Genomic DNA, 115,343 nt, shown 5'->3' on the forward strand with positions numbered 1-115,343 from the left:
AAAATATAGAAAAATTCTATAAAATATCATGATAATATATTGAAGAGAGGTCTGGGCGTGAAAAGACAAGAAATTTTAGCTGCGCTGGCAACCACCGTTGTTGAGATGGATGAGGACGGCGCGAAAATAGCAGCCCAAGCGGCGATTGACTCCGGGATGCCGGCTTTCGAGGCCATTGCCGAGGGCTTGGTTAAAGGCATGAATATTGTTGGTGACAAGTACGAGGAACAGGAATACTTCATACCGGAAGTGCTGCTTTGTTCTGATGCCATGATTGCCGGTTTGGCAGTGCTCCAACCGTATTTACCCAAGGACTACAATTGTGGTGCTAAGAAGGTAGTCATTGGCGTTGTTCAGGGTGATACGCATGACATTGGTAAAAATCTTGTAAAAATTATGCTGGAGACAGCCGGTTTTGAGGTATATGATCTGGGCCGCAATGTACCGCTTCGCACTTTTGTTGACAAAGCTGAGGAGTTTGGGGCTACAATAGTTGCGATGGCTACCTTGATGACTACAACTATGGATGGTATGCGCACGGTTATTGAGGAATTAGAGCACCGTGGCCTTCGTGATAAAATCACGGTTATTATTGGCGGCGGACCTATCTCGCAGGTTTTTGCCGATGAGATAAAAGCAGACCTGTATGCGAAAGATGCCAATGTTGCGGTGCGAAAACTCAAAGCCCTGACAAGTAATCTCTGATACCAGCAGTATGGTTTACTAGACCGAGGTGGAAAACCTGCCAGTGTTGAGTAGAAAAAATAATAGAGAAAACCCAAGGCCTCTGTAGCTCCTGCCGGACTTGACGCAATCAACTCCGTTATAGTTGTCCAGGGAAATGTAGATCCTAAGCCGGCGATTGCCCTTGAGGATAATTGCGTACTCACATTTTTGATCGTCACAGGCAGGGGCTTGCGGAGCATTGAGAGTAAAATTCAGTGACCTTTAACGATTTGTTCACAGGATCTTCACAATTTACTGCTACAATTACCTCAAGGTACTCAGTAACAGTAACTTGAGGAGGAAAATCAATAATGAACATGACCCATTATATGGAGCTTCTGGCTGTAAATCAGCCCTGGAATCTCATTATCTATATGGTGATTCCGGTTGCTCTGGCTGAAGCCCTGGTGGCGACCGAGTTTTTTGTGGTATTCAACAAAGACCGGGCCGGCGGTGCCCTCCGCACAATCAACAAATACATCGGCATTGTGCTCGGTTTCTATTTCCTCGGCATATTTCTGAACCTGATGATTACAGCCGTGCCGTCCATGCCCTGGCGCGGGGCTGCCGACAAACTGGCAGTCGGTTCCTATTTAAGCGGTGTGATTCCGCTTATGGGGATAGCCCTTTTAGAACTGGGGGTTATTGGCGGCGGTAAAACCGGAGACGAAAAATTAAAGCTGCATTTTATTTTGCTCACCGTATTCCTGGTTGTTGCTCATATTGCCATGATATTCGGTATGGTTGACCCGGCGATCATGGGCTGGGATCCCCATACTGCCCCGGCCCCCCTGCAGCACAATATGCCTCATTAGTAAGCAGAATTGCCTGATCCCTTGCAAACAGGGCAGGCAATTTCTGTCTGTTGCGGCGGCAGTTTCAGAACCTTGCCTCTTGCCGTTAAAGGCTGTACAATTGACAACATAGAGCAGCAACCGACAGAAGGCGGGATATTGATGAAGGCAGTCCCAGTTGATGAAAAACTAATTCCTACGTCCTGTATTCATAATTGCAGCGGCCGCTGTTTTCTCCACGCCCACGTTAAAGATGGTGTCCTGGTCAGGCTGTCACCGGGCGAGCAAGGGCCGGAAGCCCCTGATTGTCCCCAGACCAAGGCCTGTCTGCGGGGGCTTGCCCAGCGGCACTGGCTGGAACATCCGGACCGCCTGCGGTATCCCCTCAAACGGATTGGCCCGCGGGGAGAAGGCCGGTTTGCCAGGATCAGCTGGGAAGAGGCTTTGACAGTTATTGCTGCTGAAATGCAGCGGATTAAAACAACTTATGGCAATAGTGCCATCTATTTGAACTATGGCACCGGGGTTTACGGACAAATCAGTGATGCCTATGTCACCGGCGATGGCCAGGGGGCCTTGCCGAGATTTTTAAATATGTTTGGCGGCTATCTCCGGTATTACAATTCTTATAGCGCCGCCTGTTACACGGTGGCTGCCCCCTACACGTACGGAACTGTGGAAGGCCAGTCCCCTGCTGATCTGCCGAATGCCAAACTGATTGTTCTGTTTGCCGACAACCCGGCTGAAACCAGGATGGGAGGGGCCAACACCCCCTATTATTTAAGCCTGGCCAGAGACAAAGGCGCTAAAATTATTGTCATTGATCCCCGCTATAGCGATACGGCTGCCAGCCTGGCTGACGAATGGATTCCGGTAAAGCCCACGACCGATAATGCGCTGATTGCCGCCCTGGCCTATGTGCTGATGGCCGAGCAGCTGGTGGATCAGTCATTTTTGGACAGGTACTGTCTGGGCTATGACGAAGAACATATGCCGGCCGGCATTCCGGCCGGTAACTCTTTTAAAAGCTATATCTTAGGGCTGGGTGAGGATAAGACGGCCAAGACACCGGCCTGGGCGGAGGCGGTTACCGGCGTGCCGCAGGCGGACATTGTCCGCCTGGCCCGGGAGATTGGGCTGACCAAACCCTGTGCCCTGCTGCAGGGGCTGGGCTGGCAGCGGCATGCTTATGGGGAGCAGCCGGTAAGAGCGCTGCCGGTTTTGGCGGCTATGACCGGCAACATCGGGATCAAAGGCGGCGGCCCGGGGCTGCGGCCGGGCGGCCACAAGCTGCTGATGGGCTGGATGCCGGCCGGTACAAATGCGGTAGCGGCCCAGATCCCGTGTTTCACCTGGACCGAGGCCATTGTCAACGGCAAGCAGATGACTGCCGACCAGGGGGTGCGGGGGGTGGACTGTTTAGGCACTAATATCAAGCTGATCTGGAATTACGCTTCCAACACCTTAATCAACCAGCATGCGGATATTAACGCCACGGCCAGGATACTGGCCGATGAAAAGCAATGCGAATTTATTGTGGTCCATGACCTGTTTATGACGCCCAGCGCCAAATTTGCCGATATTGTGATGCCTGATGTCAGCCATTTTGAACGGGAAGATATTGTGACTTTTTCCTCCGGCATTGCCTATGCCATTTATCATCAAAAGGTCAGCGAGCCGAAGTTTGAATGCCGCAGCATCTATGATATCTGCAGCTGCCTGGCCGACCGGCTGGGGTTTGGCCCCGAATATACGGAGGGTAAAAGCGAGCAGGACTGGCTGCGGGAGTTTGTAAAAGTCGCGCAGTCACATGACGGTGAGTTCCCGGCTTTTGAGGAATTCCGCCGCCAGGGTATTTATAAACAGCAACCGGATAAGCCGGTGATTGCCTATGAGCAACAAATCCGGGAGCCGGGGGCCGCCCCCTTCGCGACCCCTTCCGGGAAAATTGAGCTTTTTTCACCGCGGTTATGGGCGCTGAAAACCCCGGAGATACCGGCTGTTCCCCAATACATACCGGCCTGGGAGGGACCGGAGGACCCGTTGCGCAAGCGCTATCCCCTGCAATGCATCGGTTATCACTCTAAGCGCCGGGTCCATTCCACGTTCGAGAACATTGCTTTGTTAGAGGCGGTAGAGCCGCATGCCCTGTGGCTTAATCCGGCCGACGCAAGCCTGCGGCAACTGGCCGCAGGCGATAAAGCCAGGGTATTTAATGACCGGGGCGAACTCATCATCACCGTCAGGGTGACCCCGCGGATTATGCCGGGGGTTGTGGCCATCCCCCAGGGGGCGTGGTGGACTCCGGATGCCGGGGGGATCGATCAGCGTGGTTCAATCAATACCCTGACAAAATACCGGCCAACGCCCCTGGCCTTTGGCAATCCCCAGCATACTAACCTGGTGGAGGTTGCAAAACTCTGAGGAGGACAGCATGAGCGGTCAAATTAATTTTCAGTTTCGTCAGGACCGGTGTGTTGGCTGCGCCACCTGCCAGCTTGCCTGTACAGAAAAAAATACCCTGGCACCAGGGCAATCATTCCGGTGGGTGCAGGAATTTGCCGGCGGTGGCTACCGCCAGAGCGGCCGGGGGCTGAGCAATAACGTCTATGCCTATTGGCGGTCTACGGCCTGCCGGCATTGCTGCCAGCCGGCCTGTGTCCGGGCCTGCCCGGCGGGGGCGGTCATAAAGCGACAGGAGGATGGGGTGGTACTGATTGACCAGCAGACCTGCACCGGCTGCCGCCAATGTGTTGCCGCCTGTCCCTATAGGGCTGTGCAGTATGATCAACAGCGCCAGCAGGCCCGGAAATGTGATTTTTGTGCCGATCTCTTAGCCCGCAGCGGCCAGCCGGCCTGTGTTGCCGCCTGCCCGATGCGGGCCTTAACCGTTACTTTTGTCCCCGGCCGGCATGGTTAGATTATAAACTGCACATACTAGCTGTTAGTATAGCAGAGAAGTTGAATTTTCCTAATTTTGCAGGAATATGACGGAATTTCTAGAATTATAGCCTATAAGAAAAAAATAACATACTCTTGAAGGAGGTTAGCAAATGTCTAAACAAATCTGTGAACTGGCTTTCCAAGGCGCAACAACTGCTGTAGGTGTTGCCGAAAATCTCCTTAATGAAGCTATCGAAAAGCATGGTGCTGAAGCACCGGTAAAGTATCCGGACACGGCGTATAAACTGCCGGTGATTACCGCTTTAAGCGGCGAGGATATAACGACTTTAGGGGAACTTGTCCCTGTTTTACAGCGTATCAAGGCCAACAACCTGCGTCCTGAGCCTGAATTAGGCAATGCCCTGCTGTCAGGGGAAGCAACATTATACGCCGGCGAAATTATTGAGGCCTTACGTTATCTCGGCGGTGGTAAACCCGACGAACCGCCGTATACCGGTTTTTTATCCGACCCTGTCCTGCGGAAATTCGGGGTACCGCTGGTTGACGGCACGATTCCCGGCATTGCTGTTATTACCGGCAAAGCCAAAGATGCCCAAGCCGGTGCCCGGCTGATTAAGGACCTGCAGTCGAAAGGCATCATGATCATGCTGGTCAATGACATCATTGAGCAGTGTATTGAAGAAAATATTAAAGTCGGCGCTGATTATATGACGTTCCCGCTGGGAAAATTTACCCAGATTATTCATGCCGTCAATTTTGCCGCCCGGGCCGGTTTGGCCTTCGGCGGTGTTCCCAAGGGCGCCCGTGAGCAAATGCTGGACTATCAAAAACGGCGGGTACCGGCCTTCGTCATTGCTTTGGGCGAACTGGACGCAGTCACGATTGCCATTGGCGCCGGGGCTTTATTTATGGGGTTCCCGATCGTTACCGACCAGGATTTGCCGGCTGAACTGCAAATTCCCGAGCTGCTGGAAGCCCAGCCGGATTATGACAAAATTATTAAACTGGCCCTGGAACTGCGCGGCATTAAACTTAAAATTGTTGATATCCCGGTCCCCATCACTGTCGGCCCGGCTTTTGAAGGCGAAACCATCCGGAAAAAAGAAGCCTGGGTTGAATTTGGCGGTGGCCGGTCGCCGGGGTTTGAGCTTGTGCAAATGGGGGATGCCGATCAGGTCGAAGACGGCAAAATTGAGGTTGTTGGCCCGGAAATTGATGAAATGCCGGAAGGCAGTGTTTTCCCGCTGGGGATTATTGTTAGAATCTTTGGCCGCAAGATGCAGGAAGATTTTGAAAGCGTACTGGAACGCCGCATCCATTACTTTATCAACTACGGCGAAGGCCTGTGGCATGTTGCCCAGCGCGACCTGTGCTGGCTGCGGATCAGCAAAGGCGCCAAAGAGGCCGGCTTCAAAATCCGCCATTTCGGCGATCTGCTTATTGCCAAATTTAAGTCCGATTATCCGGCCATTGTCGACCGGGTAGAAGTGACCCTGCTTACCGATTTGCCGGCTGTTGAGGCAAAGATTAAAATAGCCCGCGAAAAATACCAGGCCCGCGACGCCCGTCTGAAGGGCCTGACCGACGAAACGGTTGACACTTTTTATTCGTGCACCCTGTGTCAGTCCTTTGCGCCCAATCATGTCTGCATTGTTTCCCCGGAACGGGTTGGCCTCTGCGGGGCAGTTAGCTGGCTTGATGCCAAGGCCTCCAATGAAATTACCCCCACCGGCCCTAATCAGCCGATCGCCAAAGGCGAATGCCTTGATGAGGAAAAGGGCATGTGGCACAATCTTAATGATTTTCTCCATACTGCCTCCAACCGGACACTGGAAGAGGTTAACCTGTACACCTTAATGGATAAGCCAATGACGTCCTGCGGTTGTTTTGAGGCTATCATGGCGATTTTACCGCTGACCAACGGCGTTATGATTACAACCCGCGAGCATGCCGGCGACACCCCCTGCGGCATGACCTTCTCGACCCTGGCCGGGACCTGCGGCGGCGGTGTACAGACTCCGGGGTTTATGGGGATCGGGCGCCGCTATATCGTCAGTGCCAAATTTATTCCCGCCGATGGCGGGCTGGGCCGCATTGTCTGGATGCCTAAAGAGCTTAAGGAGTATCTGAAGGATGAACTGACTGAGCGGGCTGTCGCTCTCGGCCTGGGTGCCGATTTCATTGACAAGATTGCCGATGAAACCGTGGGGACCACGGAGGAAGAAATTATGCCGTTCCTGGAAGAAAGAAAACATCCGGCGCTGACGATGCCGCCGTTAATGTAAGCTGACCATACCTGCATATTCTAGTAACCCCGCAGCAACGGGCTGCGGGGTTACTTTTATCCCAGCAATTCATAAAGGGCAAAGTCTATGTCGAGGGGATAAGAAAAATCTAGACCCAAAAGGGCACAGACGGCTTCTGCCGGCTTGGCATAAGCCAAGTTTTTCTAATCAGGTTATGTTTTAACAAGGACTTTTGGCAGAACCTATGGAATTGTAGATGAATCCTAATCGCGGTTTGAAGGGGGCTATTATTCTGACTACATCGAAGCAGGTTCAGTCGGCCTGGCTGTTAATGCTTAGCGCGGCGGCCATATTAATGATTACTATGGGAGCCAGGCAATCAGTAGGTCTTTTTGTTCACCCGCTGGATGCAGCTACCGGCCTGGGCATCGTTTCCATTAGTTTTGCCCTGGCGATCGGCCAGTTTATGTGGGGCCTGGCCCAGCCGATATTCGGGGCCATCGCCGATAAGAAAGGGTCCTATCATGTGCTTGTTTTTGGCACTCTGCTGCTGGCCGCCGGGCTGGCGCTAACCCCCCTGGTACAGTCTGAATGGTCGCTCATCCTGACCATGGGTATATTAAGCGCCGCCGGGGCGGGGGCGGGAAGCTTCTCGGTGCTGATTGGCGCCACTTCCGGGCAGCTGCCTGTGGAAAAACGCGCTTTTGCCGGCGGCTTTATTAACGCCGGCGGCTCGCTGGGCCAGTTTGTATTTGCCCCGTTGCTCCAGGTCATCATCAGTATGTTTGGCTGGGTAGCGGCTATCCTGACGATGGCGGCCACAACCCTGCTGACAATTCCCCTGGCCTCGGTGCTTTGCCGCGGCTCTTCGGCAGCAGTACAGGCCGCAGCCGCTCAGGCACCGGCAGTGGGGTTATACCAGCAAGTCTGCCAGGCTATGCGCAATCCTAGTTATTTATGTTTGCACGCCGGGTTTTTTACCTGTGGCTTTCATGTTGCTTTTTTGGTAACCCATCTGCCGGGGGAGGTCGCTTTATGCGGCCATGCCGCCAGCGTTTCTGCCGCCTCGCTGGCGCTTATCGGCCTGTTTAATATTGCCGGCAGCCTCCTGGCCGGGGCGCTGGGCACACGGTATCGCATGAAGTATATACTTGCGGTCATGTATGCCAGCCGGGCGGTAATGATTGTCATGTATCTGCTGGCCCCGAAGACACCGCTTACCTTCTACATATTTGCCGCCGGGCTGGGCTTCACCTGGCTGGCTACCGTACCGCCGACAGCCGGGCTGGTGGGCAAGCTTTTTGGTACCCGTTACCTGGCCACTCTATTTGGCCTAACGCTCCTGACTCATCAAATGGGCGGCTTCCTCGGGGCCTGGCTGGGAGGGCTGGCCATGGCCCAGGACGGCAACTACCAGTGGATGTGGTATGCCGATATGCTGCTCGCAGTTTTGGCAGCGGTCGTTAATCTGCCAATTAAGGAAGCCAAAATGGCTGCTAAGTTAGCAACGGCGTAACTCAATTGCTTATGATATTCCTATTGGTCCAACTAGAGTATTAAGACACTCTGTATTAAGCCCTGAAAAAAGGGCTGTCTCCTTCCCGCTAATAGGATTATGCAGCCACTTGCTTTCACAGGCAAATACTCCAGGCGATGAAAGAGAGAGCCCAAACACCGGAGCAATAAGGCCGCAAAAATTTGAATTTGTTTAATGATTATCAATGCGGCAATTACTGAATTACGATATAACTTATAAAAACAGAAGGATATCTTGCCTGCGCTTTGTGAAGCCTATACAGGGGAAGGCGTTGCAAAGGAGGAAGCTATTATGGAATGGCAGGAGTATATTCGCGATACCTGGCAGACCACGCTGGTATTTTTAAGCCTGCTGGTTTTTACCCGGTTTCTTGGCAAAACCCAGGTCGGCCAGCTAACCTTCTATGAATATGTAAGCGGTATAACAATCGGTTCCCTTGCTGCCAATATTGCCGCCGCCGATGTGGATAAAGTGTGGAACCATTATTATGACATGGTCCTGTTTGTCGCCTTAACCTATGTACTATCACTTATTACCATAAGAAGCCGTCCGCTCAGGAAACTAATTGACGGCTCGCCGACGATTGTGATCGAGAATGGGCGTATTATTGAAGCCAACATGCATAGCCTGCGCTATGATCTTGATGAGTTGAACGGGCACTTACGTCAGCAAGGGATTTTGGATCCCGCTGAAGTACAATACGCTATTTTGGAAACTACAGGTGATTTAAGTGTAATAAAAAAAGCTGATTATCAGCCCTTAACTAAAAGTGATTTTAATATTCACCTGCCTAATCCTTCGTTCCCGCTGGAGCTAATTATGGATGGGGTAATCATTGAACATAATTTACATAAACAGAACTACTCGCAGGCCTGGCTGGAAAAACAATTAGCGGCCAGGAACATCCACGATCTGTCTGAGGTGACCTATGCCGGCATTGACTCGAAAGGGCAGCTGTTTATTAACCGCAAAACCCACTCAGGTTATCCAAATAAAAGTAGTGAAGAATAAGGTAATCGGATATTGTCACAGCTTTTGCATTCGCCAATATAATATAACAACAGATAGGTTAAGGAGACAGGAGGTTTATGCCGATGGCAAATCAAGCTTTGCGGCGCTATGTTCCCCCGGGCAAGCATAAGCTGCCGCCATTGCCCTATCCATACAATGCCCTTGAACCGGTTATTGGCGCCGATACCATCAGGATCCACCACAACCATCATCACAAAGCGTATGTGGAGGGCTTAAATAAAGCCGAATTAGCGCTGGTGGAGGCGCGGCGGCGCAGTGACTTCACATATGTGAAATATTGGGAAAATGAACTGGCTTTTAATGGTTCCGGACATATTCTGCACAGCATTTACTGGACGATTATGGCCCCTGTGGGCTGTGGCGGTGAGCCCGGCCCGCGTACGTTGAAAGAAATCAATAAATATTTCGGGAGCTTTGACAGCTTTATTGAGCAGTTTGCCACTGCCGCCACCAGAGTGGAGGCCTCCGGCTGGGGGATACTCGTCTGGAATCCGGCGTGGAATCACCTAGAGGTTCTGATTGCCGAGAAACATCAAAACCTCACCCAGTGGGGCGCTATCCCGCTGCTTGTGCTGGACGTATGGGAGCATGCCTACTATCTTGATTATCAATATAATCGCGAGGCCTACGTACAGGACTGGTTAAAACTAATAAACTGGGTCGAGGTTGAGAACCGTCTAATCCTGGCAACGCAAGGCCGGCTGCCTTTATTACTAACAGAGTAAATAGCTTTTTCCGTAAAACAGCATCATATTCCTTATAAAGGAATATGATGCTGTTTAGTGTTACACATATTTATTCTCCATTATTTCCGCCAGCGCAGCAGGTAACCGGTAAAACGCCTGTAGAGGGTCATTAGTGTAAGGACAACAGCGCCGATGACAATTATACCGGCGACTACCCGCGGGTAGTCGGCAAAGTCTGAGAAGTACTTTACATACCAACCTAAACCGCTTGTTGCACCAATCATTTCAGCGGCTGTTAACAGGATAAAGGCCAATACCAGGCTGATGGCACCGCCGCTGACGATATGCGGCATGGCTCCCGGCAAGAGAATGTTAATAAGCATCGATTTGCGGCTTACGCCGATAGTTCTGGCCGAGTCCACTATGCCTTTTTCCAAAGCCTCCACACCAGAGAGGGTATTGATAAACAGCGGCCAAAACGCGCCGATAAATATAACAAATACCGAAGATAGGGTAAAGGTCGGCAGGATGGCAATGGCATAAGGAATATAGACGATAGGCGGGATCGGACCCAGAATATTGGTGATCGGTTCAATCGCCAGGCGCAGGCGGCGCTTCCAGCCAATAACAAGCCCCAGGGGGACAGCGAGCAGTACTGCCAGGGTGTAACCCCAAAACAGCAGATTAACAGAACTCACTAAGCTTTTTAGAAATACTTGCCGGTCTTCGGCAAGCAGGCTAAAGACCTGTGCTGGGGTTGGAAAGAGTTGCGGGTCAAGCAGCTTTAACCAAGCGGTACTTAGCTGCCACAGCAGCAGGGTGGCAATTCCCACTACAAGCCGGTCACGGCTTACCTGGCTCATATACCTGCGCCTCCTTCCACTTGCTGCAGCTCTTCCAGGATTTCTTTCTGCAGCAAGGAGAGAATTTCATTGCGCAGTGAGATGTAGTGCGGATCCTGAACCAGAAAAAAACGGCGCCGGGGGCGGGGGAAAGGCACATCAATAAGCTTCAGGATCCGACCCGGGCCAGGGGTAAATACGGCAATACGGTCGGCGAGATATAAAGCTTCATCAATATCGTGAGTTACCAGAAAGATAGTTTTCTTGTTGCCGTCTCCAGTCCACAGCTTGAGTAACAATTCTTGCAGGCTTACCCGGTTTCTGGCATCAACAGCGCCAAAGGGCTCATCCATGAGGTAGACTGGAGCGTCAAGCGCAAAGGCCCGGGCGATAGCCACCCGCTGACGCATGCCGCCAGACAGTTCCGCAGGGTATTTATGGCTGTAACTGCCAAGACCGACCATATCCAATAGTTTGCGTGCTTCGTGTTTGGCTGCTTTACCTGTGGCACGGCCTGATTCCTGCAAGGCAAAACTAATGTTGTCAAGGGCTGTCATCCAGGGAAACAGGGAGTAATCCTGAAAAACTACCGCCCTGTCGGGGCCGGGGGCGACAATGGGGTTGCCGTTAAGGGTAAGCAGGCCGCCGGTGACCGGCGTTAGTCCGGCCAGGAGCCCGATCGTGGAGCTTTTACCGCAGCCGCTGGGGCCGACTACTGCCAGAAGCTCACCTTGGTTAATGGTCAGAGACAGATTGGCTATGGCGGGAAGATCATCGCCCGGATAGGTAAGAGACACTGAGTCGAGATGCAATAAGGCCACAGCCATCCTCCTTTCAAGCTTATAGGTTGTTCACCACAAAGTCTTTGTCAAGCTGTTGATAAGTGGTATTTTGCGGTTCCCTTTGTTTTAGTTGGTCCAGTGCTGTTTTATAGATATCACTATTTACATGTTTGGTGATATCGATATCACTTTGGATATAACCGGCAGCTTTCATAGCTTCCCAAAAGGCAACAAAACGTTTTTTGTCAGGATCGGGAATGCTATGGATGTGACCGCTATAGGTGGAGTTTCTGAGCAGTTCTTTATCCAGTTTGACATATTTGCTGAGGATATCCAAGGTTTCCGCCTGGTTGTTGATGTAAAAATCATAGGCGCGAATGCTGGCGCGGCTAAACCGGATATAAGCCTCTTTGTTAGTTGTTAGTTTATCATCAAGGGCTACTACCCGGCAGCAGACATGACCGTCCATGTACTCGGACGACCAGGAAACAAGCGTCAGCCCTTGTTTTTCAGCCATCTCAGAAAAGGGAACCCATACCAGGCCGGCATCGGCTGCGCCTTTTTTTACTGCCTCAAGCACGGCAGCCGGCGAATCAAGCTCCTGGATGATTACCTGGGTTTTCCAGTCAATACCGGCTTTAGACAGGGCTGAGCGCCAGACCGCATCCCCGGTTGCCAGGCGAACGGTAGCCACCTTTTTGCCGACAAATCCCTGCAGGGTGGAAAATTGCTGGGCATTTTCAGGTTTGGTGACAACGGCATGGCCTTCACTTTGCATACCGCCGATGTCTACAAAGGGAGTCCCCTTGGCGATGAAGACCTGTGGGGCTGCTGTGCCAAAAGAACCGGCGTCCAGTTTGCCGGCTTTTATGGCATTTAGACCTTCACCGGAGTTGGTGAATTGAAAAAGCTCGACATCAAGCCCTTCCTGCTCATAGAAGCCTTTCTCTTTGGCGACAAAATAGAGTACGTGACCAACTGCCGGCAGGTAACCGATGTTGAATTTGATTTTATCGGCCGGGGCAGTTGACTGCGCTGGCGTGGATGCTGCCTGCGGCGCCTTTTGTTGGCCGCAGCCGGCCAGCAGGAGGCTAAGAATCAGGGAAACAGCGAGGCCTGTACTAATCAGTCGATGCTTAAACACTGGTGATCACTCCTTTTCTTCTTGTAGAAGCCGTTTGTAATAAAAACCGCTGGTATAAAGTGCTGCTGCCGGATTGTGGCCTAACACCCGGTCCTTGGTAATCAGGGTCGTGACCGGGGCCTCAGAGTGTTTGATGAATAAAGAATCATGGCCGACGCATAAACCCACAATAATATTCAGGTCAGTACCGGCCTGATTGAGCAGCCGGGCCTGGAGGATCGGATTGCACAGGGATTCATGGCAGCCCTGCTGCACCTTATATTCAGGGGGTACGCCGATTTCTGTTTTATCAATTGAGCCTACTTTGCAGAGGACACTGTAGCTGTCAAGACCTTTAGCGGCAAGTACCCGGACAAAGACACGCGTTTCATCAATGAGCCCAATGCAGGTAGCGATACCGATTTTTTTCGCGCCAATTCTTTTGGCAAAAGCAATGATTTCTTCGACCCGCGTAAGCTTACCATAATATAATCCCTCAATCTCGGCAGCTGCCAGAGCCATACTGCGGTCAGAACCTTCTTCGAGATAAAGCTCCTTGACCGTTTCTATTTCAGCATCAATGTCGGCCGGACCGCGCGGGGTCACACTCAGGCAAAAGTCAGGAAACCGTTTGTCACGGCGATAACAGTTTAGCTGGTGGCAGCTGGAACAGCTTAGATGGTCGGAAGCAGGTTGATCACTCATTAGCAATACCTCCTTGAAAATTTAAGCAACTGACAAAGGTTTTATCAAAGTCGCTGTATGTGGCCAGCTCTACAACCGCTACTTTTTTAATTAAGGCGGCAACGGCTTGCCGGGCTCCTTGATTTAAGAGCAGGGCCTGACCGCCTGTTTTGGCAGTATTGCCAAGAAAACTAATTCTGCCCTGGAACTGATTTGGCAGCATGCCAATATTGATTAAACTATCAGCATTAAGGTGAAAGCCAAATGAACCGGCGATAAACACCCGGTCAACATCGGCCGGGACAAGACCATTGGCATTAAGCAGGCATTCAATACCCGCGCGGATGGCGCCTTTGGCAAGCTGGACCTGACGAATATCTTTTTGCGATAGATAGACTGATTGGTGAATGGTAAAAGCTGTTTTACCGTTTTCTTTCTGCAGACGCTGCTGCAAGGGGTGGGCAGCATTAGTTTCCAGGCCGGCAAACCTGCCGGTCTTATTGATTATTTTGGTTCTGACAAGCTCACCTACTATGTCTAGCAGGCCGCTGCCGCAAATGCCGACAGCCGGACTGTCGGCGATCGTCTTCAGCACAACGGTACCATCCGGCTCAACTGTGAATTTCTCGATAGCTCCTGGTGCGGCTCTCATGCCGCAGGTGATATTCATGCCTTCAAAGGCCGGTCCGGCTGCTGTTGAGGTGACTGAGAGGCGGCCGTTGACAGCCAGCGCCATTTCCCCGTTTGTTCCGATATCGACAAACAAAGTAGTGCCTGTAAGATTGGCCAGGTCGGCGGCCAAAATCCCGGCAGTGATATCTGCGCCTACATAAGCAGACATTACCGGCGGCAGGTAAACCTGGGCGAACGGGGCGGCAGCAAGGCCAACTTCTGATGCAGCATGATAACTGTCGCCCCAGAGCAACGGGGTATACGGATATTTGCCCAGTGAGGCCGGGTCGGCAGCCATAGCCAGGTGCAGCATGCAGGTATTGCCGCTAAATACAACCTCGTAGATTGTGTTTGGACTGATAGCCGTATCGTGAGCCAGTTGTCCAATCAGGGAATTGATTGCACTAATTATATCTGTATGCAGAACTGACAAGCCCTCGGCTGTGGCCCCCAGTTTTATCCGGGACAGGACATCCTGGGCATGAAGGCTCTGGGGATTGAGGGCTGACACTGAGGCTAATTCGCGGCCGGTGGTCAGGTCAAATAATGCAGCGACCAGGGTCGTGGTGCCGATATCAACAACAAGTCCGCGCGCTACCCCGGTAGAGTCGCCCGGCTCTGTTCCCAGTAACAATGGCCCGGATAGTACCTCAGTCATAGCAGTATCGGGGATATACTGTTTTCTAATGAGGGGATCAAGCGCGATGTCAAGCTGTCTCCCCTGGCTCAGTATTTGCACATTGGCAGTGTCTTGGCGTTCGATGATAAAAATGTCGATAAATGGGTCGGCGGATGGAACTGACTGGGCTTGAATCTCGGTCATGCAGCCAAGAAAAATGCCCTGGCTTACCTCCTCGGTTGTCAGCGGGTGGCGGCAGCCAGCCAGGCTGCGGAGTGCAGACCGGGAAGCGGCAGGGATTCTCACCTTGCATTTACCACAGGTGCCGGCACCATTACACGGTGATTCCACCAGAACACCGGCTGCCCTGGCCGCCGCCAGAATCGTGATGTTGCCAGGCAACTCGTAACTAACCGGAACCGCGTCTGCCTGGCCGGTTTCCTGCCAGAAGCGTAGTAAGGCCACTGGTTCACGTCCTCTCGTTGGCTTGAATTCCCTTGACGGTGTGAGTCATGGCCTGGATATTGGCTAAAGCGCTTGAGGTGCTGAGACCGCAGGCCGGTGCTATGATATCAATACCCTGGGCCAGCAGATTTCTGGCTTGCAGAGCCACCTTTTCCGGCGGGCCGTACTCCAGGAGATAGGTGCTGATATTTCCCATGGTAGTCAGCTGAGGGAACTCAGCTTTTAACTGCTTTAAATTGACAATGGCATCAGTGCTGATTGCGTTGGCCTTGAGGCTGGCTATAAGGGGTTTTACGCTATTCAGATTGCCGCAGATATGGACAATCACCGGGACATTCCTGTGCTGGACAGCTGCAATTAATTTGTTAATATAGGTAACGGCGTATTCGTTGAATAGCTTGGGACCGAGGATTTCCCCCGTTGCAGTTGGATCACCAATAGCAATCACCGTTGCGCCGTGGTCAATCAGTTTATGGGCAAAGCCGATTAACAGGCCGGTTACATAGTCAAAGACCCGGTGCGCGGCAGGGGCATTTTTACGCAGATCTTTCAGAAAGGGGATTGGGTCAATGATTGAGGCTGCTGTGCTTACTGGTCCGGTCAGACTGCCAATAACCGGAATATCCGGATACTCTGTGGACAGAATTGAGGCGGCCTGGCAGACTACCGGGATTCTTCCCGCAGTCAGGATTGTGGAGATATCTTTATATTCAACCTGAGTGGCTGACGAAAATACCTCTCTGCTTATTTTGGGCTCGCAGGTAAAGGTGCCTAAATCAATCTCACTGCCTAATAACTCGGCTTCGACTGTCATGCAAAAAGGGAGGCCGAAGTTCTCAAAGCCGGTGTGATTGTGAACAGCATAGGCCAGGTTTGCCATTAATACCGCGTCAGAGTGGGCGGCCGGCAGGGTTTGATTGCTGCTGTTCATGACATCAACAATGGCGGCATTCATCATCCCGCCTGGGCAGATAACTGGCGGGCGGTCTGCCGGTTGTTTGCTTAATGCTGCCAGTAAGCGCTGTTTTTCGGTCAGCATGGTCATGTTGACCACCTCTGCTCCAGGTCATTGAGTTTCTCCTCAGTGATGGGATAGCCGATTTCACGGACGGCATCAAGCATGGCATCAATGTTGGCGAAAGGGGTTTCTGTCGGCAAACTGCAGCCTGAAGCGACAATATAGCCTTTGGGATTATCGTGGGCTTCACGGACGCCGCCCAGTACGGCCAGGCGGACATCGGCCTGGGAGCCTTGCAGCATAACCTCTGACGGTTTAACATTACCCATCAGGCGCAGCCGGTTACCAATCTGGCCTTTAGCCTCTGTGAGGCTGGCCGCATTATCGATGCTGATACAATCAGCACCGGCATTGGCCATGAGTTCCCATATCTTGGCCGTCTTGCCGCAAATATGCAGGGTCACCGATTTACCCCGGGAGTGAATATATTCAATCAATTGCTGCAGGTAAGGGAGGGAGAACTCTTCAAATTTTTTTGGGCTGATAATGGTGGCTGATGACATTGGATCGGTGAGGCTGGGGGTGCACCCCGCATCAATGATTGCTTTGGCATAGTTTAAAGAGGTTTCCAATGATAAGCGGCATAAGCGATGTACAGCTTCAGGATTTTTGGCAACAAGCCTGGTCAGATTTTCGGCACCAATAAGAAAGGAAGCATTAGTAAAAGGGGCGGTGAGTGCCCCGGTCACAACAACCTCTTTGCCTACCTCCTCCACTGCAATCCTCATGGCCTCCAATTGCTGGGGGAGATTGCCGTCCTGATAAGGGTTGGCCGGCGATAAACGGTCAATTTGGCTTATATCGGTGAGGGCTGGCTGATCCAGATAGGCTGTTTCATCCTTTGGATAGCGAATGACGGCCCCCATGGCTTCAGCCTGACCATACAGGTCCGTAAAGATACGGATAATGTCGTAGCCAAAGCGGCGGTAAGCGCCAATCTGCGCTTGCGCCAGCAGTTTACCGTTTGCCGGCAGCTCGCTGACTTTGACACCGATTACGCGGGCCGCTGTGTTGCCCACAATGGGAACACAGGGCAGACGGTCAATAGATTTTCCCCGGCTGTAGGCGGACAACCGTTCAATTGGCGTCATTTGGTCTTTAGCCATTAGTTAGTACCTCCTTTTTGTGAATGTTACTATACTTCTTTTCAATGGCTGAACTTATAAGTCAAAAAATAAAAAAGGCCAAAAGAAACGGTTCCGTTTCTTTTGGCCTTCAGTATGTCTGATCAGCCTGGCATATTCAGCTTTTGTGGCAATTATATGATAAGAAGTAAAAAAGTGCAAGGGAATTTTATTAAAATTATAGATAATGCCCGTTGGGGGTTGACACCTGTTTGGACTCTGTGCTACCATAATCCTAATCAAGAAATCGTATTTTTGCTGACCGGAATACCGGAGGTGATCGTTGGCTATAATTAGTCTCGATTGCCTCTTTTGATTTTTGGCCATGCTTGTATGTAACACCAATACAATCTATGAGAAATCGTGATTTTACGCCAAAATTTATAAGGCTGCCGCATTAATTACTGACTGGAAGTAACCAGAGGTAACCACCATTCTGTGTAAGGCAGAATGTCCGGTTGCCTCTTTTTATTAATTAAGTGAATGTAAGGGGGATGAGGTTATGACGGCCATGGTCGTAGGCGCTGATTATTTAGGGAAAATCGAAAAGAAAATGCGTGAGATGGGGGTAACCGAAATCGCCCACATAACCGGGAGAAATCCCGGGGAAATAAAAAGGGTATCAATACCTAAGTCAGTGGATTTTGTCTTGGTATTTACTGATTATGTTAATCACAATATTGCCAAAGCAGTAAAAAATCATGCCAAAGCTCAGGCGGTTCCGTTAGTTTATGCCAAACGTTCGTGGTGTGCGGTAGCGCACAAACTTGCCGGGCTTGGGCTGCGGTAATCTAAGCAGAATTAATTATTAGGGGGTGGTCTCATGAGCCAATGCAAGGGGGAGCACGATATCGCCAAACATCCTTGCTTTAATGCTGAAGCCCATGGAAAATTCGGACGCATCCACCTGCCTGTCAGCCCGGTATGCAATATTCAATGCCGCTTTTGTAAACGGGGCTTTAATAAAGACGAAAACCGGCCTGGTGTTAGCCGGACTTTATTGACACCTGAAGACGCAGTAGGGGTTCTGGATAGGGCAGTTTCATTATGCCCTGAGCTAACCGTTGTCGGCATTGCCGGCCCTGGTGATACCTTGGCCGGTGATTACGCATTAGAGACCTTCCGGCTGGTTCACGCGCGTTATCCTAACCTGATTAAGTGTCTGAGCACTAACGGTTTATTGCTAAAAGAAAAAATTGATGGCCTGGTAAAGGCTGGTGTAAGAACAATTACCGTGACGATAAATGCCGTAGATGTCAAAACCTTGGCCAGGATTTGCTCTCATATTACACATAACGGTCAGTATATAACCGGCGAGATGGCAGCACGCTGGCTTATTCTGGCGCAACTGGCAGGCATTGATAAGGCGGTAAGCCTAGGGGTGACAGTAAAGGTTAACACTGTTCTTATTCCCGGCATTAACGACCGGCATATCGGCGACATTGCCAAAACAGCAGCGCAGGCCGGGGCGGCGTTTATTAATATTATTCCGCTTATTCCTGAACACGAATTCCGCAATCACCGCCCGCCGGACTGCCGGGAGCTCAAGGCTGCCCGCAGCATTGCCGGGGCTTATTTACCGGTAATTAACCATTGCCAGCAGTGCCGGGCTGATGCGTGTGGCATACCCGGCGGGACAACCGACTTTGCAGCAATGCTTTATGAACGGCGGGCTGTTGAAAGCTGCCAGTAACTAATTATTGAGCCGTACAGGTGGACTGTTATCTGGCGGTATTTGCAGCAGATACGGTTCAGGGTGTATAAGGAGGAGAAAAATGAGTTATTTCAAGCTAAAGGAGCCGCCGCGGCGGGAAGACCGGCTACAAGCCTGTATTGCGCACGGGGCAGCGCTTGGCGATCTTGCTACCCGCCGGCTGCAGTGCTGCCTGCCTAACAGTGAACGCCGGTTTACGCAGAATTCGATCTGTCTGTTATTGCCGGCATTAGGGACAATGAACAGTATCCCGAACAGTGTTGTCCTCATGCACGGCGGTCTGGGCTGTGGTTCATCCTGCCATGGCGGTAACGCCGGCGTGCGCTCCGGCAATAACCACCGCTGGGGTGTAGTTAAAGATGGTACCTGGCTGTCTACCGGCTTGACCGAAGCCGATGTAATTAGTGGCGGTGAGCCTAAACTGGCTGAGGCGATTATTGCGGCTGACAGGCGTTACCGGCCCTCGGTCATTTTTGTGGTTGCCAGCTGTGTGCCCGGCATAATCGGCGATGATGTGGACGGCGTGGTAGAACAGGTCCAGCCTGCGGTTGAAGCAAAGCTGCTGCCGGTACACTGTGAAGGCTTTAAGACGAAAATCTGGGCAACTGCCTATGATGCAGTCTACCATGCTATTGGCCGTACCTTGTTGCCTGAGGCCGGCTTTATAGCCGATAAGAAGTCCGGAAAAACTGTGAATTTAATGAATATGTCGTCTATGGGGCGAGTCGATGAGGTTGAACTTGAGCGTTTGCTGAGAGAATTGGAACTGGCAGTTAATATCTTTCCGGTTTTTTCCGATCCGGGTGCCATGCAGCGCATGGCAGCGGCCGACTTATCAATTAGCACCTGTCCGACGCATGATGATTATATGCTAAACCATCTACAGGAAAAATACCAGGTGCCGTTTATTATCAGGCATATGCCGATAGGTATTGAAAATACCGGCAAATGGCTGCAGGATGTCGCTGAGTTTTTCGGGCTGGGCGCAAAGGCCACCGCGATCATAAAGCAGGAAGAAGCCGAGCTTGCGGCGGCGCTTGCGCCGCTCAAACCAATGTTTAAAGGGAAAAAGGCGTTCGTTAGTGCCGGAGAATTCCGGGCTCTCTCAACAGCGATCCTGCTGGCCGAGCTGGGCTTTGAGGTAGTTGGCGTCCGGGCTTTTCACCATGATGAATTTGCCGATATTGAGTACGAAAAGCTGTTACGGATAACCGGAACAGATTATCCACTCAACATCGCCAATTGCCAGCCGTTTGAAGAAGCCAATCTGTTACGCAAAATACAGCCTGATGTTTTTTTAGGGCATATGAATGGTAATAGTACGGCAGCTAAAATGGGTATTGCTACCCATGTCATCTACAATACGGGCTTGCATTATGTGGGCTACCGCGGGGCGTATGAGCTGGCCCGGCGCTTGTATCGTCAGTTGAAAAACCCTCGCTTTAATGGCAATATTAGTAAATATGTCAAGCTGCCGTACCAGGAATCTTGGTATCGGCAGGACCCGTTTAAGTATATTGAAACTGCAGGCGGTGACCTTGAATGAGCAACTACAACTTTGTTGAAAGACCCCGCTATACCTGTGCCCTGGGGGGAGCTATTGCTACTGTGAGCGCTTTGCCTCAGGCAGTGCCCATTCTCCATGCACCACCAGGGTGTGCCGGTAATTTTACCTGGACGCAGGCCGGGGGCTGCGGTCTGCAGGTTGGCGGCTATTGCGGCGGGCTGAGCATGCCTGGTTCCAATATCCAGGAAAGGGAGGTTGTCTTTGGCGGCGCCGAACGGCTGGAGGAAGAGGTCAGGAATACACTGGCGGTCATGCAGGGTGATATCTATGTTGTTCTGACCAGCTGCGTTACCGAGGTCATCGGTGATGATGTCGGTTCAGTAGTAAGGCCGTTGCAGGCGCAGGGTATCCCGATCCTCTTTGCTGAAACAGGCGGATTCCGCGGTAATTCTTATCAGGGTTATGACTTAGTACTGCAAAGCTTATTTAAAAACTTTGTGGATAAAGCGGCGGCTAAACAGCCTGGGTTAGTTAACCTGTGGGGGATTACCCCTTTTATGGATGTCTTCTGGCGTGGCAATTTAACCGGCCTGCGCCGTTTGCTCGAAAAGCTGGGCCTGACAGTAAATAGCTTTTTTACAGTTGACGACAGTATCGCCGGCATCAGGAACGCTGGCGGCGCGGCTTTAAATATTGTCATATCTGACGTCTTTGGGATAGGTGCGGCTCAACTCGCTCAGGAAATCCACGGCACCCCCTTTGTTTCAACCACGCTGCCGGTAGGTCCGTCTGCTACCAGTGCATTTTTGAGTACGGTAGGGGCAGCACTTAATCTGGACCCGGGATTGGTCGATAACCTGATTCAAGCGGAGACCAAACGCTATTACAACCTGCTGGAACCGCTGATCGACTGTTTTAACGATATGGATTTGCAGCGATATGCTGTTATTATCGGCGACACGAACTATGCGGCAGGCATCACCCGGTTTTTGGCCGATGATTTGGGCTGGCTGCCGGAGGTTGTGGGGGTTACCGATATCCTGGATGAAGAGCAAAAAAACGTCATAACCGGGTTCATAACCAACCTGGCGAGCGGTATATACCCTGAGTTGGTTTTTCACACTGATGGCAGTGTCATTGCCGGGGCGGTACAGGAACATTGGTCCAAGAGTCAGGCTCAGGCCGGTAAATATGCCAATCCCCTTAGCCCGGCTTTTGTTATTGGCAGTTCACTTGACCGTGAGCTGGCTAAGGCGCTGGGGGCCGGGCATCTGAGCGTAAGCTTTCCGGTAGCCAACCGGGCTGTTATTGACAGGGGGTATACCGGCTACCGTGGCGGCTTAGCCCTGATCGAAGATTTAATTAGTGTAATCATTGCCGGCAGGTAAATGAGTTGAGGGGGGATGGCAATATGTTGCCCAAGGACAGGATTCTCCAGGTTTTACAGGCTAAAAACACCCTTCCGTCTGAGCATCCCCGGGTGCCGGCTGCGCTGCTGTCCGGCGGAACCTGGGCCTTTAGGCAGCAGGGGTTAACACTGCTTGAGGTTTTGGAAAAGCCGGAATTGGGTGCTCCCGTTATTGTAGAGATTAACCAATTGATTCAGTCTGATATTGTTTGGCCGGGTTCAGGGTATCATAATTTGCTTGTGCATATCTTTGGCGGCGAGATTAAATTTCGGCCCCAAGGCAATATTGATGTATTGCAACCGGCTCTTGCCAAAGTGGCTGCGGTTGATTTGCTTGACCTGGGACAAATCGACAAACACGAATGGATTCGGGCTATCCGCTCGATCATAACGCAGGTGCAATTGCAAACCGGCAGTAGTGTATTGGTCGGGACTTCCAGCTGGGGCCCCTTTACGCTGGCCGGACAGTTTTACGGGGTTGAGAAGCTGATGCGGGGTATGGTTAAAGATAAACAGGCAATACATGCGCTGATGGCAGTTATGACGGAGATTTGCCTTGCCTACCTGGTGCCGGCGATTGACGAAGGGGCGGACATTATCTCTGTTGCTGAGCCTACTGCCTCCGGCGATCTTATTTCGCTCAGGCACTTTGAGGAATTTGTGGCTCCGTATATTGGGCGGGTTGCGCAGCAATTAAGGCAGCGGGGTGCTTTTTCAACCCTTCATATATGCGGCAATATTAAAGATCGTTTGTATCTTGTGCCCGCTATGCATATTGATCTGCTATCGCTGGATTATAAAGTGGATTTAGGTTTAGCCCAGCGGGTGTTGGCGGGTAAGGTGGCCGTGGCCGGTAACGTAAACCCGGTGCTGCTTAAAGATGCAGCGCCCGGGGAGATAACCCAGGCTGCCAGGCGCTGCATCCGGCAGGCTGGTCAGGCTGCAAATTATATTCTTATGCCGGGGTGCGATATTCCTCCCAGTGTGCCGCTGGGCAATGTGCAGGCATTTCTCCAGGCCGGGCGGGAAGTTGCTGATGAGGTCTTATGATAATATGTCTCCGTATGAAACAGTTCAGGCGGATCTCGAATAGTGTCGAGTGATAATTATATTTAGGGGAGGCTTAACATGTCGGAAAATAAGGAAGAATTATTCAAAAAGCTTTCAGACGCTGTTGTGGATATGGATGAAGAGGAAACTATCAGCCTGGCACAGGCAATTGTAGCAGCAAAAATTGATGCCTATGAGGCTGTAGAGAAGGGCCTGTCGGATGGAATGGACCGGGCCGGAGAATTATTCGAAGAAGAAGAGTATTTTATTCCCGAACTGCTGCTCTGCTCTGATGCCATGTATGCCGGGCTTGATGTATTAAAGGGGCATATTAAAACCGCCGAACAGGGGGAAAAACAAAAAGTAGTCATCGGGGTTGTGGAAGGTGACACCCATGATATTGGTAAGAACCTGGTGAAGATTATGCTGGAAACCTCCGGGTTTGATGTGATCGATTTGGGAAGAGACATTCCTCCCTTAACTTTTGTGGAGAAGGCTAAGGAGGTTCAGGCTGATATTATAGCCGTAGCTACTTTAATGACCACTACGATGGATGGTATGGCCGAGGTTGTGCGTATTTTGCAGGCTCAGGGCATTAAATCCAGTTATAAGGTGATTATTGGCGGCGGACCGATTTCGCAGAGCTTTGCCGATAAAATCGGGGCTGACGGCTATGCTGTGAATGCTGCCGAGGCTGTACGACTTTCCAAACGGCTGTTGGCGTAGATTCCTTAAAATAAGAACTGTCTGTGTACCAACAGCAATAAAAACCCGCGAATTTCGCGGGTTTTTATTTGAGTTATTACAATATTTACGGTATGCAAATGGATACTATGCCACATTTAAGTGCGTACTTGCTATAATATAGCATATTTACTATTATATTAAAGAAGCTGATTATTCATTAAGAAACGGGGGAATTTGCCAATGATTACGAGCAGTCAGGCAGTCGAGGAACGTGCAGTAGCGCAGATCGCCGACATGATGTGTGTGGCGGCAAGGACGGCTCCTAAAGCGAAAGGCGTGGACAATCTTGTGACCCTCATTGTAAATGGGCCAGAGAAAGAACAACTTTCCGCTGAAATGCGGCGTATTGCCCAGGAATCGGGTATGCAATTTTTCGAACGGGATGCCAACTGTATTGATAAGGCGCCGGTGGTGGTGCTATTGGGGCAGAGAGTAAAACCGATAGGCGTCAAACCCTGCGGCTACTGTGGTTATGCTGATTGCGCAGAATGTGCCCAAGGTACCGGGATATGTGCGATTGGCACCGGCGATCTGGGGATCGCTGTGGGTTCGGCAGTGAATGCCGCTGCTTTATACCATGCTGACAATCGGGTAATGTTCAGTGGCGGTAAAGCAGCCATTGGTATTGGTCTTTTGGAAAAGGAAGTTAAAATTGCTTATGCAATTCCGCTTAGCGTAACCGGTAAAAGTCCATTCTTTGACAGGTAATATAAACATCACACAAAAAGCACTAATTTGTTTACTACCAGGCAAATAGTGCTTTTTCTGAAAAAAGCAGGCTATATTCCAGCAGCCTGCTGAGCTTTGGGGAAAAGCCGGTGGCTGCTGGTTTTTTCTGGTCGCTGCCATTATATCGATTGCTCTGGCTGCTTTGTCATTAAGGGGAAAAACCTGTGACCTATTTCCCGGGTCATAAATATTGCAGAATTTAATAAAAAATGGTATAATTATTTTGTTTAAAGGTTGATCAGACTGACTGAAGGCCAAATGGTAGCAATACCTTTTGCGTTCAGTCTTTTTATTTGCCATACGGGAGTTGCCGACTTACAAACAATGAAAAGAGGGTTTATTTATGGCTGACAAGCAGAAATTCAGTTTTCAAACAAAGTGTGTCCATACCGGTAACGGGGTTGACAAAGAAACCGGTGCCATCCGGCGACCGCTGACCATGGCTAACAGTTACCGCCTGCCGGAGGATGCATCAACCCTTAACTGGAGTGATCCGAATCAGTTGGTTTATACCAGGAATACATCAGCAAACCAGATCTATCTGCAGGAAAAACTGGCGGCCCTGGAGGGCGGCGAAGACTGTGTGGTGTTAGGCAGCGGGGTTGCGGCCCTGGCCGGTGTCTTTTTTACCTTTCTGGAACAAGGTGCGCACATCATTTGCTCCAATGTTTCTTATATTGCCGTATATAGACTGCTCAAAGAGTATTTTCCTGATAAATACGGCATTGAAACAAGCCTTGTAGATACCTCTGATTTGCAGGCGATCAAACAGGCCCTGCGGCCTAATACCAAAATCATTCACATTGAGACACCCGGCAACCCGACTACCCGCGTCAGCGATATTGCCGAAATAGCCAAGCTGGCCAGGTCTGTAGGCGCTTTGTTTACCGTTGACAGTACGTTTGCCTCACCGTTTTTACAGCAGCCGCTTACCCTGGGAGCCGATCTTGTCATCCATAGTCTGACAAAGTATATTAACGGTCACGGGGATGCTATGGGCGGAGCCGTTATTGGCCGCCATGAACTGATCGATCAAATTAAACGGCAGGCCATGGTCAATCTGGGCGGCGTTATCAGCCCGTTTAATGCCTGGTTAATTATGCGCGGTGTTGTTACGCTGCCTCTGCGCATGAAACAGCATAGTGAGAGCGCCCAGCAGGTTGCACAGTTTCTCGAAACTCACCGGGCCGTTGAATTTATTGCCTACCCTGGCCTTACCAGCCATCCGCAGCATGAAATAGCCAGGAAGCAGATGACTATGTACTCAGGGGTTATGGCTTTTGGCTTAAAGGCCGATGTTGCTACGCACAATAAGTTTGTTAATTCGCTGGCAGTGATTGTTCCGGCTGTCTCTATCGGTCATGATGAGAGTCTGATCGTTTATACCGGTCCGAATGATGAACGGAATCATTTCTATCCGCCGGAGTTTCAAAACGGGCATTTCCGGTTTAGCGTGGGGCTTGAAGCGCCGGCAGACATCATCTACGACCTGCAGCAAGCCTTTGCCGAATGCGGGTTATAGGCAGTTAATCCGGGGTTGTGTCAGCCTCGGGGTTCTCCAGTTTTCGCAATAGAACCCGGGTAATCCGTCTGTTATCTGCTTCTTCGACAATAAATTCATAGCCGTCGTAGCCGATCTTCCGGCCGACCTGTGGGGGCATTTCCACCTGGATTGACATCCAGCCACCTAAGGTATCGACGTCCTCGGCATCCAGGTTCAGACTGAAGATTTCATTGACCTGCCCCAGCAGCAGTCTGGCATCAACCGAGTGCATATTATTTTTCCGGATTTCGACAAACGGCCGTTCCTCATCAAACTCATCCTGAATTTCGCCAACAATCTCTTCCAGGATGTCTTCGGCGGTTACGAGACCGGCTGTACCGCCATATTCATCAATCACAATTGAAATTTGGGATTTGCTCTTTTGCATCAGTTTCAACAAATCACTGATCGCCATTGAGGCCGGTACGGCCATGATATCCCGCACTATTTCCCTAAGTGCGGGTGTTTCGTCTTTAGCCAGCGCTGAGAACAAGTCCTTAAGATGAACAAAGCCAATAATGTTGTCTTTATCGGGGTCGCACACCGGATAACGGGTAAGCTGCTCGGTTAACGCTTTTTCAAGATTGACGGCAAACGGATCCTCCGCATATAAGCAGACCATATCAGTACGGGGGATCATCACTTCGTAGACATGCCTTTCGGCAAAATCAAAAATATTGTCAACATACGTGAGCTCCGCCTTATTAATGTACCCTTGCTTATGGCTTTCTTCCATTAGGATCCGGATTTCTTCCTCCGTATGGGCGGCCTCATGTTCGCCTACTACCTGAATGCCCACCAGCCGCAGCAGCCAATTAGCAATACTGTTTAATACCCAGATGACCGGAAACATCAGCTTATAAAAAGCAATCAGTGGTACAGACGTCCACAGTGTCACACTGCCGGCTTGTTGAATGGCCAGCGACTTTGGCGCCAACTCGCCCAGGACAATATGCAGGGCAGTGATGATCGAAAAGGCAATGGCAAAGGCAACGGTGTGCATCATCGCTGTTGACAGGCCCAAGCCGGCCAGCATCGGTTCCAGCAGGCGGGCGATGGCCGGCTCACCAATCCAGCCGAGCCCCAGCGAAGCCAGTGTGATCCCAAGCTGGCAGGCTGATAAATAGGCATCGAGATGGTCAACCAGCCGTTTGGCATATTTTGCCCGCATGTTTCCGGCCTGCAGGAGTGTATCAATCTGCGTACTGCGCACTTTAACCATTGCAAATTCGGCAGCGACAAAAAAACCATTTAACAGCACTAAAAACAAAACTAAAAATACGTTCCATATGATAGCTGCCAATAAAATCCGACCCTCCCAAGAGCCGGGAAGAATCGGTCCACCTCCTCTGTTAATAAACCAGATCCTATGAAAAGTGTATCCCTTGTTCCCCGAAAATACACGGTCTATTATGGTACAGAGGGTTTCCTTGCCCGGTCTGCCGGTCAAAAGGTCCGGCAGAAATTTCGGATTGATATTGACAAATAATGTATAATCGGTTACTCTGTCTACAAGTACATTGTTGAGCTGGTTGAAAAACTGGCGGCTATGTCCCTGGTGGTTACTGGGATATAGCCGTTTCTATTTAATAAAAGGAGGTTAAGTTATGGCGGTTCATCTTACCCTTGATAACGGGGACCTTGCAGATACTTATGAAGCAATCAGCGATACCCAGTTTACTAAAGGCTGCAGCCTTGTAGCGAAGCTTGCCATCAAGCCTGGTGCTGCGGTTTTGGATATCGGCTGCGGCACCGGCAGACTGGGCAGGCATGTTTTGTCGCTGCTTGGCCCGGCCGGGCGTTTGGTCGGCATTGACCCTTTGCCGGACCGGGTTAACATTGCCAAGGAAAAAAACGAATATGCCAATGCCGTTTTTCAGGCCGGCAATGCCGAAGACCTCAGTCCGTTTGCCGACAGCAGCTTTGATAAAGTCTATTTAAATTCAGTGTTCCACTGGATATTGAATAAAGACTTAGCTTTACGGGAGATATCCCGGGTGCTGAAACCGGGAGGAACCGTGGGTATTACTACCGGCGCCAGAGAATTGAACACGGTTACGGGCCTGCAGATAATTACCGATACCGTGCTCCGGCGGGAGCCATACCGGCAAATAGTAAATATTGCGGAGTGTGCGCACATCCAGCACGGATTGACAACGACCGGGTTGCTGCAATTGCTGGCTGCGGCCGGCTTCAGGGTGGATGAAGTTCAGATTCAAAACAGCGTCCAGGTCTACCAAACCCCCCGGGAGGTGACCCTGTTCCAGGAGGCCAGCTGTTTCGGCAATTACCTGAACCATGTGCCGGTTTCCCTGCGGGCTCAGGCCAAGGCGGATATAGAGGCGGAGCTGGAGAGGAATCGAACCGGCCAGGGAATTCAGTTCGGTCATTATACGATATTCGCCGTTGCGACTAAAGAGGAATAAAATAATTGCCCCAAGCAAACTGTATTGACAAATAATGTATATAGGTGTATAGTGGCTTTAAATACATATTTGCAGCGCTGACTGGTCAGAAACTGGAGGCTGTATCCATTTTTATTGGATACAGTCTTTTTTAGTCTACCAGAATTTATAAATAAATTCTGTGGACATAAGAACGCCTATACCCTAAAGGGCACAGGCGGCTTCTGCCGTCGTCCTAAAGGACTTGGCACAAGCCATCTTTTTTATCTGATCAGGCGGCCATCCGTTCCCCTGCCCTCCCCAAATGTCTCATAGAAACGTCCCCTTCTACAGGGGCTGATCAGTGGATTAACTGAAGGCCACAGAAATAGCCGGCTATTTCTTGTGGCCTAATTTTTTCTGAGGTGATGAAATGGCTCAATATGTTGAACAGATAAGACATGTATGCTCATTAGGTGCTTTGCAGTCAGTGCTGGCCATTGAACGGGCTGTACCTATCCTGCATGCCGGTCCCGGCTGCGGGCAGAAATTATGGGGGGCACTGGGCTTGCAAAATGGCTGTCAAGGCTCCGGTTATGTTGGCGGCCACTCGGTACCGTGCACGAACATTGGTGAGAAAGAGGTTATTTTTGGCGGCAATGAACGGCTTAGGGATATCATTGCCAATTCTCTGAAAGTGCTTGATGCCGATTTATTTGTGGTTGTTACCGGCTGCGTCGCCGATATTGTCGGCGATGATGTGGGGGAAGCGACCCGGCGGTTTCAAGAGCAGGGTCAACCGGTTGTATATGCCGAAACGGGCGGTTTTAAAGGGACTAATCTTTTTGGGCATGAGCTGGTCCTTGATGCCATCATTGACCAGTATTTGCCACCGGCGGCAAACGTCCAGCCCGGTCTTGTAAATATTTGGTCTGTGGTTCCTTATCATGATGCCTTCTGGCTGGGGAATTTGACAGAGCTGGAGCGTCTTGTCTCCGAGCTTGGCCTGACACCAAATGTTATATTTGGTCCGGGGAAAGGTATGGAAGCTCTGTATAAAGTACCGCAGGCACAGTGGAACCTGCTGGTTTCACCCTGGGTAGGCCTGAAGAACGTGCGGCATTTGGCAGAGAAATTCAATACACCCTACCTGCATTACCCGGTATTGCCGATAGGCCCGACCGAGACCGCGAATTTTCTTCGTACCATAGGCGAGTATGCGGGCGTGGCGGGGAAACGGGTCGAGCGGGTAATCAGCAGGCATGAGGCTGAATACTACTACTATATTGAGCGTTCAGCCGATGTACTGCTCGAAACCAGATTGCTGCCCCGGCGATTTGTAACGATTGCCGACAGCTTTTATTCCTTAGGGGTTTCCCGGTTTCTGATCAATGATTTGGGGCTTTTGCCGGAGCTGCAATACATTACTGATGGCGTTCCTGAAGAGTATCAGGGGGATATTACGGCCCAGTTCCAGCACTTTACCGACGGCATTACCGCTAAAGTGGTTTTTACCAATGACGGCGGTGCCGCTCATGCCGATATCAGGCAGATCAAGTTCCGGGGCCGCCCCCTGATCATAGGCAGCGCCTGGGATAAGGTGCTGGCGGAGGAACTTAACGGTTACCAGCTTTCCGTATCCATGCCGGTCAGCGACAGACTGGCCTTAGATCGGGCCTATGTCGGCTATCAGGGCGGCTTGCGGCTGGCGGAGGATATTTATTCACTGGTGCTGGCCGATTTCCAGTAGACGGGAGGGTGGCAGGATGAGCGGATATGTTGAGGAAGCAAAAAGATAGAGGAGGACACTAAGCTATGGCAATCAACCTGAATCATTCCGAGGTGCCAACAAGGGAGAATCGCCTGGGTTCCATTACCGGCTACCAGGGCACGATCAAGGATTTGGTCGGGCAGGCTGCTTGCGGGTCGCTGCGCAATAAAGAACGATGCTTCAGCCAGGCCAGTGCCTGCAGCTCGGGCTGTGCCCAGGGGCAGCTTTCGCGCATTGTGGACGCGGCGGTGGTCAATCATGGCCCGGTTGGCTGCGCGGCGGATACGGTAGGCGGCAATACTGTTAATAAGTGGGGCCAGCATATCCGCGGCTGGGAGCATAAAAATATCCGCTTGATTAATACCAACATGGTGGAGGAAGATACTGTTTTCGGCGCGGTGACTAAATTGCGTGAAGCTGTTCAGGAAGCATATAAGCGCTTTAAGCCTAAGGCGATTTTTATTACCACTTCCTGTGTATCAGGAATTATTGGCGAAGATATACAGAGCGTAATTGAAGAATTGCAGGCAGAGATTCCCGTCCCGATTGGTTCGGTAAACTGCGAGGGTTTTCGCTCTAAAATATGGGCTACCGGCTTTGATGCCGCCTTTCACGCTGTTTTGACGACACTGGTCAAACCGCCGGTGAGAAAATCCAATACCGTAAATGTAATCAATTTTAATGGCAGTGCCCGCAAACAGATTACGGAAATGCTGGCTCAGTTTGCCTTGGAGCCGGTATTTTTACTACCGTACAGCTCGGTGGAGCAATTAACACGTTTGTCGGAAGCGGTGGCGACGGTTAGCATTTGCGGAACGCTAGGCAGCTACATTGGCAATGCTCTTGAACAGGAATATGGCGTACCCTATGTAAAAACATTACAACCCCATGGTCTTGCCGGGATGAACAGCTGGTTGCGCGGTTTAGGCGCAGTTATTGGTAAGGAAGCGGCTGTAGAGAAATATATCCGGCAGCAGGAAGAGCGTATTGCCCCAGAATTAGCGATAATACGAAGCCAGCTGCAAGGTTATAAAGCGGTGGTCGGCATGGGGCCAAGTTTTGGGCAAAATTACATCCGGACCTTGCGGGAGTTAGGGATTGATGTGATCTGGGGATCTACCTGGCATTTTGATCCCCAGCATGATAACGGCTCGTGCCCGGCATCTGCCCAATATTTATTTGCCGGCGAGGATAATCTTCCCGTAAGTGTGGCCGACCAGCAGAACTTTGAAGTAATTAATTTGCTAAACCGCTTGCAGCCGGACCTGTATGTGGCCCGTCACGGCGGTACCACCGTGTGGGCAACGAAATTAGGCATACCATCGATTATGATCAATGATGAGTACACCGCCTATGGGTATCAGGGGCTCATCGACTTTGGCTACCGGATTGTTGATGCCTTGACCAATCGCAGCCTGGCAAAGAATTTAGCAGCCAGAGTTAAGCTGCCTTACACTGATTGGTGGCTGCGGCAAGACAGCTTTGCTTTTTTGGAGGAAGCATCCCAATAGGTTTCAACATAGCCAACAAGCTTAGGCAAATTTATAAATGCTTACGGTGTATAGTATAGAATCCTCTGGCAACAGCGGTTTCCGCCGGCGTTCAACAAGGCTTGGACCCAGCCTATTCTTGTTTCCGTAAGGGTACAGTGTATATATTAGGGGGAAAGCAAAATGACAAAAGCCGGTTATTCCGATGAGATGACTCCTAAGGAACGAATAGCGGCCGTATTAGCGGGCAAGCCTTTTGACAGAATCCCCTGCAGCATAAATCCTAGCTATCAGGCAGCACAATTGATAGGCGTTAAGCATTGGGAGTACTATTTTTCTGCCGAAAAAATTGTCGAGGTTCAACTGGCTTCACGCCGGATATTTGGTGTGGAAGCGGTGCTTACCGGACCGGGTTTGCATGGGATTGCCGAGGCTGCCGGCAGTACCGTGGTATATCCTCAGGGTGAAAATTCCCCGTACATCAGTGAATTTGCCATACAAGAGCAAGGGGGGTTAGACCGCCTTGTTATTCCTGATCCTTGGACGCAAGGACGCTTGCCGCTGCATTTGGCGGCCTTGCAAATCCTAATGGAGCGATTGGGCGCAGAAGTGCCGGTTACAACTAATGTGGCCGGGCCCTTTACTGTGGCCGCCAACATCAGAGGTACTGAACCTTTTTTACGGGATTTGTACCAAAACGCTGAGTTTGCTCATAGGTTGCTGCAGTATGCCCTGGCAAGTACTCTTGCTTATGTGCGGGCGGCGGCAAAAATAGGAGTAACAGTCAGTATTGCTGATCCCACCGCATCAACAAGCCTAATTAGTCCTCAGCATTTTTTTGAATTTTCCTTTCCTTATCTGAGTGAATTGATTAGTAATATCAAAAGACTTACCGACTGCGCTCCCGCTCTTCATATATGCGGCAATACGAAAAAAATTTGGCTGCATATGGCTAATACCGGCGCCGGGATATTAAGTCTGGACGATACTATCGATTTAGCGGAAGCGAAGGTTGCTGTGGGCAAGTCGACAGCACTATTAGGAAATATTAAGCCGACGGCAACGATGTTTTTAGGAAAGCCGGCGGATGTGATGCGGGAGGCTAAAGAATGCCTGGGCAAAGCGTATGACAATCCCAAAGGTTATATCCTGGCACTAGGCTGCGGTCTGCCGATGAAAGCTCCGGTAGAGAATGTTCATGCCTTGTTCCAGGCGGCCAGAGAATTTGGCCGGTATCCAATTGATCCGGGAAGATTGAACTAAAATGTGTGTAGCTCATGGGGGAAACGGGGAGCCTTTGACGCAGCTATTATTATTGCTTATTGGGGTTCTGAATTACTTGTTGCATTGTAGCGAAAGCAGTCTTTTAGTCTGGAAACAAAATCTTCACAGTAATTCTCACCCCCAACGCAATAGCTCTTGCTACAACCTCTTAGGCCGCATTTTTCCGAGCCGCCGTCATACACATGTTGCTGAGTGATTTTACTTTAGCAGCAATCATAGCCGGTTGTGGCCCAATGGTCAATTTATTGCCCAGGAAATCTACGGGAATGCACAACAAAAAATACTGCAGCGAAAAGTTGAATCTTCACTTTGGCCATTGACACATATAATTTAATATGGTACTATAATACAAAATATGGAACTTAAATCTAAATCCATTATAAGCACTTGTGCCGATTAGATAACAAGCTGAAGGCCGGTTCTACATGAATCTGGCCTTTTATTAATTTCAGAAAGAGCAGGTTAGCCAGGTGCTATACCTGAATGGAGTCGATAGGTTGACTGGCGACTAAGCTGGAGACGCAAACCGGGCGTCCCGGCTTTTTAATTTATCTGGGCAAGACAAAAAGATCTATTTAAGGGAGGTGCGGATTTGCAGATTAAGGGGACCAGGCAGCGTTTGTGATAGTTTTTCCTTGTGGGAGAAGAGTAAGATATAGGAGATGAGATTTATGGCTATTACCAAAGAATTGGGTATCAGGGAGGTTGTCAGTAAATATCCGGATACCATTGCTGTGTTCCGGCGATACGGGATGGGATGTTTTGGCTGTGCAGCGGCTGGTTTTGAGAATCTAGAAGAAGGCGCGCGCGCTCATGACATCGATATTGAAATTTTAATTAACGACCTCAATAAAGTAATTCAGGATAATTCGAATTGATACTTGATCGGAATGAATTTTAACGATAAGCTTGAGTTTTCAATTGTAGAAAATTGAAAAAGATGTAGTTTTGACTGATCAGTATAAGCTGCTGAAGGCAAAGAAGAGTTTCCGCAAGGAAACCTAGCTTTGCCTTTCTTGTCCTGAGGGAAAGTATAACTTTCCCTGGCTAAGGGCAACATCGGCTTACGCTTTCGCCCAAGGCTCGGCGCAGGCGTGCCTTCTTTACCCTATCCTAAAGAACTTGGCATAAGCCAAGTTTTTCTAATTTGTAAGGATTGGTTTGCATCAATTGGATAGAGCGTATCTATGAGGAAAAGGAAGCAGTGGGGACGTCTTTTGGCTTCTTTATTAATTATAATGCAAGTAGTAAGAGGGTTACCCTGCGGGGGCAGCCAGGCCGGAGCGAAAAAAGGCGAATAAGGCATGGTTAACCTCATTTGAGGTATTTACATCATGCCGGGACTGAGATATCATGAAAGAAGGAATGTAGCCTGTCCCTCATTACACAATGTTTAACATTTTTCTGTGTCTTTTAGACACAGAACGACAATATACAGCCATAGCTGATATTCGGACCGTCCTAAGGAACAAGTATTGGTAAGGTTTAGTTAACATTAGGGGGAGTGCGATGCAGTTGTTTACAGCGAAATCACAGCGGAACCGTAAAAGGGGAGGAGCTCTATGAAACAGTTAATCAGCCTGTCTAACTGCTCAGGCAGGCACGAACCCGGCTATGCCCGGTCTGACTGGCTGCAGCCTTTACTGGCGCGCCACCGGCTTGACGGCATCGAAATACAGCTTGGTACCGCCTGGCAGGCCGGTTGGCCGTCACCGCAGTGGGTGTACGGCGCCGCCCTTGCCCCGGGGGAATGCTGGCTGGACTTTTGGCGGCAGGATCAGCAGGCCCTCCTGTCCCGGTTTGGCAGCGAGGAGAACATTAAAGCCTATTATGGCGGTTTGACCCGCGACGAATGGCTGGAAGGCTGCCGGCAGCAAATTAATGCCGCCCGGGCGGCAGGCGCCAGATATCTGGTTTTTCCGGTCGGTGAGGTCAAGCCCTGGGAGGCCTATACCTGGCAGTTTGGCACTACCGACGAGGAAGTCGTCACTGCTGCCGTTGAGGTTATCAATGAACTCGTAGCCTGCATCCCCGACGATATGGCGCTACTCTTCGAAAACCAGTGGTTTCCGGGTTTGCGGCTGCAGGATAAGCCTACAGTACTCAGACTGATACGGGGGGTGCGGCACCCCAATATTGGCATTATGCTGAACACAGGCCATCTTTTGAATACCAATCATCACCTGAAAACTGAGGTCGAGGGGGTAGAGTATATTCTGGCGGTGCTGCGCAAGCTGCGGCTGTACCGGGAGGATATCCGGGGCCTGCGCTTAAACTGCTCGTTGTCAGGGGAGTATGTGCTGCGCAGGCAAAGACAGATTGCCGGGGGGAACCTGAGGGCGGAAGAATGGCCGGAATACCGGCTGCGTATTGACGAACAGCAGCCATTCCGGGTACCGGCGGTTAAACGTATTGTTTATGAAGTGAGACCGGAGGTGCTGGTGCATCACTTCCGCTCAGAACCGTTCAATGACAACTGGGAAAGGAAAATCCGGCGTCAGCAGGAAGCCTTGCTAAGGCCGGCGGAACGGCGACGGCAGCTTAATAAGCCTGTACGGACTGTAAACAAGAAACCGGAGCGGTAATTCGGCAAGGCTCAAGGTAGGTTTTCGGTCACTTACTGCATACTCCTGCGAAGCCAAAATGAGTCTGCCGCTGCTTCATAGAAAAATGGCACTTTACGTTGGTAAAGTGCCATTTTTTATCCGGCCGCGGTGTTGCTAAACCGAGACCGTATTTGCTAATTAAGTTTGCCACCTTCGACAACAATGTCTTCAGGATTGATCGAATCACCATAAACAGGTTTTAAGGTTGCATCATAAGCCTTGTGGATGAAGTTTTCTTTACCCAGAGTTTCTAACTCCTGGTTAATCCAGTCAAGCAGCTCTTTGTTACCCTGTTTAACCGCCGGGGCAATCGTGTCAAGACTGCCTAGGGTAGCGATGCCCACGGTAAAGCCGGCATTTTCTTTGGCCCAGGCAAATAGCAGGGTGTTATCCTGGGAGAGAGCCACGCCGCGTTTGTCTTTTAACGCCTCAAAGGCCTGCGTGATTTGATCGAATTTTAACAACTCAACCTCAGGATGGTTTTTTGTGAAATAGGTCTCAGCGGTCGTACCTTTGATAATAATCAGCTTTTTGCCTTTTAGCTGATCAACTGAGGTAATCGGAGCAGACTGGGGTGAAACGACCCCCAGAGAAACCTTCATATACGGGTTGGCAAAATCAACTTTTTGCTTTCTTTCTTCCGTGACAGTAAAGTTAGCTAAAACAATATCAACTTTGTTTGTTTGCAGGTATTCGACGCGGCTGGCCGGCTCAAGCAAAACAAACTGGATTTTGGACTCGTCACCTAAGAGGTCTTTGGCCAGCCTTTTGGCGATATACACATCAAAGCCCTGGTTCTTACCATTGGCATCAATAAAGCCGAAGGGGGGCTTGTCGCCGAAGATACCTATTCTAACCGTGCCGCGTTTTTTTATCTCTTCAATAGCACTTTTTTGCGCCTCTTCTTGTTTGCCGTCTGTTTTCGTGGTTGCCGTTGAGCCGCAGCCGGCCAAGACTCCTACTAAGAATAACGCACTGCAAATTAACACCAGAAACTTTTTGATATTCATCATCCCGCGTCCTTTCGTTTTGTAATTTTAATACTGGAATATATTTAAAAATTGCTGAGCCCGCTCTGTCCTGGGGTTGGAAAAAAACTCAGCCGGTGCGGCTGTTTCACAGATCCTGCCGGCATCGATAAAGACGATGCGGTCGGCAACAGCCCTGGCGAACCCCATTTCATGGGTCACAATTACCATTGTCATCCCCTGTCTGGCCAGGCCTAAGATAACATCCAGCACCTCCCGCACCATTTCCGGGTCAAGCGCGGCGGTAACCTCGTCAAACAGCATAATCTCCGGGTTCATGCATAAAGCGCGGACAATAGCGATTCGCTGCTTTTGCCCGCCGGACAGCTGCCGGGGGTAGGCATGCTGCCGGTCGAGCAGACCGACCCTGGCCAGTAACTGTTCAGCCTGCTCGGATGCCTCCTGTTTGTCTCTGTTTTGCACTTTCAGGGGACCGAGCAGAATGTTCTCCATAACCGTCATATGGGGGAACAGGTCATAGTTTTGGAAAACCATCCCCACTTGCTGGCGAATTTTCTGCCAGTCCCCATTTTTACCGGTAATGTTTTGGCCTGATAAAGCAATTTCACCGCCCTGAATGGCTTCCAGGCCGTTCAGGCACCTGAGCAACGTACTTTTTCCACAGCCTGATGGACCAAGGATCACAACCACTTCGCCTTTATGGATGGTAAGGTCAATATTGTCCAATACCGTTTTTCCGTCAAATTCCTTGCGCAATGCTTTTATTTCAAGTAATACCTGGTTAGTTGCGGTAATGATGATGACCCCTCCCTAACTTTCCCATTTGGTTTCTAATTTCTTGGACAGCTTCGACAGTGGATAACAAATGACGAAATATAAAACAAATATCAGGCCATAGATCCAAAAGGAGGCGGTAGGTTCTTTTAACAGGGACCGTTCAATGATCTGCTGACCAACCTTCACTACATCAATAACACCGATTAAAACGACCAGGGAGGTGGTTTTGATCATTCTGGTGGCAAGATTCATAGCCCCTGGCAACAGGCGTCTTATGGCCTGGGGGATCAGGACATAGCGGTAAAGGCCCCAAAAGCTAAGCCCCAGTGCTTTGCCTGATTCTATTTGATGTTTTGGCAGCGATGCAAGGGCACCTCTGACGATATCGCTCATTTCCGCGGCTCCCCACAGGCTAAAGACAATAACAGCCACAAGTTCACCCTCTAAATGGATATTAAACAGACCGGGCACACCAAAATAGACGATGAACAACCAAACCAGTATGGGAATAATCCGGAAAAACTCCAGGTACAGGCGGCAGAGTAAGCGGATGATCCGGGATTTGGACGTGTTGATCAAACCCAGAACAATGCCCAGCAGTGAGCCAATTAAAATCGCCAGGAAGGCAATGCGCGCGGTGATCAATAAACCTCCCAGCAACCGCTGCAGGTTGATGCCCTCCGTAAGCACATTAATTCCCGAATTCAGCATACCGCACCTTCCTTTCCAGCCAGCTCAAAAACAACGACAAGGGCAACAGCATCAGCAGATAAGCGATGACCAGCATCAACAATGATTCAAAGGTTTGATAGTACATACCAATTAAATCCTGGGTAACATGCATCAGTTCCGGAATGGCTATGGCGCCGACGATGGAGGTTTCTTTCAGTAAGAAGATGCAATTTGCCCCCAGGGACGGCAAGGTTACTGACAAGGCCTGCGGCAGGACCACATAGCGGACCAGCTGGCTATTGGACAGCCCGATACTAAGGCCTGATTCAATCTGCGATTTACTGACAGACTGGATGCCGGCCCGGAAGGCCTCGGCCATATAGCTGCCGCCCAAAAAAGCCAGACCGATGATGGCGCAGGTGAGTTCACTCAGCGTTAAGCCTAATTTAGTTAAACCATAATACAAAAAAAATAGCTGGATCAAGAGCGGCGTGTTACGGGAAAGCTCGATATAGGCTTGTACCAGGCGGCTAAGACCTGCAGTCTTTTGGTATAAGACAAGGCTGCATATCAGCCCAATGATTACGGAGGCCCCAATACCCAGTACCGCCAGCTTTAATGTCAGCCAGGCTGCTTTTTCGTATAAGGGTAATGCCATCAGGATAAATTCCCAATTAATAGTCACAAATGCACCACTCTTTTCTGACAACTGAATTTGGCAAACAAAAAAAGGCCAAGTCTCTTTTATGGAGATACCCTGGCCTTCAGTTTTCTGATCAGCACACATATATAATTCTATTTGAGTATACATGAATAAAAAGTACGTGTCAAGAGGATTAAAGTGCAGTTTGTTTTGCAGATGAATAACTAAATATTTGACATTATTTAGCAATGTGTGATAATATATGTTTGTCGATAGGTTCTCTGTCTGCCTGATCGACTTTTTTATACAACAACTGATAAAGCAAAGGCCCATCAGAAAACTGAAGGCTAAAGTCATCGCTAAGATGCTTTGGTCTTTTTTTATTGTAGATTTGCAGGCTAAGAATCAATCGGAGCGCTGTATTGCCTGACAACTGTAGAATACTTGTTTTCATTAATATAGAATTGAACTTTTATACAGGAAGGCGGTATAATATTATAATATTACCTATCGGTATATAACACAGATAAACCCGGCGCCTTTTGGTATAAAGCCATATATTTGGAAAATATTTAGCTTGATAGAAGGAGTGTATCAATTATGTATATGACTCATCTGGAATGTCCCAAATGCAGCGCTAAACATACCCCCCACAAACTCACCCAGTTATGCCCCGAGTGTGGGGCGCCGCTGTTAGTCAGGTATGATTTAGCGAAAGTAAAAGCCAATTTTAGCAAAGAAGACCTGATAAAACGTAAACCTGACTTGTGGCGCTACCGTGAATTACTGCCGCTTGTTGACGAAACAAACAAGATCAGCCTGGGCGAAGGTATGACACCGCTGCTGGCACTGTCCAAGCTGGGCCGGCAGCTGAATATTGAGCTGTATTTAAAAGATGAGGGCATTATTCCCGGCGGCACCTTCAAAGCCCGCGGCGCGGCCGTGGGGGTTTCCCGTGCTAAAGAGCTGGGCGTAACCTCACTGGCGATGCCGACAAACGGCAATGCCGGCGCCGCCTGGGCCATCTATGCCGCCAAGGCAGATATCGATGCCTATATTGTCATGCCTGTTGACGCCCCGGCCATTACCCGGAATGAATGCGCCATTGCCGGCGCCAAGCTGTTCCTGGTCAAGGGCCTGATCAGCGATGCCGGTAAAATTGTTGGCCGGGCGGTGGCTAAGCTGGGCTGCATGGATGCCTCCACCCTCAAGGAGCCTTACCGGATTGAAGGAAAAAAGACCATGGGTTTGGAAATTGCCGAACAATTGGCCTGGGAAGTGCCTGATGTGATTTTGTATCCTACCGGCGGCGGTGTTGGCCTGATCGGTATCTATAAAGCTTTCCTCGAGCTCCGGCAAATCGGCTGGACGGGGAACAAGCTGCCCCGGCTGGTCGCTGTCCAGGCCGCAGGCTGCGCCCCGATCGTCAAAGCCTGGGAAGAGAAGAAAGCGGCCTCTGAATTCTGGGATAATGCCGCAACGGTAGCTTTCGGCATCACCGTCCCCAAGGCCCTGGGCGACTTCCTGGTGCTTGACGCCATTTATCAGACCAATGGCTGTGCCGTCGCCGTTACGGATGAGGAAATACTTAATGACCAGGCCGAGCTGGCGTCGGTGGAAGGCACCTTTGTCTGCCCCGAGGGGGCGGCAAACTATACCGCTGCCAAAAAACTGTGTGCGAGCGGCTGGATTAAGCCTAATGAAAAAGTTGTTATGCTTAATACCGGTGCCGGACTGAAGTACCCGGACACGGTACGGGTCCATGTTCCTGTTCTCCAGCCGGACGAGGATATTCCCCTATAACCTTTTCGCCAGCGGGACAGTCCCAACTGGGCCGGCGCATATTTGCCACGTAACCGTAATTAGAATGCATCTCAGACAAATATAAAAACCTCGCAATGGCGAGGTTCTTATATTTGCAGCAAATTAAATTTACATAACTGCCTTTAATTTATCTACTTCAACTTCTTGCCGGAAGAGCCGGTCATTTAATACCCGGAACTGGGCCGACAGGTCGGAAATATCTTCTTTGGTGGCAGCTTTACCAGTCAATACAGCCAGGTTGTGCCCAAGATTATGCAGTTGGGCATTGACCTCTTCCGAGTTATGCCGGAGGGCATGGACAAAGCTGCTGATCTCTATCTGTTGACGTTCACTGGCCATATCGGCCTTCATGGCGGTCAGTTCTGTTTTAATCTGCTGCTGTTCGTTTTCCAGGCGACCAAGACGCTGAGTGATCTGCTGCTGTCCGTCTTCCAGACGGTCAAGGCGCTGGGTTATCTGCTGCTGCCCGGACTTTAAGTTCAGTATTTCTTCTTTTACGCCTGTAACTTCACTTTTTAAACTTCTAATTTCGCCAAGTATCTGTTTTAACAACTCCGCTTCCATAACGACACCTGCCTTTAAGGTTATTATACTTGCAGGATCCAGGGCTGACAAGCAGAAAATATTATTTCCGGGAGCAGCAGTGGGGACGTCAGGTTGTGTGAAAACTCTATTTGTAATTCCAGCCTAGCGCTGCTGCAGGAAGGCCATCAACTCCCGGCAGACCTCGCTGCTGTCCCGCAAACCCTGACGGTAGGCAATTTCCGCCGCCTGCCCCGATTCCAGCGTTGTCCAGGTTTCGAAATCCATAACCAGACCGGTCATTTCCGGCTGCCGGTCTTTCAGTTTCCGGGACAGTGCCAGCAATTGGCCGAGGGCGGCGCTGACTTTCTCGCCTGTTTCCCGGTAGTCGGCATCCTGCGTGCCGGCCCGCAAGAGGATCTGTTCCACCCTGGCAGCAATATACTGATCAAAAACCTGGTTTAACAGCCGTTTTAGTCCAACCCGGTCTGCCTGGCCGGCCCTGGGCCGCCGGCGCCTGGGGCCGGCGGCTGGACGGAGCCGGGTTCTGTTTTCGTCAGACACATGTATACCCCCTATACTTAAGCCGGGGCAGCAGCCCGCAGGCCGCTGCCCCGGGTTTTTACAGGGGGAAATAAAAAACGCATGCGAAGGCTTGTACCCTACACATGCGTTTGGCTTTGTCAACTGCTAAAGCCCCAATGCCAATAAGCCGGACTTAGCCGGACCGGTCAGCAAGGCAGTCGGGCCGGTCAGTTCTGTCTGGCCCCGCTGCTGACATTGGCAGATTGAGGGAAGAGTGCATGGTCTGCTGCGTCTGTCGCACTTACAGCCCGGAGCCGCCGTCAACATCTCTTAAACCCCGTGCTTTCCTCCCCGCTTGTGCTGGGGCGAAAGCCCGGTGTATAATAGAAATGTCGTCGTGGACAGCTTGCTGTTACGTGTAGGTGCTCTGTTCACCTTGCGCGGGCCTGAAAGTGCGTCAACACTTTCAGGTCACGGCGACTTTTTAATTCCCACCTATTTCTAATTATAGCTCTTTTCAAGTGAATTGCAAGTAAAGCGGGACAGGCAAACCAGGATTTTTTATGGACTGATTGCATATTTTACAATCTATGGGTATAATATAAGAAAAGGACTGACGTGCTCTAACACGCCAGCCCACAGGTTGTCTAACCGGGAAAACGGTTAGACCAAATGTGTTATTGAAATAATCGCCGCTATTTGGGGACAGGGGCGATTATTTCTTTTGGTTTATGACCAGTACCACATGACAATAGGGGACGGTCCTTTTTTTGTCAAGAATTCGTCTACAATCAAATTGAGAGTGATGATAGGTTTGAACTTTTAGGGGAAACAAGTATAGATGACAGAGAGCTTTGTTGCAAAATCATGCAATATACGAATGGGCGCGAACCGCACAGAGGAGGGATTATCGATTCGCCAGATTAAGAGAGTGACCGGCATCTCCCGGGGTGTCGTGGCAAAAAAAAGTTGACAAAAAAGGAACGTCCCGTGCGCCAAGAAGCACACGGAGTATAGCGGGTGGGAATCCCGCCTGGGAAGGCCTAGCCAGTCACCCAGTATCCAGCCTTGGGACTGAAGCGGTAACGCCAGGTCTAAGCGTAGGCAGGAAAGGTAGTAGGGCGAAAGCGCAAGCTGAAGATGTAGAATCCCGAAATCCCTAATGGGAAAGGTCGATGCATGGGACGAGCAGAAGACAATACCGAGTTTAGCGATAAAGGCGAGCTAAGCCCGGCGCCCCGGGATCGAAGGTCTTGGCATGCTACACACCGTTTACTCCGTGTGAACTTGGGAGACCCTGCCGCTCTCCGATAGGAGTATGGCCGACAAGTTGAAGACAAGGAAGCCAAATGAGTGGCAGGGAGTCGGATTACGTAGTAGTACCAAGGAAGCAGGGTAATGCCTGCGGAGGGAAGGACGTAACATAGTAGAGCCCTTGGAAAGAGAAACAATGGCTGCACTAGAGGCAGAGAAACCATTGGAAACAAAACTGACATGGATAGCTGAGTTGGCCAAACAATAGCTATGGCTAAGCGTAAGTAAATGCTGCTATGAAGAGCCGGATGCCTTAATAGGGCAAGTCCGGTTCTGTGAGGGGGGCCGTCGCGAGATAGGCCTCTACTCGACCGGATGTCCAAGAGATCCAGCCACGCTTACAAATATGGCTCAAGAGCTGCAACTGGCAGTAAGCAAATTTAAGATGTAGGTCATTATTTAAACACAGGCAAGTAAAAGGTGTTGACATACTAAACTGTTTCAATCATAATAATTGTAAAATTACATAATTGAGCTGATCAGTTGAAACTGAAGGCTAATAGCAATTCCTAAGGGCGTTGCTATTAGCCTTTTGTAATTATATTTAGTTTGAGGGACGAAAATGAAAAGTTAGGAGGTGGTAATCGTTGAACTATCTCAAATACATTCAGAATAATTATCTGACAATTGCCGATTACTTTCAGACCCATTGCTCCCTTGTCTTATGGGTGGTTATTATTTCACTGGTAATCTGGGTTCCTGTCGGGGTGTTAATTACTAGAAATGAGACTTGGGCCAAGCGTGTGCTGGCTATAGCCAATACTATTTTTTGTATACCCAGCCTGGCGTTATTTGCCATCTTAATAACAATTCCCTTTTTGGGGCTGGGCAGGCGGTCAGCCTTGGTCGCGCTGGTCTTATACGCTATGATGCCGCTGGTTAGAAACGTTTATCACGGTGTTAAGAACGTTGACAAAAGTGTCATTGAAGCCGCTCGGGGCATGGGGATGGGCTCGTGGCGGATTCTCCGGGAAATCGAACTGCCACTGGCTATGCCTATTATTTTTGCCGGCTTCAGGATAACAGTTGTTATGACTACCGGGACAGCGGCTATTGCAACCTATATTGGCGAAAGAAACCTGGGGCGGCTGATTGCTGAGGGGTTAACCAGGTTTCATGTGGAGATGATTGTTGTCGGTGCTTTATTTGTTGCGGTAATGGCCATCGCCTTGGACAGTATTCTGGGGTATCTGGAAAAGAGGGTTGTGTCTTGCGGTTTTAGGGTTCGCAGCTGACTGCCTGAGTAATGTCGGTGATAAGGTAGGCTTGGGATAGGAGGATATACACTGTGATTGAATTAATTGAAGTGACAAAGCTTTATAACGGCCAGGCAGTACCGGCGGTCGACAACCTTTCTTTGAAGGTGGGCAAGGGGGAAACCTGTGTTTTCGTCGGACCATCCGGGTGCGGCAAAAGCACCACGCTGCGTATTATCAACAGGATGATTGAACCAAGCTTGGGAACAATCCTGATTGACAACAAAGATGTTAAGGCGAGTGATCCTGATAAGCTGCGAATGAACATCGGGTATGTTATCCAGCAGATTGGTCTGTTGCCACACCGGACAGTTGCTGAAAATATTGCAATAGTACCGCGTTTGCACGGCTGGAACAAGCAAAAGATCAACCAGCGGGTAGACGAATTACTGAATTTGATTGGATTAGACCCAGAACTAACCAGGAACAAGTATCCTTATCAACTAAGCGGCGGGCAGATGCAACGGGTGGGTGTAGCCCGGGCGATGGCTGTTGATCCGCCAATCATGTTGATGGATGAGCCATTTGGTGCTGTTGACCCCCTCGCCAGAAATCATTTGCAGGATGAATTCTTGCGGTTGCAAAAAAAAATGAAAAAAACTATTTGTTTTGTTACCCATGACATCAATGAAGCCATAAAAATGGGGGATAAGATAGCTATTTTTGACCAGGGCAAGCTGCTTCAGCATGGCACACCCCAGGAAATTTTATCAAAGCCTGCCAATGATTTTGTCAGTGATTTCATTGGTTATGACCGGATTGTGAAGAAACTGAGCCTGTTTCAGGTAAAAGAGCTGACACGGTATCAGCGGTGCGTTTTCAGAGAAAACGAGTTGCCCAACCTGGGGGAAAGAATCAAGGCCGAAGACGCGGAAGCTTATTTTCTGGTGGATGCGGACGGGCAGGCAGCCGGCTTTGTCACCAGAGAAGAATTTGTCCAGCAAGTCATAACATCAGGCGATACTCAAGCGTTGGAGAAGATACGGCAGCTTGCCTTGTCCAGAAAAAACGCTTTTGTCCGGGATACAGCCCTATTACGGGATGCCTTGTCTTTAATGCTGGAGCTAGGCACAGAGTATCTCGGTGTTTGGGAAAGCGGCGAACTGGCGGGGCTGATCACCCTCGGGGACATCAGAAAGCATTCATGCCGGAAAGGAGGCGAATAAATGGATTGGGCGCGGTTTCAAGACGCTCTGTTTCATCAGGCTCCGGGAGCTTTGGGAACCCATATATTGATGGTCGTGATAGCGGTAACCATCGCTGTAGTCATTTCTGTTCCCAGCGGGATTATTGTTACAAGACCAAAGTATAAAAAGTTTGGGGTAGTTATTTTACATATGCTAAACCTGTTGCAAACTGTCCCCGGACTGGCAGTGGTAGCCTTGGCTATGCCGATCCTGGGGCTGGGGTTGAAACCGGCAATCATTGTATTAATTCTTCAGGGGCTGTTGCCTATTGCCAGGAATACCATTGCCGGTTTAGCCGGGGTGAGTATTGATATCAAAGAGGCGGCAGTAGGTATGGGTATGCCGGCGAAAAAAGTGTTGTACGAAATTGAGCTGCCGTTGGCCATGCCGGTTATTTTGGCAGGGATCAGAACATCCGCAGTGTATGTGGTTAGTGTTGGTACGCTGGCTGCGTACATTGGCGGCGGTGGCTTGGGTAATATCATATTGGGTGGGCTAAGCTTACTTTGGCCGGAGTTCTTGCTGGTAGGAGCCGGCCTGGGAGCGATGCTAGCCATTGCTCTTGACCGATTGCTAGGTTATGTTGAATCCAGGGTTACTCCGCCGGGATACGAAGGATAGTCGTAATAGGATGCTTTACCGCCAACTTTGGCGGCGAAACGTATAATTTTACTAAGGGAGGAATTAGTTATGAAAAAAGCACTACAATATGTCATTGCGGTAGCCCTGTTAGTGATAACAATTGTTGGAATAGTCGGATGTGGCAGTGGCAAACCGGCTGGGGGTGACAGCGCTGGCAAGAATGAAAACAAACCAACAATAGTAGTCGGTTCTAAAACCTTTACAGAAGCCCTGTTGCTGGGTACCCTGAGTTATCAGTATCTTCAGTACCTTGGCTATCCTGTGGAGAATAAGGTTGGGCTTGGTGAATTGGCGGTAATCCGTCCTGCCCTGGAGTCGAAACAAATTGGAACCTATTGGGAATATACGGGGACTGTTTTAATCAATGTGATGAAACATGCTCCGAGTTTTGATGAGAAAGAAAGCTTTAATCTCGTAAAAGAGTGGGATGCAAAAAATAATATTATTTGGCTTGATAATGCGCCGCTTAATGATACCTATGCGGTTATGGTAAGGAAAGACATTGCGGATAAATATAATCTCCGGACTACTTCCGATTTGATTGAGCAGATTAAGAAAGGCGAAAAAATCAGATTCATTACCAGTCAGGAATATCTCGGACGGCCTGACGGGTTGTCTCATTTTGAAACTGTGTACAATTTCAAATACCCGCGTGATTTAAATATATTAGCCGCACTTAACATTGGTTATGAAGCCTTGAAAAACAACCAAGCTGAAATGGCTCTTGCTTACACAACTGATGCCAGGGTTAAAGCCTATGGACTAGTCACTTTGGCCGACGATAAAAGTGCCTTTGCAGTTTATAGTGCAGCCCCACTTTTTAGAGAAGAAATTCTTGAGGCCTATCCCGAGATACCATCTCAGATGAAAAAGCTCAGCAGTTTGCTGGATAACGATACCATAATGGACCTGAACAAAGCTGTAGATATTGATAAGAAGAGCGTTGAGGAAGTTGCGAAACAATTCCTAACTCAAAAAGGCCTAATCAAATAAAAGTACCATTGCGGTTTAGGCTGAGGCCCTGCAAGTTCTTTTGATGGCCGTAGTGCCCCTGGGAACCCAGGGCCGATGTTTTTACATGCGTTTCAGCATCTATATATGCTCCATTACAAAATTTCCCGGCGTAGCGGGTGGTGCATTGACAACGATCCACCGGCTGCAAAACTTTAATGCGTTGTATATAGACAGAAGGGGATGAAGCAATGCCGCTTTTGGAGGATTTCAGTTCTATTTTTGCGGTTCCCGATTTTATTAAACCATACCTACACTTTTTTGCCACAGAAGAAGAAATGCAACTGGTTGTCATGCTTGCCAAAGATAGTTTGAGCATAGCTACAATTGCCGCCAGGTTGTCAAGAGACGAGGCGGCAGTGGCAGGATTTTTGGAACAGGCTTATCAGCGCTATATATTAAATAAAGAAGTCAAGGAAACTACAGTGTATTATAGTGTCTCTGATTTCTATCACCGTCTAAAAAACTTCTGTTTGTTTGGCAATTACCATATTATTCCCCGCAGAGTCAGAAAAGAATTGGATGCATGGGATTTTACTGAATATTTAAAGCGGAATGATTATTTTCGCAAGGTGATTGATGCTAGCCCGGAATATGATGACTGCCATAATGAATGGATACTTCTGTTACACGAAGTGGAAGAGATGATTGACGCCGCCTCTGTAATCAGGGTATTGCCCTGTGATTGCAAAATGTTGGCCGATAACTGCGATCACTCCCGGGAAATTTGCTTGGTTTTTGACGGGAATCATATAAGTGACAGATCCGGCGGCAGGGAGCTGAGTAAAGAAGAAGCGAAAAAGCTGGTTCATAAACTTGACCGTGAGGGGTTGATGCATACCGGGGGACCACCTAATTGGCAAGAAACCGGTTCTAGTGTTGTGTGTAATTGTTGTACCTGTTGCTGTTATCCCTTCAGAGCGGCAAAACATCTCGGGACTAAGGGAAAGTGGCCTAAATCGCGCTATATAGCTGTATATAACAGCAGCCAATGCTGTCAGTGTGGCTTGTGCGTCAGCCGATGCGGCTTTAGTGCCTTTGCGTTTGATGGAACAGACGTAGAAAAGGATGGCAAAGTAAAAAAGAATGTGTCATTTAACCCGGAACTCTGTTGGGGCTGTGGTATCTGTGCGAATGCATGCCCGGCTCAGGCTATACGGTTAGTCAAAATTTCCGGTGGACAAACGGCATAATTAATATGGAACCCTTTATCCTAAGCACTAGCCCGGCACTATTTTTCTAAGTCGAAGGAGGACTAATTGTGAGCAGGTTGTGCTCGGAAAATTGTAATCAGGCAGAGATAGTCCTAACGGGCAATGACTTGACGATTAAACAAGTGGTAGAGGCTGCACGCCGGAAAAGTTCGATAACTATAGCGGCAGAAGCAATGGAGACAGTAAAAAAATCGCGTAAGATTGTTATGAGACTAGCTAACCAAGAGCGGCTGTTTTACGGGGTTAATACCGGAACAGGCGCCAATAAGACTATTAGAATACCTAATAATGAACTGGAAATGTTCCAGCGTCGTATTATTTTAAGCCATTGTATTTGCGTGGAAAAGCCGGCTGAAGAAGATGTGATCAGGGCTGCAATGGTAGTAAGAATTAACGGTATGCTTAAAGGGACGGCTGGGGTGAACCCGGAAATTATTGAACTGTTCACGAAAATGTTGAATCGGCGAATTCATCCCGTTGTTCCTCTGGTGGGTTCTGTCGGTGATTCGGATATAGGGCCATTAGCACACTTTGTTCTACCGCTTTTGGGAATGGGTGAGGTCATATATAAAGGCATCAGAACTTCCAGTGTTGAGGCTTTTGCAGCGGAAAATTTACAGCCAATTGTCTTGGGACCAAAAGATGGTTTGGGTATCATTAATAGCAATGCGGTATATATAGGCGCCGGCGCGTTGGTTTTGTCGGACTGTAAAGAATTGTTTGACTTGTCCGATGTTTCCTATGCGCTAAATTTGGAAGCTTTTCAAGGAAATACAAGTCCGTTACGACCGGAGTCTTTTGACATGAGGCCGCATGTGGGCCAGAGAAAATGTGCCGAACGTATCAGAAATATACTTGAAAATAGTTTTTTGTGGCAACCGGATCAAGTTCCAAGAACTGTTCAAGACCCCATAAGCTACCGAAGTACTCCGCAAGTTCACGGCGCATGCCGGGAAGCTCTGGAATTTGCGACATCCATTTTGGCGATTGAGTTGAATTCCATGAGCGATAATCCTATGGTATTAATTGACAAGTGCGATATGATATCCAACGGTCAATTTCATATTTTAAATGTTACCCACAGTTTTGAATTGTTGCGGATTGCCCTGGCCAATCTGGCTAATACGATATGCTCCCGGATGTTCAGGTTAATGGACCCGGTTCTCAGCGGTTTACCTGCTTTTCTATCGCCGACTCCCGGCCGATGCTGCGGCTATGCTGCTTTGCAGAAAACCATAGCGGACTTGAACAGTCAAATCAGGCAACTTGCCCATCCGGTCAGTATGGATTACCTTCCTTTAGGCAGAGACGTGGAAGATATTTGTACGATGGCACCATTGGCAATAAAAAAGACTGCTGAATCATTGGGTAAACTTGAATACCTCATTGCAATTGAGTTTATGGTTGCATGTCAGGCAGTTGACTTAAGATCAAATTTACCTCTGGGGCGAGGGACTCAGTTGGTCTACCAACGGATCCGTAAAGTGGTTCCATTCTTAGAGGAAGACCGGGTTGTTGCTAACGATGTACAAACGGTTTATGACCTTGTGTCTAAAAGAATAATTAATAAAGACTTAGCAGCTATTGTGGAATGAGAACGTTATGCGGAATGAATAAGAGGAGGAAGCTACCATGGATATTATGTTTATTAGCGGCTTAGATATCGAAAAAATGGAATTGAGCAATCAGGAGATATTAGATGCAGTGGAAGCTAGTTTATTGGCTCAGGGTAATGGGAAAGTTGTTATTGAGCCACGTGAACACTTGATTCCCAATCCTGAATTTAATGGACATTTTAATATACTAAGAGGTTATATCGAACCGATAAATATGGCAGGAGTAAAAGTAGTTGGCGATTACGTGGATAATTACAAATTAGGTTTACCCTCGGAATTGGCTTTGTTGAACCTCTATGATCCGAGAACCGGAATTCCGTTGGCCATTATTGACGCTACAGAAATTACTTCAATGCGTACAGGGGCATTAACGGCGTTGGGTGCCAAATATCTGGCCCGAAAGGGCAGTAAAATTTTAGGGCATCTGGGATCACGCGGCACTGCCTGGTGGAACATTGTTTTGTTGGATAAAATTTTTGATTTTGAAGAAATAAGAGTGAATAGCAAGAGACCGGAATCTATGAATGATTTTGTTCAACGCGTAAGCAATTATCTGGGAAAGCAGGTAAAAGCCGTTTCTAGTAGTGAAGAGTGTTTAGCGGGTGCTGATATCATGGTTGAGGCTACCAGACTAATCGAGCCCCAGGTTTTGCTTAAAACAGAATGGGTTACGCCAGGGACATTTGTTGTACCGTATGGCACGATAAGCGCGGTTGAATTTTCATTAACAGATGTAATGGATAAAATGGTAGTGGATGATTGGGGACAATGCAAAGGCGGAAAATTCGGCAGTTTACGCCGCCATGTCGACAGCGGAAAATTGTCTGGCGAGACACTTTATGGGGAATTGGGTGAAATTGTGGCTGGTAAAAAAGCCGGGCGCGAAGACGATCAAGAAAAAATTTTGTTTTGGCATCGCGGATTGTCTTTGAATGATATAGCCCTCGGCAATCTGATTTTTGAAAAAGCCAAGAAACTTGGATTTGGTACAAAGATTCGGTATCGTTAAATTTACCGGGTGATAAGAATATGTCCCAAAGTGGCGATGGCCCGTCAGCGATAGTTGTTATTTACAATAGATTATCAGCATAGTATAATGGTAAATATACACAATAATACCATTGCTAATCAGGAAGACTGAAGGCTGGGGAATAATATCCATAGCCTTTTTTATTTTATTCTGAAGTAAATGGGGCACAAACAAGCAAAAGAATTACTTTAAGTAAAAGGAGCGAATTTAATGAGGACATAGGGGACGTTCCTTTTTTGTCAAGAATTTGTTATAATAGAACCAGAGGTGATGATAAGTGGGAAGGCAGGCGCGCCAATTAAGCAGCAGCGGTTTTTATCATATCGTATTTCGTGGAATTAATCATCAACACATATTTGAAGACGAGAGTGATTATATTTATTTTCTGGAAGCATTACAGAACTTGAAAGTCGACCTTGCATTTGAGCTGAATAGCTATTGCTTAATGAGTAATCATGTTCATCTTCTTGTGAGGGAAAAGCGCCTGGGAGATATATCGCTGATTATGAAACGCCTACTGACCAAATATGCAATGTACTTTAACCGCAAGTATCAACGTAGCGGAGCGCTGATAGCGAGTCGTTATAAAAGCGTACCGGTAGAAGTGGACGAATATTTTATTCCGTTGCAGCGCTATATACATCAGAATCCGGTGAAAGCGGGGCTAGTAAATAAACTGGAAGAATACCCGTTTAGTAGTTATAGAGAGTATTTATTTGGCGGATCTTTAACTGATACTGGGTTTGCGCTAGAGCTAACCGGGCGTGATGAATGGATCCGACTACATCAAATTGAGACTGATGATAGGTTTGAACCTTTAGGGAAACAAAGTATAGATGATAGGGAGATTCGTCGCAGAATCATGCAATATACGAATGGGTGCGAACCGCACGAGATCGGTTCATGGGAAAAAGCCGAGCGTGATACCATGCTAAGAAAACTAAAAGAGGAGGGATTATCGATTCGCCAGATTGAGAGAGTGACCGGCATCTCCCGGGGTGTTGTGGCAAAAAAGTTGACAAAAAAGGAACGTCCCGTGCGCCAAGAAGCACACGGAGTATAGCGGGTGGGAATCCCGCCTGGGAAGGCCTAGCCAGTCACCCAGTATCCAGCCTTGGGACTGAAGCGGTAACGCCAGGTCTAAGCGTAGGCAGGAAAGGTAGTAGGGCGAAAGCGCAAGCTGAAGATGTAGAATCCCGAAATCCCTAATGGGAAAGGTCGATGCATGGGACGAGCAGAAGACAATACCGAGTTTAGCGATAAAGGCGAGCTAAGCCCGGCGCCCCGGGATCGAAGGTCTTGGCATGCTACACACTGTTACTCCGTGTGAACTTGGGAGACCCTGCCGCTCTCCGATAGGAGTATGGCCGACAAGTTGAAGACAAGGAAGCCAAATAAGTGGCAGGGAGTCGGATTACGTAGTAGTACCAAGGAAGCAGGGTAATGCCTGCGGAGGGAAGGACGTAACATAGTAGAGCCCTTGGAAAGAGAAACAATGGCTGCACTAGAGGCAGAGAAACCATTGGAAACAAAACTGACATGGATAGCTGAGTTGGCCAAACAATAGCTATGGCTAAGCGTAAGTAAATGCTGCTATGAAGAGCCGGATGCCTTAATAGGGCAAGTCCGGTTCTGTGAGGGGGGCTGGAACGTGAGTTCCGCCTCTACTCGACTAAATGTCCCTCAAATGTCACAAATGTCCCGCCAAATGTCCAACCTGATTCTCCCAACCCCCGGAATTTCATCTATGGCTGTGATGGCAGCTTCATATTTGCCTAGGTAGTCTTTGATGAGTTTGTCCATATCTTCGATACGTTTTGTCATATCATCAATATGATCCAGGACATTGCGCAGCAATCTGCGTTGCAAAGGCGAGATAACTCCGTCAACAGAAGCCATGATTTCATTGAGTTTACCGTGCATGCTGGGATGAAGCAGCCTTAGAATTTCGTCTTCATCCAGCTTTTTGTCTTGGACAATACTTTCTAAAAGCCGCCGGGAACTCTTGCCGTTGATAGCACTTACTACGCTAGATAGTTTCACATTGGCTCCCTCTAGCATTTTCTGCAATCGGTTCAGTTCACGGCTTCTCTCATCAATCAGGCTCTTGCGGTAGCGAGAGATTTCCCGCAGTTCCCGTTGTTCACGGTCCGGAATATAGCTTGCTTTTAGTAGCCCATGTCGGAGAAGATCCGCAATCCATTCTGCATCTTTAACGTCGGTCTTACGACCAGGCAAAGATTTCATGTGCTGGGCGTTGACTACCATGGCATCCAAGCCGGACAGTTCAAAGATGTTGTACAATGGCTTCCAGTAGGAAGCGGTACTTTCCATGGCAATCATTTGACAGCTAGCCTCGACTAGCCAGGCTGATAAATCCCGCAGTTCTTTTGTCGTTGTACCAAATTGACGAAGTTCCTGCTTTCCACCACAGATGAGACAGGCAACTATCTTCTTTTTGTGTACATCAATCCCACAACAACGCTCATAAGTTATGTCCACAATAGCATCCCCTTGTAGATAAAATATGGCGCGACTTCCTGTAAGTTATTTTTTACTACACGTCCTTTCGCCCGAATGAGCTGGACAATATGTGGTTCAAGCAGGAAGTCATATCAATTTTGGGGTCGAGTTCTTAGCTCAAAAAGTATCGACCTTATGCCACACTTTAATTATACGACATTGTTTTCGTTTATGGTGATGCTACTGCGCGCGTTGCATCTGATTTTTGGGGCAATGCCAAAAGTAAGACACTGCCCTTGCATTCCAGATCAACTGACGTGTGCAAAGCCAAAGGACCGGGATAGCGGTTTCTTTTCTTACTGTATTTTTTTAGGTAAATAGTGGCCGTGAAGACAGCAGAACTAGTGCCGCAATGTAGATCAGTGACAGGTTAGGCCTGACCGGACAATTTCATAATAAGCTGCCAATGGCTGTCGGAGACCGGCATGACGGAGAGGCGGGACTGGCGCACCAGTTCCCAGTCGGCAAAGGCGGAATTGGCTTTAATATCGCGCAGGGTGACAGGCTGCGGCAGGCGATAGCGGGGAATGACGTCAATGGTGTAAAAACGGGAATCGGCCGAGGTGGGGTCGGGATAGGGGTCGGAGACGGCTTCGGCTACGCCGACAATCGCTTTTTCCTTGCCGGAGTGATAAATCAGAAGCAGGTCGCCAGGCTGCATGGCTTTTATATGTTTAGCGGCAGTAAAATTACGAACACCATCCCACATATCTTTGGTTAGACGTTCAAGGTCGAAATAACTAAAGGTTTCAGGTTCTGTTTTGGCCAGCCAAAAAGACATAGATACGCACCTCTTTTTTATTTTAGTTTTATTTTATAATAATTGCCGGTTTATAGCAAAAACAGCAGGCCTGTAAGTAAAGGAGACCGCAGCTCCTTCGGCTGGCCGGACCGCAAGGAAGCGGTCTTTATTAGGGGGGCGGATATACGCGCATAAGCTGGCGTCTTTTAGCAAGAACGTGTTTTGGGGTAACGGTAAGTTCTGCTTGTTATTGTAGTTAGAAGACCTTTGTTTTCACGTTGACAGAGAGTGTGGGATATGATATTATAATTACCATTACAGAAATAAGTATTTCATTTGATTTTATTACGATTCTATGCTGATCAGTTAACAAACTGAAGGCCAAGGTTCATTCTGATGAACCTTGGCTTTTTGACATTTGGGGAAGGGGCTGGAGAATTAAGGGACGTGTCAAAACTAGTTTTCCCGGTAATACGGTATTAATCAAATAGCGGGAAGTTTGTAATGGGTTGACCGGTAAATAAGCTGGAGGCGCAAGATTGGGCGTTTCCGGCTTTTTGTTATTTTCCGGTTTTAATAGAATTTTAAAATGATTTTTAAGGAGGTGCGGTTTGGATGATTGAACACGTAATAAACAATTTTCGCCGGGGTTATCAAAATAGGCAGACCGCCGCTGCTGAACCGGGCTGGCTGCTTAATCGCTTGCTGACGCCAATCGTAAGCATTCTTGAAAGAACACTGGGTATTATGATTGTAGTGCTGGTATGGGAGCTGGCCCCACGACTCGAACTGGTCGATTCCTTTCTTCTGCCACCCTTCAGTGAGGTTATACAAAGTTTGTTTAGAATAATTGCCTCCGGCGAAATTTTTAAGCATTTTTCAATCAGCATCAGCCGTTCGTTAACCGGTTTTTTCATTGGCATTGGGATTGCCATTCCCCTGGGGATTTTTATGGGCTGGTACAGCAAGCTGGAAGAAGTGGTGGACCCTTTGGTGCAAGCCTGCCGGAATTCTTCAGTGCTGGCTTTGTATCCGGTATTTTTGTTGTTTTTCGGGTTGGGCGAGACTTCGAAAATGGCAATTATCATCTGGGGGACAATTTGGCCCTCGTTGCTTAACACGATTTCGGGGGTTAAGAATACGGATCCGCTGCTGATTAAGGCGGCCCGCTCCATGGGGGTATCGAAGCTGACCCTGCTGTATAAGGTCATTGCGCCGTCAGCGCTGCCTTCCATATTGACAGGTGTCCGCCTGAGCGCCGCCAGTTCCATCCTGGTGTTGGTGGCGGCTGAGATGATTGGGGCCAATGCGGGCCTGGGCTTCATGATTTTTTACTTTCAGGAACGGTATGCGGTACCGGAGATGTACGCCGGCATTATTACTATGTCGCTGCTCGGCGTTACCGTTAATTACCTGCTTGTCGCCCTGGAAAAACGCCTGACTGGCTGGAAAGAAAAGTTTGTAGGCGACTGACTTGCAGTTTGACCGCACAACCGCTGTCGGCAGAGCTGCACAGGAGGTTGCTTGGCTAAGGCTGGTGTGTACATATAAGGGAGGTACAAATATGAGCTTATTGGAAGATAAAACAGTGCCAGGCCGTGAGAGCAGGCTGGAGGCCTGTATCGCTTACGGCGGTACAGCCTGCAGCCTGAAAGGAGAGAATAAAGGCTGTCTGAAAAACCAGGAACGGGCCTTTTCCCAGTCCGGACTGTGTCAATTGCTGCCAACAATGGGAATGCTGCTGACTTTACCGGATACGGCGGTTGTCGTTCATGGCGCCATCGGCTGTACGGCCAATGGAGTCAGCACCGTCATCGGCATCCGGCTGCGGAATGTGCAGAAAGGCAATCCCCATGCCAAAGACGGCATCTGGGTATCGACCAATCTGACCGAAAGCGATGTTGTCCATGGCGGCGAGGCAAAGCTGGAAAATGCAATTCTGGAGACCTATGAACGGTATTCCCCCAAATCCATTGTGGTATTCCAGACCTGCACGCCTTCCATTATCGGTGATGATGTCGCCAGTGTCATTGACCGGGTCCGGAATAAACTGGCGATACCGGTGCTTGTTGCCTATTGTGAAGGGTTTAAAACCAAGGTCTGGGCAACTGGCTATGATGTGGCTTTTCACGCTATTGTGCACGGTTTCATTGAAAGTGACAAAGAAGGCCGGCCGCCGCGGCGCCCGGCGGACGACAAGCGTCAGCGGCCACTGGTCAATGTGATCAATCTGGCTTCAGTGGGGAAGCCGGATGAGGATGAAATTACCCGGCTGCTGAATGCGATCGGGATTGATGTTACGATTGGCCCCAATTTTGCTACCCGGGAGGTCATCCGTAATATGACGCAGGCCGACCTGACCATTAGTGTCTGTCCCACCCATGATGATTATTTTATTGACTATCTGTACAAAGAATACGGTGTGCCCTATGTCCTGAAAGACATGCCGATCGGGTTGGAAAATACCCGGACCTGGCTGCTTGATATTGCCGGCCATTTTGGCCTGGAACAGCAGGCCGCCGCCGTTATTGCCGCCGAAGAGCAGAAGGTGTGGCAGGCGGTTGCCAAATATCAGCCTGTTTTGAGCGGCAAAACAGTATTTTTAAGTGCCGGTGAGTTCCGGGCGCTGGTAACCGGCGCCCTGTTTCAGGAACTGGGCATGGAGGTTGTCGGGGTACGCTCCTACCATCATGATCATTTTGGCAAAGATTATTATGAGAAACTGGTGCAAAAACAAAATGGAAAAAACTTTGCTGTCGATATTGCTAATTTCCAGCCCTTTGAACTGACCAACCTGCTGCAGAAAACGAAACCGGATTTATTCGTCGGCCATATTACGGATAATATCTGGGCGGCTAAGCAGGGCTTGCCGACAGTAACTATTTTTAGAATTTTTGACAGTTATATTGGCTATCAGGGTTTCTATGCGGTAGCCAAAAAAGCCGCGCGGGTCCTGAAAAACTACTCTTTTAACCGCAATCTGGCTAAAAATACGAAAAATCCCTATAAACCGGTCTGGTATGAACAAAACCCGTTCGCTTTTATTAAGGTGCAGGAAGCTTTTCAGACCTGGGAACAGGAATCGGCGGCAACTCAGACTGCAAAAGAGGTGATAGTACGATGAGCAGCAATTTTATTGAAAAACCGCGTTATCAATGTGCTTTGGGCGGTGCCCTGGTCACGGTAAATGCAATCAATCGGGCGGTGGCCATTGTGCATTCAGCCCCCGGCTGCGCCTCGGCCGCCGACGGCGCGGCCAAATCCGGCAGCGGTTACTGGGGAACCAGCTATTGCAACGGGCGGGCCACACCCAGCACTAATATTCTGGAGAAAGAGGTAATCTTCGGGGGCGAAAGCCGTCTGGCCGAGCAAATTGACAGTACGCTGGCGATTATTGATGCCGATCTGTATGCGGTGATCACCGGCTGCATGACCGATATTATCGGCGATGACGTCCGGGCGGTCGCCGGGCGGTTCCAGGCGGAGGGCAAACCGCTGGTAGTTGCTGAAACCGGCGGTTTTAAAGGCAATTCTGCCAGTGGCTATGACCTGATTTTTACGGCCCTGGTTGAACAGGTAGTGGAAAAGGGGCTTGACAAGGTTGCCAATCAGATTAACCTGTTGGGGGTTATTCCCACGCAGGATGTTTTCTGGCGGGGTAATCTGCTGGAATTGAAACGGCTGCTGGCAACTGTGGGCTTGCAGGTGAATACCTTTTTCAGCCCCTTTGATGAGCTGTCTTCGCTGAAAACCTCGTCCCAGGCGGCCCTGACTGTTGTGTTGTCAGATGTGCACGGTCTGGGGGCCGCCCAGGCCTTTAAAGAAATCCATGGCATACCGTTTGTGAATCTGCCGCTGCCGATTGGGCCTACCGCTACCCAGGCGTTTTTAACCGAGCTGGCCGGTTATATTCCAATCGACCCGGCTGTTCTGGCCGCCGTAGTGCAACAGGAAACTGAGTGGTATTATGCCTATATTGAGCATGTCGCTGAGCTGTATAATGATTTGGATTTGCAGCGTTTTGCCATTGTAGTGGGCGATGCCAATTACAGTTATGCGCTCACCCGCTTTCTGGCCGAGGATTTTGGCTGGATTCCCTACCTGGTGGCTGTGACCGATATCCTGGATGATGCCGGTAAAGCCAGGGTAGCTGAACGGTTTAGTTCCCTGCCGGCCCCCTTGCAGCCTAAGCTGATTTTTGAAACAGATACCAGCCGGATTGAGACCGCCTTACAACAGGAAGTGGCGAGAGAAGCGGATGACTACGGCTCGCCCATCAGCCCCGCTTTTGTGCTGGGCAGTACCTGGGACCGGCCGCTGGCCCAGGAATTTAAAGCCGGTTTTCTCAGTGTTAGCTATCCGGTGAGCAACCGGGTAGTGACTGATCAGGCGTATGCCGGCTACCGGGGCGGCCTGCATTTGGCTACCGATATTCTGAGTACCTTAATTAGCAACAGATAAGTAATAGATACAGGGGTGGTGAGATTGTGCTAAGCGCATATTGGGATACGGGTTGGAAATTGTTAAAAAGAGTTGTTGCTATCGGGGTAGTAATCATGATCTGGGAGATTCTTCCTGCAGCCGGTATGATTGATTCCCGCAGCTTACCCCCTTTTAGTGATGTAATGCAGGGCTTGCTAAGCCTGCTATTGTCCGGTGAATTGGCAAAGCACGCCATGGCCAGCTTTCACCGGACGCTGCTGGGGTTCTTTATTGCTGTGGCGATTGCGATTCCGCTGGGGATTTTTATGGGCTGGTTTAAGCGCCTGGAAAAAATCGTCGACCCGCTGATGCAGATATGCCGGAATACGGCGACACTGGCGCTCTATCCCGTATTTATCCTGGTATTTGGGCTGGGGGAATTGTCTAAAGTCGGCATTATCTTCTGGGGCTCGATCTGGCCGATTTTGATTAACACCATTGAAGGTGTCAAGACGGTTGATCCGTTGCTGATTAAAGCGGCCCGGTCGATGGCGATGTCCAGGTTAGGTTTATTTATGCATGTTATAGTACCGGCTGCCGTGCCCGCCATTATTACGGGGCTCAGGATCAGCGCCACCCGCTCGATTATTATTCTGGTGGCGGCGGAAATGCTGGGCGCCAGCGCCGGGCTGGGTTTCCTGATTTTTGATGCCCAGCATAAATATGAGATTGAAAAAATGTATGCCGGCATTGTAGTGCTGATTATGCTGGGCATGTCGGTCAATTATTTAATTGTCAGGCTCGAACAGCACCTCACCCGCTGGAAAGGAACTACCGGCACCGCCTAAGTCAGCCTGACAAATGCAGGCCTGCTTACGATAAAAATTAGCAAAACGAAGGAGTGACCCAGGAATGAAAAAAATAGTTGATGTCATTGATAAAAAACTGACAGGTACGCTTACGAACGACACTGTGCTTGGTATTGATATCGGTTCCCGGACCGGCAAGGCTGTCCTGTTGACAGAAGGCAAGCTGTATACCGCGATCACGCCAACGGCCGTGTTTACCCAACAGACCGCCGACAAGCTGTTTGACAAACTGCTAAAACAAACCGGTTTACAGCAAGCTGATATTCAATATATTGTTGGTACCGGCTATGGCCGGATATCGCTTAAATTTGGTGATATCCCCAATAAAATTGTTACTGAAATCTCCTGCCATGCCATGGGCGCCCATGTACTTAATGCTAATGTCCGCTCGATTGTCGATATCGGCGGCCAGGACTCAAAAGCAATCCGGGTAGATCCGAAGACCGGCAAAGTGGTGGAATTCATTATGAATGACAAGTGTGCCGCCGGTACGGGCCGGTTTCTGGAAAAAGTGGCGCAGTTGCTGGATCTGACTACCGAAGAACTGGGCCAGGAAGCGCTCAAGGCCACCAAACCCTCAGACATTAGCAGCCAGTGCGTAGTCTTTGCCGAATCGGAGGTTATCTCCCTGAAAGCGAAAGGCGAAAAACGGGCCGATATTGCGGCCGGCATTCATATTGCGACCGCGCGCCGGATTCGCAACCTGTTTAACCGGATTGGCCTGGAACCGGACCTGGTATTCACCGGCGGCGTAGCCAACAATGCCGGTATGAAAAAAGCTGTGGCCGAGGTACTCGGCCATGCAATCAGTGAGGTTAAGCTTGATACCATTTATGCCGGGGCCTTAGGCGGCGCGGTGATTGCGCAAAGGACCCTGGCCGCAATAAATGCTGAGCAAGGAGGCGTATCGGCTTCAGCAAGTTAGCAGCGCCAGGCCGTTTATTGATTGCTGCCACTAGCCGGTCAGTCATCTAACTGAAGGCTGAGGATACCCCTCATAGCCTCGTTTACAACAGACAGTGATCCACTCTTCCTGCTACCAAATATAAATGATACGGAGGCAATGTAATGAAAACTGTACTTAAAAATCGCCGTCAAACAATAATTCTGGGCCTGCTGCTGATTTCGCTTTTATCCCTGTTGCTGTTTGGCTGCGCCAAGAACCAGGAAGCGCAAAAGACTGCCGCTGAGAGTCAGGCCAAACAGCCGGATATCATCAGGATCCCTACTCCCGGTGATGTAACCCGGCCTGATATCTATATGATTGCGGATGAATTAGGCTATTTTGCCGAAGAAGACATCAAACTGGAATATGTGGGCGTTGTACCGTCGCCCCAGCTGGTCGCTTCCGTGGTGGCCGGGAAAATTGATGTTGGTGCCGCTCATATTAACAGAACCATTGCCGGCATTTCGGCCGGCGCCAAGATCAAAGCCGTAGTGGCCGGTACGGAAACAACCAAGGAAATACCCCACATGGTCTATGTGACCTTGGACAACAGTCCGATAAAAAGTGCCGCCGATATGGTCGGTAAGAAGGTGGGCATACCCACCATCGGCGGCTGCAACGAATACACCCCGTATGCTTATCTGAAAAAGAACGGCATTGAGTCGCCCAAAGGCAAGCTTGAGGTGATTGTCATGCCGGAGGCCAACCTGGAGCAGGCCTTGCGGCAAGGGGACATTGATGTAGCCGGCTTTCATAAAAACCCCAACTTCCTGGTGGCCCGGGGCGGCCTTACCGTATTGTTTACCGATTATGATGTTTTCGGGACAGTCGGCGGCGGGACTCCCTTCTATTTTTCGGAAAAATTCATTAAAGAAAAGCCCGATGTGGTTAGACGCTTTGTCAAAGCAGTTGCCAAAGCCAACGACTGGGCTGACGCTAATCAGCAGCAGGCTATCGATATTACCGTTAAGCGGGCGAAGGTTGATCCCAAGCTGCTAAGAACCGGCTATTTTGCTCCGCAGGGAATTATTCAGCCGGAAACGGCAACAGTCTGGATTGATTTACTGAAAGAATTCGGGGAAATAAAAAATGAGGTTAAACCGGAGCAGATATTTACCAATGAATTTAATCCTAACGTTAAGAGTTAGGAAAATAGCGGCATGGTAGAAAGTGAGGCACCAGATGTATGGACATTGAAGATATTCAGAGTCCGCGAGACTATCTGATCTACAGTAAAACTCAGGTTCACCCTTATTCCCCGGCGATCGGCAAGTTATTAGACCTGTCCGCAGCTTATGTGCAGGATGCGGAACAAGCGTATGCCCAGGGACAGATTAATGCTGTCTGGTCGCGGGCCACCGGCTGGGAAATACCGCTGGCTTATGCTTCCGGTATTATTCCGGTGGCTTACAGCGAGATGGGACGCCTGAGTGACATGGAATCGGTTACGATTGCCGAGGATTATTACCAGTTTCCCCAGGAAACCTGCTCGATGGTCAAGTGCACTGTTGGCCAGTGGCATAAGCGCCGCGGGGCCGGCATCAAGCGCATTATCGGCGCCAGCGTGGCCTGCGAGCCTTATAATCTGGCCTGGGAGCTGATGAAAAAAGAAGGCTATGATGTTCATGCCATCGATGTGGTTTACCGGGCTCCCGGCGTAAAAGGCGAGCGGCTGGAACAACTGGTACAGTTTCTTATTGAACAGATTTACGAAACGGCAGAGTGGCTGACCGGCAGCAGGGAGATTAATGAAGAAAAGCTCAGAACCGAGATTCAGCGCAAAAACCGGCTGATCGTCAAGGTCAGGAAAATCCTGGAGCTGCGGATTAAAAACCCTTACTATATGCGCAGCCTGCCTTCTATTTATCTCCTGACAGGGCTGAATACCTATTTTGGCAAGCCGGCCGCATATGAAGCTGTGCTGGATGAGCTGATTGCTGAACTGGAAACAGCGCCTGTCAGCAAAAGCGAGCTGGCAAAAGTCATTCCCCTGGTTTGGGTTGGCAGCGCCGGCCAGGAATTCGGCATCTACGAAGCGATTGATCAGGCCGGCGGCGCCCTGCTCGGGTTCCGCGGCTACCCTTTCAATAATTATGATGAAACCCTGCCGCCGGTGGAGGCCTTAGCCCGCCATGTCCTGGGCAATCAGGAGGCCGGCGCCTCCATTTATGTACAAAAGGTGATTGAACAGGAACTGAAAAAGGTCAAAGCCCGGGGGTTGGTGCTTTATGGTTACCTGGGCTGCTCTTACGGCAGTGTGGCGCGGGAGATGTGGCGGGATTATTTCCATAAGAAGGGGTTTCCCAGTATCAACCTGGAGGGCACCTTCCAGGTCGGACCGCCCACAGGCCAGATCCTGACGCGGATCAGGGCGTTTGTTGAGATGCTGGCCTAGTACACAATACTGCGCACAGCCAGGATTGAATAGATAAAAGGAGCGAAAAATATGAAAATTGCAGACATCATTGACCCCAGCCTTATTGCCGGCATCACCGGCGCAACGGTTGTGGGGATTGATATTGGTTCCAGAACAGGGAAAGCAGTACTCCTAACCGGCGATGAGCTGTATACTGTCCAAACCCCTACCGGGATTGACATGCAGGAAACGTCCGACGAGCTGCTGGCCGAACTGTTGGCCCAATCCGGCTTGAAACGGTCGGATATTGCCTATATTGTCGGCACCGGTTACGGCCGGGTGGCGATGAGCTTTAATGAAATACCCCACCAGATTGTGACCGAGATCTCCTGCCATGCCATGGGAGCCCACTATCTGAATGCTGCTATCCAAACGATCATTGACATTGGCGGCCAGGACTCGAAAGGCATTAAAGTCGATCCCGAGACCGGCCGGGTCGTGGAATTTGTCATGAACGACAAATGTGCGGCCGGCACCGGCCGGTTTTTAGAAAAAGTGGCGCAATTGCTGGATCTGGATTTAAGTGAACTGGGAAAAGTGGCGCTGGCGGCCACTAAACCGTCGGAAATCAGCAGCCAGTGCGTTGTCTTTGCCGAATCGGAGGTGATCTCGCTGCGGGCCAGAGGCGCAACCCAGGAGGATATTGCCGCCGGCATTCATCTGGCTACAGCCCGGCGGGTACGCAACCTGTTAAGCCGGATTGGCCTTGAACCGGGGTTGGCCTTCTCCGGTGGTGTTTCCAACAATATCGGCATGAAAAAAGCCATTGAAGACCTGCTTGAACACCCGATCAGCGAGTTTAAACTGGATGCGATCTACGCCGGCGCCCTGGGCGCAGCCGTACACGCGCTCAACTACCAGGCCGCAGGCGTACGCGGTGAGCAGGCGGCGGAAAACGGCTTCCATCTGGATTTGAGTGAGCTGGAAAGCCGGATTGCCAAACAGCAGGAGGCCATCATCGCTGCTGACGAGGGGAAAAAGAGTGTCGGTTATCTCTGCACCTATACCCCGCTGGAGCTGATTAATGCTGCCGGGGTCAATCAGCTGCGGCTGTTTAAAATGGGTAATACCGAGGTTGTTGCCAGCGGCGAACAGATCACCCAGAGTGTATTTTGCGATTTTACCAAGAGTATCCTGGGCGCCTTCAAGGAAGGGGACCCTTTATATAAGGCCCTGGATAAAGTGTATACCTTCTATACCTGCGACTGCATTAAAAAAGTCGGGGAAGCGATTGGCGACTTTTTCTCCCCTACCGACATTTATACCCTGCCCCGCCTGCGGGAGAAGGCATCCTCACGGAATTACTACCGGACAGAGATCGTAAACTTCAAAGAAGACCTGGAAACATTGTCAGGCAATACGGTTAGCGAAGAAGCCGTGCGGGAGCAAATCAAACTCTATAACCAGGTGCGGGGGGTATTAAAGAAAATCTCCGATCTGCGCAAACGGGAGAATCCGCCGCTCAAAGGCAAGGATTTCCTTGATCTTATTAAAGGCTATTACTATCTGCCACCGGCTGAATTGCTGGTTTTGTACCAGCAAATCTATGATACCCTGGCGGCAGTGCCTGATCAGGGCCGCCAACCGATCCGGCTGATGATGGCCGGCGGCATTGTGGCCGACGGTGACCGGCGGCTGCTGGAGCTTATTGAGGATACCGTGGGCGCGCGGGTAGTTATTGAGGACCACTGCACCGGGTCGCGCAATGTCAGCTTCCAGATCAGCGAGGAAGGGGATCCCTATCAGGCTTTGGCCGAAGGCTATCTGGACCAGTCGCCGTGCACCCGGATGAAGCCCTTGCAGGAGCGGGTTGCCATTTCCGGTGATCTGGCGCAGGAATATAAGGTTGACGGTATTTTGTACGTCTATCTGAAATTCTGCCCTTGCTACGGCCAGATCAAGCATGAGTTTTTCCGGCACTATCAAAAGCTCGGCATACCCGTACTGGAGGTGCCTGTCGATTACTCCGCCAGCGACCAGGGGCAGCTGAAAACCAGGCTGGAAGCCTTCATTGAGGTGCTGGGCGAAAGAGGGGGCATTGTTGATGCAAATCGAGGAAGTTCAAAATCAGCGTGACTACCTGATTTACAGCAAGGAGGTTCATGATTATTCCCCGGCAGTCGGCCGGTTGCTGGATCTTTCGGCGTCATATATTTATGACGCCGAGAAGGCCTACCAAGCGGGAAAAAACGCGATATGGTGCCGGGCCAGCGCCTGGGAGGTTCCCTTATTATATTCCCTTGATACGATCCCTGCTGTTTTTAGCGAAATGGGACGGCTCAGTGACCGGGAAGCCATGCTGCTGGCCGAGGATTATTATCAGTTCCCGGTAGAAACCTGCTCAATGGTAAAATGTACTGTCGGCCAATGGCATAAACGCCGCGGGACCAGCATTAACCGCATTCTCGGCACCAGCTCGGCCTGCGAGCCTTACAATATGGCGTATGAAATTATGAAAACCCAGGGCTATGATGTCTATTGCATTGAGAGTATTTACCGGGCTCCCGGCGTGGACGGCAAAAGATTAGAGCAGCTAAAAGAGTTTTTTGTCGAACAAATCTATGGCGTAACCGAATGGCTGACAGGCAGCCGGCACATTGATGCGGAAAAGCTGAAAACTGAGATACTGCGCAAAAACAGGCTTATTGATAAGATTAAGAAAATCCTGGACCTGCGAATCCGGAACCCTTTTTATATCCGCAGTTTGCCGACAATCCTGCTGCTTAATATCGGCTTGTCCACTTATTTTGGCAAACCGGGAGAATTCGAGGAGACCGTCGACCTATTAATCACTGAGCTGGAAACAGCGCCGGTGAGGCCGGAAGATTTGCAAAGAGTCATCCCTTTAGTCTGGGGCTATGGCACCGGTCAGGAATTCGGCATTTATGATGCGGTAGATCAGGCCGGTGGTGCGCTGCTCGGCCTGCGGGGCGTACCTCTGAAAAAATACCGGGAGGATATTTCGCCGGTAGAGGCCCTTGTTCATTATATTTATGACAACCATGCCGCCGGGGCGGGAACGTACATGAGGGAGCTTATTGAACAGCAGATTGACAAGATCAATGCCCGCGGCTTACTGTTATATGGCTATATCGGCTGCTCGTTTTCCAGTGTCGACAAAGAGTTGTTCCGGGAACATTTTCATAATAAAGGAATCCCCAGCATCAGTCTGGAGGGATCGTATCAGGTTGGACCGCCTACCGGTCAGGTTTTGACCCGGATTAAGGCCTTTATTGAAATGTTGTCTTAGAAATAATGGCAGATCCTAAGCAGATTGAGGAGGATGTTTGTGGAAATAGAGGATATTCAAAGTCAGCGTGATTATGTTGATTATTGCAAAAAAGTTCACAGTTATTCCCCGGCAATCAACAAAATACTGGATCTTTCCGAAGCTTATGTGCCGGATGCCGAGAAAGCGTATCAAGAAGGCCGGAAGAAAGCGGTCTGGAGTAATGCCTATGGCTGGGAAGTGCCGGTTATTTATGCGTGTGACACCATCCCGGTGGCTTTTAGTGAGATGGGGCGTTTAAGCGACCGGGAGGTAATGTTGATTGCCGAAGATTATTATCAGTTTCCGGTAGAGACCTGCTCGATGGTTAAATGTACGGTGGGGCAGTGGCATTTGCGTCGCAACACCAGTACCATCAACCGCATTCTTGGCAACAGCTCGGCCTGCGAGCCCTATAATCTGGCCTGGGAGATTATGAAGCGGGAAGGGTATGATGTGTATAATAATGATGTGGTATACCGCGGCCCTACCGTGGAAGGCAAGCGGCTGGAAGAGCTTATCCGTTTTTTTGTGGAGCAGATTCATGATGTGGCCGAGTGGCTTACCGGCAACCGGCAGATTGATGAAGATAAGCTGCGCGTTGAAATCAGGCGCAAAAACCGGCTGCTGACCAAACTGCGGACTGTGCTGGACTTAAGGCGTAAGCATCCTTTTTATGTACGCAGTTTAGCCACAATCCTGATGCTGAATATTGGTTTGAACAATTATTTCGGCAAACCGGAGGAATATGAGGCCGCTATTGATTTATTGATTGCCGAACTGGAGAATAAGCCGGTTAATGCGGCGGACCTGAAGAAGGTTATTCCCCTGGTCTGGGCCGGCGGCACCGGTCAGGAATTCGGGATCTATGAAGCGATCGACCAGGCCGGCGGGGCCCTGCTGGGCTTGCGCAGCGTGCCGTTCAAGCTGTACCGGGAGGATGTGCCGCCGGTTGAATCCTTAGCCAGGTGGGTATATGACAATGCCGGCGCCGGGGCCGGCGTGTATGCCCGTAATGTGCTGGAGCACGAAGTCGATAAGCTAAAGGCCCGGGGGATTATTCTCTATGGGTACATCGGCTGCTCCTTCGCCAGTGTTGACCGGGAGATGTGGCGCAAGTATTTCCATGAAAAGGGGATACCCAGTATTAATCTGGAAGGGTCATTTCAGACCGGAGCGCCGAGCGGCCAGGTATTGACGCGGGTTAAAGCCTTTGTGGAAATGCTGGCATAACAGCAAGTAAATACGTTAATGCGGACAGCGGGTTGACTGGATAAAAAACTAGAGGCGCGATAAGTGTCTTTAGTTTGTTTTTTTTAGACTAACAGGGAAGCGAGGAATTTACGGATGGATATTGAGGAGGTTTATAGTCAGCGCGATTATATCGAACACTGCAAACAGGTTCACCGTTATTCACCGGCAATCGCAAAGATATTGGATCTGTCGGAAGCCTATATTCCGGATATTGAAAAGGCCTATCAGGAAGGCCGGCAAGATGCGGTCTGGTGCAATGCCGCCGGCTGGCAGGTACCGCTGATTTATTCCTTTGGCATTATTCCTGTCTCCTATAGTGAGATGGGGCGTCTAAGCGATAAGGAGGCCATGCAGATTGCCGAGGATTATTACCAGTTTCCGGTGGAAACCTGCTCAATGGTCAAATGCACGGTCGGGCAGTGGCACCGGCGCCGTCATACCAGCACTATCAAGCGGATTATCGGCAACAGCTCGGCCTGCGAGCCCTACAATCTGGCCTGGGAGATTATGAAGCGGGAGGGCTATGATGTATACAATAATGACGTTGTATACCGGGGGCCGGCCGTGGCTGGCAAAAGGCTGGAAGAGCTGGTGGGATTTTTTATTGAACAAATCTATGACATTGCCGAATGGCTCACCGGCAGCAGACAGATTGATGAAGACAAACTGAGGGTGGAAATTCAGCGCAAAAACCGGCTGCTGCGCAAGCTGAGAACCGTGCTGGAATTACGGCGGCAGCATCCATTCTATGTACGCAGCCTGGCAACGATCCTGATGCTGAACATTGGCTTGAACAATTATTTTGGCAAACCGGCAGAGTATGAAGCGGCAATAGATTTATTGATTGCCGAGCTGGAACAAGCACCGGTCAGCGAAGCAGATGCAAAAAATGTAATTCCCCTGGTCTGGGCCGGCGGCACCGGTCAGGAGTTTGGCATTTATGAAGCCATCGACCAGGCCGGCGGCTCGCTGCTGGGGCTGCGCAGCGTTCCTTTTAAACTGTACCGCGAAGACATTCCCCCGGTAGAAGCACTGGCCCGGTGGGTGTATGACAATGCCGGCGCCGGTGCCGGCGTATATGCCCGCAATGTCCTTGAACACGAGGTAAACAAGCTGCAGGCCCGCGGCATTATCCTTTATGGGTATATCGGCTGCTCTTTCGCCAGCGTTGACCGGGAGATGTGGCGCAAATACTTCCATGAGAAGGGAATCCCCAGCATTAATCTGGAGGGCTCGTTTCAGACCGGGGCTCCCAGCGGCCAGGTGCTTACAAGGGTAAAAGCCTTTGTGGAAATGCTGGCCTGAAGCCGGTTTGGCCTATATGTCCCCAAAGAGGGGAGTTCTGGGAAAGCGAATAACACTGGCAAGTATGTAGTTAACTTTAGTGCCCGTTAGTTTATTAATTAATTTAGTTTGTTAATTAATGCAGTTAAAGGATGTGCTGAATTTGCGAGGAAAAATCAGGGGAAAGCTGACCATAATCATGGTTACAATCGCTGTACTAATGCTGTCTGTTACCGGGTGCTCAAAAAATCAGCCGGCAACGGCTGGCAATGAAAGTTCGGCCCAACAACCGGATATTATCAGGGTAGCGACCCCCAACGCCCCGACCAGCCCGTCAATCTACTACGTGGGGGAGGAACTTGGCTTTTTTGCCGAACAGGGGATAAAGATTGAGTACGCCGGGGTGGTGCCTTCCACCCAGTTGGTAGCCTCAGTGGTGGCAGGGAAACTTGATGTGGGCGGTGCTCATATTAACAGAACCATTGCCGGCATTTCGGCCGGTGCCAAAATCAGGGCGGTAACGGCTAATACCGAAACCAGTCAGGCTATTCCGCATATGGTGTGTGTGACTACTAAGAACAGCCCGATAAAAAGTGCCCAGGACATGGTTGGCAAAAAAATCGGGATACCGCTGATCGGCGGCTGCAATGAATACACTCCGTATGCGTATATGAAGAAAAATGGAATCTCCGATCCCAAAAGCAAGGTGCAGATCATCGTTATGCCTGAAACGCAGCTGGATCAGGCCTTGCGCCAGGGCGATATTGATCTGGCCATGATGCATAAAACCACTGATTTTATTAAAGAACGCGGTGAATTCCAGGTAGTGTTCAGCGATTATGATGTCTGGGGCACGATTGGCGGCGCTACGCCGGCCTATTTTTCAGAAAAATTCATTCAGGACAAACCGGATGTAGTCAGACGTTTTGTGGCAGCTGTCGCCAGGACCAACAACTGGGCCAACGCCAATCCGGAGAAAGCCCTGGAGATTACCGCCAAACGGGCCAATGTTGATCCTAAGACCATCAAACCCGGTCATTATGCCAAAGATGCGCTGATTTTAGAAGATACGGTTACTGTCTGGATTAATTTGCTTACCGATTTTAATGAGATCAAAGCCGGCATCAAACCGGAGCAAATCTATACCAATGAATTTAATCCCCATGCCAAGAAATAATTTGTGCAGGGAATCAGCCGATTTCTTGCAGTAAGCTGCTGACTGGTTTAAAAACTAGAGGCTGTATCCCGCAAGGGATGCAGCCTCTATATGTTTAGCGCGAGCTATTATTAATAAGGGGTGCTGATTAGTTATCAAGCTAAAGGCAGAAAGATTTTTCTTTCTGCCTTTAGTCTATTTAGCTAACAAAATAAATGAAGGAGGAATGGTATGAACAACAAGATCGTCTCGTTGCTGCTATTACTATTTCTGGGGTTTTCTCTTACTGGTTGTGCCGGCAGCCTTGGCGGCAGTCAAACTGTGCAGACGGGGACCGTTGCAGCGGACGGAAAAAAGCTTTTTCCGATCAGGGTTGCCGGTGACGGGACCGCTAACGGTGAGGTTATGATTGGCAATGAGGTTGGCTTTTTCCGGGAGGAAGGGATCGAGATTATATTTACCGGCGCGCTTAAAGGCGGCGCCACAGAATTGCAAACCATAGCGCAGGGGATTAACGACGCCTTTATCGGTGGACATCCGCACAGCGTGGCCCAGGCGATTATGGCCGGCATCAAAGTCAAGGCCGTTGCCCCCGGCATGGTCGACCATCCGGACTTCCCCCATGTCAGGTATCTGGTCCGGGAAGACAGCCCTATCAAGACGCTGAACGATATAGTTGGTAAAAAAGTCTCCCAGACCAGCGCTACTTCAGCCTGCCAGGACGGTTATTTAAAACTGCATCTGCAGCAAAATAATCTGCCCCTGGACGTGGAGTGGGTGAAATTGCCTAATCCGGGCCAACAGGAACAGGCCTTAAAACAGGGATTGATAGATATGACAACCTCCCATCCGCCCTATGCCGGGATAACGGTAAAACAGCCGGGCATCCGCCAGGTAGCCACCAGCTACGATATCGTGAAAACGCCGGGGGCCGGCCTGTCGGTTCGCGGCTTCAGCGAAAAATTCATTGCCGAGCATCCTGATGTCGTCAGGGCCTTCTGCCGGGCCTTACAGAAGTCGCACAAATGGATTAATGCCAATCAGCAGGAAGCGGCAGCCATCGTTGCCCGCAAGGTGAAAGTAGATCCTGAACATGTCAGTGTATTCTGGTATGAGGAGCGCGGACACATTGATCCGGCTTATATGGATATATGGGTTAAATTATCGGAGGATATCGGCCTGTGGCCGGCAGGATCCATTAAGTCTGAAGCAATATACACTAACGAATTTGCCCCTAAAGAGTAGTAGCGCATCGATTTGTGCGGCTGCTATTAAATTGCCGTGTACGTTAGTTCATAGTAGCGATAAAAAAGTAAAGGTGGAATTTGCAGGTGATTGCTTGGCTTAGAAGTTTGTTTAAAGGGCTATACAGGATATCTTCTGTTTTAATTTTTTTATTGCTCTGGGAGATTGCACCCCGCCTAGGGATCGTTGATGCCATATTTCTTCCCCCTTTCTCCCAAGTAGCAGTTGCTTTTTGGCAGCTCATTATTACCGGTGAATTATTTACCCATATCAGCATTAGCCTGCTCCGGTCATTACTGGGATTTAGTCTGGGGCTGAGCGTGGCGATTCCGCTGGGATTGCTGATTGGCTGGTTTAAAGGTTTTGAACATTTTATTGATCCGTTGGTACAGACCTTCCGGCAAACATCAACCCTGGCTTTGTTTCCGGTATTTATCCTGCTGTTCGGTATTGGCGAAATTTCCAAAGTGGCCGTAATATTTTGGGGAGTCCAGTGGGCGGTTCTTTTAAATACTATTTCCGGTGTGAAAAATGTGGACCCGCTGCTGATAAAGGCTGCTAAATCACTGGGTATTTCTAAATTTTCTTTATTCATCAAGGTCATACTGCCTGCCTCCATGCCGTCAATTTTGACGGGAGTGAGATTGAGCGCCACCCATTCGATTCTGGTATTAATTGCGGCGGAGATGCTGGGGGCCAATGCCGGTCTGGGTTATCTGCTGTTTTTTGCCGAGGCAAATTTCCTGATCCCCAAAATGTATGCCGCGATTATCACCATGTCGCTTATGGGACTAATTGTAAATTATTCCCTGGTGTCCTTGGAGAAACGGGTTCTCAAATGGAAAGAAGAACTGCCATCGGGAACCTAACCGGTGCAGGCGAGATTAAGCCTGGCATTAAACCCGGCCCAATTTATACAATGTGTTCAATCTCTATTATAAACTGTAGCTTATGGCAGGCCAGACTGAAGGGCCGCGAAAGTTGCTGATAAATGATCTTTACAATACAGGTGAGATACTTTATAATACTATCATAGATTTATGCACAAAATAGCATCCTGTTATTCCTGCGCGGAATGCTGTGTCAGGGGCTGACTGGTTATTACACCAGAGGCCGAGGACCTGTTTTTTTTCTGAGAGAAAAAACAGCCTCGGTCTTTTTATTTTTTAAGGAAGTGATAGGTATTGAAACAGTGCAGACATTAGATTGAAGGCGAACCGGTTTTCAATTATCAGGAAAGAAGGTCAATCGTAATGCCAAAACCAGTAATATGGCTGTCGGTCGTATCACTCGTGTTCGCAATTGCTGTCGATGTCTTTATGGACAATGCCGGCAGGCATATGCCTGTAAAACATCCCTATTTTGTCTATCTGCTGGCGGCTTTTCTCATAATTTTTACAACCATTACGATAACATCCTATTTTAATGCCAAGGCAAAAGCCTGGCTTGAGGAAAGAAATCTGTTTGTTGCGGTAACGTTTTTATTTTTAACTATATTAAATATTATCACCAAAAAGCTGGCTTTGCTGCCGGTTATCTATTTTCCGTCACTCGACAGGATCCTTGGTGTGATTGTGGAAGACCGGGAATTTCTGGCTCTGTGCCTGGCATCTTCCGGCAAACTGCTGTTTACGGGTTATTTCTTTGGGGCAATTGCCGGTTTTGCCACCGGGATTGCCGTGGGTTTCAGCAAAGGGGCCGCCTATTGGATCAACCCGTTAATCCGCGTCCTGGGGCCTATTCCGGCCACGGCCTGGATTCCCCTGGTGCTGATCAGTTTTCCCACTACATTTTCCGCCAGTTCTTTTTTAATTGCCCTTGCGGTCTGGTTCCCGACAACGGTTATGACCAGCAGCGGCATTCTGAATGTGCAGAATGCTTATTTCGAGGTATCCAGCACCCTGGGGGCCGGCAAATATTATCAGATCTTTAAAGTCGGTGTGCCGGCCTCGATGCCGCATATGTTTATCGGTTTGTTCAACGGCACGTGCGCCTCTTTTATCACCCTGATGACAGCAGAAATGCTGGGGGTTAAAAACGGGATCGGCTGGTACATCAACTGGCAGAAAGAGATGATGGCCTATGCCAATGTATATGCGGGGCTGATTATCATTGCCGTGACTTTTTCCATTCTCATTACCCTGCTGTTTAAGGTCCGTGATCAGGTACTGGTTTGGCAGAAGGGAGTCATAAAATGGTAGGAGCAATAAAGATTGATGGGGTTGTGAAACGGTTTGCCCAGCAGGATGCAGAGGATGTTGTGGCCCTCAGCGGTATTGATCTGACAATTGAGGCCGGCGAATTTGTCTCGCTCATTGGTCCCTCCGGTTGCGGAAAATCCACGCTGCTCCGCCTGATTGCCGGGTTGAACGGCGCTGATGCCGGCAAGCTGTATATTGATGGGGAAGAAATCCATGAACCCACCTATGAACGGGGCCTGGTGTTTCAAAACCCGATGCTTTTTCCCTGGCTGAATGTGCATGACAATGTGGCTTTTGGGCTCAAAGCGCGTAAGGTATATAAGCAAAACAAGGACGAGGTGGATAAATTTGTTGAGCTGGTAGGCTTAGGCAGTTTTCATAAGTCCTATCCCCATCAGCTGTCCGGCGGCATGGCCCAGCGGGCCTCCCTGGCCCGGGCCCTGGTCAATCACCCGAAGGTGCTGTTGCTGGATGAGCCGCTGGGGGCGCTGGATGCGTTTACCCGGATGAATATGCAGGATGAATTGATTCGTATCTGGCAGGAACGGCAAACCACCATGATTATGGTAACTCATGATGTTGATGAAGCCATTTACCTGTCAGACCGTATTATCGTAATGACGCCAAGGCCGGGTAAGATTGAAAGCTGTATTGACGTCCGGCTTTCCCGGCCCCGGGCCCGCAGCAACCCGGAATTCCTCAATCTGCGGTCCCGCATCCTGGGGATACTGAATTTTGCCGGCAATGAAAAAGAACCGAGTTATTATTTATAAGAGGTGACAGCATGAAGATGAGAAAAAAAATGACGATGATCGTTCTGACCGTGATCCTGTCCTTATTAGTGTCGGCCTGCGGCCAAAAGCCGGTAACCAAGGCTGACGACGTTGTGCTGAAGATCGGTTATAGCGGCAGCTTGTGTGAAGCCCCTGTACATATGGCTGTGGAAAAGGGCTTCTTTGCCGAGGAAGGCCTGAAAGTAGAGCTGATTAAGCTGGCGCCGGGAACGACCTTTGAAGCCATTACTGCCGGTAAGATCGATGCCGCCTTTGGTTTGCTGGCGAGCCTGATGCAACCCTTATCCAACGGCTTGCCGATTAAAATTACCACCGGCCTGCATACCGGCTGCGATAAAGTGCTTGTGCCCGGTGACTCCGGCATAAAAACCCTTGCTGATCTGAAAGGCAAGCGGATTGGGGTGCCCAGCATGACCAGCAGCCCGATCATTTTTGCCAAACGGGCCCTGGCTGAGGCCGGGGTTGGTGTTAGTGAAAAGAATATGGAGGTCGAGTTTGCCGTTTTCAGTGCCAGCGATCTGCCGATTGCGCTTAAAAATGGTTCGATTGATGCCCTGGCTATGAATGACCCGACGGCAGCTGTTGCCCAAAAGGAGTTTTCGCTGGTTACTTTGGCTGATTCGGCCATAACTGAACCGTACAATACACAATATTGCTGCTCCGCTTATGTAAGCGAAAATATTGCCAAGGATCATCCGGAGCTTGCCGCAAAATATACCCGGGCGATGCAGAAAGCCAGTGCCTGGATTCAGAAAAACCAGGTTGAAACCGCCCAAATTCAGGTCGACAAGAAATGGGTCGCCGGTGACGCCGCTTTTAATGCCACGGTCTTAAAAACCTACAACTATATTCCGTCGGTCAAAGGGGCTTATGATGCCTTTGGCATAACGGCCAAGCAATTGCAGCAAGTTGGGATGTTAAATGAAAGTGTCGATGTGGAGGCCCTGCATAAAAACAGCTTTATCTTTTTTAAAGATGTACAGGATACAGTGCAATAGCCTTGGCCTGTCCGGAGACTCGCAGTGAGTATCCGTGTTCTAAACAGACAGATGAATACGAAACATTAGCTGATCAGTAATATACAGAAGGCTAAGGTCTGTTTAACAGCGCCTTAGCCTTTTGTCTTCCCGGCCGGCTGCCGGTTATCCGTTTTTGGGGAATTCCATATTGTGGTTATGCCGATTTTAAAACGATTGAATCTTAGGAGGTTATTACATGGGTACTTTTATTGAACGCGCGAAATCTACATGCGCTTTGGGTGGTGCAATTGTTACGATATCCTCACTGCCGCGGGCTATCCCGATCGTTCATGCCTCAGGCGGATGTGCAACGATGCTGGCTGGTACCTATAGCCAGGCCAGTGGCTACAAGGGATCCGGGTATTGCAGCGGTCATATGACACCCACCTCCAATGTTGTCGAAAAGGATATCGTTTTTGGCGGCGAGGAGCGGTTGGAGGAGCAAATTACCCATACCATCAAGATAATTGACGGCGATCTGTACTTTGTAGTGACCGGTTGTCAGGTGGAAATCATCGGCGATGATGCTGTCGGTGTAACCCGCCGTTTTAAGGATGGCAAATATCCTGTACTGGCCGCCAACACCCCCGGCTTTATCGGCAATGGCTTTAAAGGCTATGATGTGGTGCTGAGCACCCTGGCCGCCGAGTTTATTGAACCTAAGGCCATAAAGGCCGAAAAGACCGTGAATATTTTGGGGATTATGCCAGGCCAGGATGTATTCTTCCGGGGTAATATTAAGGGAATTCAAAGATTGTTAAAAAAACTGGGCATAAAGGCCAATACTTTCTTTGGCGATGGGGAGACCATTGAAAAAATAAGAAATTACGGGGATGCCGCCCTGACAATCGTTTTCTCGGACAAATATGGTATTGATACAGCTAAAGTATTTGAGGAAAAACATAATATTCCCTATATTACGGTCGATCTTCCCATCGGCGAGACCAGAACCGAGGCCTTTTTATATAAAATTGGCAAGCAGCTGGGCATTGAGCCAGCGGCGATTAACGAGCTTATTGCTGAGGAAAAACGCGAATATTACAGCTATCTGGAACGGTTTCTGGATATCTACAGTGATATAGATTTGCAGCGTTATGCCATTGTTTCCGCCGATATCAATTATGCGTTTTCGCTGACTAGTTTTCTCGCTGATGATTTGGGCTGGGTGCCACACCTTGTCGTCATTAATGAAGAGGTGGATGATATCAGCAAAAAGAAATATGAGCTGAAATTTAACCAGTTGACCTCTGAAGCCAAACCAAAAGTAATATTTGAACAGCATGCCGGGCAGCTCCTTAACCATATCAGGAAGAGCTGGAAACACAACACCAATGAGAAATATTATGATGCGCTCAGCCCGGCTTTCCTGGTCGGCAGCAGCCTGGAGGGCTCTACGGCGCAAAAGATCGGGGCCGCATTCCTGCCTGTTTCTTTCCCGGTCACAAACCGGGCAGTTTTAAATAAAGGCTATACCGGGTATCTGGGGGGTTTATCACTGGCCGAAGATCTGTTTTCGGCGCTTGTCAGCAATCGATAGGAGGGGGTATAACAATGTCCAAATTAACGGAAGACCTTACGTATGACTATTTATCAGCCGAGGCCGCACCTACCAGGGAGGAACGGATTGAGGCGACCTACGCCTTTGGCGGTTCCTGCACCGGGCTGAAGCAGGGCATGGGGCAGGGGTGCACCAAGTATAACAGCAGAAAGTTTGCCCAGGGCGGCGGCTGCCAATTAAGCCTGGCTTTGGGTATTGTCAGATCATTCCAGAATGTGGTTGTTGTCATCCATGGGCCGCTGGGCTGCGCCTCCAATAATCTGGGGGTAGCCGGGTATAGTAAAACCTTTCGGGTGCTAAAGCATAAACCGGTGACTGACAATATCTGGCTGCACACCAACCTGGATGAAAATGACGTGATTGCCGGCGGCATTGATAAACTGCGGGAAGCAATATTGTATGCCGAGCAGGAATACCGCCCGGATGCGATTGTCGTTGGCAATAGCTGCGTGCCAGGCATTATCGGCGATGATATCGACTCTTTAATCGATGAGCTTGACGGGCAGCTGTCGGCCCGGGTAGTTCCTGTTCACTGCGAAGGCTTCAAAAGCAAGTTTGTGGCCACAGGCTATGACTCGGCTTATCATGGGGTATTAAAAAAGCTGGTTGATCCGATAAAAAAATACGACCGGACGGCGCCGGAGGATGTTGACGGGGCCACTGCCGATGCGGCCGAAAGGTATCTGCACAGCAAAACGGTAAATCTCTTAAATGTTGGCTCCACCAGCTATGGGGATGAAGTAGAGCTGTCCAGGCTGCTTAAGGCGCTGGGCCTGAATGTGCGGGTCATGCCCCTGTATGCCAGTATTGAAGAGATTTCACGCATCGGTGAAGCGGCGCTTAATATCAGTATTTGCGCTACTCACGACGACTATCTGATCGGCCATTTAAAAGAGCGTTTCGGCACCGAATATGTCATTGACACCCTGCCTATCGGCATCAAAAACACCAATCAATGGCTGCGGGTTATTGCCAAATTCTTTAAGCTGGAAGATGAGGTGGAAAAACTGATCGCGATTGAAAACGAACAGCTGGAAGCGGCGCTGGAACCATTTAAGAAAGTACTAAAAGGCAAGACGGTGTTTGTCGGCGGCGGAGAGACCCGGATCTTTACCACCGCTGAATTTTATCAGTCGCTGGGGATGAAGGTCTTAGGTTTAAAACCACATAATTTTGACCGCTTTGCCGTGCCGATGATTGACGATATTGATGATCAGGAGGCTGTCATTGATGTTGCTCCCGGCCAGCCATCAGAAGAACTGGTGGTACTCAACCGCCTCCGGCCTGACCTTTATGTCGGTCATACCGGCGCCAATGCCTGGGTAACCAAACTGGGGATACCGACGACGCCGCTTTTTGGCCAGTCGTTTAACTATATGGGGTATTCCGGCGCCTTTGAACTGGCAAGAAAAGCGGTAAGAAGGCTCCAAAATACCGCTTTTACGAAAAAGATCGGGGCCAATGTGGCCTTGCCGTTCCGGCCGGAATGGTATGAAAGCAATCCGTTTGACAATATCAAAGAAGCCCAACAGGGGTGAGATAGTAACACTAACTAGGGGGAGGAATAGGAATGCCTGCTATTGTAGATAACCTGACAGAGCTTATTGGCAATACGCCGCTGCTGCGGCCCAATTCTTTTGCCAAGCTGGCCAGACTGAACGCTGACCTGCTGCTTAAGCTCGAATATTATAATCCATTGGGGAGTGTAAAAGACCGCATTGCCAATTCCATGGTGGTGGCTGCGGAAAAAACAGGCGTGCTCAACCCCGGGTCGGTAATTATTGAGCCTACCAGCGGCAATACCGGCGTTGGCCTGGCCTTTGTGGCCGCGGCCAAGGGCTATCGTATTATTCTTACCATGCCGGACACTATGAGTCTGGAGCGCAGGGCTTTGTTAAAAGCCCTGGGGGCCGAGCTGGTGTTGACACCGGGTGCTGACGGGATGAAGGGCGCCATCCGCAAAGCGGAGGAGCTGTCGGTACGGATTCCGGACTCCGTCATATTGCAGCAGTTCAATAATCCCGCCAATCCGGCCATTCACCGGGAGACCACAGCCGAGGAAATCTGGCGTGACACCGAGGGTAAAGTCGACATCTTTATCGCCGGTGTAGGCACCGGCGGCACCGTTACCGGCGTGGGTGAGGTGCTCAAGGCCCGGAAGGGGGATGTCAGGATCGTTGCTGTTGAGCCCAATGATTCTGCCGTTTTGTCAGGCGGCAATCCCGCCCCGCATCAGATTCAGGGGATTGGGGCCGGCTTTGTCCCCAAGGTGTTTAAGTTTGAGGCTGTCGATGAAATCTACAAGGTGAAAAATGATGAGGCCATTGATACGGCCCGGGTGCTGGCGCGGGTGGAGGGCCTGCTTGTCGGCATTTCCTCCGGGGCGGCGGCCTTTGCTGCCGCGCAGATAGCCCGGCGGCCGGAGAATGCCGGCAAAACCGTGGTTGCCCTGCTGCCGGATACGGGGGAACGGTATTTATCAACAGTCCTCTTTAAAGACCTGACCGACGAAGGCAGTCTATACTGGCGTTAACCGGCGCAACTATGGTATAGTTATAAATTAAATATGTGAGAATAGTAACAGTAAAGTATAGCGGGAGGGATTTTGATGAGTATCTTCAGTTTGATAAAACAGCGATATTCTGTGCGCAAATATGAGGATAGGCCGGTGGAGGCCGCAAAGCTCCAGCAGCTATTGGAGGCTGGCCGCGTTGCCCCTTCAGCCCATAACAATCAGCCCAGCCGGTTGCTGGTTGTGCAGGAGCAGGCCGGTCTGGAGAAACTCAGGAAGGGGGCTAATGTACATGGCGCACCGCTGGCCATCATTGTCGCCGGTGATCACGACACTGCCTGGGTACGGCCCTATGACAAGAAAAAAAGTGTGGATATCGACGCCAGTATTGTTACCGACCATATCATTCTGGCGGCAACTGAACTGGGCCTGGGCACACTATGGGTGTGCTACTTTGATCCGGTCATAATTCGCCAGGAGTTTAATATTCCCGATCACCTGGAACCAATTAATATAATCGGCATCGGCTACGCTGCCGGCGAAGCCAAATCACCGGACCGGCATGATGAGGCGCGAAAACCGTTAACAGAGATTGTGAGCTGGGAAAGCTATTGATAAGCCTGTATTCATCACAAAACAAAATATCTGGTGCTGATTAGTTGAAAAGGCTAAAGGCCGGTAAACATTGGAAAATGTTGTACCGGCTTTCTGTTTTTCACCAAATAAACATAAAGGAGCATAGTTATGACCATTAACCTACAGGTTACTTCAGCCGGTACGCGCGAAAGCCGGCTAGGATCAATTACCGGCTATGCCGGGGATCTGCACGACCTGGTGCGACAGAGCAAATGCGGAACGCTGCAGGAAAAAGACCGCTGCTTCAGCCAGTCCAGTTCTTGTGACGCCGGCTGCGCTTTGAATCAGCTGGCCAGCATCAGCGACGTTGCCGTGATCAATCACGCACCCTCGGGCTGCACGGCAGGAGCTTCTACCACCATTGTCCATTATACTCAGCTTGCGGCCAAGCGGGGCATCGAATACAATACCGTTTTCCTGGGAACCGATATGGATGAAGCGGATACCATTTTTGGGGCGACAGAGGGTCTGCGGCAAATTATCAGCGAAACCTATAACCGCTATAAACCGAAGGCGATTTTTGTGGGAACTTCCTGCGTATCCGGCATTATCGGCGAAGATGTTGACAGTGTGGTTGCCGAACTGAGCCCGGAACTGCCTATTCCTTTGGTGCCTGTCCATTGTGAAGGCTTTAAATCAAGAGTCTGGGCATCAGGCTTTGACGCTGCTGATCATGCCGTGCTGACCGGCATTGTAAAGCCGCCGCAAAACAAGAAGCCTGTGATCAACTTCAAAAATTTCAATGAAAGCGCCAGAAATGAAATCATCCGGATTTTTGCCAACTTTGGGGTTGAACCCTTTTTCTTCTATGCCAATTCCACAGTGGAAGAACTCTCCCGTCTGTCGGAAGCGCTGGCTACCGTGTCAATCTGCGGCACTCTGGGGACCTATTTAGGCAATGGCCTGGAACAGGAATATGGCGTCCCTTATGTAAGGACTATCAATCCGTTAGGGGTTGCGGGTTTTGAAATCTGGCTCAGGGAAATAGGCCGTGTCATTCATAAGCAAGAGGAAGTGGAAGCCTATATTGAACGGGAGCGGGCCTTCTATCTGCCCAAGATTGAGGCAGTAAAAAAGGAGTTGAAAGGGCTGCGGGCCGTCCTGGGAATGGGAGCCAGCTTTGCTTTTCAGGTATCCCGCGTGCTGCAGGAGCTTGGCATTGAGGTTGTATGGGTGGCCTCGTGGCATTATGATACGAAATATGACGATAATGAGCTGCCTCCTTATCTCGATTATTTAGTAAAAGACAATCCCAATAACCTGAAAGTCAGTGTCAGCGACCAGCAAAATTTTGAAATCCTTAATATATTAAACACCTATAAGCCGGATATTTATTTGGCCAGACACCCTGGTACGACCGTCTGGGCCATCAAGCAGGGAATTGCGGCGCTTTTTCTCGGGGATGAGTATAAGACTTTTGGCTACAGGGGAACGCTGGACTTCGCCAATACCATACTTGATACGATAAGAAACCGGAGCTTCGAAAAAAATCTTGCTGCCAGAATCACGCTGCCTTATTCCGATTGGTGGTATCAGCAGGATAATGCGACATTCTTAAAAGCGGAGGCGAAATAGATGCCGAGAATCTTGGATCAACCCAGATACAAATGCGCCATGTCGGCCATGCAGACAGTCCAGGGCATCACCGGCGCTTTACCGATCCTGCATTCAGGCCCCGGTTGTGCCGATAAGCTTCAGGGAGGAAACTATGGCGGCTCGGGGCATTTTGCCCCCCGGATTTTTCCCTGCACCAATCTTACGGAAAAGGACGTAGTTTTCGGCGGCGGGGAACGCTTGCGGGAAACCATTGAGCATGCGCTTAAAGTCATTAATGCCGACATGTATGTTGTGCTAAGCAGTTGTTCTTCCGAAATTATCGGCGATGATATGGAAGAGGTCGTCCGCTCATTCCAGGCTGGGGGAAAACCTGTCATTTTTGCTTCAACAGCCGGCTTTAAGGGGAATAATTTACTGGGTCATGAGTGGGTTGTTCAGGCGATTATTGAGCAATACTTACAGCCGGCAGCCCAAAAGAGCAAAGGGCTTGTGAATATCTGGGCCAGTGTTCCGCAGTACGATCCCTTTTGGTACGGCAATTTATTCGAGCTGGAAAACCTTGTTGCCCAGCTGGGACTAATCCCGAATACCATTTTCGGGTATGACCGGGGCATTAAGAATATCGACAAAATACCGGCAGCGGAACTTAACCTGCTGGTATCGCCCTGGGTTGGCCTGAGTAATGTAAAACTCCTGCAGGAGAAATTCGGGACACCCTACCTGCACCTGCCCACCCTGCCTATCGGTTCTTTTGAAACCAGTAAGTTTTTACGGGCAGTGGCCGGCTTTGCCGGGATCGACAAGCAAAAGGTTGAGGACATTATAACGGAGAATGAAAGAAAATATTACTATTTTATTGAACGGTTTGCCGACGTGTTTCTGGAAACCAGGGTGATGTCCAAACGGTTTGTTGTCGTTGCCGATGCGCAATATTCTTTAGCCATCACCAAATTTCTGGTGAATGATGTTGGTTTGTTTCCCTCTAAGCAATATATAACCGACAATACGCCACCTGAGTATCAGGAACAGATCCGGGAAGAATTTAAACAATTGAACTATGGGATCACCGCCGAGGTGAGCTTTCTTGCCGATGGCTATCTGATTCAGGATGAAATTAAAGATACATATTTTACCGGCTATCCCCTCATTATCGGCAGCTACTGGGAAAAGAAGGTAGCTCAGAAAACACAGGCCCATTACTTGTCAGTCTCCTGGCCGGTAAAAGAAAGACTGGTTATCAACAGCTCCTATGTCGGCTATGGCGGTGGGCTTAAACTGCTGGAAGACATCTATTCGGTTGTGCTTACACGGTTCAATTAGAGACAGACAAAGCAATATATCTACACGTACTGAGTTGAGGGTATTAACAGGACAAATCAGGCAATAAGGCCAAAGAAGCTGCTTGCCAGCCAGCTCTTTGGCCTTATTGCTATATAATTAATTGATGGGGAGGCAGCTTCATGTGTAAAAACACCAAAGGCTAGGGCATATCAGCAGATATACCTTAGCCTTCGGTGTTTACCGATCAGCCCTTGTAATTTAAGCTTATAGTACTACAGGCAGGAGCGTGGTGTCAATGGGGCAGGACATCTTTTGGTAGTTTTGCCTGCCAAGCAAAGATAACTGACCCCAGGATGCAGCAAATACCACAAACAAAAATGGTGGGGCCGGCCCCCCAGTCGTTGGCGACAGCTCCGGCCAGTAGATTGCCCAACGGTGTTGTGCCCATATTAGCCATGGTATAAAAGCTCATGATCCGGCCGCGTTTGTTGTCGGCAACAACCGTTTGCAGCAGCGTGTTGCTGCAGACAGAGTGCAGCATCAGGCCGAAGCCAACACTGATAATAACAGCAAGTGACAGCCAAAACTGCGTGGACAAAGAAAATAAGATCAGGCCCAGGCCCAGGAGCGATGAGGCAAAAATAAGCAGATAGACTATTTTAACTGTACCGGCGCGGGTTGTGAGGAAGGCCGAGGCGATTAAGGAACCGGCACCATTGGCGAACATCAGGTAGCCCAGCGTATCCGGCCCGCCCTGTAAGATCGTCCCGGCAAAGACAGGCATCAAGGCTATATAGGGCATACCGGCCAGACTTACCAGCGCAACCAGCGTGAGTACCGAGCGGATGGTTGGGGAGGAGGTGGCATAATGATATCCCTCCTGCAGTTCAAGCCATATTTTTTTCTGGGGAGCAAGTGCCGGTTGCACCGGCAGCCTCATGGCCAGCAGGGCCAGGATAACGGCAATATAACTGAGACCATTTAACAGGAAGCACATTCCTTCCCCCAGCAGCAGGATAAGCATACCGGCAATGGAAGGCCCCAGTATTTTTCCGCCGTTGACCAGTGAAGAATTCAAAGCGATAGCATTGCCTAAATCTGCTTTTGATTCCAGCATTTCGATGATAAAGGATTGTCTGACAGGCATATCAAAAGCATTAATGATCCCGAGGCATGAGCCCAGGGCAATGATATGCCAGATTTGAGCCTGTTCGGAAAGGACAAGGATTGCCAGCGCCAATGCCTGCAGCATGGAGAGGATCTGGGTAATGAGCAAAAGCCGGTGCTTGTTCATGCGATCGGCAAGCACGCCGGCAAAGGGCGCTAACAGGAGGGTTGGGATTTGCGTGGCAAAGCTGACCGTGCCAAGCATTAGGGCTGAGCCGGTCAGCCGGTATACTAACCAGCCGATTGTGATGCGCTGCATCCAGGTGCCAATTAATGAGATACCCTGGCCAAAGAAAAATAATGCATAATTGCGGTGTTTTAAGGCCCGGAAGGGATGAGTAGGGGACAGTGATTTCGCAATCCGCATAGGCTGGCGGCTCCTCTGACAGTACTTACCACAAAACTATCACAAAATAGTTGCGCGGTCAACTATTTTGTGATAGTTTTGTAGTAACAGACTTAAGTCTTGGTATGATCAAATATGTAAATGGCAGGTGGCATATGCAGGAACGACCGTATATGGGCAAGTGGATATCCATCTTATACCGCACCGGGCAGGCTTATTTTGATAAAAGCTTTGCTGACTATGGCATTGGCAATAAACATTACCGGTATTTATTATTCTTGTATCGTCAGGAGGGCGTAACCCAGGATGTAATGAGCAAATATTTCTATGTGGATAAGGCGACAACGGCCCGGGCAATTCTGGCGTTAGAGGAGCTGGGGTATGTATATAGGCAGGTTGATGTAAGCGACAGGCGCGCCAATAAGGTGTTTCTGACAGAAAAAGGGCGGGCAATGGAACCGGTCATCCGCTCCGTACTTAATGATTGGGCGGAGGTAATGACAAGTGACCTGACGGCAGCGGAACGGAGTACGGTCTATGGCCTGCTGCAGAAAATGGCCTGCAAGGCGGCGGACATGAAGGAGCGGGATTTCCGGAAAAAGGGGGTTGAGCATGATCGCTGATGTACTAAAAAATTTTAGCAGGATACAGAAAATACGCTTGCGTTTTTACAGTAGTTTAAGTTATAATTTAATTCATAGTTAAATGCTGTGGATTAAGACTGATTGGAAAAAAGCCGAAGGTCAGAATGCCGTTTCTGTGGAAACGCTGTTCTGGCCTTATTTTTATTAAACAGGAGTGATGTTGATTAAACACCGGTGACCGTCTGTGTAAAAACCATTAGTTTGGACAACTGGCTGGCTAAAAGCTGGAGGCTGTTTCCCAATTAACCAGGGACACAGCTTTTTATAATATAAAAGGAAGCCGCCCTCCCCGACCAAGAGTTAAGCGACTTCCTCCCCAGCACACCTCACGAGTGAGGTCTGCCTTGCTATAAATATAGCATTGTTTGACCTCCTCCTGCAAGGTGCAAATTTTGAAGGAGGTTTTTGTTATGTGTAGTAATCGCCGGTAAATTTTCTCTTGATCTATCTGAATTATACAAGGAGGCAAAGTCTGAAATGAAAAAATCAATTATACTGTTAATCGCGATTCTGTTAGTCCTGAGTATGGCCGGTTCTGCTGTGGCAGCAAACGATTTTTCCGACGTTGCCGCCAACCACTGGGCTTATGATGCTGTTAACCAGTTGCAGCAAGCCGGTTTGGTTGACGGCTATAGTGATGGTGCTTTTCGCGGCGATAAGGCATTGACCCGCTATGAATTCGCTGTTGTAATAGCACGGGGTCTGGAAAATTACACCAAGGCCAACAATCATCAGCAGGGGTTATTGAATAAACTTTCGGCAGAATTTGCTGCCGAGCTAAACAATATCGGTGTCCGTTTGAACAAGCTGGAGAAAAATCAGCCTAATCTTAAGTTTAGCGGCATTGCCGAAGTCCGTTATACCTCACAGGACAATAACGGCACAGTACCTTCCAGTGTCGGTGGAGCCTACCGCGTCAGACTGAATGGTGTAGCTAAAGTCGATGCTAACACCAGTCTTGGTCTGCGATTGGCATCAGGCACGACGAAATCAGGTACGAAATATAAGTATTCCAGCGGAACTTTTACCAGCTTTGGCTCAAACGCAGCCGCCGATGATAATAAAAATAACGTTACGCTTGACCGGATTTTTCTGACTAGTACTATTGGCGCCGTGCAAACTACGGTTGGCGCCCAGGAACTGAAGCTGGGGACAACCGGTTTCATTGTGGACAGCGGCGGTATCAGCTTTGACGGTATAAAATTCGCAACTGCGGTCGGGGCAGTTAAGCTTGTCGGCAACTGGGGCCGCCAGCAAAAGAACGGGTCAGCCGGCACCACGATTGATGTCGCCTCATTGGAGGCTGCCGCCAAACAGGGCAAACTAAATTATGGCACCGGGTACGCCACCCTTAAAGACCGGGGGAATGTACATACAACCCTGGCGGAATACCTGCACGGCAATGCTAAATATCGCTTTGATGACGGTTTTTCGCTGGGCGGCGAGTATGTTTATAACCAGCAAGCCGATTCAGATAAGACGGCCTGGACAGCTATCGCCACAATCGGCAATCAGGAGATTGTGGCCAAAGGCCAGAACAATATAGTTGTAAAATACTACCATGTTGATAAAAACTCGATCAGCAGACTAACCTCCTATAGCCTGCAAAGCAAGGCTGGAGCAGGGATTACTGAGGCATTTTCTGATGTGAGAAATTTAAAAGGCTTAAACGTTGCTTATAATTACGGATTTAGTAAAAACCTGAGAGCCTATGTGGCCTATCAGAAGCTGACTGACAAAGAGGCTGCTGCTGGTGATGACCGCGGTTATCAATATTATCGGGCGGCGGTTGTAGCCAATTTTTGAGGTATTAAACCGCTGGCGGCGTGCAAACATAATATAAGAAAAATAGAGTCAGAGACTGGTCTCTGGCTCTATTTTCAAATTACCGCTGTTAATCCAGGGCCTGAGCCAAATCGGCAATGATGTCCTCAACATCTTCAATGCCTACCGACAGTCGCAGCAGACAGTCGCTGATGCCTAACCGCTGCCGGATGTCTGCCGGGATATCGGCATGGGTTTGGACAGCCGGAAAGGTAATCAGGGATTCAACACCGCCTAAACTCTCGGCAAACTGGAGGACTTTTACTTTACGCAGCACCTGCGCCGGCAAGCGCGGATGGTCCACGACAAAAGAGAGCATGCCGCCATAACCGGTAGCCTGCGCATCTTGTATATCTTTACCGGGATGATCGGGCAGCCCCGGATAATACACCTTGGTAACACTGGGGTGAGCGGCCAGCCATTGGGCGACAATCAAAGCATTTTCTTCATGCTGACGTAAGCGAATGGCCAGGGTTTTTAAGCCGCGCAGCAGCAGCCAGCTGTCCTGCGGTCCGAGGATAGCGCCGGCAGCATTTTGGATAAAGCCAATTTTTTCACAGAGTGCAGCGTCTTTGGCTACGACCAGGCCACAGATAACATCATTATGGCCTGATAAATATTTGGAACCACTGTGCACGACGATGTCGGCGCCAAGGGTTAACGGCCGTTGGAGATAGGGGGATAAAAAAGTGTTGTCAACAATAACATGGATGGGATTCTCGCTGCTGTTCCGGGCGAGAGCAACGATGGCTTTTATATCGGCGATTTTCATCAGCGGATTTGTCGGCGTTTCCAACAGGATGGCTTTGGTTGCCGGCTGCAGCGCCTGCTGTACCTGGTCGAGATCGCCGGTATCCACAAAAGTGGCAGTGAGGCCAAACTGATTAAATAATTTGTCCAGAATGCGGTAGGTACCGCCGTAACAGTCTTCGGTTATAATAACATGATCACCGGGCCGGTACAGCATAAGTATCGATGTAATGGCTGCCATACCTGAGCCAAAGGCAAAGCCGGCATGGCCTTCTTCCAGGGTTGCCACTGCCTCTTCGACTGCTTTACGGGTTGGATTCTGCGTGCGCGAATAGTCGAAGCCGGTACTGCGGCCAAGCTCGGGGTGGCGGAAGGTGGCTGTCTGATAGATCGGTGTACTGATAGCACCGGTAGTTTTGTCACTAACCAGTCCGGCCTGAACAACTTTAGTAGCAAATTTCATAGTGATCATCTCCTGTTTTAATAATGATTTAGAAAAACTTGGCTTGTGACAAGTCTTGTAGGACGCCGGCAGAATCCACCTGTGCCCTTTAGGGCATAAATTTTTCTTATCCCTTAGATTATAGCTTTGCATTTTTATACATTTTGATGGGGGCAAGAAAAAACAGCTCTTCCGCAAGAAGAGCCGCCTATATGCGCAGATAACTCATCTTCCGGATTGCTCCGCTGGATTTAGCACCTTGCATAAACGCCGGTTGCCGGGTGTCATAGGGCCAGTCCCTCGACCACTCTTGATAAGTTTATATTGAATTATTGGTTATTATTTTGTCATAGTTATTATCATTTGTCAATAGACATTTGTTACTTGGGCGATGTTCTTTTTGTTGACGTCAGTCCAAAAACCAGATATCATAATTGCAAAAGGGTACATCTGTTTTGGGGAATATAGGGGAGGACTGAGCATATGACGGATGTGTGCGATATCCAGACACTAATTAAAAAAGCCGAAATAACCCATGAACTTACAAAGTGCGAAATTGTTGCACTGTTAACCGATAATCAATATGCAGCAGAATTCTTCGCTGCTGCCGACCGGGTGCGCCGGGAATATGTAGGGGATGAGGTTCATCTGCGTGGTCTCATCGAATTCTCTAACATCTGCAAACAAAACTGCCTGTATTGTGGTCTGAGGCGTGATAATAAAAAGGTAGACCGGTACCGGCTGGATATCGATACAATTATTGATTTTGCCGGCAAGGCAACATCATACGGCTACCGCACCGTGGTATTGCAGTCCGGCGAAGACGAATGGTTTGATGTTGATACGATGGTTACCATCATTAAGAAAATTAAGCAGCTTGGTTTGGCAATAACGGTTAGTGTGGGTGAAAAGCCCCGGGAAGTGTACCAGGCTTACCGGGAAGCCGGGGCCGACCGGTATCTGCTCCGCATTGAGACTACAGACAAAGAACTGTACGAGAAATTGGACCCGGGAATGAGCTGGGATAACCGGGTACGGTGTCTGCAGGATATAAAAGAACTGGGCTTTGAGCTGGGGACCGGCTGTTTGGTTGGTATTCCAGGCCAGACAATAGAGTCCTTGGCTGACGATATTCTTTTCTTTAAAAAGATGGATGCTGATATGATCGGGGTAGGGCCGTTTATTCCTAACCCGGATACACCGCTGGCCGCTGAAGCCGGCGGTACGTTCGACCTGAGCACCAAAGTCATGGCCATGACCCGTCTGTTGCTGCCTGATATTAATATTCCGGCGACAACGGCCATGGAATCACTCCATCCTCAGGGGCGCGTGCTGGCACTGCAGCGTGGTGCTAATGTGGTTATGCCCAATGTTACCGAGGGTGAGTACCGACAGATGTATCTGTTATATCCGGGGAAAATATGTATAAATGATACGCCAGCCCATTGCCGGGGGTGTATCACCGGCAAAATTCAGGGTATTGGCCGGCAAGTGTCTGGGACGTATGGATTCCGGCAAAAACATGCCTAGCACTAGTAGAGCCAAATGGAGGAAATATCAATGACTAAACAGGGTCCTATGAGTACAGGCAAGCATTTCTCTGATGCCGGTCTTGCGCTTATTGAACATGCGGTGCGAGATATTAGCTTTGGCTCGCTTACTTTAGTAGTCCAGGATTCAAAGGTAATTCAAATTGAAAAACTGGAGAAAATCCGGATTTGTGAGCATCAGCCAAAAGCCAGCGGCAAAACTGCAGTAAAGGCAGCAGATGGCGCTGCTCTGCGGACGCGGATTTTACAGTCTGTCAGTGGCATGGAGTACGGGAAGGTTGCCATCCAGATTCAGTCAGGACAAATTATTCAGGTGGAGCGGACCGAAAAATACCGGGTAGGTAAATTTACCGGACTCCATGGTGAAGGAATTTAAGCGTTGACACCTATAGAGTAATATGCTATCATGATTTACAAATATGGTACTCAGTTACCTGAGCCCATTACAAGCGTTATGTGCTGATCAGAAATATACTGAAGGCCAAGGTTCGATAGGCGAACCTTGGCTTTTTATTTCCGTTACAGCCTTTCTACAATCGCCGCAGGGAGGGGGATGGATGGCAGCACCCGGCTCGGCCCGTATGGTTTGCCGAAATTGTGCCAACCTCTTGCCAGGTGGTGCTATCAGCGGTACTGGTGGTAAGTAATCATGCTGTAATAAAATTTTATAGTTGAAAAATACTTGGTTGATCAGAAAACTGAAGGCCGAGGATGTGCAGAACATCTTCGGCCTCTTTTTAGTTTCACACAGACAATGAATAGTGGAGGAATTTTAGCATGAGCACCAAAAAAAACGCCCAACATTTGAGCTGCACCGATTGCAGTGTTTACAATTGTAGAACCCGGAGTCAGCAGTTTCCGGGATTTTGTCTAACCACGAAAGATAATGACGGGAACTCGATTGCCGGGGATATTGAAGAAATCAAAAAATATCTGCAAGGAGACCATCAGGACGCTGTTGTTGCCCGGGCGTCGGCCCAGGTAGAAGGGCTGTTTTATGGCAAAAAGACAAGGGTAGAAGAAATTATCGAGTTTGCCAACCGGATCGGAGCCAAAAAAATTGGTATTGCCACCTGCGCCGGTTTGATTGAAGAAGCCAAAATATTTGCCGGCATCCTAGCGGCCAAAGGCTTAGACTATTATAGCGCCATCTGCAAGGTCGGGTCTGTTGATAAAGCCGATATTGGCGTGCTGGAAGAGCATAAGCTCAGGCCGGGAAATCACGAAGCAATGTGTAATCCGATTTTACAGGCCCGCATCCTCAACTATCAAAAAACCGATTTAAACGTTGTTGTCGGCCTGTGTGTGGGGCATGATTCTTTATTTACCAAATACTCGGACGCCCTGGTCACCACCCTGGTAGTTAAAGACCGGGTGACTGGCCATAATCCGGTGGCTGCTTTGTATACCGCACATTCTTATCACAAGCGGCTGCTGCAACAAGAAAAATGAGTGAATAAAAAACGGGGGGGTTTATTATGAAAAAAGCGAAATTTATTGCTCTGGCCCTGGCTATGGTTACACTGCTGTCCCTGTTGCTGGCCGGCTGCCAGTCCGCAGCACCGGCAACGGCCGCCAAAAAGAAAATTGTCATCGGTACCGGTAATGCCTATAAACCGTACTGCTTCTTAGATGAAAAAGGCAATCTCACCGGCTTTGAGATTGAGGTTCTCAAAAAAATTAATGAAAAGCTGCCCCAGTATGAATTCGAGTTTAAAACATTTGATTTTAATGCCATCCTGGTCAGTCTGGAAACAGGCAAAATAGATCTGGCCGCCCATCAGTTTGAAGTGAATCCGGAACGAAAAAACAAGTTTCTGTTTGGCGATGAGGGTGTGACTATCTATGACCTGAAACTGGTGGTCAAAGAAGACAGAAATGATATAAAGACGCTGGACGATCTGGCGAAGATTAACGGCACCATTGAAGTAGGCAAGGCTTCGACCAATAAAACCTATGTTGTTGATAAATGGAACAAGGAACATGGCAATAAATTGAATTTGGTATTTGCCGCATCAGATACGACGATAACCCTGCAGAACCTGGACTCAGGCAAGACCGATGCGTTTGTTAATATCCAGCGCAATGTTGATGATTACCGTGCTACCTATAAAGCCAAAATTAAAACTGTAGGTGAACCGATCAGCTTTTCTAACTCCTATTATCTCTATCGCAAGGATGATTCCACCGGGGCGCAGCTAAAAAAGGATATTGATGCTGTTCTAAAAACCATGAAAGAGGATGGCACACTCGTGAAACTGTCGCAGCAATGGCTGGGAGGAGACTATATTCCCAAAAAATAAGGAAGGGCTAAACCAGGATGGAAAATATATTTCTCTTTAGTTTATTTCTCGATAGTTTTCCTCAATTATTATCCCGGCTGCATATCACGGTCGCAATTGTTGTGGTGGCGTTATTCTTTGGCATGATCCTGGGAACAGGCATAGCGATTACCCGGTTGTATAAAATACCAGTATTGTCCCAACTGGCTACCGCCTATGTTTCTTTTATCAGAGGGATTCCCATCCTGGTGCTGCTGTTTATTGTCTATATTGGCGCACCCTTGGTTGCCGGGGCGTTTGGCGCCAATATCAACCGCTGGGATACCCTGATATTTGTCATGATTACCTATATTATGAACTCGGCCGCTTTTTTATCAGAGATTGTCAGGTCTGCCGTGGCCGGGGTGGAGAAGGGACAAATGGAAGCCGCCCTCTCCGTGGGGATGACCCGTTGGCAGGCTTTTCATCGCATTGTCGCCCCCCAGGCCATCCAGATTGCCATTCCTGCCCTGGGCAATACGGTGGTGTCGCTGCTTAAAGATACCTCTTTGGCCTATACGCTGGGGGTAATTGATGTGATCGGCATCATTCAGGCCATCAGCAGCAGTACGCATCGCTCGCTGGAAGCCTATACCGCTGCGGCTGTCATTTTCTTTGTATTGAGTTTTGCCCTGGAACGGTTTTTTAAATGGCTGGAGAGAAGAATCGGGATCAACAATACAATTCCCAGTGCCAAAGGTGCAATAAATAACAAAATTGCTGTAGTGGGCAGGTGAGAGCGTGGGGTTTCAGTTTGATAGTTCATTCTTGCTTTTTGAGATTGGGATAGCCATAAAATATATTCCTGTTGTGCTGTTACTGTCAGTTGTACCGCTAATCATTGGCCTATTACTTGGCACAGGAATTGCTTTAACCAGGTTATTTAAAGTCCATCCCCTGGATAAAATATTTACTGTATTTGTAATATTCCTGCGGGGTGTACCCCTGGTTCTCCAACTAACCATCCTTTATCTGGCAGTTAGTTTAAGCATTGATTCGTTTGCAAAAACCTTGGGGCTGCCCCTGTCAGCCAAGGATCTGTCCTATACGTTGATTGCTATAGTTGGGTTGTCGATTAATGCCACTGTGTATCTCTCCGAGGTCATGCGCACAGCGCTGCAGTCAGTAGCTGCCGGCCAGTATGAGGCTGCCTACTCGGTGGGAATGACCTCCGGGCAGATGCTGCGGCGAATCATTATCCCCCAGGCTTTACCTGTGGCTATCCCGTTAATCGGCAGTAATTTCATTGGTCTTATTAAGGGGTCGGCGATTGCCTCGCTCATTTCCGTGGTCGAGATTATTAATGCCACCCTCTATGAGGCCAGCGGCAATTATAAGTTCCTGGAGGCCTATGTGGCGGCGGCAATTATTTACTGGTTCTTGTGTATGCTGGTCGAGCGCCTGGTGGCCTTCCTGGAAGGCAGGGTCGGAGTTTATGGCAAGGGTGGGGTAGTATGATCAAGCTTAAGGGCTTGCATAAAGCATTTGGCAGACAGGAAGTATTAAAAGGCATTGATCTTAAGGTTGAAAAGGGTGAGGTTGTCGTTATTCTTGGCCCCAGCGGTTCCGGTAAGACCACATTGCTAAGGTGTCTGAACTTTTTGGAGCAGCCTGATGACGGTGAGATTACCATCGGCAGCACCCGGGTTCACTGCAACCATGTCTCCAGGCAGGAGATACTGGCAATCAGAAGAAGTACGGCAATGGTCTTTCAGCTGTATAATCTGTTTAAGAATAAAACCGCCCTGGAAAATATTATGGAAGGGCTGGTGATCGCCCGGAAGGTGCCCCGGGAACAGGCGGAGCAAACCAGCCGTCAGATCCTGGCCAAGGTTGGCCTGGCGGATAAAGGAGACGCCTATCCCAGCCAGTTGTCAGGCGGCCAGCAGCAGCGGGTGGGAATTGCCCGGGCGCTGGCCCTGAATCCGGAAGTCATTCTGTTTGATGAGCCGACCTCAGCTTTAGACCCTGAGCTGGTAGGCGAGGTTCTGGGGGTTATGAAAAAAGTAGCTCAGGAAGGCCTGACGATGATTGTCGTTACCCATGAGATATCCTTTGCCCGGGATATTGCCGACCGGGTAATTTTTATTGACGGCGGTGTGATTGTTGAACAGGGACCGCCGGCGGAAATCCTTTTTCACCCGCGGGAAGAGAGAACCAAACAGTTTCTGAAAAGAATTTTGCCTGTTGAAGATTATGCAATATAGTACTTCATCTCCCTCAAACCCAAGGATAGTTGGCGTAGCTTTGCCCGCGCTGCTGCGTTGTCGTCACCTTACATATGTCCGATATGCGCGGTTTCGCCGCCTTGCATTGTAAAAAAATTTACGCCACTATTCCATCGGTTTTAAGAAAGTGACGTACCGCTGCTGCTATCAGAACATAAATTATGTATAATTAACATATATAACTAAATCAAGTGAGGAATTCAGGATGGCAAATAATAAAACGGTATTTGATTTTGATACAATTATCCCCCGTCAGGGAACCGGCAGCAGTAAATGGGATGCGGTGGAAAAAGTGTTTGGCAGCCGGGACGTGCTGCCCCTGTGGGTTGCTGATATGGATTTTGCTACCCCCGCCGCGGTGACAGCCAGGCTGGTGGAGCGGGCCCAGCATCCTATCTATGCTTACAATACCCAGGAGGCGCCGTTATATCAGTCCTTTATTGACTGGGTTAAACACCGGCATCATTGGGAGATTGAAAAAGACTGGATTCTCCTGGCGCCGGGTGTCGTGCCGTCAATTATCCTGTCCATTTTGGCCCTGTCGGCGCCCGGTGACGGTGTTATTATCCAGCCGCCGGTCTATCCGCCGTTTTTCGCATCCATTAAGGATAATGACCGGCGGATTGTAGAAAACCCGCTGCTTGTTAAAGATGACCATTATGAGATTGATTTTGCTGATCTGGAGCAAAAGCTGGCCGATCCCCATAACAAATTATTGTTGTTTTGCAGTCCCCATAATCCGGTGGGGCGGGTATGGCGCCAAGAGGAACTGGAAAAAATATATGAACTCTGCCAAAAATATCAGGTCGATATCCTGGCCGATGAAATCCACAATGATCTGGTGTACGGGGAGCAGCAGCATACGGTTTTGGCCTCACTTGGCACACCGGTGGCTAAAGAGACGGTTACCTTTATGGCTGCCAGCAAAACCTTTAATATCGCGGGGCTTAATTTCTCATTTATCGTTGTTCCCTGCAAGCGGCGGCGGGCCCGCATCAGTTCCTGGTTTGGCAAATTGCATATTAACCGCAATAATCTTTTTGGGGCAGTTGCCACGGAAACAGCCTACCGGGAGGGGGAGGCCTGGCTGGATTCACTGCTGCAATATCTTGAAGGCAATGCCGATACGTTGATCGAGTTTGTCCGGAACCGTCTGCCTGGCATCAAGGTAGTAAAACCGGAGGGGACTTTTCTGGCCTGGCTGGATTTTCGCGCCTATTTTGCCAATGCCAAAGAACTGGAAAACTTCCTGGTGCATAAAGCCCGGGTGGGGCTTAATCCCGGCAGAAATTTCGGCAGTCAGGGGGAAGGCTTTGCCCGGTTGAACTTTGCGACCCAGCGTAGTGTGCTGCTGGCGGGACTAACCCGGATCGAAAAGGCTCTTCAGGAAATTAAATAGGTAGCAGGCAGTATGCAAATTGATACTATGGCACAAATTAGTGCGTACTTGTGAATAGGAATCCGAAAGGATAAGATGATTATAGGGTTTATTTCCTATCAACAAGTACAACGAAGGAGGTTTCCGGATGCCCCATTTACTGGAACCATTACAGATCGGGTCTTTAACATTGTCCAATCGATTGGTTATGCCGCCGATGGCTACCTCGAAGGCGGAACCGGACGGCAAGGTCAGCCAGGCAATTCTTGAGTATTATAACGAAAAAACCGCCGGTGGTTATCTCTCACTGGTTATTATTGAGCACAGCTTTGTGCAGCAGGCCGGCAAAGCCAGCGAGAATCAGCTGTCTGTTGCTGATGACAGTGTTATTGAGGGCTTAAAAGAACTGGCAGCTGTTATCCAGCGCAATGGGGCTAAAGCCGTGGTGCAGATCAACCATGCCGGGAGCGCGGCCGACCCGGCGGTAACCGGTGTTGCTCCGGTCGGGCCTTCGGCTGTGAAGAACCCCCGGAAGGGCGATATACCGCATGCCCTTACCCGGGAAGAGATTGGCGGGATTGTTGCCGACTTTCGTGCGGCAGCGCGGCGGGTAAAAGCAGCCGGCTTTGACGGCGTGGAAATTCACTCCGCCCATGGCTATTTTCTCAATCAGTTTTTCTCACCGCTGACGAATAAGCGCACTGATGAATATGGCGGCGATGTGTCAGGGAGAATTAGGATTCACCTGGAGGTTATTGCTGCCGTTCGGGCGGCTGTAGGTCAGGACTTCCCTATCTTCATCAGGCTGGGAGCAGCGGACTATGCAGAAGGCGGGACTACGGCCGCCGACAGTCAGATTGCCGCCCGGGCTTTTGCCGAAGCCGGTGTTAATGTGATCGATATCTCCGGCGGCTTTTCGGGCTACGTTGTCCCGGGGAATAATGAACAGGGCTATTTTGCGCCCCTTAGTGCCGCGGTTAAGGAAGTTGTTGCCATTCCGGTCATCCTTACCGGCGGCATTACTGAAGTGCAGGCGGCCGAACAGTTGCTGGCAGCAGGCAAAGCAGACCTTATCGGCGTCGGCCGGGCCATTTTCCAGGATTCCTTGTGGGCGCAAAACGCGGTTAACAGTATCAAGCAGGCCTAGTTTCAGACAGGGGTTTACGGTCTGAAGATTAGCCAGCGGATAAAATGAAAACAGGAGGTATCCAGATGGCAGCAAACGAGGTTTTGACAACAATTAAAAAGCGCCGAAGTGTGCGCAGCTTCAAATCTGACCAAATAACAGAGGCAGAGCTGCAGGCTGTCCTGGAGGCCGGGATTTATGCCCCGAGCGCCGGCAATCAGCAGCTTTGGCATTTCACGGTCATCCAGGACAAACAGGTACTGGAGCAGCTAAACAAAGACGCCAAAGCAGGCGCCGCCCAGATTGACAACGAGCATGTTCAGCTAATGGCTAAAAATGAAAAGTTTAATATCTTTTACGGTGCGCCAACCGTTGTGCTGGTCTCCGGCAAGGAGGACGGCCTAATGATCGAGTCCGATTGCGCGGCTGCCACCCAAAATATAATATTAGCTGCTGAAGCCATTGGGCTTGGCTCCTGCTGGGTCGATTTTATCTTATCTGCATTTGGCGGCGAACAGGATGAGCAGTACAGGCAGCAGCTGGGCCTACCGGCCGGGTATAAGCCATTTTCCTCAGTGGCGCTGGGCTATAAGAAAAGCGAAGCGGTAAACGCCCCGGCGCGCAAAGAAAACGTGATTAATTACATAAAATAGAGAGTTTATCACACTCTGAAACAGAAACTGCCGTAAGGCGTGCCGAAACAGCAGTTGGTTGATCAGTAAGCAAACTGAAGGCCGGGCAGCGGTAAAGCTGCTCCGGCCTCGTTTACATTGGCGTATGCCGCCGCCGGTTAAGGATTTATTCATGCCGTACTTAGGTACTGCTGCGGGGCCTTGCATTGCCAGACAGGGAGGGGAGCTGTGACAATAAAAGCTTTGTATATATCAGATTTAGACGGTACCTTGCTCAACAGCCAGAAAGAGATCAGTGAGAACACTAAAAAAACACTCAATGCCCTTGTTGCCAGGGGGGGATATTTTTCTGTGGCAACGGCACGGACCGCTGTATCATCACAAAAGATACTGGCCGGTGTTCAGGTTAATACCCCTGTGGTCTTGATGAACGGAGCCGTAATCTATGATATGGTGGACGGTACATACATAAAAGCAGAAACAATACCGCCGGCAGCGGCTTATTCTATTATTGAAGTTATCAAAAAACATAATATTACCGGCTTTATGTATTCGGTTGCTGATAATCGGCTGCAGATATATTATGAGAGTTTGAATACAACGGCACTAACCGCTTATCATAACGAACGGGTAACGAAATACGCTAAATCCTTTGAACAGATTGCCGGTTTTTCTGATAAAATTAAGGATAACAAAGTGATCTACTTTGCCTTTATGGGGCAAAAACAGCGATTATCGGAATTATTGCCTGATTTGAAAAAGCTGCAGGGTATTGAACTGGTGCTTTCCAATGATGTTTACACCGAGAATCTGTGGTACCTGGAGGTATACAGCGCCAACGCTTCCAAGTACAATGCAGTAAACTTTATCCGCAACTATTGCAGTTTTGACCGGATTATAGGCTTTGGTGACAATGTGAATGATATCCCGCTTTTAAAAGCCTGTGATGAGTTTTATGCGGTATCAAATGCAGTTTACGAGTTAAAGGAGCAGGCAACCGGGATAATTGCCGATAATAATTCAGACGGTGTTGCCCGGTTTATTGTTGCCAGAAGAGAGTTCTAATCCACCTTGTATCGATAGCTGACTTAAAAAATAAGAGGCTACAGCATGTTTTATTGCTGTTAGCCTCTTTTAGCCATTTACAGATCTTTAAGTTCGTAGAATATTCTTTAGGAGTGAAGGACATGTCCAAACAACGCTACTTTTTCACATCCGAGTCGGTTACGGAAGGTCATCCTGATAAGCTGGCTGATCAAATTTCCGATGGGGTGGTTGACGCCATTCTGGCGCAGGATTCCCAAGCCAGGGTAGCCTGCGAAACAAGCGTTAATACCGGGTTGGTACTGTTGACGGGCGAGGTTTCTACAAAAGCTAATGTTAACTTCAGCCAAATCGCCAGAAATACGATGGCCAAGGTGGGCTACACCAAAGCGGAATATGGCCTGGATGCCGGTACCGCGGCTGTTCTGGTATCGATTGACCAGCAATCACCGGATATTGCCCAGGGGGTAAATCAGGCAATCGAAAGCCGCAGCGGCAGCAGTGACGAAAGGTGGGACAAAATTGGCGCCGGTGATCAGGGGATTGTATTTGGCTACGCCTCGAATGAAACTGACGAATACCTGCCGGCACCTATTGCTTTTGCCCATCGGCTGGCTAAGCGGCTGGCTGCTGTCCGCAAAGCAGGGCTGTTGCCCTATTTACGGCCTGACGGTAAGACACAGGTTACGATTGAATACGAAGATTTTCTGCCGGTGCGGGTTGAAACCGTACTGATTTCGGCCCAACATGCGCCTGAGGCCGAAACGGAACAAATTGCGGCAGACTTAAAAAGGCTGGTTATTGATGAAATCATTCCCCCGCAATTATTAGATGAAAAAACCAAGTTCCTGGTAAATCCGACCGGCCGTTTTGTCATTGGCGGGCCGCAGGGGGATGCCGGTTTGACCGGGCGCAAGATCATTGTCGATACTTATGGCGGTTATTCACGGCATGGCGGCGGAGCCTTCTCGGGCAAAGATCCTACTAAGGTTGACCGCTCCGGGGCCTATGCGGCCAGATATGTTGCCAAAAATATTGTTGCCGCCGGTTTGGCTAAACGGGCCGAAATTCAGATTGCCTATGCGATTGGGGTTGCCAGACCGATATCTATTTTCGTAGATACTTTTGGTACCGGGCGATTGAGCAACCGCGAATTACTGGCTGTTATCAACCAGAACTTCGACTTAAGGCCGGCAGCGATTATTGAGCAGTTGGATCTCAGGCGGCCGATTTATCAGCAGGTTGCCGCCTATGGGCATTTTGGCCGTACCGACATAGATGTGCCCTGGGAACGGACGGATAAAGCATATGAGTTATTGCAAGGTACCCGTACACATAGGCGAATTAGTGGAGAAAACTGAACAATTGTCCAGACTTATTTCCGGCTTGCGTCTGCGTATGGTGTTATTTTACCGTCCCCTTGAGTCCTAAGATATAGATATGCCTATTGACAAAAAGTGTAAAGCTGTACTATTATCTATTTAAATAACTATTGAATGTGCTGTGTACATAGCGAGAATAATATATGGTTCCTGGTTGATTGGTAGCGAGGCTGAAGGCCAGAAAATACTCCGTTGAAGTATTTTCTGGCCTTTTTCTTTTTCGTCAAGGTGCCCTGGTTTTTTGACCTGGATCAGCTGAAGACAGGAAGAAGGGATATGATTGAAATGAACACAGATATCTTGTGGAAAACCCAATATTCGCGGCGTAGATTTTTGAAGCTGGGCGCAGCAACCCTTGGCTTTAGTGCGGCCAGCGGGTTGTTTGAACTGGATAGTTTTGGTGCCTGGGCAAGCGCGCAGGCACCGATGGCCCGGGAAAGGATTGTCCGCACATCGGGCTCGCACAATTGCGGCGGCCGGTGCATACTGCAGGCGCATGTCCGGGACAACCGGGTTGTGCGGATTACAACAGAGGATGATATTCCTGATACCGATAAGACGCCGCAGCTGCGCGGTTGTTTGCGCTGCCGTTCCTACCGGGACCGCCTCTATCACCCCGAGCGTCTGAAATATCCGATGAAACGGGTGGGAAAACGCGGCGAAGGCAAGTTTGAACAGATCACGTGGGATGAAGCGCTGGACACTATTGCCGGCCAGACCAAACGCATTATGGACCAATACGGACCGGATGCCATCTATATGCAATATGCGCCCGGCAATGCCGGCAGAGTCTCCGAACGGGTATGGATGAGCCGGCTGTTAGGTCTTTATGGCGGGTTTCTCTCCTATTATGGCAGCTACAGCACGGCAGCGACGCAGATGGCCACGCCATACACCTTTGGCACGACGGCTACCGGCAGCAGCCGGGATAATTGGGCGCATTCCAAGCTGATCATTTTGCTGGGCTGGAATCCCGGCGAGACAATTCACGGCACGAATACCGCCTATTATCTGAAAAAAGCCAAACAAGCCGGTGCCCGGATTGTCAGTATTGACCCGATCTATTCCGATACGTCGGTCGCGCTGGCCGATCAGTGGATTCCCATCCGGCCGACGACCGATAGCTCGCTTTTAGATGCCATGGCGTATGTCATCATCACAGAAAACCTGCAGGACCAGGCTTTTTTGGACAAATACTGCGTAGGCTTTGACGAGGCGCATCTGCCGCCCGGCATTCCGGCCGGTCAGTCATTTAAAAGCTATATATTGGGCGAAAGCGAGGATCAAACAGCAAAGACCCCGGCGTGGGCCGAGGCCGTTACCGGGATACCGCGTGAAACGATTATAAAACTGGCGCGGGAATATGCGACCCAGCGTCCGGGGGCGTTAATTCAGGGCTATGGGCCGCAGCGTCATGCCTACGGGGAACAGGTGGTGCGCAGCGGCACGGTACTGGCCGCCCTAACCGGCAATATCGGCGTGAAGGGCGGCTGGGCATCGGGAACCGGCTATCAGGCGCGTTCTCACTTTGTTGCTGCGATTCCTGTCCCTAATCCCAGCAAGGCCAGGATTTCGGTATTTTGCTGGCCGGATGCCATCAAGCGGGGGACCGGCATGGGGCCGGAGGCCAGCGTAAAGGGTGTAAAGCAGCTGTCCGCCAATCTCAAGCTGATGTTTAATCTGGGCGGGAATTGTCTCGTAAACCAGCATGCGGACAACAATGGAACCGCCAGGTTATTGCAGGATGAGAGCCTGCTGGAGTTTCTTGTCGTCAGCGAGCAGTTCCTCACCGCCAGTGCCAAATTCGCGGATATTCTTCTGCCGGCCGACAATATGTATGAACGGGATGATATCGTCATGCCCTGGGGCTATGGCGATTATGTCCTGTTTATGAATAAAGCGGTGGATACCGTGTTCGAATGCCGCAACGGGTATGACTGGATCAGTGACCTGGCGGACCGGCTGGGTCTTAAAGACAAGTTCACTGAAGGCCGAACAATTGACCAATGGCTGCGGTATCTGGTGGAGGAAACGGCCAAAAAAAATCCGGGCTTCTACTCGTATGAGGAATTTAAAGAAAAAAGCGTGTATCGCTGGCAGTATCCGGAATCCTCCATCGCCTTTCAGAAACAAATCGAAGATCCCGGGAACAACCCTTTCCCCACACCGTCCGGCAAGATTGAGATATTCTCGCAGCGATTATGGGATATGAACCAACTGCAGGAGATTCCGGCTATCCCTAAATATGTAAAAGCCTGGGAAGGTCCGGAAGATCCCCTGCGCGCCAAATACCCGCTGCAATGCATCGGCCATCACTACAAGCGGCGCGTACACTCTATTTTCGACAATACCGGCTGGATGGAAGAAGCCGGTGCGCAGGAAGTCTGGGTCAGCCCGGTGGATGCCGCGCAGCGGGACTTGCAGAATGGTGAGCTGGTCACAGTGTATAACGACCGGGGTGTAATCTCCCTGCCGGTCAAAATTACGCCGCGGATTATGCCGGGCGTGGTCTCAGTGCCGCAGGGGGCCTGGTGGACCCCGGATGAACAGGGAGTTGACAGACGCGGCTGCATAAACACGCTGACTAAATACCACCCGACCCCGTTGGCCTTCGGCAATGCCACCCATACTAATCTGGTGCAGATCAGCAAGGGATAAAGGAGGGAGAATACAGCCATGGCAAAGCAAATAGCCTTTTATGTGGAACAGAAGTTTTGTGTCGGGTGCAAGACGTGCCAGGTGGCCTGCAAGGATAAACATGACCTGAAAGTGGGCCAGTTGTACCGGCGGGTGTCGGAGACGGCCGGCGGCGGCTTTGAGATAAAGGGGGCAACAGTTATCCCGGCTGTGTATGCCTTCTGGACGTCAATCAGCTGCAACCACTGCGGGCAACCGGTTTGCGTGGAAAACTGTCCGGTTGGCGCCGTTCAAAAACAGGCAGCCGATGGAATTGTCTATATTGATCAGGAAAAATGTGTGGGTTGCCGCAAGTGCGTAAAAAGCTGCCCCTATGGTGCGCCGCAGTACAACCGGGAAACGAGAAAGACGGGGAAATGCGACTTTTGCCGTGACGAGCTGGCGGCCGGCAAGCCGCCTGTCTGCGTTGCCGCGTGCCCGCTGCGGGCCCTTGATTACGGCCCGCTGAATGTGCTGCAGCGCAAATATGGCAAGGCCAATGAGACAAAGGGACTGCCTGCTGGCGGGCAGACTCAGCCTGCCCTGGTTATTGCGCCGCACCGCGACGCCTTGTAAAAAAACTATGGCCCGATCAAGGTACTTACAATAATCTCAGTTCGGCAGCGTCAGTTTTAAGCCATTGCTTTGTCAGCAGAGCCAACCCGCGGAAAAAGTTTGATGCAGCTGCTTTGCTTATGTCATCGCATAAAGCGGGAGCCCATGCCAATATATGTCCGGACAGAAAACGTGTTTGCCCGGACATGTATAAGTTCAGTTTTTCCGTACTAATATCTGGTTTTGCCGCTTGTTTACAAAGCCAAGCCATAAATTCCAACTCTAAGCTAATATGGTCGTCAGGCTCACTGTGCCGTTTTTTGCTTTCCAGGCCAAAGCTGCGGTAGAATGCACGCACAGCCAGCGTTTGCTCGCCGAATATCAGCCGCTCGCGGGAACGATACACTGACTCCCACGGTGGTGCTGCCAAATGTCCGGGACCGACAAACAGACGGTTAAAATCAGCTTGCAGCGTTTTCTGATAGTCTGCGGGATTTTTAAGACCAAGGTCTAATTCGGCCTGCAGCTGTAGTACAGCTGAATAAACTTCGCATTGCCCGGCATTCTCCTCTTGTACATAATTCTCAACTAAATTAGTCAATAGCCGGTTGGCCGATAAAGTTTTCAGCAACTGCGTGGCAGGGCTGGCTTTGTACAGGCGGGCTAATAAACAATAAATAAATTTACGCTCGTGCAGCCATGCGGTCAATCGTTCTTTATCCATCAATATCCTCCCCGAAAATTAATATCTGGCACCAGGACCCGGAGTGCGTTGCCCGTATTGTCGCATGTTGAATGTACCCTGCGCTTACATGCGGTTTTTAATAAAGAAAACACGGCTTTGCGCCGAGCCTTGGGCGAAAGCGTAAGCCGATGTTGCCCTCTAGCCAGGGAAAGTTATACTTTCTATCCTGAGCATTTTTCATTCTTTGCTGGTGCCGCCGTAACGGCATGAATGTCTATCAGGATAAGAAAAAGCTAAGATTACCTCAGGTAATCTTAGCCTTCATCTAGTTATTCTGATCAGCTAATTAGGAGATTGCCAAAGCCGGCATGGTTGCTGCCAGCCTGCCTTCAGCATATATAAATTGTTCTAATAGTAACACGACAGGCAAAATATTGTCAATTCCGGTCAAATTGCTTTTCTTAGACAAAAATTATCTTAACAAGGTGAGGAGTGTACTGCTATTCTACAGACAGTAAGGGGGATATTCCGTGAGTTATAATCAATCCCTGGGGGATTTGTTGCAAAACCGGAACCTGTCGCGGCGCCAGTTTATAAAAGTATGTTGTGCATTGACCGGTATGCTGGGATTGTCACCCTCTATGCTGCCTGAAGTGATTGCCCGCGCTGAAACACGACCGCTGGTTCCTGTAATATGGCTGCATGGGCAGGCGTGTACGGGCTGTTCGGCAGCGTTTCTAAACGCCGGAGAGCCGTCGGCTGCGGAAGCCATTCTAAACATAATGCGGCTTGAGTACCATGGATTGTTTTCCGCTGCGTCCGGGGTAGAGCTAGAACATCACCGGGAGAAGGTGATGCGGGAGTTTCGCGGTAACTATTTGCTGATTGCCGAAGGAGCGGTGCCAGCGGGTGATCAGGGATACTTTTGTTCGGTTGGCGGCGTTCCGTATGGGGAAATCCTGAAAGCGGCCGCAAAGCAGGCAGCGGCTGTTTTGGCAATTGGCTCCTGTGCCGTCTGGGGAGGAATTCAGGCAGCTCGCCCTAATCCGACGCAAGCGGCAGCCACTCAGCAGGTGATAACCAACAAACCTGTTGTGAAAATTCCGGGCTGTCCCCCTATTCCCGAGGTTATTGCCGGTGTTGTCCTGCACTACAGCTTGTTTGGTCAATTGCCAGCTCTGGACAGCCAGGGCAGGCCAACCCGGTTTTTTGGTAAGACCGTTCACGCGGGGTGTTCGCGCAAGTCTTTTTTTGAAGCTGGCCAGTTTGCGGAATACTATGGCGATAAGGGGGCTAAGGCCGGTTGGTGTCTTTATAAGCTAGGCTGCCGTGGTCCGTCGACTTTCAATTCCTGTGCCGCTCTGGGCTGGTGGCAAGGTCTGTCAAATCCCATCCAGGCCGGTTCTCCCTGTATTGGTTGTAGTGAGGCTGACTTTTGGGATGATGATCCTATTAGCGGGTTTGACGTCCAAGGGTGAGTGCATGACCAACCTTGGCAGGTACGGCATAATTGCTTGAGAAATAATGGAGGATAGCGGTGAGCACGGCCGGTTCGCTTGAGTCTTGTTTGAAAAAAACGCACACAATGACCTAATAAATAAATTTTAGTGCAGTAATTAATAATAGCCCGATTCTAATCATTAAACGTCTATAAATGATATAATTATTCATAAAGCTAGGGCGTAAGCTATTTGTATATAGGAGAAAATAGTGGCTATGAAGTGTCTGTTTCCATAATGAAGGTAAGGGCATAAAAGGTATAGTGGGGAGGGTGAGTGATGAACCATACTGCTTTGAATTTCAAAATGCTCACATTGGAACGCAATCCCTTTGGAGCATCTGTCGCTATACATCCCACATTGTTGTGGGATGATAACGGCGCCACTCTCGTTGATGTCGGTTATCCGGGCCAATTTAAAGAACTGACTGCGGCAATAGAACAGACCGGTGTTTCCCTTAACCACATAAAACGAATCATTTTTACCCATCAGGACTGGGATCATATCGGCAATGTAACGGACGTACAAAACGCTTTGGGCAGCAAGGTGGAAATATATACTCATGTCAATGAGCGTGACTATATCGAGGGTTTCCTCCCTTACATCAAGATGACCCCGGAGCGAATACAGGCCAGGCTGCAAGCGCTGCCGGAAAATGTACGTGAACAGGCCGCTGATTTGTTTGCAAACCTTCCTACTGCTCACGTACATCAAACGCTTGCGGCTCAAGCTGCACTGTCATTTCATGATAATGTACAAGTGATACATACACCAGGCCATACTCCCGGGCATATTTGCCTGTATTTGCAACAGCATCGCCTGCTTATCGCCGGGGATCAATTGCGGATTCAGAACGGAATTTTAGTAGGGCCGGCCCCGGAACATACGGCCGATATGAGGACAGCGCTGCAATCACTGCGTAATTTGCCGGCGTATGATATTGAGTATGTCATCTGCTATCACGGAGGATTATACGGGCCCCGAGCCTCGGCCCGTATTGCTGAGCTTATTGCCGAATTGCAGTAAGCATGCAGTATAGGATATAGGGAGTAATTGCTTGGGTATTACGCCTGGAAGCGTAATCTGTCTGTTGAAAAACGGACAGTGGCATGGATACAAAAAATAAATCTGGGAGGCTTATTGATGTTTAGTGATATTGTAAAAGCAAACCGCAGTTACCGGCGTTTTTTTGAACAGGAGGCAGTCACGAGAGAAACCTTGCTCACGCTTGTGGATTATGCCAGGCTGGTTCCCGCCGGTGCCAATAAACAGGCGCTTAAATATTATATTGCTTGTGAGCAACCCCTTAACGGGCAGATCTTTGCCACTTTAGGCTGGGCTGCTTATTTAAAAGATTGGTCAGGCCCTGTTGCCGGCGAAAGGCCGGCAGCCTATATTATCATTGTTCAGGATAAAGGCTATAAGATGGGGAACAGCTTCGATGCCGGGATTGCTGCTCAGACCATTTTACTCGGGGCGACGGAAATCGGGCTGGGCGGGTGTATGCTTGGCAATATTAAGCACGCCCAATTGCAGGCGGCACTAAACCTAGCCGACAATTTTGAGATATTGCTGGTGATTGCCCTGGGGAAACCGAAAGAAAAGGTCGTTATTGAGGAAATCGAGGCCAATGGCGATATCAAATACTGGCGGGATGAAAACCAGGTTCATCATGTGCCGAAACGAAAATTGAAAGATATACTCATATAGTGCCGGAGGCTGACTAGTCGATAACTAGAGGCTGTATTCCATAGCTTGGAATGCAGTCTTTTAATTTTGGCTGATTAATAATCGGACAGTAAAAAGGCGTTTTTACCCCCTTTTAGCCAGATTTGCGTTCACTTAGCATTGGGCTGAAGGTTTTTACATGCTGTTGGCAAAATAATACAATAAAGGAGTGTTCATTGTGGCCGTTCATCTGACACTGGATAATGAGAATTTAGCAAGTACCTATGACGAGGTCAGCAATACCCAATTCAATAACGGATCGATATTGATTCAGAAACTGGCGGTGAAACCGGGCGATTCGGTCCTGGATATCGGCAGCGGCACTGGCCGGTTGGGCAGGCATGTCATTTCCCTCATTGGTCAGGCCGGCAATTTTGTCGGTATCGACCCTTTGGAAGAGCGTATTAAGATTGCCAATGGGAAAAACGAACATGCTAACGCCATATTCAAGCTTGGCAATGCTGAAGATCTCAGCTCTATACCAGATAATAGTTGCGATGTAGTGTACCTGAATGCGGTATTTCATTGGGTACTTAATAAAGAAGTCGCCTTGCAGGAGATATTCAGGGTCCTTAAGCCGGGAGGCAGGGTTGGTATTACAACAGGCGCCAAGGAACTTAGCAGTTTTACGGGCGTGAGATTAATTACGGATAACGTCCTGAAACGGGAGCCCTATAATAAGCTGGTCCGGCTGGAGGATAGTACTCAGAATCAGCATGGTTTGACTACCACTGAACTGATACAACTGTTGGCAGGAGCCGGTTTAACGGTTAAAGATATCGAGATCAAGGAGATCAAGCGGCGTTATCCAACAGCCAGGGCTGTTATCAGATTCAGTGAGGCCAGCTCCTTCGGCAATTTCCTGAACCATGTTCCCAAATCGTTACGGGATCAAGCCAAAGCGGATATTGAGTTCGAGCTTGAAAAGCAACGGCATAAAGACGGCATAACATTTAGCGGCTTCACGATATTTGCAGTAGCTGAGAAAAAGTGAAAAACGAAAACTGGTAAGAGTTTGCTTTATATTGCCAACGCGGTAACTGTAAGAATAAAAGAAAATTTATAATATGGAGATGATAGGATTGTATTGGAAATCTGCAGGTGCTGTTCATACAGCCAAAACGGTGGAATTAGCAGTGCGCAAAGCAAAAGAGTATGGCATTAAGTCAATAGTAGTGGCATCCAACAGTGGTAAAACAGCCGAATTGTTTGCCGGCCAGGTTGAAAATGTGGTGTGTGTTACCCATGCCAATGGTTTTAAGGAGCCGGGAGTTAATGAACTGACGCAGGAACAGCGCGCGCTATTGGCAGAAAATAATATAAACATACTGACAACCAGCCATGTCTTATCCGGGGCGGAGCGGGGAATCAGCCGAAAATTCGGCGGGATTTATCCGGTAGAGATTATAGCGAATACCCTTAAAATTTTTGGCCAGGGGGTTAAGGTTACTGTAGAGATTGCCGTCATGGCTCTGGATGCAGGGCTAATCCCCTATGGCGAAGATATTATTGCCATTGGCGGTACAGGCAAGGGGGCTGATACCGCTGTGGTGATACGACCGGCTCATGCCGCCAGTATTTTAGATACTTATATTGCGGAAATCATTTGCAAACCGTAAGGGTACAACGGTTAAGAAGTGTCGTGAGTTGTAAATATTAACGTATTTGGTTTAAGTCCTTGGAGGTTAGCTGGTCAGTAAGTGCGCAGCGATAAAGTCTGTACCAGCTTTCTTTATATTGAATTAAAAGCCCATTAAATGTTTGATTTGACGGCAATTCTCTTTTGTTGTAAGCATCTCCAGCAGCGTAAAGGCAACATCCAGGGCTGTTGCCGGTGACGAAGAGGTGATGATGTTACCATCAATGACTAGCGGCTGGTTAACAACCTTAACACCAAAAGCGGCTAATTGCTGTTGGCGGCAGCCATTGTTTAAATGGTATGTCGTACCCTGCCGCCCGCATAAAACCCCGCTTTTCCCCAGGGGCAAGGCCCCGACACAAATCGCGGCGATAATTTTTTCCGCCAGATTGAATTTTTGAATAATAGACAAAAAATCATCGCTGTACGCGTCTTTATAAAAACCGGCCGATTCAAATCCTCCCGGAATAGCTAAGGCATCGAATTCATTTACATCGACTTCCGCGGTCAGTAGCTCAGGCATAACAGTTAAACGTCCGGTACACATCAGTTGCTTTCGTAGGCCGCAAGTTACCAGTTTGGTAGATCTGTCACCTTCTACCATATTCCAATCCAATACATCAGTAAAAACACTCGCTTCGTAGGCTTCAAAGCCATTAGCCAGTAATAACAAAATTTGTTTCATAGCGACGCATCCCCCAATATATTTATACTTTGCTTTATATTATCATTAAACTATTATTTGGTAAATGTATTTGAACGGTTATCAAGGAGGAATGTAAGCAGCACGTTGTCTATTGTAAATATTCGGCAGGACAGGATCTGTCAACATTTGCTTGACGGAACTCAATAATTATATTGAAGGCTATCCGTAAATACAAAAATGGGGTTATTCCGCAAAGCGGGATTTCAGTTTGCGAAGTCAAAAAACAGTGGGACAAAACAAGCTTGTTTATTTGTCGGAAGTAAATAACCGGCCCGGAAAGATAAGCAAATCAGTAACTCACCGCCGGTAGTTGCGGCTTGTGCAGGGGAGAGATTTTGCGGGGAGGGGAGCGCATGCATAAAATCAGTAATTTTTCGTGGTTTGGTTTCCCAATTTCTATGGAGGAACGCTTCAAACTGATAAAGGCTGCCGGCTTTGACCATCAAATCCCCGGTGCGGGTACAATCGCTTGGAGTACATTGATGAAAAAAATTAAACAAACAGGCTACACCGGCGCAATTGCTCTCAAAGTTGACGGGAAATTTCCGCTGGGCGGGCAAACACCGGAAAAGTTTTTAAAAAAAGCTTTTGCTGCAGTGCAAAAACTATGCCAGTGATAGAAAAGATCCACATTCTGGGGGCTGCGGGATCAGGGACCACTACCTTGGGGCGGACTCTTGCCGTTCAGTTGGGTTATCAGCATTTTGACACAGATCATTATTTTTGGCTTCCTACCAAACCACCATTTCAAGTAAAGCGGGATGTGCAAGACAGGCAGCAATTTTTAGCTAAAGATTTAGACAGTGCGGACCGGTGGATATTATCAGGTTCCCTGTGTGGCTGGGGTGATATATTCATTCCGAAATTTGAATTGGTGGTCTATTTGTGGATTCCAAAAGATCTGCGTATGGAAAGACTCCTTAAACGCGAAATACAGCGGTATGGGGCGGCAGCAGTCAAAGCGAACGGCAAGCGGCATGCTGCTGCAAACGCTTTCCTGGAATGGGCTGCCGGTTATGATGAGGGTGGCTTGAATATGCGCAGTAAAATGCTGCATGAACAATGGCTGGCGGCGCTGCCTTGCAAAGTATTGCGTCTGGAAGGTGATCTGTCTGTGGAAGAACGGGCAGCGGCCATACATACTTGCACAAATGTTCCCTAGGCTGGATTAAAAGAGCTTGGAGGCGGCAGGGAAAGGCGTATTATTGGTGAAGAGTGCTATGATGTGATATGGATGGATATTCTAACTAAAAAATTCCGACAAAATTATCAGAGTATAGTTACACAGCATTTGAATCAATGGATTTAGGTTCAATGGCTGGCTGCGGAGAATGCTTTTGTCCAACTTGCTTGCCGAAAAGAGGGTGCCTACAAAAGCAGCATTGATATGTAAATAGTGGAGTGGAAGGGATTTTTAGATGAAAGAGATAGAATTAATTATTTTTGACATGGACGGATTAATGTTTGATACGGAAAGGCCAGCGTTTATTGCTTGGCAGGAGGCGGCTGCCTGCTGTGGGTACGAGGTTGACGATGTTATTTATAAACGAACTATTGGATCGAACGCCCAGCGGACAAGAGCAATATACCTGCAACATTTTGGTGAAGCCTTTCCTTATGAACGTGTTAAGGAGGAGCTGCGTAATTTAAGAAGCCATGCTAAAGAAACCGGTGTTCCGATTAAAGACGGCCTTTATGAACTACTGGATTATTTGAACAAGACCAAAGTAAAAAAGGCTGTGGCCACCTCCACGAGCCGGGAAAGGGCTCTGGAACTGTTAGCGAAAGCCGGAGTCATAGGCTGCTTTGATTGTGTGCTGTGCGGTGACGAAATAAAAGAATCCAAGCCGCATCCGGAAATATTTTTAAAAGTAGCCGGGCAACTGGGCTGCAGTCCGGAAAAATGTCTGGTACTGGAAGATTCGGAAGCAGGCATCTTAGCGGCCCACGCAGCAGGGATGCTGCCAATCATGGTCCCTGATATGAAGCAGCCGGAAGAGGAAATTAAAGTGTTGCTCTATAAACAACTGCTTAATTTATATGATGTAAGGGCGTTTCTGGCGGAAGTATTTTACTGAGTGGAAGTAAGCCGCAGATGATTTTGTACAGATGAATAGGATAACAATAACAGAGAGGTACTAGTTTGACTAACATCAATTTGCAAGCACTTGCTGGAAACCTTTTCGCTCTATTCGCAAAGGTGTGCTGGATATCATTGCTTCCATTAAACAGGGGAAAAAGGTTTGTACGCTCAATGAGGCTCAATTGGAACGAAATGCGATATAGGAGCTTCTCAAACGGCTTTATACCGAGTTTTTTCCGGCAGGCAGCTATGAGCGAGGCAACGGACCGGATATTGAGGTCTACTAGGAGGGGAATATTCATAGTCCGGACTATTATCGTTCCGAAGTTTGGATACCGGTGATTAAGAAGAACGCATAAGGAAAAAAAGTATTGACGAATATTTCCATATAGAATAGAATTTGATTAGAACTGTGAGCAACTGACTAGTCAATTAACTAGAGGCTGCATTCCGAAGTTGCGGAATGCAGCCTTTGCATTTTATTTTCTGTGGAAATGAGGATTGAAGATGCATAAAGAAGTAAGGGAAGTTCGTTATAAGGCAATGCTGATGACGAGCAGAAAAGATGAAGCTATATTAAGGTTTTACGAAAAGGCAGGATTTATTCGAGGAGAAAAAACAGGATTTGTAATCAGATTATAACCAGTTTTCAGAAGGGAGGAATCGGATGAAAATTCAAGATTGTTATGTGTGTAACTGGATATCAAGAATAGATGATGCTGAAAAAAAATATTATATTGCAGAATTGGATACTGGATTTGTTTTTTTAAGCAATAGATGGCAATATTTTAAAGGCTATACACGTTTTTTGTCAGCAAATTGCATGTGAACGAACTTCACTTAATACCTAAAGAATTTAGGCAGACATTTTTACTTGAAATGACTATTGTTTCTGAAGCAGTATATAATGTTTTTAAAGCTGAAAAAATCAACTGTGAATCTTTGGGGAACTCGTGTTCTCATGTGCATTGGCATATTATTCCGCGTTATGGAACTGACCCTTGCCCTGACAAAGCCATATGGAACATAGAACGGACTATTCTAGATTCTGTTATTTTGAGCGATAATGAATTATTGCAAATACAGCAAATTCTTGTAGCGGAAATGAAAGAACTATCTATAAAATATCAAATTAAAGCTGTTTTTAAATGAATTCTTTTCATTTGTACCGTAGGACACTGATGAACTTTTATGAACAAGCGGGATTTAGGCGCGGTGATAAAACCGGATTTGTCATAAGGCTTGACAAATAAGCCGCTGGCGATGAGAAGACAGATGAAAATTCGCGTCTGTTGAAACCAGTACCTGGAACACAACAATAGCGATTTGACATATTGAGTTGACTGGTAAACAGCCGGAGACACAATTAAGGTTTCCGGCTGTTTATTTTTTTGATTGCCAGCAGCCGGGAAAGGAAGGAGGCTTAAACAAGACTGCAAATAAAGGCTGGAAAGTAATATTAAAGCAATTATAAAAAATGGAGGGTACATATGAAAAGAGGAATAGTTTTAACACTATTATTGTTGTTTATTGCAATTGCAATTGCCTTTACCGGGTGTGGCAGCAGCAACCATAGTGGAGGCCATGCTGAACAAACAGCTGCGGCAGCGGGAGATACTAAGAAGCTTTTCCCCATTAGGGTGGCAGGCGACGGGACCGCGAACGGCGAAGTAGTAATTGGCAATGAAGTCGGAATTTTCCGGGAGGAAGGTATCGAGATTATATTTACCGGCGTGCTGAAGGGCGGCGCCACAGAGCTGCAAACCATCGCCCAGGGGATTAACGACGCCTTTATCAATGCGCATCCATTTGTTGTAGCGCAGGCAATTATGGCCGGGGTTAAGGTAAAAGCCGTTGCCCCCGGCATGATTGACGACCCGGAATTCCCCCATGTCCGGTATCTGGTCAGGGAGGACAGTCCGATCAAGACCCTGGATGATATCGTCGGCAAAAAAGTATCCCAAAGCAGTTCTTCTTCGGTTTGCCAGGACGGCTATTTAAAGCTGTACCTGCAACAACATAATCTGCCGCTGAATGTGGAGTGGGTGAAGTTGCCTAATCCGGGCCAGCAGGAGCAGGCTTTAAGGCAGGGACTGGTGGACATGACGACCTCACATCCGCCATTTTCCGGCATCACGGTACAACAGCCGGGCATTCGCCAGGTGGCCACCAGTTACGATATTGTGAAAACTCCGGGTGCCGGCCTGTCGGTCCGCGGGTTTAGCGAAAAGTTTATTGCCGAGCATCCGGATATTGTCAGGGCATTCTGCCGGGCATTGCAAAAATCGCACAAATGGATTAATGCCAACCAACAGGAGGCCACTGCCATTATGGCTAAAAAGCTGAAAGTTGACAATCAGGAGCATGTAAGTGTTTTCCGGTATGAGGAACGCGGCAGTATTGACCCCGTTTACATGGATTTGTGGATCAAAATGTCGGAGGATATCGGCCTGTGGCAGCCGGGGGCGATAAAAGCAACCGATATTTACACCAATGAGTTCGCGCCTAAGGATTGACATTACTGGCTTGGCTTAGTATTGCGGCATACCCTGTAATAGTATAATTGCTGGTTGGCGGCGTTTGTATAAAAAAGTTGTAAATGAGTGATAAGTGGAGCGTGAAACAATGAGCGATATTCGGCAATGGAAAGTCGGAATATTACTTTTTGATGAAGTCGAAGTACTTGATTTTGCAGGGCCCTTCGAAGTGTTTTCCGTGACGGCGTACTCTGAAAATGATCGTAAACCTTTTATTGTCGATACGATTTCTGAAACCGGGAATCTAATAGTTGCCCGCAATGGCTTAAAGGTTCAGCCTGATTACGGCTTTGATAACGCGCCATATTATGATATCCTGGTTATCCCCGGTGGTCCCGGCGCCCGTAACCGGCAAATCAATAACCAGGCAGTCATAGCGTGGATTAGGCAACGGTCAGCAGCAGTACAATTGATGACCTCCGTCTGCACCGGCGCCCTTCTATTGGCGCAAGCCGGCTTGCTGCAAGGGAAAAGGGCCACAACACATTGGGCCAGTTATGACCGGTTAGAAAACGAATTCCCGGAAGTAATAGTTAAAAGAAACATAAAGTATGTTGATGAAGGGAATATAATTACATCAGGGGGTATTTCAGCAGGAATTAATATGGCGTTTCATGTTGTCCGGCGGCTTTTAAGTCCGGAAATTGCGCAGCTAACGGCAAGGCGTATGGAATACGATATTGATATTGAAACACAGCAATACGCGAACGGTTGAAGCTTTATGGATTACAGTGTTACTTATGAGGCTGCAGTTTTCTATTCGCAGCCTCTTTAATTTGTCATGGAATAATAGTTGCGCGATCAACTAATTGACATTATATTTGTCATGTGATAACATTAAAAATATTAGTTTTACCAGTTTGTTATCCCGCTGCTGATCAGGAATAGACTGAAGGCTTAGGAATATTGTCCTAAGCCTTTTTTGTTTTTGCTGTGCATAGAGTAAGAGGATTGTAGGGGCCGCTGCCAGCTGCGGCCTCTGACTAGTCGGTGGAAGGGGTGCCGGAATAAGCTTGAAAACACCTATCAATGTGAAGTTTATGCTGAGAGCCTTGCGGTATCGCAATTATCGTTTGTTTTTCAGCGGGCAAGCTGTGTCTACAATTGGTACCTGGATGCAAACGATTGCCATGAACTGGCTGGTCTACAGGTTGACAGAATCCGCTTTTATGCTGGGCTCATTTAATTTTTTTAATTCAGTGCCAGGTTTATTATTGGGGCCTGTGGCCGGTGTAGTTGCTGACCGTTTTAACAGGCACAAAGTTATTATCATTACCCAGTCGTTAGCGATGCTGCAGGCAGTATTGCTGGCGGCTTTAGTGATAACCGGCAACATAGAGGTTTGGCACTTGTTAGGGTTAGGTTTCGTATTAGGCTGTATTAATGGCTTTGATTTGACCGCCAGACAGGCATTTGTTGTCGATTTGGTTGAAGACAAGGATGATTTGCCTAACGCTATCGCCTTGAACTCTATTATTCTTAGTGTCTCAAAACTGGTCGGCCCGTCGATAGCCGGCATATTAATTGCCCTAGTGGGTGAGGGTGCATGTTTTCTGCTAAATGCGGCCAGTTTCATTCCTGTGCTGGCGGCTTTGCTGTCTATGCGCGTTCAGGAACCGGTTAAACGGGAAAAGGAAAACAATTCGCCGTTGCGGGAGATGCATGAAGGCTATCTGTATGCCTACCATTTTCCACCGATTTGTTATACGGTGCTGCTCCTGGGGGTGGTCAATCTGGCCGGTACGGTGTATGTCACGCTAATGCCGATTTTTGCTCAGGATATATTTGCGGGCGATTCGTACACATTGGGGCTCCTGATGGGGGCTACCGGCTTGGGAGCGATTTGCGGGGCGACATTCATGGCCTCCCGGCCTGATCCGCAGGGCCTGGAGCGAGTGATTCCGTGGGCGGTTGTTCTGCTGGGAATTACATTGATCGTGTTTTCGCAGACAAATTGGTTGCTGATCGGGCTGCTGATGCTCTTTTTTATTGGCCTGGGGTCGATTGTT

At 49.2% G+C, this 115,343-nt stretch carries 105 protein-coding genes and 1 riboswitch (1 of these 106 cut by a window edge); of the genes, 85 read left to right on the forward strand and 20 right to left on the reverse strand.

The genetic code is table 11. The annotated features are described in order from the left end of the window. The first annotated feature begins 57 nt into the window (after positions 1 to 57). From SPTER_RS02540 to SPTER_RS02575, 8 genes are all read left to right on the forward strand, one after another. Entirely contained in the window at positions 58 to 705 is a 648-nt protein-coding gene (locus SPTER_RS02540) for a corrinoid protein (protein ID WP_246105449.1), read from the forward strand. Between the two features lie 332 nt (positions 706 to 1,037). Continuing rightward, positions 1,038 to 1,541 (forward strand): DUF6803 family protein, encoded by a 504-nt coding sequence (locus SPTER_RS02545; protein WP_144348912.1) that lies wholly within the window; start codon positions 1,038 to 1,040, stop codon positions 1,539 to 1,541. A 141-nt stretch (positions 1,542 to 1,682) separates the two neighbouring features. Beyond that, positions 1,683 to 3,944, forward strand: a complete 2,262-nt coding sequence (locus SPTER_RS02550) for a DMSO/selenate family reductase complex A subunit (RefSeq protein WP_144348913.1) — start codon at positions 1,683 to 1,685, stop codon at positions 3,942 to 3,944. Positions 3,945 to 3,954: 10 nt separating this feature from the next. Further along, positions 3,955 to 4,440: a 4Fe-4S dicluster domain-containing protein gene (locus SPTER_RS02555; protein WP_144348914.1), complete on the forward strand. Its 486-nt coding sequence runs from the start codon at positions 3,955 to 3,957 to the stop codon at positions 4,438 to 4,440. Positions 4,441 to 4,573: 133 nt separating this feature from the next. Next, positions 4,574 to 6,709 carry an acetyl-CoA decarbonylase/synthase complex subunit alpha/beta gene (acsB, locus tag SPTER_RS02560; RefSeq protein ID WP_144348915.1) on the forward strand — a complete coding sequence of 712 codons (2,136 nt, stop codon included), beginning with the start codon at positions 4,574 to 4,576 and terminating at the stop codon, positions 6,707 to 6,709. Positions 6,710 to 6,926: 217 nt separating this feature from the next. Then, positions 6,927 to 8,186, forward strand: coding sequence for an MFS transporter (locus tag SPTER_RS02565; RefSeq protein WP_211367408.1), 1,260 nt, complete (start codon positions 6,927 to 6,929; stop codon positions 8,184 to 8,186). 312 nt (positions 8,187 to 8,498) lie between these two features. Beyond that, positions 8,499 to 9,218 (forward strand): DUF421 domain-containing protein, encoded by a 720-nt coding sequence (locus tag SPTER_RS02570; protein WP_144348916.1) that lies wholly within the window; start codon positions 8,499 to 8,501, stop codon positions 9,216 to 9,218. 83 nt (positions 9,219 to 9,301) lie between these two features. Beyond that, on the forward strand, positions 9,302 to 9,964 hold the full coding sequence (locus SPTER_RS02575) for a superoxide dismutase (RefSeq protein ID WP_144348917.1): 663 nt from the start codon (positions 9,302 to 9,304) through the stop codon (positions 9,962 to 9,964). An 80-nt stretch (positions 9,965 to 10,044) separates the two neighbouring features. On the opposite strand, the gene SPTER_RS02580 is transcribed toward SPTER_RS02575, so the two are convergent. The 7 genes from SPTER_RS02580 to SPTER_RS02610 are packed head-to-tail and all read right to left on the reverse strand — an operon-like array spanning position 10,045 to position 17,236. Beyond that, a complete protein-coding gene (locus SPTER_RS02580; RefSeq protein WP_144348918.1) occupies positions 10,045 to 10,788 on the reverse strand; it encodes an ABC transporter permease in 744 nt (247 codons plus the stop codon). Beyond that, complete coding sequence (locus SPTER_RS02585; protein ID WP_144348919.1) at positions 10,785 to 11,588, reverse strand: ABC transporter ATP-binding protein; 804 nt, start codon at positions 11,586 to 11,588, stop codon at positions 10,785 to 10,787. The genes SPTER_RS02580 and SPTER_RS02585 overlap by 4 nt, the downstream gene beginning before the upstream one ends. A 19-nt stretch (positions 11,589 to 11,607) precedes the next feature. Continuing rightward, positions 11,608 to 12,693 carry an ABC transporter substrate-binding protein gene (locus tag SPTER_RS02590; RefSeq protein ID WP_144348920.1) on the reverse strand — a complete coding sequence of 362 codons (1,086 nt, stop codon included), beginning with the start codon at positions 12,691 to 12,693 and terminating at the stop codon, positions 11,608 to 11,610. A gap of 6 nt (positions 12,694 to 12,699) precedes the next feature. Beyond that, entirely contained in the window at positions 12,700 to 13,377 is a 678-nt protein-coding gene (locus SPTER_RS02595) for a DUF1847 domain-containing protein (protein ID WP_144348921.1), read from the reverse strand. Then, positions 13,370 to 15,112 carry an ASKHA domain-containing protein gene (locus SPTER_RS02600; protein WP_246105450.1) on the reverse strand — a complete coding sequence of 581 codons (1,743 nt, stop codon included), beginning with the start codon at positions 15,110 to 15,112 and terminating at the stop codon, positions 13,370 to 13,372. The genes SPTER_RS02595 and SPTER_RS02600 overlap by 8 nt, the downstream gene beginning before the upstream one ends. A 4-nt stretch (positions 15,113 to 15,116) precedes the next feature. Beyond that, a complete protein-coding gene (locus tag SPTER_RS02605; RefSeq protein ID WP_144348922.1) occupies positions 15,117 to 16,157 on the reverse strand; it encodes a uroporphyrinogen decarboxylase family protein in 1,041 nt (346 codons plus the stop codon). Continuing rightward, positions 16,154 to 17,236, reverse strand: coding sequence for a uroporphyrinogen decarboxylase family protein (locus SPTER_RS02610; RefSeq protein WP_144348923.1), 1,083 nt, complete (start codon positions 17,234 to 17,236; stop codon positions 16,154 to 16,156). Before SPTER_RS02610 ends, SPTER_RS02605 begins: the two co-directional genes overlap by 4 nt. A 114-nt stretch (positions 17,237 to 17,350) precedes the next feature. Here SPTER_RS02610 and SPTER_RS24515 point away from each other — a divergent pair, with 114 nt between their 5' ends. The 9 genes from SPTER_RS24515 (at position 17,351) to SPTER_RS02650 (ending at position 25,931) form a co-directional block, all read left to right on the forward strand. Beyond that, positions 17,351 to 17,551 carry a hypothetical protein gene (locus SPTER_RS24515; protein ID WP_170233119.1) on the forward strand — a complete coding sequence of 67 codons (201 nt, stop codon included), beginning with the start codon at positions 17,351 to 17,353 and terminating at the stop codon, positions 17,549 to 17,551. 205 nt (positions 17,552 to 17,756) lie between these two features. After that, positions 17,757 to 18,044: a DUF2325 domain-containing protein gene (locus SPTER_RS02615; RefSeq protein ID WP_144348924.1), complete on the forward strand. Its 288-nt coding sequence runs from the start codon at positions 17,757 to 17,759 to the stop codon at positions 18,042 to 18,044. A 33-nt stretch (positions 18,045 to 18,077) separates the two neighbouring features. Next, complete coding sequence (locus SPTER_RS02620) at positions 18,078 to 18,947, forward strand: radical SAM protein (RefSeq protein ID WP_144348925.1); 870 nt, start codon at positions 18,078 to 18,080, stop codon at positions 18,945 to 18,947. A gap of 82 nt (positions 18,948 to 19,029) precedes the next feature. Continuing rightward, a complete protein-coding gene (locus tag SPTER_RS02625; RefSeq protein WP_144348926.1) occupies positions 19,030 to 20,514 on the forward strand; it encodes a nitrogenase component 1 in 1,485 nt (494 codons plus the stop codon). Continuing rightward, positions 20,511 to 21,863, forward strand: a complete 1,353-nt coding sequence (locus SPTER_RS02630; RefSeq protein ID WP_144348927.1) for a nitrogenase component 1 — start codon at positions 20,511 to 20,513, stop codon at positions 21,861 to 21,863. The genes SPTER_RS02625 and SPTER_RS02630 overlap by 4 nt, the downstream gene beginning before the upstream one ends. 23 nt (positions 21,864 to 21,886) lie before the next feature. Further along, the gene (locus SPTER_RS02635) at positions 21,887 to 22,933 is read left to right on the forward strand and encodes a uroporphyrinogen decarboxylase family protein (protein ID WP_144348928.1); all 1,047 of its coding nucleotides are present in this window, start codon (positions 21,887 to 21,889) and stop codon (positions 22,931 to 22,933) included. Positions 22,934 to 23,011: 78 nt separating this feature from the next. Next, positions 23,012 to 23,659: a corrinoid protein gene (locus tag SPTER_RS02640; protein ID WP_144348929.1), complete on the forward strand. Its 648-nt coding sequence runs from the start codon at positions 23,012 to 23,014 to the stop codon at positions 23,657 to 23,659. Positions 23,660 to 23,860: 201 nt separating this feature from the next. Next, positions 23,861 to 24,388 (forward strand): ferredoxin domain-containing protein, encoded by a 528-nt coding sequence (locus tag SPTER_RS02645; RefSeq protein ID WP_144348930.1) that lies wholly within the window; start codon positions 23,861 to 23,863, stop codon positions 24,386 to 24,388. Positions 24,389 to 24,752: 364 nt separating this feature from the next. Beyond that, positions 24,753 to 25,931, forward strand: coding sequence for a trans-sulfuration enzyme family protein (locus SPTER_RS02650; RefSeq protein WP_144348931.1), 1,179 nt, complete (start codon positions 24,753 to 24,755; stop codon positions 25,929 to 25,931). Between the two features lie 4 nt (positions 25,932 to 25,935). On the opposite strand, the gene SPTER_RS02655 is transcribed toward SPTER_RS02650, so the two are convergent. Further along, complete coding sequence (locus tag SPTER_RS02655) at positions 25,936 to 27,210, reverse strand: hemolysin family protein (protein ID WP_425474351.1); 1,275 nt, start codon at positions 27,208 to 27,210, stop codon at positions 25,936 to 25,938. Between the two features lie 349 nt (positions 27,211 to 27,559). Between SPTER_RS02655 and SPTER_RS02660 the strand changes: the two genes are divergently transcribed. The 6 genes from SPTER_RS02660 (at position 27,560) to SPTER_RS02685 (ending at position 35,466) form a co-directional block, all read left to right on the forward strand. After that, entirely contained in the window at positions 27,560 to 28,378 is an 819-nt protein-coding gene (locus SPTER_RS02660; protein ID WP_144348932.1) for a class I SAM-dependent methyltransferase, read from the forward strand. A 391-nt stretch (positions 28,379 to 28,769) separates the two neighbouring features. Next, entirely contained in the window at positions 28,770 to 30,086 is a 1,317-nt protein-coding gene (locus SPTER_RS02665; protein WP_144348933.1) for a nitrogenase component 1, read from the forward strand. Positions 30,087 to 30,151: 65 nt separating this feature from the next. Continuing rightward, complete coding sequence (locus SPTER_RS02670; RefSeq protein ID WP_144348934.1) at positions 30,152 to 31,618, forward strand: nitrogenase component 1; 1,467 nt, start codon at positions 30,152 to 30,154, stop codon at positions 31,616 to 31,618. A gap of 162 nt (positions 31,619 to 31,780) precedes the next feature. Beyond that, complete coding sequence (locus tag SPTER_RS02675; RefSeq protein WP_144348935.1) at positions 31,781 to 32,860, forward strand: uroporphyrinogen decarboxylase family protein; 1,080 nt, start codon at positions 31,781 to 31,783, stop codon at positions 32,858 to 32,860. 692 nt (positions 32,861 to 33,552) lie between these two features. Beyond that, on the forward strand, positions 33,553 to 33,759 hold the full coding sequence (locus SPTER_RS02680; protein WP_144348936.1) for a DUF1858 domain-containing protein: 207 nt from the start codon (positions 33,553 to 33,555) through the stop codon (positions 33,757 to 33,759). A 684-nt stretch (positions 33,760 to 34,443) separates the two neighbouring features. Then, positions 34,444 to 35,466: a TIM barrel protein gene (locus tag SPTER_RS02685; RefSeq protein ID WP_144348937.1), complete on the forward strand. Its 1,023-nt coding sequence runs from the start codon at positions 34,444 to 34,446 to the stop codon at positions 35,464 to 35,466. Positions 35,467 to 35,621: 155 nt separating this feature from the next. Here the strand turns inward: SPTER_RS02685 and SPTER_RS02690 are convergent, their stop codons facing one another. The 4 genes from SPTER_RS02690 to SPTER_RS02705 are packed head-to-tail and all read right to left on the reverse strand — an operon-like array spanning position 35,622 to position 38,610. Then, entirely contained in the window at positions 35,622 to 36,500 is an 879-nt protein-coding gene (locus SPTER_RS02690; RefSeq protein ID WP_144348938.1) for a cysteine ABC transporter substrate-binding protein, read from the reverse strand. Positions 36,501 to 36,524: 24 nt separating this feature from the next. Beyond that, on the reverse strand, positions 36,525 to 37,232 hold the full coding sequence (locus tag SPTER_RS02695) for an amino acid ABC transporter ATP-binding protein (RefSeq protein WP_425474344.1): 708 nt from the start codon (positions 37,230 to 37,232) through the stop codon (positions 36,525 to 36,527). Positions 37,233 to 37,286: 54 nt separating this feature from the next. Further along, positions 37,287 to 37,964, reverse strand: coding sequence for an amino acid ABC transporter permease (locus SPTER_RS02700; RefSeq protein ID WP_144348940.1), 678 nt, complete (start codon positions 37,962 to 37,964; stop codon positions 37,287 to 37,289). After that, the gene (locus SPTER_RS02705) at positions 37,945 to 38,610 is read right to left on the reverse strand and encodes an amino acid ABC transporter permease (RefSeq protein WP_144348941.1); all 666 of its coding nucleotides are present in this window, start codon (positions 38,608 to 38,610) and stop codon (positions 37,945 to 37,947) included. Before SPTER_RS02705 ends, SPTER_RS02700 begins: the two co-directional genes overlap by 20 nt. A gap of 558 nt (positions 38,611 to 39,168) precedes the next feature. Here SPTER_RS02705 and SPTER_RS02710 point away from each other — a divergent pair. Beyond that, positions 39,169 to 40,371 carry a threonine synthase gene (locus tag SPTER_RS02710; RefSeq protein ID WP_211367410.1) on the forward strand — a complete coding sequence of 401 codons (1,203 nt, stop codon included), beginning with the start codon at positions 39,169 to 39,171 and terminating at the stop codon, positions 40,369 to 40,371. A 129-nt stretch (positions 40,372 to 40,500) separates the two neighbouring features. Here SPTER_RS02710 and SPTER_RS02715 read toward each other — a convergent pair whose 3' ends face one another. Together SPTER_RS02715 and SPTER_RS02720 are read right to left on the reverse strand one after the other, a co-directional pair. Next, positions 40,501 to 40,956, reverse strand: coding sequence for a hypothetical protein (locus SPTER_RS02715; RefSeq protein ID WP_144348943.1), 456 nt, complete (start codon positions 40,954 to 40,956; stop codon positions 40,501 to 40,503). 123 nt (positions 40,957 to 41,079) lie between these two features. After that, positions 41,080 to 41,478: a hypothetical protein gene (locus tag SPTER_RS02720; protein WP_144348944.1), complete on the reverse strand. Its 399-nt coding sequence runs from the start codon at positions 41,476 to 41,478 to the stop codon at positions 41,080 to 41,082. A gap of 1,862 nt (positions 41,479 to 43,340) precedes the next feature. On the opposite strand from SPTER_RS02720, the gene SPTER_RS02725 reads away from it, so the two are divergent. From SPTER_RS02725 to SPTER_RS02760, 8 genes are all read left to right on the forward strand, one after another. Beyond that, positions 43,341 to 43,988: an ABC transporter permease gene (locus tag SPTER_RS02725; protein WP_144348945.1), complete on the forward strand. Its 648-nt coding sequence runs from the start codon at positions 43,341 to 43,343 to the stop codon at positions 43,986 to 43,988. A gap of 53 nt (positions 43,989 to 44,041) precedes the next feature. After that, complete coding sequence (locus SPTER_RS02730) at positions 44,042 to 45,175, forward strand: ABC transporter ATP-binding protein (RefSeq protein ID WP_144348946.1); 1,134 nt, start codon at positions 44,042 to 44,044, stop codon at positions 45,173 to 45,175. Beyond that, positions 45,176 to 45,817 carry an ABC transporter permease gene (locus tag SPTER_RS02735; RefSeq protein ID WP_144348947.1) on the forward strand — a complete coding sequence of 214 codons (642 nt, stop codon included), beginning with the start codon at positions 45,176 to 45,178 and terminating at the stop codon, positions 45,815 to 45,817. A gap of 69 nt (positions 45,818 to 45,886) precedes the next feature. Then, positions 45,887 to 46,831 carry an ABC transporter substrate-binding protein gene (locus SPTER_RS02740; protein WP_144348948.1) on the forward strand — a complete coding sequence of 315 codons (945 nt, stop codon included), beginning with the start codon at positions 45,887 to 45,889 and terminating at the stop codon, positions 46,829 to 46,831. Between the two features lie 209 nt (positions 46,832 to 47,040). Continuing rightward, complete coding sequence (locus SPTER_RS02745) at positions 47,041 to 48,042, forward strand: ATP-binding protein (RefSeq protein WP_144348949.1); 1,002 nt, start codon at positions 47,041 to 47,043, stop codon at positions 48,040 to 48,042. 68 nt (positions 48,043 to 48,110) lie between these two features. Beyond that, positions 48,111 to 49,658 carry an HAL/PAL/TAL family ammonia-lyase gene (locus tag SPTER_RS02750; RefSeq protein WP_170233121.1) on the forward strand — a complete coding sequence of 516 codons (1,548 nt, stop codon included), beginning with the start codon at positions 48,111 to 48,113 and terminating at the stop codon, positions 49,656 to 49,658. A 37-nt stretch (positions 49,659 to 49,695) separates the two neighbouring features. After that, on the forward strand, positions 49,696 to 50,688 hold the full coding sequence (locus SPTER_RS02755) for an ornithine cyclodeaminase family protein (RefSeq protein WP_144348951.1): 993 nt from the start codon (positions 49,696 to 49,698) through the stop codon (positions 50,686 to 50,688). Positions 50,689 to 50,986: 298 nt separating this feature from the next. Then, positions 50,987 to 51,772 (forward strand): transposase, encoded by a 786-nt coding sequence (locus tag SPTER_RS02760; protein ID WP_144348952.1) that lies wholly within the window; start codon positions 50,987 to 50,989, stop codon positions 51,770 to 51,772. 620 nt (positions 51,773 to 52,392) lie between these two features. Here SPTER_RS02760 and SPTER_RS02765 read toward each other — a convergent pair. Together SPTER_RS02765 and SPTER_RS02770 are read right to left on the reverse strand one after the other, a co-directional pair. Next, positions 52,393 to 53,211 carry an IS110 family RNA-guided transposase gene (locus SPTER_RS02765; protein WP_211367412.1) on the reverse strand — a complete coding sequence of 273 codons (819 nt, stop codon included), beginning with the start codon at positions 53,209 to 53,211 and terminating at the stop codon, positions 52,393 to 52,395. A gap of 391 nt (positions 53,212 to 53,602) precedes the next feature. Continuing rightward, positions 53,603 to 54,013, reverse strand: coding sequence for an EVE domain-containing protein (locus SPTER_RS02770; RefSeq protein ID WP_144348953.1), 411 nt, complete (start codon positions 54,011 to 54,013; stop codon positions 53,603 to 53,605). A 576-nt stretch (positions 54,014 to 54,589) separates the two neighbouring features. Here SPTER_RS02770 and SPTER_RS02775 point away from each other — a divergent pair. The 23 genes from SPTER_RS02775 (at position 54,590) to SPTER_RS02885 (ending at position 82,431) form a co-directional block, all read left to right on the forward strand. After that, positions 54,590 to 55,447, forward strand: coding sequence for an ABC transporter permease (locus SPTER_RS02775; protein WP_246105451.1), 858 nt, complete (start codon positions 54,590 to 54,592; stop codon positions 55,445 to 55,447). Between the two features lie 91 nt (positions 55,448 to 55,538). Then, complete coding sequence (locus tag SPTER_RS02780) at positions 55,539 to 57,098, forward strand: nitrogenase component 1 (protein ID WP_144348954.1); 1,560 nt, start codon at positions 55,539 to 55,541, stop codon at positions 57,096 to 57,098. Next, positions 57,095 to 58,435 carry a nitrogenase component 1 gene (locus tag SPTER_RS02785; RefSeq protein WP_144348955.1) on the forward strand — a complete coding sequence of 447 codons (1,341 nt, stop codon included), beginning with the start codon at positions 57,095 to 57,097 and terminating at the stop codon, positions 58,433 to 58,435. Before SPTER_RS02780 ends, SPTER_RS02785 begins: the two co-directional genes overlap by 4 nt. A 26-nt stretch (positions 58,436 to 58,461) precedes the next feature. Beyond that, on the forward strand, positions 58,462 to 59,244 hold the full coding sequence (locus SPTER_RS02790) for an ABC transporter permease (RefSeq protein WP_246105452.1): 783 nt from the start codon (positions 58,462 to 58,464) through the stop codon (positions 59,242 to 59,244). 64 nt (positions 59,245 to 59,308) lie between these two features. Beyond that, on the forward strand, positions 59,309 to 60,190 hold the full coding sequence (locus SPTER_RS02795) for an acyl-CoA dehydratase activase (RefSeq protein WP_144348956.1): 882 nt from the start codon (positions 59,309 to 59,311) through the stop codon (positions 60,188 to 60,190). A gap of 143 nt (positions 60,191 to 60,333) precedes the next feature. After that, positions 60,334 to 61,359, forward strand: a complete 1,026-nt coding sequence (locus tag SPTER_RS02800) for an ABC transporter substrate-binding protein (RefSeq protein WP_144348957.1) — start codon at positions 60,334 to 60,336, stop codon at positions 61,357 to 61,359. Between the two features lie 38 nt (positions 61,360 to 61,397). Beyond that, a complete protein-coding gene (locus SPTER_RS02805; protein WP_144348958.1) occupies positions 61,398 to 62,606 on the forward strand; it encodes a 2-hydroxyacyl-CoA dehydratase subunit D in 1,209 nt (402 codons plus the stop codon). 51 nt (positions 62,607 to 62,657) lie between these two features. Continuing rightward, positions 62,658 to 64,703, forward strand: a complete 2,046-nt coding sequence (locus SPTER_RS02810; RefSeq protein ID WP_144348959.1) for a 2-hydroxyacyl-CoA dehydratase — start codon at positions 62,658 to 62,660, stop codon at positions 64,701 to 64,703. Next, a complete protein-coding gene (locus SPTER_RS02815; protein WP_144348960.1) occupies positions 64,672 to 65,877 on the forward strand; it encodes a 2-hydroxyacyl-CoA dehydratase family protein in 1,206 nt (401 codons plus the stop codon). Before SPTER_RS02810 ends, SPTER_RS02815 begins: the two co-directional genes overlap by 32 nt. A gap of 39 nt (positions 65,878 to 65,916) precedes the next feature. After that, positions 65,917 to 67,128 (forward strand): 2-hydroxyacyl-CoA dehydratase subunit D, encoded by a 1,212-nt coding sequence (locus tag SPTER_RS02820; protein ID WP_170233122.1) that lies wholly within the window; start codon positions 65,917 to 65,919, stop codon positions 67,126 to 67,128. A gap of 114 nt (positions 67,129 to 67,242) precedes the next feature. Further along, positions 67,243 to 68,454 carry a 2-hydroxyacyl-CoA dehydratase subunit D gene (locus SPTER_RS02825; protein ID WP_144348962.1) on the forward strand — a complete coding sequence of 404 codons (1,212 nt, stop codon included), beginning with the start codon at positions 67,243 to 67,245 and terminating at the stop codon, positions 68,452 to 68,454. Between the two features lie 118 nt (positions 68,455 to 68,572). Then, a complete protein-coding gene (locus SPTER_RS02830) occupies positions 68,573 to 69,610 on the forward strand; it encodes an ABC transporter substrate-binding protein (RefSeq protein ID WP_144348963.1) in 1,038 nt (345 codons plus the stop codon). Positions 69,611 to 69,820: 210 nt separating this feature from the next. Continuing rightward, a complete protein-coding gene (locus SPTER_RS02835; protein ID WP_144348964.1) occupies positions 69,821 to 70,834 on the forward strand; it encodes an ABC transporter substrate-binding protein in 1,014 nt (337 codons plus the stop codon). A gap of 107 nt (positions 70,835 to 70,941) precedes the next feature. Continuing rightward, complete coding sequence (locus SPTER_RS02840; protein WP_246105453.1) at positions 70,942 to 71,703, forward strand: ABC transporter permease; 762 nt, start codon at positions 70,942 to 70,944, stop codon at positions 71,701 to 71,703. A gap of 384 nt (positions 71,704 to 72,087) precedes the next feature. After that, positions 72,088 to 73,035: an ABC transporter permease gene (locus tag SPTER_RS02845; RefSeq protein WP_144348966.1), complete on the forward strand. Its 948-nt coding sequence runs from the start codon at positions 72,088 to 72,090 to the stop codon at positions 73,033 to 73,035. Continuing rightward, positions 73,029 to 73,808 carry an ABC transporter ATP-binding protein gene (locus SPTER_RS02850; protein ID WP_144348967.1) on the forward strand — a complete coding sequence of 260 codons (780 nt, stop codon included), beginning with the start codon at positions 73,029 to 73,031 and terminating at the stop codon, positions 73,806 to 73,808. The genes SPTER_RS02845 and SPTER_RS02850 overlap by 7 nt, the downstream gene beginning before the upstream one ends. Before the next feature lie 11 nt (positions 73,809 to 73,819). Next, positions 73,820 to 74,827, forward strand: a complete 1,008-nt coding sequence (locus tag SPTER_RS02855; RefSeq protein ID WP_246105454.1) for an ABC transporter substrate-binding protein — start codon at positions 73,820 to 73,822, stop codon at positions 74,825 to 74,827. A gap of 217 nt (positions 74,828 to 75,044) precedes the next feature. Beyond that, the gene (locus SPTER_RS02860; RefSeq protein WP_144348968.1) at positions 75,045 to 76,385 is read left to right on the forward strand and encodes a nitrogenase component 1; all 1,341 of its coding nucleotides are present in this window, start codon (positions 75,045 to 75,047) and stop codon (positions 76,383 to 76,385) included. A 14-nt stretch (positions 76,386 to 76,399) separates the two neighbouring features. Further along, complete coding sequence (locus tag SPTER_RS02865) at positions 76,400 to 77,944, forward strand: nitrogenase component 1 (RefSeq protein WP_144348969.1); 1,545 nt, start codon at positions 76,400 to 76,402, stop codon at positions 77,942 to 77,944. A gap of 32 nt (positions 77,945 to 77,976) precedes the next feature. Continuing rightward, a complete protein-coding gene (cysK, locus tag SPTER_RS02870; protein ID WP_144348970.1) occupies positions 77,977 to 78,939 on the forward strand; it encodes a cysteine synthase A in 963 nt (320 codons plus the stop codon). A 75-nt stretch (positions 78,940 to 79,014) separates the two neighbouring features. Next, positions 79,015 to 79,533, forward strand: a complete 519-nt coding sequence (locus SPTER_RS02875; RefSeq protein ID WP_144348971.1) for a nitroreductase family protein — start codon at positions 79,015 to 79,017, stop codon at positions 79,531 to 79,533. Positions 79,534 to 79,662: 129 nt separating this feature from the next. Then, positions 79,663 to 81,129 carry a nitrogenase component 1 gene (locus tag SPTER_RS02880; protein WP_144348972.1) on the forward strand — a complete coding sequence of 489 codons (1,467 nt, stop codon included), beginning with the start codon at positions 79,663 to 79,665 and terminating at the stop codon, positions 81,127 to 81,129. Continuing rightward, on the forward strand, positions 81,130 to 82,431 hold the full coding sequence (locus SPTER_RS02885) for a nitrogenase component 1 (protein ID WP_144348973.1): 1,302 nt from the start codon (positions 81,130 to 81,132) through the stop codon (positions 82,429 to 82,431). A gap of 253 nt (positions 82,432 to 82,684) precedes the next feature. Here SPTER_RS02885 and SPTER_RS02890 read toward each other — a convergent pair whose 3' ends face one another. After that, positions 82,685 to 83,926 carry an MFS transporter gene (locus SPTER_RS02890; RefSeq protein WP_144348974.1) on the reverse strand — a complete coding sequence of 414 codons (1,242 nt, stop codon included), beginning with the start codon at positions 83,924 to 83,926 and terminating at the stop codon, positions 82,685 to 82,687. Positions 83,927 to 84,060: 134 nt separating this feature from the next. On the opposite strand from SPTER_RS02890, the gene SPTER_RS02895 reads away from it, so the two are divergent. Together SPTER_RS02895 and SPTER_RS02900 are read left to right on the forward strand one after the other, a co-directional pair. After that, positions 84,061 to 84,528: a MarR family winged helix-turn-helix transcriptional regulator gene (locus SPTER_RS02895; protein ID WP_144348975.1), complete on the forward strand. Its 468-nt coding sequence runs from the start codon at positions 84,061 to 84,063 to the stop codon at positions 84,526 to 84,528. A gap of 498 nt (positions 84,529 to 85,026) precedes the next feature. After that, a complete protein-coding gene (locus tag SPTER_RS02900; protein ID WP_144348976.1) occupies positions 85,027 to 86,355 on the forward strand; it encodes an S-layer homology domain-containing protein in 1,329 nt (442 codons plus the stop codon). A gap of 88 nt (positions 86,356 to 86,443) precedes the next feature. Here the strand turns inward: SPTER_RS02900 and SPTER_RS02905 are convergent, their stop codons facing one another. Beyond that, positions 86,444 to 87,586: a trans-sulfuration enzyme family protein gene (locus tag SPTER_RS02905; protein WP_144348977.1), complete on the reverse strand. Its 1,143-nt coding sequence runs from the start codon at positions 87,584 to 87,586 to the stop codon at positions 86,444 to 86,446. Positions 87,587 to 87,787: 201 nt separating this feature from the next. Next, positions 87,788 to 87,885: riboswitch (SAM riboswitch) on the reverse strand. Between the two features lie 163 nt (positions 87,886 to 88,048). Between SPTER_RS02905 and hydE the strand changes: the two genes are divergently transcribed. The 14 genes from hydE to SPTER_RS02980 all read left to right on the forward strand — a co-directional run bounded on the left by hydE (position 88,049) and on the right by SPTER_RS02980 (position 102,478). Then, positions 88,049 to 89,095: a [FeFe] hydrogenase H-cluster radical SAM maturase HydE gene (gene hydE, locus SPTER_RS02910; RefSeq protein ID WP_170233123.1), complete on the forward strand. Its 1,047-nt coding sequence runs from the start codon at positions 88,049 to 88,051 to the stop codon at positions 89,093 to 89,095. Between the two features lie 30 nt (positions 89,096 to 89,125). Further along, a complete protein-coding gene (locus SPTER_RS24995; protein WP_211367416.1) occupies positions 89,126 to 89,491 on the forward strand; it encodes a YezD family protein in 366 nt (121 codons plus the stop codon). A 401-nt stretch (positions 89,492 to 89,892) separates the two neighbouring features. After that, positions 89,893 to 90,567, forward strand: a complete 675-nt coding sequence (locus SPTER_RS02925; protein WP_144348978.1) for a DUF1847 domain-containing protein — start codon at positions 89,893 to 89,895, stop codon at positions 90,565 to 90,567. Positions 90,568 to 90,593: 26 nt separating this feature from the next. After that, positions 90,594 to 91,418: a transporter substrate-binding domain-containing protein gene (locus SPTER_RS02930; RefSeq protein ID WP_144348979.1), complete on the forward strand. Its 825-nt coding sequence runs from the start codon at positions 90,594 to 90,596 to the stop codon at positions 91,416 to 91,418. 17 nt (positions 91,419 to 91,435) lie between these two features. After that, on the forward strand, positions 91,436 to 92,173 hold the full coding sequence (locus tag SPTER_RS02935; protein WP_144348980.1) for an amino acid ABC transporter permease: 738 nt from the start codon (positions 91,436 to 91,438) through the stop codon (positions 92,171 to 92,173). Between the two features lie 4 nt (positions 92,174 to 92,177). Further along, on the forward strand, positions 92,178 to 92,894 hold the full coding sequence (locus SPTER_RS02940; protein WP_144348981.1) for an amino acid ABC transporter permease: 717 nt from the start codon (positions 92,178 to 92,180) through the stop codon (positions 92,892 to 92,894). Then, entirely contained in the window at positions 92,891 to 93,643 is a 753-nt protein-coding gene (locus tag SPTER_RS02945; RefSeq protein WP_144348982.1) for an amino acid ABC transporter ATP-binding protein, read from the forward strand. The genes SPTER_RS02940 and SPTER_RS02945 overlap by 4 nt, the downstream gene beginning before the upstream one ends. Positions 93,644 to 93,869: 226 nt before the next feature. Continuing rightward, entirely contained in the window at positions 93,870 to 95,063 is a 1,194-nt protein-coding gene (locus SPTER_RS02950) for a MalY/PatB family protein (protein WP_144348983.1), read from the forward strand. A 127-nt stretch (positions 95,064 to 95,190) separates the two neighbouring features. Then, complete coding sequence (locus tag SPTER_RS02955) at positions 95,191 to 96,189, forward strand: NADH:flavin oxidoreductase (protein WP_144348984.1); 999 nt, start codon at positions 95,191 to 95,193, stop codon at positions 96,187 to 96,189. Between the two features lie 65 nt (positions 96,190 to 96,254). Next, positions 96,255 to 96,821: a nitroreductase family protein gene (locus SPTER_RS02960; RefSeq protein WP_144348985.1), complete on the forward strand. Its 567-nt coding sequence runs from the start codon at positions 96,255 to 96,257 to the stop codon at positions 96,819 to 96,821. A 207-nt stretch (positions 96,822 to 97,028) separates the two neighbouring features. Then, positions 97,029 to 97,865, forward strand: coding sequence for an HAD family hydrolase (locus SPTER_RS02965; protein WP_144348986.1), 837 nt, complete (start codon positions 97,029 to 97,031; stop codon positions 97,863 to 97,865). 122 nt (positions 97,866 to 97,987) lie between these two features. Next, on the forward strand, positions 97,988 to 99,205 hold the full coding sequence (gene metK / locus SPTER_RS02970) for a methionine adenosyltransferase (RefSeq protein WP_144348987.1): 1,218 nt from the start codon (positions 97,988 to 97,990) through the stop codon (positions 99,203 to 99,205). Between the two features lie 297 nt (positions 99,206 to 99,502). Next, on the forward strand, positions 99,503 to 101,884 hold the full coding sequence (locus tag SPTER_RS02975; RefSeq protein WP_246105455.1) for a DMSO/selenate family reductase complex A subunit: 2,382 nt from the start codon (positions 99,503 to 99,505) through the stop codon (positions 101,882 to 101,884). A gap of 18 nt (positions 101,885 to 101,902) precedes the next feature. After that, positions 101,903 to 102,478 carry a DMSO/selenate family reductase complex B subunit gene (locus tag SPTER_RS02980; protein ID WP_144348988.1) on the forward strand — a complete coding sequence of 192 codons (576 nt, stop codon included), beginning with the start codon at positions 101,903 to 101,905 and terminating at the stop codon, positions 102,476 to 102,478. A gap of 25 nt (positions 102,479 to 102,503) precedes the next feature. Here the strand turns inward: SPTER_RS02980 and SPTER_RS02985 are convergent, their stop codons facing one another. After that, positions 102,504 to 103,181, reverse strand: coding sequence for a TorD/DmsD family molecular chaperone (locus SPTER_RS02985; RefSeq protein WP_144348989.1), 678 nt, complete (start codon positions 103,179 to 103,181; stop codon positions 102,504 to 102,506). Between the two features lie 491 nt (positions 103,182 to 103,672). Between SPTER_RS02985 and SPTER_RS02990 the strand changes: the two genes are divergently transcribed. The 5 genes from SPTER_RS02990 to SPTER_RS03010 all read left to right on the forward strand — a co-directional run bounded on the left by SPTER_RS02990 (position 103,673) and on the right by SPTER_RS03010 (position 107,988). Then, a complete protein-coding gene (locus SPTER_RS02990) occupies positions 103,673 to 104,620 on the forward strand; it encodes a hydrogenase small subunit (protein WP_144348990.1) in 948 nt (315 codons plus the stop codon). Between the two features lie 300 nt (positions 104,621 to 104,920). Beyond that, a complete protein-coding gene (locus SPTER_RS02995; protein WP_144348991.1) occupies positions 104,921 to 105,667 on the forward strand; it encodes an MBL fold metallo-hydrolase in 747 nt (248 codons plus the stop codon). Between the two features lie 117 nt (positions 105,668 to 105,784). After that, the gene (locus SPTER_RS03000) at positions 105,785 to 106,351 is read left to right on the forward strand and encodes a nitroreductase family protein (RefSeq protein ID WP_144348992.1); all 567 of its coding nucleotides are present in this window, start codon (positions 105,785 to 105,787) and stop codon (positions 106,349 to 106,351) included. Between the two features lie 196 nt (positions 106,352 to 106,547). Next, entirely contained in the window at positions 106,548 to 107,363 is an 816-nt protein-coding gene (locus SPTER_RS03005) for a class I SAM-dependent methyltransferase (RefSeq protein WP_170233124.1), read from the forward strand. A gap of 79 nt (positions 107,364 to 107,442) precedes the next feature. Further along, positions 107,443 to 107,988: a pyruvate kinase alpha/beta domain-containing protein gene (locus SPTER_RS03010; RefSeq protein WP_246105456.1), complete on the forward strand. Its 546-nt coding sequence runs from the start codon at positions 107,443 to 107,445 to the stop codon at positions 107,986 to 107,988. A 123-nt stretch (positions 107,989 to 108,111) separates the two neighbouring features. Here the strand turns inward: SPTER_RS03010 and SPTER_RS03015 are convergent, their stop codons facing one another. Then, a complete protein-coding gene (locus SPTER_RS03015; protein WP_144348994.1) occupies positions 108,112 to 108,693 on the reverse strand; it encodes a DJ-1/PfpI family protein in 582 nt (193 codons plus the stop codon). A 374-nt stretch (positions 108,694 to 109,067) separates the two neighbouring features. Between SPTER_RS03015 and SPTER_RS03020 the strand changes: the two genes are divergently transcribed. The 9 genes from SPTER_RS03020 to SPTER_RS03055 all read left to right on the forward strand — a co-directional run. Continuing rightward, the gene (locus SPTER_RS03020; RefSeq protein ID WP_144348995.1) at positions 109,068 to 109,331 is read left to right on the forward strand and encodes a hypothetical protein; all 264 of its coding nucleotides are present in this window, start codon (positions 109,068 to 109,070) and stop codon (positions 109,329 to 109,331) included. Further along, positions 109,322 to 109,876, forward strand: coding sequence for an AAA family ATPase (locus SPTER_RS03025; RefSeq protein ID WP_211367420.1), 555 nt, complete (start codon positions 109,322 to 109,324; stop codon positions 109,874 to 109,876). The genes SPTER_RS03020 and SPTER_RS03025 overlap by 10 nt, the downstream gene beginning before the upstream one ends. A gap of 256 nt (positions 109,877 to 110,132) precedes the next feature. After that, the gene (locus tag SPTER_RS03030; RefSeq protein ID WP_144348997.1) at positions 110,133 to 110,792 is read left to right on the forward strand and encodes an HAD family hydrolase; all 660 of its coding nucleotides are present in this window, start codon (positions 110,133 to 110,135) and stop codon (positions 110,790 to 110,792) included. A gap of 512 nt (positions 110,793 to 111,304) precedes the next feature. Then, positions 111,305 to 111,439 carry a hypothetical protein gene (locus tag SPTER_RS25570; protein WP_281289493.1) on the forward strand — a complete coding sequence of 45 codons (135 nt, stop codon included), beginning with the start codon at positions 111,305 to 111,307 and terminating at the stop codon, positions 111,437 to 111,439. A gap of 25 nt (positions 111,440 to 111,464) precedes the next feature. Beyond that, on the forward strand, positions 111,465 to 111,626 hold the full coding sequence (locus tag SPTER_RS24520) for a hypothetical protein (RefSeq protein WP_170233125.1): 162 nt from the start codon (positions 111,465 to 111,467) through the stop codon (positions 111,624 to 111,626). Further along, a complete protein-coding gene (locus SPTER_RS03040) occupies positions 111,623 to 111,949 on the forward strand; it encodes an HIT family protein (protein ID WP_170233126.1) in 327 nt (108 codons plus the stop codon). The genes SPTER_RS24520 and SPTER_RS03040 overlap by 4 nt, the downstream gene beginning before the upstream one ends. A 338-nt stretch (positions 111,950 to 112,287) precedes the next feature. Further along, complete coding sequence (locus tag SPTER_RS03045; protein WP_144348999.1) at positions 112,288 to 113,313, forward strand: ABC transporter substrate-binding protein; 1,026 nt, start codon at positions 112,288 to 112,290, stop codon at positions 113,311 to 113,313. 109 nt (positions 113,314 to 113,422) lie between these two features. Continuing rightward, positions 113,423 to 114,049, forward strand: a complete 627-nt coding sequence (locus tag SPTER_RS03050; protein ID WP_144349000.1) for a DJ-1/PfpI family protein — start codon at positions 113,423 to 113,425, stop codon at positions 114,047 to 114,049. 298 nt (positions 114,050 to 114,347) lie between these two features. Beyond that, positions 114,348 to 115,343: the 5' portion of an MFS transporter gene (locus SPTER_RS03055; RefSeq protein ID WP_211367422.1), read on the forward strand. 309 nt of this gene lie beyond the right edge of the window; only the first 996 of its 1,305 coding nucleotides appear in the window; the start codon lies at positions 114,348 to 114,350; its stop codon lies off the right edge, out of view.

It is taken from the genome of Sporomusa termitida (assembly GCF_007641255.1).
In the GTDB taxonomy this organism is placed as follows: domain Bacteria; phylum Bacillota; class Negativicutes; order Sporomusales; family Sporomusaceae; genus Sporomusa; species Sporomusa termitida.

Excerpts from the sequence above, each read along its gene's own strand:
- SPTER_RS02545 (WP_144348912.1), top strand. The coding sequence starts at position 1,038 with ATGAACATGACCCATTATATGGAGCTTCTGGCTGTAAATCAGCCCTGG.
- SPTER_RS02550 (WP_144348913.1), top strand. The coding sequence starts at position 1,683 with ATGAAGGCAGTCCCAGTTGATGAAAAACTAATTCCTACGTCCTGTATT.
- SPTER_RS02555 (WP_144348914.1), top strand. The coding sequence starts at position 3,955 with ATGAGCGGTCAAATTAATTTTCAGTTTCGTCAGGACCGGTGTGTTGGC.
- acsB (WP_144348915.1), top strand. The coding sequence starts at position 4,574 with ATGTCTAAACAAATCTGTGAACTGGCTTTCCAAGGCGCAACAACTGCT.
- SPTER_RS02565 (WP_211367408.1), top strand. The coding sequence starts at position 6,927 with ATGAATCCTAATCGCGGTTTGAAGGGGGCTATTATTCTGACTACATCG.
- SPTER_RS02570 (WP_144348916.1), top strand. The coding sequence starts at position 8,499 with ATGGAATGGCAGGAGTATATTCGCGATACCTGGCAGACCACGCTGGTA.
- SPTER_RS02575 (WP_144348917.1), top strand. The coding sequence starts at position 9,302 with ATGGCAAATCAAGCTTTGCGGCGCTATGTTCCCCCGGGCAAGCATAAG.
- SPTER_RS02580 (WP_144348918.1), bottom strand. The coding sequence starts at position 10,788 with ATGAGCCAGGTAAGCCGTGACCGGCTTGTAGTGGGAATTGCCACCCTG.
- SPTER_RS02595 (WP_144348921.1), bottom strand. The coding sequence starts at position 13,377 with ATGAGTGATCAACCTGCTTCCGACCATCTAAGCTGTTCCAGCTGCCAC.
- SPTER_RS02605 (WP_144348922.1), bottom strand. The coding sequence starts at position 16,157 with ATGACCATGCTGACCGAAAAACAGCGCTTACTGGCAGCATTAAGCAAA.
- SPTER_RS02610 (WP_144348923.1), bottom strand. The coding sequence starts at position 17,236 with ATGGCTAAAGACCAAATGACGCCAATTGAACGGTTGTCCGCCTACAGC.
- SPTER_RS24515 (WP_170233119.1), top strand. The coding sequence starts at position 17,351 with ATGTCTGATCAGCCTGGCATATTCAGCTTTTGTGGCAATTATATGATA.
- SPTER_RS02615 (WP_144348924.1), top strand. The coding sequence starts at position 17,757 with ATGACGGCCATGGTCGTAGGCGCTGATTATTTAGGGAAAATCGAAAAG.
- SPTER_RS02620 (WP_144348925.1), top strand. The coding sequence starts at position 18,078 with ATGAGCCAATGCAAGGGGGAGCACGATATCGCCAAACATCCTTGCTTT.
- SPTER_RS02625 (WP_144348926.1), top strand. The coding sequence starts at position 19,030 with ATGAGTTATTTCAAGCTAAAGGAGCCGCCGCGGCGGGAAGACCGGCTA.
- SPTER_RS02630 (WP_144348927.1), top strand. The coding sequence starts at position 20,511 with ATGAGCAACTACAACTTTGTTGAAAGACCCCGCTATACCTGTGCCCTG.
- SPTER_RS02635 (WP_144348928.1), top strand. The coding sequence starts at position 21,887 with ATGTTGCCCAAGGACAGGATTCTCCAGGTTTTACAGGCTAAAAACACC.
- SPTER_RS02640 (WP_144348929.1), top strand. The coding sequence starts at position 23,012 with ATGTCGGAAAATAAGGAAGAATTATTCAAAAAGCTTTCAGACGCTGTT.
- SPTER_RS02645 (WP_144348930.1), top strand. The coding sequence starts at position 23,861 with ATGATTACGAGCAGTCAGGCAGTCGAGGAACGTGCAGTAGCGCAGATC.
- SPTER_RS02650 (WP_144348931.1), top strand. The coding sequence starts at position 24,753 with ATGGCTGACAAGCAGAAATTCAGTTTTCAAACAAAGTGTGTCCATACC.
- SPTER_RS02660 (WP_144348932.1), top strand. The coding sequence starts at position 27,560 with ATGGCGGTTCATCTTACCCTTGATAACGGGGACCTTGCAGATACTTAT.
- SPTER_RS02665 (WP_144348933.1), top strand. The coding sequence starts at position 28,770 with ATGGCTCAATATGTTGAACAGATAAGACATGTATGCTCATTAGGTGCT.
- SPTER_RS02670 (WP_144348934.1), top strand. The coding sequence starts at position 30,152 with ATGGCAATCAACCTGAATCATTCCGAGGTGCCAACAAGGGAGAATCGC.
- SPTER_RS02675 (WP_144348935.1), top strand. The coding sequence starts at position 31,781 with ATGACAAAAGCCGGTTATTCCGATGAGATGACTCCTAAGGAACGAATA.
- SPTER_RS02680 (WP_144348936.1), top strand. The coding sequence starts at position 33,553 with ATGGCTATTACCAAAGAATTGGGTATCAGGGAGGTTGTCAGTAAATAT.
- SPTER_RS02685 (WP_144348937.1), top strand. The coding sequence starts at position 34,444 with ATGAAACAGTTAATCAGCCTGTCTAACTGCTCAGGCAGGCACGAACCC.
- SPTER_RS02690 (WP_144348938.1), bottom strand. The coding sequence starts at position 36,500 with ATGATGAATATCAAAAAGTTTCTGGTGTTAATTTGCAGTGCGTTATTC.
- SPTER_RS02700 (WP_144348940.1), bottom strand. The coding sequence starts at position 37,964 with ATGCTGAATTCGGGAATTAATGTGCTTACGGAGGGCATCAACCTGCAG.
- SPTER_RS02710 (WP_211367410.1), top strand. The coding sequence starts at position 39,169 with ATGTATATGACTCATCTGGAATGTCCCAAATGCAGCGCTAAACATACC.
- SPTER_RS02715 (WP_144348943.1), bottom strand. The coding sequence starts at position 40,956 with ATGGAAGCGGAGTTGTTAAAACAGATACTTGGCGAAATTAGAAGTTTA.
- SPTER_RS02735 (WP_144348947.1), top strand. The coding sequence starts at position 45,176 with ATGGATTGGGCGCGGTTTCAAGACGCTCTGTTTCATCAGGCTCCGGGA.
- SPTER_RS02740 (WP_144348948.1), top strand. The coding sequence starts at position 45,887 with ATGAAAAAAGCACTACAATATGTCATTGCGGTAGCCCTGTTAGTGATA.
- SPTER_RS02745 (WP_144348949.1), top strand. The coding sequence starts at position 47,041 with ATGCCGCTTTTGGAGGATTTCAGTTCTATTTTTGCGGTTCCCGATTTT.
- SPTER_RS02755 (WP_144348951.1), top strand. The coding sequence starts at position 49,696 with ATGGATATTATGTTTATTAGCGGCTTAGATATCGAAAAAATGGAATTG.
- SPTER_RS02770 (WP_144348953.1), bottom strand. The coding sequence starts at position 54,013 with ATGTCTTTTTGGCTGGCCAAAACAGAACCTGAAACCTTTAGTTATTTC.
- SPTER_RS02775 (WP_246105451.1), top strand. The coding sequence starts at position 54,590 with ATGATTGAACACGTAATAAACAATTTTCGCCGGGGTTATCAAAATAGG.
- SPTER_RS02780 (WP_144348954.1), top strand. The coding sequence starts at position 55,539 with ATGAGCTTATTGGAAGATAAAACAGTGCCAGGCCGTGAGAGCAGGCTG.
- SPTER_RS02785 (WP_144348955.1), top strand. The coding sequence starts at position 57,095 with ATGAGCAGCAATTTTATTGAAAAACCGCGTTATCAATGTGCTTTGGGC.
- SPTER_RS02795 (WP_144348956.1), top strand. The coding sequence starts at position 59,309 with ATGAAAAAAATAGTTGATGTCATTGATAAAAAACTGACAGGTACGCTT.
- SPTER_RS02800 (WP_144348957.1), top strand. The coding sequence starts at position 60,334 with ATGAAAACTGTACTTAAAAATCGCCGTCAAACAATAATTCTGGGCCTG.
- SPTER_RS02805 (WP_144348958.1), top strand. The coding sequence starts at position 61,398 with ATGGACATTGAAGATATTCAGAGTCCGCGAGACTATCTGATCTACAGT.
- SPTER_RS02810 (WP_144348959.1), top strand. The coding sequence starts at position 62,658 with ATGAAAATTGCAGACATCATTGACCCCAGCCTTATTGCCGGCATCACC.
- SPTER_RS02815 (WP_144348960.1), top strand. The coding sequence starts at position 64,672 with ATGCAAATCGAGGAAGTTCAAAATCAGCGTGACTACCTGATTTACAGC.
- SPTER_RS02825 (WP_144348962.1), top strand. The coding sequence starts at position 67,243 with ATGGATATTGAGGAGGTTTATAGTCAGCGCGATTATATCGAACACTGC.
- SPTER_RS02830 (WP_144348963.1), top strand. The coding sequence starts at position 68,573 with ATGCAGTTAAAGGATGTGCTGAATTTGCGAGGAAAAATCAGGGGAAAG.
- SPTER_RS02835 (WP_144348964.1), top strand. The coding sequence starts at position 69,821 with ATGAACAACAAGATCGTCTCGTTGCTGCTATTACTATTTCTGGGGTTT.
- SPTER_RS02845 (WP_144348966.1), top strand. The coding sequence starts at position 72,088 with ATGCCAAAACCAGTAATATGGCTGTCGGTCGTATCACTCGTGTTCGCA.
- SPTER_RS02850 (WP_144348967.1), top strand. The coding sequence starts at position 73,029 with ATGGTAGGAGCAATAAAGATTGATGGGGTTGTGAAACGGTTTGCCCAG.
- SPTER_RS02855 (WP_246105454.1), top strand. The coding sequence starts at position 73,820 with ATGAAGATGAGAAAAAAAATGACGATGATCGTTCTGACCGTGATCCTG.
- SPTER_RS02860 (WP_144348968.1), top strand. The coding sequence starts at position 75,045 with ATGGGTACTTTTATTGAACGCGCGAAATCTACATGCGCTTTGGGTGGT.
- SPTER_RS02865 (WP_144348969.1), top strand. The coding sequence starts at position 76,400 with ATGTCCAAATTAACGGAAGACCTTACGTATGACTATTTATCAGCCGAG.
- cysK (WP_144348970.1), top strand. The coding sequence starts at position 77,977 with ATGCCTGCTATTGTAGATAACCTGACAGAGCTTATTGGCAATACGCCG.
- SPTER_RS02875 (WP_144348971.1), top strand. The coding sequence starts at position 79,015 with ATGAGTATCTTCAGTTTGATAAAACAGCGATATTCTGTGCGCAAATAT.
- SPTER_RS02880 (WP_144348972.1), top strand. The coding sequence starts at position 79,663 with ATGACCATTAACCTACAGGTTACTTCAGCCGGTACGCGCGAAAGCCGG.
- SPTER_RS02885 (WP_144348973.1), top strand. The coding sequence starts at position 81,130 with ATGCCGAGAATCTTGGATCAACCCAGATACAAATGCGCCATGTCGGCC.
- SPTER_RS02890 (WP_144348974.1), bottom strand. The coding sequence starts at position 83,926 with ATGCGGATTGCGAAATCACTGTCCCCTACTCATCCCTTCCGGGCCTTA.
- SPTER_RS02895 (WP_144348975.1), top strand. The coding sequence starts at position 84,061 with ATGCAGGAACGACCGTATATGGGCAAGTGGATATCCATCTTATACCGC.
- SPTER_RS02900 (WP_144348976.1), top strand. The coding sequence starts at position 85,027 with ATGAAAAAATCAATTATACTGTTAATCGCGATTCTGTTAGTCCTGAGT.
- SPTER_RS02905 (WP_144348977.1), bottom strand. The coding sequence starts at position 87,586 with ATGAAATTTGCTACTAAAGTTGTTCAGGCCGGACTGGTTAGTGACAAA.
- hydE (WP_170233123.1), top strand. The coding sequence starts at position 88,049 with ATGACGGATGTGTGCGATATCCAGACACTAATTAAAAAAGCCGAAATA.
- SPTER_RS24995 (WP_211367416.1), top strand. The coding sequence starts at position 89,126 with ATGACTAAACAGGGTCCTATGAGTACAGGCAAGCATTTCTCTGATGCC.
- SPTER_RS02925 (WP_144348978.1), top strand. The coding sequence starts at position 89,893 with ATGAGCACCAAAAAAAACGCCCAACATTTGAGCTGCACCGATTGCAGT.
- SPTER_RS02930 (WP_144348979.1), top strand. The coding sequence starts at position 90,594 with ATGAAAAAAGCGAAATTTATTGCTCTGGCCCTGGCTATGGTTACACTG.
- SPTER_RS02935 (WP_144348980.1), top strand. The coding sequence starts at position 91,436 with ATGGAAAATATATTTCTCTTTAGTTTATTTCTCGATAGTTTTCCTCAA.
- SPTER_RS02945 (WP_144348982.1), top strand. The coding sequence starts at position 92,891 with ATGATCAAGCTTAAGGGCTTGCATAAAGCATTTGGCAGACAGGAAGTA.
- SPTER_RS02950 (WP_144348983.1), top strand. The coding sequence starts at position 93,870 with ATGGCAAATAATAAAACGGTATTTGATTTTGATACAATTATCCCCCGT.
- SPTER_RS02955 (WP_144348984.1), top strand. The coding sequence starts at position 95,191 with ATGCCCCATTTACTGGAACCATTACAGATCGGGTCTTTAACATTGTCC.
- SPTER_RS02960 (WP_144348985.1), top strand. The coding sequence starts at position 96,255 with ATGGCAGCAAACGAGGTTTTGACAACAATTAAAAAGCGCCGAAGTGTG.
- metK (WP_144348987.1), top strand. The coding sequence starts at position 97,988 with ATGTCCAAACAACGCTACTTTTTCACATCCGAGTCGGTTACGGAAGGT.
- SPTER_RS02975 (WP_246105455.1), top strand. The coding sequence starts at position 99,503 with ATGATTGAAATGAACACAGATATCTTGTGGAAAACCCAATATTCGCGG.
- SPTER_RS02980 (WP_144348988.1), top strand. The coding sequence starts at position 101,903 with ATGGCAAAGCAAATAGCCTTTTATGTGGAACAGAAGTTTTGTGTCGGG.
- SPTER_RS02985 (WP_144348989.1), bottom strand. The coding sequence starts at position 103,181 with ATGGATAAAGAACGATTGACCGCATGGCTGCACGAGCGTAAATTTATT.
- SPTER_RS02995 (WP_144348991.1), top strand. The coding sequence starts at position 104,921 with ATGAACCATACTGCTTTGAATTTCAAAATGCTCACATTGGAACGCAAT.
- SPTER_RS03000 (WP_144348992.1), top strand. The coding sequence starts at position 105,785 with ATGTTTAGTGATATTGTAAAAGCAAACCGCAGTTACCGGCGTTTTTTT.
- SPTER_RS03010 (WP_246105456.1), top strand. The coding sequence starts at position 107,443 with ATGATAGGATTGTATTGGAAATCTGCAGGTGCTGTTCATACAGCCAAA.
- SPTER_RS03015 (WP_144348994.1), bottom strand. The coding sequence starts at position 108,693 with ATGAAACAAATTTTGTTATTACTGGCTAATGGCTTTGAAGCCTACGAA.
- SPTER_RS03020 (WP_144348995.1), top strand. The coding sequence starts at position 109,068 with ATGCATAAAATCAGTAATTTTTCGTGGTTTGGTTTCCCAATTTCTATG.
- SPTER_RS03025 (WP_211367420.1), top strand. The coding sequence starts at position 109,322 with ATGCCAGTGATAGAAAAGATCCACATTCTGGGGGCTGCGGGATCAGGG.
- SPTER_RS03030 (WP_144348997.1), top strand. The coding sequence starts at position 110,133 with ATGAAAGAGATAGAATTAATTATTTTTGACATGGACGGATTAATGTTT.
- SPTER_RS25570 (WP_281289493.1), top strand. The coding sequence starts at position 111,305 with ATGCATAAAGAAGTAAGGGAAGTTCGTTATAAGGCAATGCTGATGACG.
- SPTER_RS24520 (WP_170233125.1), top strand. The coding sequence starts at position 111,465 with ATGAAAATTCAAGATTGTTATGTGTGTAACTGGATATCAAGAATAGAT.
- SPTER_RS03045 (WP_144348999.1), top strand. The coding sequence starts at position 112,288 with ATGAAAAGAGGAATAGTTTTAACACTATTATTGTTGTTTATTGCAATT.
- SPTER_RS03050 (WP_144349000.1), top strand. The coding sequence starts at position 113,423 with ATGAGCGATATTCGGCAATGGAAAGTCGGAATATTACTTTTTGATGAA.